Origin of the sequence: uncultured Pseudokineococcus sp. (genome assembly GCF_947499845.1) — a bacterium.
GTDB lineage: Bacteria > Actinomycetota > Actinomycetes > Actinomycetales > Quadrisphaeraceae > Pseudokineococcus.
Genome location: NZ_CANMPM010000008.1, coordinates 1 through 114,652, shown reverse-complemented (window position 1 = coordinate 114,652; position 114,652 = coordinate 1). Strand labels below are relative to the sequence as shown.

Annotated in this window: 96 protein-coding genes, 9 tRNA genes and 1 pseudogene (1 of these 106 cut by a window edge); 50 read left to right on the top strand and 56 right to left on the bottom strand. The window is 77.1% G+C overall.

Annotation, left to right across the window (positions count from 1 at the left end):
- From Q0789_RS09645 to Q0789_RS09630, 4 genes are all read right to left on the bottom strand, one after another.
- Nucleotides 1–76, bottom strand: partial view of an ATP-dependent Clp protease proteolytic subunit gene (locus Q0789_RS09645; protein ID WP_298804587.1) — the 5' portion only. It extends 599 nt beyond the left edge of the window; 76 of the gene's 675 nt are visible here — the first part of the coding sequence; its start codon is at nt 74–76; its stop codon lies off the left edge, out of view.
- 11 nt (nt 77–87) lie between these two features.
- Entirely contained in the window at nt 88–720 is a 633-nt protein-coding gene (locus Q0789_RS09640; RefSeq protein WP_298804585.1) for an ATP-dependent Clp protease proteolytic subunit, read from the bottom strand.
- 562 nt (nt 721–1,282) lie between these two features.
- Nucleotides 1,283–2,662 (bottom strand): trigger factor, encoded by a 1,380-nt coding sequence (tig, locus tag Q0789_RS09635; RefSeq protein WP_298804583.1) that lies wholly within the window; start codon nt 2,660–2,662, stop codon nt 1,283–1,285.
- Between the two features lie 170 nt (nt 2,663–2,832).
- Nucleotides 2,833–2,906: transfer RNA gene (locus Q0789_RS09630), tRNA-Pro, on the bottom strand.
- A gap of 254 nt (nt 2,907–3,160) precedes the next feature.
- Here Q0789_RS09630 and Q0789_RS09625 point away from each other — a divergent pair.
- Entirely contained in the window at nt 3,161–4,405 is a 1,245-nt protein-coding gene (locus Q0789_RS09625) for a benzoate/H(+) symporter BenE family transporter (protein ID WP_298804581.1), read from the top strand.
- Nucleotides 4,406–4,438: 33 nt separating this feature from the next.
- A tRNA-Gly gene (locus Q0789_RS09620) sits at nt 4,439–4,512 on the top strand.
- Nucleotides 4,513–4,565: 53 nt separating this feature from the next.
- Here the strand turns inward: Q0789_RS09620 and Q0789_RS09615 are convergent.
- The 4 genes from Q0789_RS09615 to Q0789_RS09600 form a co-directional block, all read right to left on the bottom strand.
- Nucleotides 4,566–4,979: an SRPBCC family protein gene (locus Q0789_RS09615; protein ID WP_298804578.1), complete on the bottom strand. Its 414-nt coding sequence runs from the start codon at nt 4,977–4,979 to the stop codon at nt 4,566–4,568.
- Nucleotides 4,976–6,217, bottom strand: coding sequence for a PP2C family protein-serine/threonine phosphatase (locus Q0789_RS09610; RefSeq protein WP_298804576.1), 1,242 nt, complete (start codon nt 6,215–6,217; stop codon nt 4,976–4,978). The genes Q0789_RS09615 and Q0789_RS09610 overlap by 4 nt, the downstream gene beginning before the upstream one ends.
- A gap of 72 nt (nt 6,218–6,289) precedes the next feature.
- Entirely contained in the window at nt 6,290–7,192 is a 903-nt protein-coding gene (locus Q0789_RS09605; RefSeq protein WP_298804574.1) for a DNA-formamidopyrimidine glycosylase family protein, read from the bottom strand.
- Between the two features lies 1 nt (nt 7,193).
- Nucleotides 7,194–7,667 (bottom strand): ribose-5-phosphate isomerase, encoded by a 474-nt coding sequence (locus tag Q0789_RS09600; RefSeq protein WP_298804572.1) that lies wholly within the window; start codon nt 7,665–7,667, stop codon nt 7,194–7,196.
- Between the two features lie 117 nt (nt 7,668–7,784).
- On the opposite strand from Q0789_RS09600, the gene Q0789_RS09595 reads away from it, so the two are divergent.
- Nucleotides 7,785–8,528 carry a DUF429 domain-containing protein gene (locus tag Q0789_RS09595; protein ID WP_298804570.1) on the top strand — a complete coding sequence of 248 codons (744 nt, stop codon included), beginning with the start codon at nt 7,785–7,787 and terminating at the stop codon, nt 8,526–8,528.
- 57 nt (nt 8,529–8,585) lie between these two features.
- Here the strand turns inward: Q0789_RS09595 and Q0789_RS09590 are convergent, their stop codons facing one another.
- The 4 genes from Q0789_RS09590 to Q0789_RS09575 form a co-directional block, all read right to left on the bottom strand.
- Entirely contained in the window at nt 8,586–8,999 is a 414-nt protein-coding gene (locus Q0789_RS09590; protein ID WP_298804568.1) for a GntR family transcriptional regulator, read from the bottom strand.
- A complete protein-coding gene (locus tag Q0789_RS09585) occupies nt 8,996–9,892 on the bottom strand; it encodes a hypothetical protein (RefSeq protein WP_298804565.1) in 897 nt (298 codons plus the stop codon). Before Q0789_RS09585 ends, Q0789_RS09590 begins: the two co-directional genes overlap by 4 nt.
- A gap of 103 nt (nt 9,893–9,995) precedes the next feature.
- A complete protein-coding gene (locus Q0789_RS09580; protein WP_298804563.1) occupies nt 9,996–13,544 on the bottom strand; it encodes an ABC transporter ATP-binding protein in 3,549 nt (1,182 codons plus the stop codon).
- Between the two features lie 193 nt (nt 13,545–13,737).
- Nucleotides 13,738–14,364, bottom strand: coding sequence for a DsbA family protein (locus Q0789_RS09575; RefSeq protein WP_298804561.1), 627 nt, complete (start codon nt 14,362–14,364; stop codon nt 13,738–13,740).
- 141 nt (nt 14,365–14,505) lie between these two features.
- Here Q0789_RS09575 and pepN point away from each other — a divergent pair, with 141 nt between their 5' ends.
- Nucleotides 14,506–17,061: an aminopeptidase N gene (gene pepN / locus Q0789_RS09570; protein WP_298804559.1), complete on the top strand. Its 2,556-nt coding sequence runs from the start codon at nt 14,506–14,508 to the stop codon at nt 17,059–17,061.
- A gap of 144 nt (nt 17,062–17,205) precedes the next feature.
- Here the strand turns inward: pepN and Q0789_RS09565 are convergent, their stop codons facing one another.
- Nucleotides 17,206–17,691 (bottom strand): GNAT family protein, encoded by a 486-nt coding sequence (locus Q0789_RS09565; protein WP_298804557.1) that lies wholly within the window; start codon nt 17,689–17,691, stop codon nt 17,206–17,208.
- Nucleotides 17,692–18,159: 468 nt separating this feature from the next.
- Here Q0789_RS09565 and Q0789_RS09560 point away from each other — a divergent pair, with 468 nt between their 5' ends.
- The 3 genes from Q0789_RS09560 to Q0789_RS09550 all read left to right on the top strand — a co-directional run bounded on the left by Q0789_RS09560 (nt 18,160) and on the right by Q0789_RS09550 (nt 23,052).
- Nucleotides 18,160–18,387, top strand: coding sequence for a hypothetical protein (locus Q0789_RS09560; protein ID WP_298804555.1), 228 nt, complete (start codon nt 18,160–18,162; stop codon nt 18,385–18,387).
- A gap of 226 nt (nt 18,388–18,613) precedes the next feature.
- Nucleotides 18,614–22,021: a DEAD/DEAH box helicase gene (locus Q0789_RS09555; RefSeq protein WP_298804553.1), complete on the top strand. Its 3,408-nt coding sequence runs from the start codon at nt 18,614–18,616 to the stop codon at nt 22,019–22,021.
- Between the two features lie 287 nt (nt 22,022–22,308).
- Nucleotides 22,309–23,052: a hypothetical protein gene (locus Q0789_RS09550; protein ID WP_298804551.1), complete on the top strand. Its 744-nt coding sequence runs from the start codon at nt 22,309–22,311 to the stop codon at nt 23,050–23,052.
- Here the strand turns inward: Q0789_RS09550 and malQ are convergent.
- On the bottom strand, nt 23,030–25,204 hold the full coding sequence (malQ, locus tag Q0789_RS09545; RefSeq protein ID WP_298804549.1) for a 4-alpha-glucanotransferase: 2,175 nt from the start codon (nt 25,202–25,204) through the stop codon (nt 23,030–23,032). The genes Q0789_RS09550 and malQ overlap by 23 nt on opposite strands.
- 223 nt (nt 25,205–25,427) lie before the next feature.
- Here malQ and Q0789_RS09540 point away from each other — a divergent pair, with 223 nt between their 5' ends.
- The 6 genes from Q0789_RS09540 to Q0789_RS09515 all read left to right on the top strand — a co-directional run bounded on the left by Q0789_RS09540 (nt 25,428) and on the right by Q0789_RS09515 (nt 34,361).
- On the top strand, nt 25,428–26,825 hold the full coding sequence (locus tag Q0789_RS09540; RefSeq protein ID WP_298804547.1) for a histidine kinase: 1,398 nt from the start codon (nt 25,428–25,430) through the stop codon (nt 26,823–26,825).
- A complete protein-coding gene (locus Q0789_RS09535; protein WP_298804545.1) occupies nt 26,822–27,589 on the top strand; it encodes a response regulator transcription factor in 768 nt (255 codons plus the stop codon). Before Q0789_RS09540 ends, Q0789_RS09535 begins: the two co-directional genes overlap by 4 nt.
- Nucleotides 27,590–27,841: 252 nt before the next feature.
- A complete protein-coding gene (locus tag Q0789_RS09530) occupies nt 27,842–28,618 on the top strand; it encodes an ABC transporter ATP-binding protein (RefSeq protein WP_298804543.1) in 777 nt (258 codons plus the stop codon).
- Between the two features lie 3 nt (nt 28,619–28,621).
- Entirely contained in the window at nt 28,622–31,189 is a 2,568-nt protein-coding gene (locus tag Q0789_RS09525; RefSeq protein WP_298804540.1) for an ABC transporter permease, read from the top strand.
- 135 nt (nt 31,190–31,324) lie between these two features.
- Nucleotides 31,325–31,981 (top strand): pyridoxamine 5'-phosphate oxidase family protein, encoded by a 657-nt coding sequence (locus Q0789_RS09520; protein WP_298804538.1) that lies wholly within the window; start codon nt 31,325–31,327, stop codon nt 31,979–31,981.
- Between the two features lie 166 nt (nt 31,982–32,147).
- Nucleotides 32,148–34,361: a prolyl oligopeptidase family serine peptidase gene (locus Q0789_RS09515; RefSeq protein WP_298804536.1), complete on the top strand. Its 2,214-nt coding sequence runs from the start codon at nt 32,148–32,150 to the stop codon at nt 34,359–34,361.
- Between the two features lie 93 nt (nt 34,362–34,454).
- Here the strand turns inward: Q0789_RS09515 and Q0789_RS09510 are convergent, their stop codons facing one another.
- From Q0789_RS09510 to Q0789_RS09500, 3 genes are read right to left on the bottom strand one after another with little or no spacing between them, the layout of a single operon-like run.
- Nucleotides 34,455–34,949, bottom strand: a complete 495-nt coding sequence (locus Q0789_RS09510; protein ID WP_298804535.1) for a PH domain-containing protein — start codon at nt 34,947–34,949, stop codon at nt 34,455–34,457.
- Nucleotides 34,946–35,431, bottom strand: a complete 486-nt coding sequence (locus Q0789_RS09505) for a PH domain-containing protein (RefSeq protein WP_298804534.1) — start codon at nt 35,429–35,431, stop codon at nt 34,946–34,948. The genes Q0789_RS09510 and Q0789_RS09505 overlap by 4 nt, the downstream gene beginning before the upstream one ends.
- The gene (locus Q0789_RS09500; RefSeq protein ID WP_298804532.1) at nt 35,428–35,907 is read right to left on the bottom strand and encodes a hypothetical protein; all 480 of its coding nucleotides are present in this window, start codon (nt 35,905–35,907) and stop codon (nt 35,428–35,430) included. Before Q0789_RS09500 ends, Q0789_RS09505 begins: the two co-directional genes overlap by 4 nt.
- A 116-nt stretch (nt 35,908–36,023) precedes the next feature.
- Here Q0789_RS09500 and Q0789_RS09495 point away from each other — a divergent pair, with 116 nt between their 5' ends.
- The 5 genes from Q0789_RS09495 (at nt 36,024) to Q0789_RS09475 (ending at nt 42,540) form a co-directional block, all read left to right on the top strand.
- Nucleotides 36,024–37,763 (top strand): SDR family oxidoreductase, encoded by a 1,740-nt coding sequence (locus Q0789_RS09495; protein ID WP_298804530.1) that lies wholly within the window; start codon nt 36,024–36,026, stop codon nt 37,761–37,763.
- Nucleotides 37,764–38,019: 256 nt separating this feature from the next.
- Nucleotides 38,020–38,421, top strand: coding sequence for a globin (locus tag Q0789_RS09490; protein WP_298804528.1), 402 nt, complete (start codon nt 38,020–38,022; stop codon nt 38,419–38,421).
- A gap of 57 nt (nt 38,422–38,478) precedes the next feature.
- Entirely contained in the window at nt 38,479–39,327 is an 849-nt protein-coding gene (locus tag Q0789_RS09485; protein ID WP_298804526.1) for an alpha/beta hydrolase, read from the top strand.
- A 196-nt stretch (nt 39,328–39,523) separates the two neighbouring features.
- A complete protein-coding gene (locus Q0789_RS09480; protein ID WP_366917703.1) occupies nt 39,524–41,245 on the top strand; it encodes a glycoside hydrolase family 13 protein in 1,722 nt (573 codons plus the stop codon).
- A 131-nt stretch (nt 41,246–41,376) separates the two neighbouring features.
- On the top strand, nt 41,377–42,540 hold the full coding sequence (locus Q0789_RS09475; protein ID WP_298804522.1) for a sugar-binding transcriptional regulator: 1,164 nt from the start codon (nt 41,377–41,379) through the stop codon (nt 42,538–42,540).
- A 36-nt stretch (nt 42,541–42,576) separates the two neighbouring features.
- Here Q0789_RS09475 and Q0789_RS09470 read toward each other — a convergent pair whose 3' ends face one another.
- Nucleotides 42,577–43,083 (bottom strand): thioesterase family protein, encoded by a 507-nt coding sequence (locus Q0789_RS09470; protein WP_298804520.1) that lies wholly within the window; start codon nt 43,081–43,083, stop codon nt 42,577–42,579.
- A 223-nt stretch (nt 43,084–43,306) separates the two neighbouring features.
- On the opposite strand from Q0789_RS09470, the gene Q0789_RS09465 reads away from it, so the two are divergent.
- Nucleotides 43,307–44,272 carry an acyl-CoA thioesterase II gene (locus tag Q0789_RS09465; RefSeq protein ID WP_363326084.1) on the top strand — a complete coding sequence of 322 codons (966 nt, stop codon included), beginning with the start codon at nt 43,307–43,309 and terminating at the stop codon, nt 44,270–44,272.
- Nucleotides 44,273–44,388: 116 nt separating this feature from the next.
- Here Q0789_RS09465 and ettA read toward each other — a convergent pair whose 3' ends face one another.
- From ettA to Q0789_RS09435, 6 genes are all read right to left on the bottom strand, one after another.
- A complete protein-coding gene (gene ettA, locus Q0789_RS09460) occupies nt 44,389–46,071 on the bottom strand; it encodes an energy-dependent translational throttle protein EttA (protein ID WP_298804517.1) in 1,683 nt (560 codons plus the stop codon).
- Nucleotides 46,072–46,080: 9 nt separating this feature from the next.
- A complete protein-coding gene (locus tag Q0789_RS09455) occupies nt 46,081–47,901 on the bottom strand; it encodes a GTPase (RefSeq protein ID WP_298804515.1) in 1,821 nt (606 codons plus the stop codon).
- The gene (locus Q0789_RS09450; protein WP_298804513.1) at nt 47,898–49,664 is read right to left on the bottom strand and encodes a GTPase domain-containing protein; all 1,767 of its coding nucleotides are present in this window, start codon (nt 49,662–49,664) and stop codon (nt 47,898–47,900) included. Before Q0789_RS09450 ends, Q0789_RS09455 begins: the two co-directional genes overlap by 4 nt.
- Before the next feature lie 224 nt (nt 49,665–49,888).
- Nucleotides 49,889–49,961: transfer RNA gene (locus Q0789_RS09445), tRNA-Arg, on the bottom strand.
- Between the two features lie 90 nt (nt 49,962–50,051).
- A complete protein-coding gene (nhaA, locus tag Q0789_RS09440) occupies nt 50,052–51,272 on the bottom strand; it encodes a Na+/H+ antiporter NhaA (RefSeq protein WP_298804511.1) in 1,221 nt (406 codons plus the stop codon).
- Complete coding sequence (locus Q0789_RS09435) at nt 51,269–52,504, bottom strand: PrsW family intramembrane metalloprotease (RefSeq protein ID WP_298804510.1); 1,236 nt, start codon at nt 52,502–52,504, stop codon at nt 51,269–51,271. Before Q0789_RS09435 ends, nhaA begins: the two co-directional genes overlap by 4 nt.
- A 150-nt stretch (nt 52,505–52,654) precedes the next feature.
- On the opposite strand from Q0789_RS09435, the gene orn reads away from it, so the two are divergent.
- From orn to Q0789_RS09405, 6 genes are all read left to right on the top strand, one after another.
- On the top strand, nt 52,655–53,266 hold the full coding sequence (gene orn / locus Q0789_RS09430; RefSeq protein ID WP_298804508.1) for an oligoribonuclease: 612 nt from the start codon (nt 52,655–52,657) through the stop codon (nt 53,264–53,266).
- A 71-nt stretch (nt 53,267–53,337) separates the two neighbouring features.
- Nucleotides 53,338–53,410 (top strand) — tRNA-His (locus tag Q0789_RS09425).
- 153 nt (nt 53,411–53,563) lie between these two features.
- Entirely contained in the window at nt 53,564–53,821 is a 258-nt protein-coding gene (locus Q0789_RS09420) for a hypothetical protein (protein WP_298804506.1), read from the top strand.
- 55 nt (nt 53,822–53,876) lie between these two features.
- A tRNA-Lys gene (locus Q0789_RS09415) sits at nt 53,877–53,952 on the top strand.
- Between the two features lie 412 nt (nt 53,953–54,364).
- A complete protein-coding gene (locus Q0789_RS09410; protein ID WP_298804504.1) occupies nt 54,365–54,553 on the top strand; it encodes a hypothetical protein in 189 nt (62 codons plus the stop codon).
- Nucleotides 54,554–54,729: 176 nt separating this feature from the next.
- The gene (locus Q0789_RS09405; RefSeq protein ID WP_298804502.1) at nt 54,730–55,119 is read left to right on the top strand and encodes a hypothetical protein; all 390 of its coding nucleotides are present in this window, start codon (nt 54,730–54,732) and stop codon (nt 55,117–55,119) included.
- A 39-nt stretch (nt 55,120–55,158) separates the two neighbouring features.
- On the opposite strand, the gene Q0789_RS09400 is transcribed toward Q0789_RS09405, so the two are convergent.
- Nucleotides 55,159–56,178 (bottom strand): LacI family DNA-binding transcriptional regulator, encoded by a 1,020-nt coding sequence (locus Q0789_RS09400; RefSeq protein ID WP_298804500.1) that lies wholly within the window; start codon nt 56,176–56,178, stop codon nt 55,159–55,161.
- A gap of 168 nt (nt 56,179–56,346) precedes the next feature.
- Between Q0789_RS09400 and Q0789_RS09395 the strand changes: the two genes are divergently transcribed.
- Together Q0789_RS09395 and Q0789_RS09390 are read left to right on the top strand one after the other, a co-directional pair.
- Complete coding sequence (locus Q0789_RS09395) at nt 56,347–57,924, top strand: alpha-L-arabinofuranosidase C-terminal domain-containing protein (RefSeq protein WP_298804498.1); 1,578 nt, start codon at nt 56,347–56,349, stop codon at nt 57,922–57,924.
- 104 nt (nt 57,925–58,028) lie between these two features.
- Nucleotides 58,029–58,754, top strand: a complete 726-nt coding sequence (locus Q0789_RS09390; RefSeq protein ID WP_298804496.1) for a hypothetical protein — start codon at nt 58,029–58,031, stop codon at nt 58,752–58,754.
- A 43-nt stretch (nt 58,755–58,797) separates the two neighbouring features.
- On the opposite strand, the gene Q0789_RS09385 is transcribed toward Q0789_RS09390, so the two are convergent.
- The 3 genes from Q0789_RS09385 to Q0789_RS09375 all read right to left on the bottom strand — a co-directional run bounded on the left by Q0789_RS09385 (nt 58,798) and on the right by Q0789_RS09375 (nt 61,084).
- Complete coding sequence (locus Q0789_RS09385; RefSeq protein ID WP_298804494.1) at nt 58,798–60,129, bottom strand: cytochrome P450; 1,332 nt, start codon at nt 60,127–60,129, stop codon at nt 58,798–58,800.
- 68 nt (nt 60,130–60,197) lie between these two features.
- The gene (locus Q0789_RS09380) at nt 60,198–60,548 is read right to left on the bottom strand and encodes a co-chaperone GroES (RefSeq protein WP_366917702.1); all 351 of its coding nucleotides are present in this window, start codon (nt 60,546–60,548) and stop codon (nt 60,198–60,200) included.
- A gap of 170 nt (nt 60,549–60,718) precedes the next feature.
- Nucleotides 60,719–61,084, bottom strand: a complete 366-nt coding sequence (locus Q0789_RS09375; RefSeq protein ID WP_171202955.1) for a DUF3618 domain-containing protein — start codon at nt 61,082–61,084, stop codon at nt 60,719–60,721.
- 176 nt (nt 61,085–61,260) lie between these two features.
- On the opposite strand from Q0789_RS09375, the gene bcp reads away from it, so the two are divergent.
- Complete coding sequence (gene bcp / locus Q0789_RS09370) at nt 61,261–61,833, top strand: thioredoxin-dependent thiol peroxidase (protein ID WP_298804490.1); 573 nt, start codon at nt 61,261–61,263, stop codon at nt 61,831–61,833.
- A gap of 66 nt (nt 61,834–61,899) precedes the next feature.
- Nucleotides 61,900–61,985 (top strand) — tRNA-Leu (locus Q0789_RS09365).
- A gap of 78 nt (nt 61,986–62,063) precedes the next feature.
- Here the strand turns inward: Q0789_RS09365 and Q0789_RS09360 are convergent.
- The 8 genes from Q0789_RS09360 to clpS form a co-directional block, all read right to left on the bottom strand.
- Complete coding sequence (locus Q0789_RS09360; RefSeq protein WP_298804488.1) at nt 62,064–62,789, bottom strand: fasciclin domain-containing protein; 726 nt, start codon at nt 62,787–62,789, stop codon at nt 62,064–62,066.
- A 191-nt stretch (nt 62,790–62,980) separates the two neighbouring features.
- Nucleotides 62,981–64,576: a molybdopterin-dependent oxidoreductase gene (locus Q0789_RS09355; RefSeq protein WP_298804487.1), complete on the bottom strand. Its 1,596-nt coding sequence runs from the start codon at nt 64,574–64,576 to the stop codon at nt 62,981–62,983.
- A gap of 49 nt (nt 64,577–64,625) precedes the next feature.
- Nucleotides 64,626–65,240, bottom strand: a complete 615-nt coding sequence (rdgB, locus tag Q0789_RS09350; protein WP_298804485.1) for an RdgB/HAM1 family non-canonical purine NTP pyrophosphatase — start codon at nt 65,238–65,240, stop codon at nt 64,626–64,628.
- A complete protein-coding gene (gene rph / locus Q0789_RS09345) occupies nt 65,237–66,037 on the bottom strand; it encodes a ribonuclease PH (protein WP_298804483.1) in 801 nt (266 codons plus the stop codon). The genes rdgB and rph overlap by 4 nt, the downstream gene beginning before the upstream one ends.
- 90 nt (nt 66,038–66,127) lie before the next feature.
- Entirely contained in the window at nt 66,128–66,937 is an 810-nt protein-coding gene (locus tag Q0789_RS09340; protein WP_298804481.1) for an MBL fold metallo-hydrolase, read from the bottom strand.
- A gap of 21 nt (nt 66,938–66,958) precedes the next feature.
- The gene (gene murI, locus Q0789_RS09335) at nt 66,959–67,777 is read right to left on the bottom strand and encodes a glutamate racemase (protein WP_298804479.1); all 819 of its coding nucleotides are present in this window, start codon (nt 67,775–67,777) and stop codon (nt 66,959–66,961) included.
- A gap of 99 nt (nt 67,778–67,876) precedes the next feature.
- The gene (locus tag Q0789_RS09330) at nt 67,877–68,491 is read right to left on the bottom strand and encodes a DUF2017 domain-containing protein (protein ID WP_298804477.1); all 615 of its coding nucleotides are present in this window, start codon (nt 68,489–68,491) and stop codon (nt 67,877–67,879) included.
- Between the two features lie 39 nt (nt 68,492–68,530).
- Entirely contained in the window at nt 68,531–68,815 is a 285-nt protein-coding gene (gene clpS, locus Q0789_RS09325; protein WP_363326085.1) for an ATP-dependent Clp protease adapter ClpS, read from the bottom strand.
- A gap of 137 nt (nt 68,816–68,952) precedes the next feature.
- Between clpS and Q0789_RS09320 the strand changes: the two genes are divergently transcribed.
- The 3 genes from Q0789_RS09320 to Q0789_RS09310 all read left to right on the top strand — a co-directional run bounded on the left by Q0789_RS09320 (nt 68,953) and on the right by Q0789_RS09310 (nt 72,285).
- Entirely contained in the window at nt 68,953–70,272 is a 1,320-nt protein-coding gene (locus Q0789_RS09320) for a nicotinate phosphoribosyltransferase (protein ID WP_298804473.1), read from the top strand.
- Nucleotides 70,273–70,414: 142 nt separating this feature from the next.
- On the top strand, nt 70,415–71,992 hold the full coding sequence (locus Q0789_RS09315) for a M6 family metalloprotease domain-containing protein (protein WP_298804471.1): 1,578 nt from the start codon (nt 70,415–70,417) through the stop codon (nt 71,990–71,992).
- Nucleotides 71,968–72,285 carry a hypothetical protein gene (locus tag Q0789_RS09310; protein WP_298804469.1) on the top strand — a complete coding sequence of 106 codons (318 nt, stop codon included), beginning with the start codon at nt 71,968–71,970 and terminating at the stop codon, nt 72,283–72,285. Before Q0789_RS09315 ends, Q0789_RS09310 begins: the two co-directional genes overlap by 25 nt.
- 60 nt (nt 72,286–72,345) lie before the next feature.
- Here Q0789_RS09310 and Q0789_RS09305 read toward each other — a convergent pair whose 3' ends face one another.
- Entirely contained in the window at nt 72,346–72,918 is a 573-nt protein-coding gene (locus tag Q0789_RS09305) for a cysteine hydrolase family protein (protein WP_298804467.1), read from the bottom strand.
- A 118-nt stretch (nt 72,919–73,036) separates the two neighbouring features.
- Between Q0789_RS09305 and Q0789_RS09300 the strand changes: the two genes are divergently transcribed.
- The 4 genes from Q0789_RS09300 to Q0789_RS09285 all read left to right on the top strand — a co-directional run bounded on the left by Q0789_RS09300 (nt 73,037) and on the right by Q0789_RS09285 (nt 75,549).
- Nucleotides 73,037–73,498 (top strand): hypothetical protein, encoded by a 462-nt coding sequence (locus Q0789_RS09300; RefSeq protein ID WP_298804465.1) that lies wholly within the window; start codon nt 73,037–73,039, stop codon nt 73,496–73,498.
- A gap of 52 nt (nt 73,499–73,550) precedes the next feature.
- The gene (locus tag Q0789_RS09295) at nt 73,551–74,543 is read left to right on the top strand and encodes a BadF/BadG/BcrA/BcrD ATPase family protein (RefSeq protein WP_298804463.1); all 993 of its coding nucleotides are present in this window, start codon (nt 73,551–73,553) and stop codon (nt 74,541–74,543) included.
- A gap of 46 nt (nt 74,544–74,589) precedes the next feature.
- Nucleotides 74,590–74,829, top strand: coding sequence for a hypothetical protein (locus Q0789_RS09290; RefSeq protein WP_298804461.1), 240 nt, complete (start codon nt 74,590–74,592; stop codon nt 74,827–74,829).
- Between the two features lie 96 nt (nt 74,830–74,925).
- The gene (locus tag Q0789_RS09285; protein ID WP_298804459.1) at nt 74,926–75,549 is read left to right on the top strand and encodes an isochorismatase family protein; all 624 of its coding nucleotides are present in this window, start codon (nt 74,926–74,928) and stop codon (nt 75,547–75,549) included.
- Between the two features lie 9 nt (nt 75,550–75,558).
- On the opposite strand, the gene Q0789_RS09280 is transcribed toward Q0789_RS09285, so the two are convergent.
- The 5 genes from Q0789_RS09280 to Q0789_RS09260 all read right to left on the bottom strand — a co-directional run bounded on the left by Q0789_RS09280 (nt 75,559) and on the right by Q0789_RS09260 (nt 82,909).
- Nucleotides 75,559–77,979 (bottom strand): AAA family ATPase, encoded by a 2,421-nt coding sequence (locus Q0789_RS09280; RefSeq protein WP_298804457.1) that lies wholly within the window; start codon nt 77,977–77,979, stop codon nt 75,559–75,561.
- A 66-nt stretch (nt 77,980–78,045) separates the two neighbouring features.
- Nucleotides 78,046–79,464, bottom strand: coding sequence for a diaminopimelate decarboxylase (lysA, locus tag Q0789_RS09275; protein ID WP_366917701.1), 1,419 nt, complete (start codon nt 79,462–79,464; stop codon nt 78,046–78,048).
- An 8-nt stretch (nt 79,465–79,472) separates the two neighbouring features.
- On the bottom strand, nt 79,473–81,155 hold the full coding sequence (gene argS / locus Q0789_RS09270; RefSeq protein WP_298804453.1) for an arginine--tRNA ligase: 1,683 nt from the start codon (nt 81,153–81,155) through the stop codon (nt 79,473–79,475).
- 130 nt (nt 81,156–81,285) lie between these two features.
- Nucleotides 81,286–81,360: transfer RNA gene (locus Q0789_RS09265), tRNA-Arg, on the bottom strand.
- A gap of 97 nt (nt 81,361–81,457) precedes the next feature.
- A complete protein-coding gene (locus tag Q0789_RS09260; protein WP_298804450.1) occupies nt 81,458–82,909 on the bottom strand; it encodes a GuaB1 family IMP dehydrogenase-related protein in 1,452 nt (483 codons plus the stop codon).
- A 251-nt stretch (nt 82,910–83,160) separates the two neighbouring features.
- On the opposite strand from Q0789_RS09260, the gene Q0789_RS09255 reads away from it, so the two are divergent.
- From Q0789_RS09255 to Q0789_RS09245, 3 genes are all read left to right on the top strand, one after another.
- Nucleotides 83,161–87,129, top strand: coding sequence for a multifunctional oxoglutarate decarboxylase/oxoglutarate dehydrogenase thiamine pyrophosphate-binding subunit/dihydrolipoyllysine-residue succinyltransferase subunit (locus tag Q0789_RS09255; RefSeq protein ID WP_366917700.1), 3,969 nt, complete (start codon nt 83,161–83,163; stop codon nt 87,127–87,129).
- A 118-nt stretch (nt 87,130–87,247) separates the two neighbouring features.
- The gene (locus tag Q0789_RS09250; RefSeq protein ID WP_171203626.1) at nt 87,248–87,439 is read left to right on the top strand and encodes a DUF6104 family protein; all 192 of its coding nucleotides are present in this window, start codon (nt 87,248–87,250) and stop codon (nt 87,437–87,439) included.
- On the top strand, nt 87,436–88,062 hold the full coding sequence (locus Q0789_RS09245; protein WP_298804446.1) for a GDSL-type esterase/lipase family protein: 627 nt from the start codon (nt 87,436–87,438) through the stop codon (nt 88,060–88,062). Before Q0789_RS09250 ends, Q0789_RS09245 begins: the two co-directional genes overlap by 4 nt.
- A 103-nt stretch (nt 88,063–88,165) precedes the next feature.
- On the opposite strand, the gene Q0789_RS09240 is transcribed toward Q0789_RS09245, so the two are convergent.
- Together Q0789_RS09240 and Q0789_RS09235 are read right to left on the bottom strand one after the other, a co-directional pair.
- Nucleotides 88,166–89,134 carry a zinc-binding dehydrogenase gene (locus Q0789_RS09240; RefSeq protein WP_298804444.1) on the bottom strand — a complete coding sequence of 323 codons (969 nt, stop codon included), beginning with the start codon at nt 89,132–89,134 and terminating at the stop codon, nt 88,166–88,168.
- Between the two features lie 51 nt (nt 89,135–89,185).
- Nucleotides 89,186–89,611 carry a hypothetical protein gene (locus tag Q0789_RS09235; RefSeq protein WP_298804442.1) on the bottom strand — a complete coding sequence of 142 codons (426 nt, stop codon included), beginning with the start codon at nt 89,609–89,611 and terminating at the stop codon, nt 89,186–89,188.
- Between the two features lie 293 nt (nt 89,612–89,904).
- Here Q0789_RS09235 and Q0789_RS09230 point away from each other — a divergent pair, with 293 nt between their 5' ends.
- A complete protein-coding gene (locus tag Q0789_RS09230) occupies nt 89,905–91,011 on the top strand; it encodes a glycerophosphodiester phosphodiesterase (RefSeq protein WP_298804440.1) in 1,107 nt (368 codons plus the stop codon).
- A 53-nt stretch (nt 91,012–91,064) separates the two neighbouring features.
- Here Q0789_RS09230 and Q0789_RS09225 read toward each other — a convergent pair whose 3' ends face one another.
- The 6 genes from Q0789_RS09225 to Q0789_RS09200 form a co-directional block, all read right to left on the bottom strand.
- The gene (locus Q0789_RS09225) at nt 91,065–91,967 is read right to left on the bottom strand and encodes a YhjD/YihY/BrkB family envelope integrity protein (protein ID WP_298804438.1); all 903 of its coding nucleotides are present in this window, start codon (nt 91,965–91,967) and stop codon (nt 91,065–91,067) included.
- A 49-nt stretch (nt 91,968–92,016) separates the two neighbouring features.
- Complete coding sequence (locus Q0789_RS09220) at nt 92,017–93,141, bottom strand: type IV pilus twitching motility protein PilT (protein ID WP_298804436.1); 1,125 nt, start codon at nt 93,139–93,141, stop codon at nt 92,017–92,019.
- Nucleotides 93,142–93,240: 99 nt separating this feature from the next.
- Nucleotides 93,241–95,151 carry an amylosucrase gene (locus Q0789_RS09215; protein WP_366917699.1) on the bottom strand — a complete coding sequence of 637 codons (1,911 nt, stop codon included), beginning with the start codon at nt 95,149–95,151 and terminating at the stop codon, nt 93,241–93,243.
- Between the two features lie 138 nt (nt 95,152–95,289).
- A complete protein-coding gene (locus Q0789_RS09210; protein WP_171201988.1) occupies nt 95,290–95,517 on the bottom strand; it encodes a biotin/lipoyl-binding carrier protein in 228 nt (75 codons plus the stop codon).
- 800 nt (nt 95,518–96,317) lie between these two features.
- Nucleotides 96,318–96,599: a mycothiol system anti-sigma-R factor gene (gene rsrA / locus Q0789_RS09205; RefSeq protein WP_298804430.1), complete on the bottom strand. Its 282-nt coding sequence runs from the start codon at nt 96,597–96,599 to the stop codon at nt 96,318–96,320.
- A complete protein-coding gene (locus Q0789_RS09200; protein WP_298804429.1) occupies nt 96,596–97,414 on the bottom strand; it encodes a sigma-70 family RNA polymerase sigma factor in 819 nt (272 codons plus the stop codon). Before Q0789_RS09200 ends, rsrA begins: the two co-directional genes overlap by 4 nt.
- A gap of 273 nt (nt 97,415–97,687) precedes the next feature.
- Between Q0789_RS09200 and Q0789_RS09195 the strand changes: the two genes are divergently transcribed.
- From Q0789_RS09195 to Q0789_RS09175, 5 genes are all read left to right on the top strand, one after another.
- On the top strand, nt 97,688–98,245 hold the full coding sequence (locus Q0789_RS09195; RefSeq protein ID WP_298804427.1) for a DoxX family protein: 558 nt from the start codon (nt 97,688–97,690) through the stop codon (nt 98,243–98,245).
- Nucleotides 98,246–98,432: 187 nt separating this feature from the next.
- Nucleotides 98,433–99,770 carry a 3-phosphoshikimate 1-carboxyvinyltransferase gene (gene aroA, locus Q0789_RS09190; protein WP_298804425.1) on the top strand — a complete coding sequence of 446 codons (1,338 nt, stop codon included), beginning with the start codon at nt 98,433–98,435 and terminating at the stop codon, nt 99,768–99,770.
- Entirely contained in the window at nt 99,767–100,951 is a 1,185-nt protein-coding gene (locus tag Q0789_RS09185; RefSeq protein ID WP_298804423.1) for a ribosome small subunit-dependent GTPase A, read from the top strand. Before aroA ends, Q0789_RS09185 begins: the two co-directional genes overlap by 4 nt.
- A complete protein-coding gene (gene hisN / locus Q0789_RS09180; protein ID WP_298804421.1) occupies nt 100,948–101,805 on the top strand; it encodes a histidinol-phosphatase in 858 nt (285 codons plus the stop codon). The genes Q0789_RS09185 and hisN overlap by 4 nt, the downstream gene beginning before the upstream one ends.
- Before the next feature lie 26 nt (nt 101,806–101,831).
- A complete protein-coding gene (locus tag Q0789_RS09175) occupies nt 101,832–102,062 on the top strand; it encodes a DUF6480 family protein (protein ID WP_298804419.1) in 231 nt (76 codons plus the stop codon).
- Nucleotides 102,063–102,161: 99 nt separating this feature from the next.
- Here Q0789_RS09175 and Q0789_RS09170 read toward each other — a convergent pair whose 3' ends face one another.
- From Q0789_RS09170 to Q0789_RS09155, 4 genes are all read right to left on the bottom strand, one after another.
- On the bottom strand, nt 102,162–103,625 hold the full coding sequence (locus Q0789_RS09170) for a glucose-6-phosphate dehydrogenase (protein WP_298804417.1): 1,464 nt from the start codon (nt 103,623–103,625) through the stop codon (nt 102,162–102,164).
- Between the two features lie 85 nt (nt 103,626–103,710).
- Nucleotides 103,711–103,787, bottom strand: a tRNA-Met gene (locus Q0789_RS09165).
- A 132-nt stretch (nt 103,788–103,919) separates the two neighbouring features.
- A tRNA-Met gene (locus tag Q0789_RS09160) sits at nt 103,920–103,996 on the bottom strand.
- A 107-nt stretch (nt 103,997–104,103) separates the two neighbouring features.
- Nucleotides 104,104–107,160 (bottom strand): UPF0182 family protein, encoded by a 3,057-nt coding sequence (locus Q0789_RS09155; protein WP_298804415.1) that lies wholly within the window; start codon nt 107,158–107,160, stop codon nt 104,104–104,106.
- Between the two features lie 154 nt (nt 107,161–107,314).
- On the opposite strand from Q0789_RS09155, the gene Q0789_RS09150 reads away from it, so the two are divergent.
- On the top strand, nt 107,315–107,899 hold the full coding sequence (locus Q0789_RS09150; RefSeq protein WP_298804414.1) for a PPA1309 family protein: 585 nt from the start codon (nt 107,315–107,317) through the stop codon (nt 107,897–107,899).
- A 31-nt stretch (nt 107,900–107,930) separates the two neighbouring features.
- Here the strand turns inward: Q0789_RS09150 and Q0789_RS09145 are convergent, their stop codons facing one another.
- Nucleotides 107,931–109,082, bottom strand: coding sequence for a S16 family serine protease (locus Q0789_RS09145; RefSeq protein ID WP_298804412.1), 1,152 nt, complete (start codon nt 109,080–109,082; stop codon nt 107,931–107,933).
- 246 nt (nt 109,083–109,328) lie between these two features.
- On the opposite strand from Q0789_RS09145, the gene Q0789_RS09140 reads away from it, so the two are divergent.
- Together Q0789_RS09140 and Q0789_RS09135 are read left to right on the top strand one after the other, a co-directional pair.
- Nucleotides 109,329–110,834: a zinc-dependent metalloprotease gene (locus Q0789_RS09140; RefSeq protein ID WP_298804410.1), complete on the top strand. Its 1,506-nt coding sequence runs from the start codon at nt 109,329–109,331 to the stop codon at nt 110,832–110,834.
- A pseudogene (locus Q0789_RS09135) lies at nt 110,831–111,346 on the top strand (NUDIX domain-containing protein); the annotation flags it as partial. The gene Q0789_RS09140 and the pseudogene Q0789_RS09135, both read left to right, overlap by 4 nt.
- Before the next feature lie 77 nt (nt 111,347–111,423).
- Here Q0789_RS09135 and Q0789_RS09130 read toward each other — a convergent pair.
- A complete protein-coding gene (locus Q0789_RS09130) occupies nt 111,424–112,083 on the bottom strand; it encodes a M48 family metallopeptidase (RefSeq protein ID WP_298804408.1) in 660 nt (219 codons plus the stop codon).
- 126 nt (nt 112,084–112,209) lie between these two features.
- Here Q0789_RS09130 and Q0789_RS09125 point away from each other — a divergent pair, with 126 nt between their 5' ends.
- Nucleotides 112,210–113,145: a hypothetical protein gene (locus tag Q0789_RS09125; RefSeq protein WP_298804406.1), complete on the top strand. Its 936-nt coding sequence runs from the start codon at nt 112,210–112,212 to the stop codon at nt 113,143–113,145.
- Nucleotides 113,146–113,213: 68 nt separating this feature from the next.
- Entirely contained in the window at nt 113,214–114,527 is a 1,314-nt protein-coding gene (locus Q0789_RS09120) for an AarF/ABC1/UbiB kinase family protein (RefSeq protein WP_298804404.1), read from the top strand.
- Nucleotides 114,528–114,652: the final 125 nt, after the last annotated feature.

The following is a 114,652-nucleotide window of genomic DNA, read 5'->3' as shown; positions in this document are numbered from 1 at the left end:
GGAGGATGTAACGGCTGCTGGGCGACTGCGGCGCCACCCCGCCCGCGGCGCGGGCGATCGCGCTGTGGTCTGCCATCGGTGCCCTCCTCAGCTCGTGCCGCCACCGCCGCGGACGTCCGCGGCGTGGGCCTCGACGTGGTCGATGAAGCCGTACTCGAGCGCCTCGGCGGCCGTGAACCACCGGTCGCGGTCGTTGTCGAGGTTGATCTGCTCGACCGACTTGCCGGTCTGCTGCGCCGTCAGCTCGCTGAGCGTGCGCTTCATGTTGTTGATGAGCTCCGCCTGGATCCGGATGTCGCTCACCGTGCCGCCGAAGCCGCCGGAGGGCTGGTGCATCATGATCCGCGCGTGCGGCGTCGCGTAGCGCTTCCCCTTGGCGCCCGAGGACAGCAGGAACTGCCCCATCGACGCCGCGAGGCCCATGCCGTACGTCGCCACGTCGGGCTTGACGAACTGCATCGTGTCGTAGATCGCCATGCCGGCCGTCACCGAGCCGCCGGGCGAGTTGATGTAGAGGTGGATGTCCTTGTCCGGGTCCTCCGCCGCCAGCAGCAGCATCTGCGCGCAGATGGCGTTGGCGTTCTCGTCGCGGACCTCGGAGCCCAGCCAGATGATCCGCTCGCGGAGCAGCCGCTGGTAGATGTGCTCGTCGAGCCCCACGCTCCCGCCGGGCCCGCGGGCGGTCACGCCGTCCGCGCCTGGTGCGTTCACCACGCTCATCGCTCCGTCCTCGACGGGGCTGCCCGCTGGCGCGGGCTCCGCCCCTGCTCGTCCGTCCTGCACTGCACCGGTCCCCGCTCGTCCGGCGCTCTCGCGCCGGGCCCGCCGGGGCTCCGGAGGTCATCCCTCAAGGTCTGGCAGCGACCCTAACCCCCTGCCCCCGGCCGCCGTTCCGGCGCACCGCGGGTGTTCGCCGTGGGCGCACCGCGCTCCCCCGGCCGGGCGCCAGCGCCGCTCTTCCGGAGGCTCCGGTGGATCGTCGGACCGATGCAGGGGGCGCGCTGGCTCGGGCTGGGTGCGGGGGGCCGGGTGCGACCCGGGCGCTGGCTACGCGCGTGGTCGGGGCTCACGCCCCGGCCACGCTGCTCGCCTGACGTGCCCGGGTCGCACCCGGCCCCCCGCCGTCCACGTCACCTCGGGCGTCGCACCCGGCCCCCCGCCGTCCGCTCGCCTCGGGCGTCGCCGCACGGCTCGTCCGACCTGGGGACGACCGTCCGTCCGGCCGCCCCGGGGACGGCGACGCCCCGGTCCGCGGGGCGGCCGGGGCGTCGTCGGGGCTGCGTCAGTCGCGCGTGGTGCCGTCGGCGTCGGACGCCTCGGTGGCCTCGGCCGGGGCCTCCTCGGCGGGCAGGTCGCCGGCCGCGTCGGTCGCCTCGTCGAGGTCGGTGGCCTCGGGGCCGTCCTCGTCCTCGGAGAGGTCGACGCGGTTGCCGGAGGCGTCGGTGATGGTCGCGCCCTCGAGGACGACGGCGAGGCCCTTGCGGCGGGCGACCTCGGAGACCATCGCCTGGACCTGGCCGGCCTCCTGGACGGCCTGGGCGAAGGCGCTGGGCTCCATGCCCATCTGCGGGGCCGTCTGCACGAGGTACTCGACGAGCTCCTCCTGCGAGACCTGGACCGCCTCGGCCTCCACGACGGCGTCGAGGAGCAGCTGGGTGCGCAGCGCCTGCTGCGTCTGCTCGGTGACCTCGGCGCGGTGCTCGTCGTCCTCGAGCCGGCCCTCGCTCTCGAGGTGGCGCTGGACCTCGGCCTCGACGAGGGCCTCGGGGACGGGCACCTCGACGGTCTCGCGCAGGACCTCGAGGACCTTGTCGCGCGCCTGGACGCCCTGCTCGAGGACGGCGGCCTTGCGGGCCTGCTCGCGCAGGTCGGCGAGGAGCTCCTCGGCGGTGTCGAACTCCGACGCCATCTGCGCGAAGTCGTCGTCGGCCTCGGGGAGCTGGCGCTCCTTCACCGACTGCACGGTGACGGTGACCTGGGCCTCCTGGCCGGCGCGGTCGCCGCCGGCGAGGGGCGCCGTGAAGGTGGCCTGCTCGCCCGCGGACAGGCCGGTGACGGCCTCGTCGGTGCCGTCGAGCATCGTGCCCGCGCCCACCTGGTAGGAGATGCCCTCGGCGGTGTCGATCTCCTCGCCGTCGATCTCGGCGCGGATGTCGATCGAGAGGAAGTCGCCGTCCTGCACGGGGCGCTCGACGCCGGTGAGCGTGCCGAAGCGCGCACGCAGGGCGTCGAGGCGCGTGGTCACGTCCTCCTCGGAGACCTCGACGTCGTCGACGGAGACCTCGATGGAGGCGTAGTCGGGCAGGGCGATGGTCGGGCGGACGTCCACCTCGGCCGTGAAGGCGAGCTGGCTGCCCTCGTCGACGGGGACCTCGGTCACCTCGACCGACGGCTGGCCGAGCACGCGGAGCTCCTGCTCCTGGGCGGCGCGGCTGTAGAACTCCGGCAGGGCGTCGTTGACGGCCTCCTGCAGGACGGCGGCACGACCGACGCGCTGGTCGATGATGCGCGGCGGCACCTTGCCGCGGCGGAAGCCGGGGACCGTGACCTGCTGGCCGATCTCCTTGTAGGCCTTGTCGAGGCTCGGCTTCAGCTCGGCCAGGGGGACCTCGACGGTCAGCTTGACCCGGGTCGGCGTGAGGGTCTCGACGGCGCTCTTCACTGCGCGGGCTCCCGTTGCGGATTCGACGTGCGCCCCTGACCCCTCGACGGGGCTCCTCACCTCGGACGGCGGGACGGGCGCGGACCAGCACCCCACCCTAGCCGCGGCGCCGGGCCCGCGACGAACCCGCGGCGGGCGCAGCGGCGCGCACGCCGGTGCGCGGCCCGGCGTCGGGGTACCCGGATTCGAACCGGGGGCCTTCCGCTCCCAAAGCGGACGCGCTACCAAGCTGCGCCACACCCCGCGGCCGTCGGCGCCCCGGGCCCGCGCGGGCGCCCGGCGACGTCGACCGCCGCTGGCAGCCTAGACGGCGGCCGTGGACGCGCCCGCGGCTCGCACCCCCGGGCTGCCAGGATCCCCCGCCCGGCGCGCGGGACCACCGCGGCCACCGGACCTCACCCGCCTCCCGTCCCGCCCCCGTGCCCCCTCCCCCCGTACCCAGTGCCCCGTGCCCAGCGCCCAGCGCCCAGCGCCCCGAGAGACGACGGAGCCGCCGCCGTGACACCACCTCGCCCGTCGGGCCGCAGCCGCGGCGAGCGGCCCCGCGGGGACCTCGCCCAAGCGGTGGGCGCCGGCGTCGTCGCGGCCGTCACGGGCTTCGCCAGCACCTCGGCCGTCGCCCTCGCCGGCCTCGCCGGGGCGGGGGCGACGCCCGCGCAGGCCGCGTCCGGGCTGCTGGCCGTCGCGGTGGTCTCCGGCCTCGTGGGCGCGGCCCTCAGCGCGCGCACGCGCATGCCGCTGTCGGTGGCCTGGTCGACGCCCGGGGCCGCCCTGCTGGCGACGTCGGGGCGCGACGACTTCCCGGCGGCCGTCGGGGCCTTCTGCCTCGCCGGCCTCCTCGTCGTCCTGTGCGGCCTCGTGCGGCCGCTCGGGCGCGCGCTGACGTCGATCCCCGCCCCGCTGGCGGCGGCCATGCTCGCCGGGATCCTCCTGCCGCTGTGCCTGGCGCCCGCGCGGGCCGCGGCGCAGACCCCGCTGCTCGCGCTACCCGTGCTCGCCGTCTGGCTGGCGCTCGTCGTGCTGGCCCCCCGCTGGGCCGTCCCCGCGGCCCTGCTCGCCGCCGTGGCCGTCGTGCTGGCCACGGGCGGCCTCGGCGCCCTGGGCGAGGTGCCGCTCGCCCCCGCGGTGGAGGTGGTGGCGCCGCGGCTCGACGTCGGGGCCCTCCTGGGCATCGGGCTGCCGCTCTTCGTCGTCACGATGGCGGGGCAGGACATCCCCGGGCTGGCGATCCTGCGTCACCACGGCTACGCGCCGCCGGCCCGCGCGGCCCTCGTCAGCACCGGGCTCGCGTCCGCGGCGGCGGCGCCGCTCGGCGCGCACGCCGTCAACCTCGGCGCCGTGACGGCAGCCCTCACGGCGGGCCCGGACGCGGGGCCGGACCCGGCGCGGCGCTGGCGCGCGTCGGTGGCGAACGGCGCCGCCCTCGTCCTCCTCGGCCTGTCCGCGCCCGCCGTCACCGCCGTCGTCACCGCCTCCCCCGGCCTGCTCGTCGAGGCCGTCGCCGGCCTCGCGCTCCTCGGCAGCCTCGGCGGCGCGCTGCGCACGGCGGTGGCGGGGCGGGAGGGTGACGGCCAGGCCCTGCTGGCCCCGCTCGTCGTCCTCGCGGTGAGCGCCTCGGGGGTCACGGTCGCGGGCGTGGGCTCGGCCTTCTGGGGCCTGCTCGTCGGGCTGGGCCTCCACCTGCTGCTGCGCCGCCGCAGCGGCGCGCCGGAGGGCGTCGGCGAGGAGCCGGACGGTCGCTAGGGTGGGGCCGCACCGGCGTCTTCGCCGGTCGCTGCGGGTGTAGCTCAATGGTAGAGCCCCAGTCTTCCAAACTGGCTACGCGGGTTCGATTCCCGTCACCCGCTCCACCGCCCGGCGCGCGTCGTGGTCAGGGGGGCGCGTCGTCGCCGGCGGGCGCGCGTCAGGGCCGCACGAGGCGCGCCAGAGCCAGCCGCGCCGGGGCCAGGTAGCCCAGCACCACGGGCGCCGGCCCGCGCAGCACGAGCCAGGTCCGGCTCCCGCCGGCCGCGGCGACGACGCCGTGCTCGAGCCGCAGGCGGACCCCCGGCAGCCGCGGGCGCCCGAGGACGACCGTCCACGACCACGTGCGGGCGGCCTCGTCCACGGCGTCGACGACGACGTCGGCGCGCAGCCCGGCCGGGCCGTGCACCGCCCCGCGGGCGCCCGACGCGATGCGCGGCGGGAGGTCGACGGCCCGCACCTGCGGCGACCAGCCGCTCCAGCGCGCCGTCCGGGCGTAGCGGTCCCAGACCTCCTCCGGCGGGGCGTCGCCCGACGCCTGCAGGCGAAGGCGCAGGTCCGCCCCGCGCCTCACGACGGGTCCCGCTCCCGTCCCGGGGAGTGCGACGGGTCCGGCTCCGGGTCGCGCCAGAGGACGACGACGGAGCGGTCGTCGTCCTCGGCGGCCACGGCGTCGACGAGCCGGCGCGCGCTGCCCCCGAGCCCGGGACCGGAGGTGAGGTCGCCGGCCGCCCGGGCCAGCAGGTCGATGCCCGCGGCGAGGTCGCGCCCCGGCGCCTCGACGACGCCGTCGGTGTAGAGGATGAGGGCGTCACCGGGCTCGAGGACCCCGCGGACGGAGGGGAAGTCGACGTCCGGCAGCAGGCCGAGCGCGGGCCCGCCCTCCACCTCGACGGGCACCCAGCGGTCGGGCGCGCCGGCCCGGTGTCGCAGCAGCGGCGGGTGGCCCGCGCTCGCCGCGGCGTACTCGCCCGTGGCGAGGTCGAGGCTCACGTGCACGGCCGTGGCGAAGCCCTCGGGCCAGCGCTGGCCGAGGAGGTAGTCGTTGGCCGACGGGAGCAGGCGCTCGGTGGGCAGCGCGCCGACGAGCCCGCCGTACGCGCCCGACAGCAGCAGGGCGCGCGTCCCCGCGGCCGTGCCCTTGCCGGAGACGTCGACGAGCAGGACGTCGAGGCGCCGCCCGCGGTGGTGGGCGAGGACGAAGTCGCCCGCGAAGCCGTCCCCGTAGGCCGACCGGACGGCGTGCTCGAGCCGCCACGGCGCCGGCAGCCCGCTCACCCGGCTCTGGGCGCGCAGCCGGTCGCGCAGCTCGACGAGCATCGACTCGCCCTGCGCGCCGTGGACGCCGAGCCGCTCGCGGCTGCGGGCGATGAGGACGACGACGCCCGCCACCGCGGCGAGCACCCCGAGCACCGTGGGGTTGATGGACGTCTGGACCGCGTCGACGACGTCGGCCCGGACACCGCGCGGCACCTGGCCGTTGCGCCGCGGCACGACGTAGACGAGCGCCGTCGTGACGAGGAACAGCAGCATCGCCAGCTGCCGCAGGCGCAGGAAGTACCCGCCGAGGACGATGACGACGGACAGCGCGGAGGCGGGCGCCCACCGCGGGGCGGTGAGCGCCACGACCACCCAGCACACGACGAGGCCCGTGCCCACCCACAGGCGGAAGGTCTGCGACGGCAGGAGCCTCAGCTGGAGCAGCCACACGAGGCGGCGGCGTCGCTCGCCGAGCCACTCCCCGGCCGCGGACGGCACCCAGGTGGGCGCGGCGGCGCGCCTCCCGGGGGCGGTGCGGCTCTCGGTCGGCACGGGGCCACGGTACCGAGCGGTCGCGGGCGGCGAGGCCCGCTCCCGTCGGCCCGCCGCCGCTCGCGGGCGCGCTCAGCCCGCGGCGGCGGACCGAGCGGCGGTCACCGGGGCCTCGGCGAGGGGACCGGCCTCGGCCAGGACCGGCGGGAGGTCCGGCAGGCCCGCCTGGCACACGGGGCACCAGTAGAGGTTGCGGCCGACGAGCTCGCGGGTGAGGACGGTCGTCCCGCACACGCGGCAGGGCAGGACGGCGCGCCGGTAGACGTAGTGGGCGTCCTCGCGGCGGACGCGACCGCGACGGCGCCCCTCGGGCCGGTCGGCGGGGAGGGTCGTGACGATGGACCCGCGCCGGACGCCGTCGCGCAGCAGGAGGACGAGGTCCTCCCACAGGGCCAGTGCGCGCTCGCGCCCGACCTCGACGCCGGGGGCGAAGGGGTCGGTGCGGGCGCGGAAGAGCGCCTCGGCGCGGTAGACGTTGCCGACGCCCGCCACCACCGCCTGGTCCATGAGCAGCGCCGCCACCGAGGTGCGGCTGCGCGCCACCCGCGCGGCGAAGACCTCGGGGTCGCCGTCGCGCCGCAGCGGGTCCGGCCCGAGGCGCGAGCGGGCCTCCTCCTTCTCGGCCGTGGTGAGGACCTCGCACGCCGTCGGGCCGCGCAGGTCGGCCCACACGCCCCCGCCGTCGGCCCCGGCCCCGCGCAGCCGCACGCGCAGGGCGCCGCGGGGCTCGGGCGGCTCTCCCGTGCCGAAGGCCCACTTGCCGTAGAGGCCGAGGTGGACGCGCATCCAGCGGCCGCCCTCGAAGCCGAGGAACATCTGCTTGCCGTGGGCCTCGGCGCGCAGCAGCGCCGTGCCGTCGAGCAGGGCCGCGCCGTCGGCGAACCGGCCCTGCGGGCTCGAGACCGCGAGCACCTGCCCGCGGAAGTCGCGGCGGAAGACGTCAGCGAGGCGGCGGACGCTGTGGCCCTCGGGCACCTCAGGCGCCGGCCGGCGGCACGGGGCGGTCGCCGCGCTCGTACGCGCCCACCTGCTCGATGCGCCGCGCGTGCCGCCCGTCGCCGGAGAAGGGCTCGGCGAGGAAGGCGTCGACGAGGCCCGTGGCCTCCTCGACCGAGTGCTGGCGGGCCCCGACCGCGACGACGTTCGCGTCGTTGTGCTGGCGGGCCAGGCGCGCCGTCTCGAGGTTCCAGGCCAGGGCGGCGCGGACGCCGACGACCTTGTTGGCGGCGATCTGCTCGCCGTTGCCCGACCCGCCGACGACGACGCCGAGGCTGCCCGGGTCGGCGACGACCGCCTCCCCCGCGGCGATGCAGAAGGCCGGGTAGTCGTCCTGCGGCTCGTAGCTCTCGGGCCCGTGGTCGACGACGTCGTGCCCGGCGTCGCGCAGGTGCGCCACGAGGCCCTGGACGAACTCGAAGCCGGCGTGGTCGGTGGCGACGTGGACGCGCATGCTCCAGATCACAGCACACGCGCCGCCGCCCGGCCCGGCCCCGTCGGTCCTCGGTCGTGCCGACCGGGACCGCCGACCGAGGGCGCCGGCCGACGCCCGCGGTGCGAGGCTCCGCCCGTGGCCGGGGCGATGGGCGTGGACGGGGCCGCGGGCCGCTGGGCCTGCGCGCTGTGGGCGGGCCCGGGCGCGGCGCCCGTGCTCCTGCTGGCGGAGGACCCGGCCGACGTGCGCCGTCGGGCGCTCGAGCACGGCGTCGACGCGGTGGGGCTCGACCTCCCGCTCGGGCTCGTCGAGGAGGGCTCCCGCGGGGCCGACCTGGCCGCCCGGCGGGCGCTGCTCGCGCTGGCCGACGGCCCGGACGCCCGCTCGGCGGGCTCCCGCGTCTTCCTCACCCCCGCCCGCCCCGTCGTGGAGCACGGCGGCAGCTACGCCGAGGCGCGCGCCCTGGCCCGGTCCCACGGCGCCCCGAGCCCCAGCGCGCAGGCCTTCGCCCTGCTGGCCCACGTGCGCGCCTGGGACGGGGAGGCGCGCCGCTGGCCGGACCTCGGCGCCCCTCCCCTGCTGGAGGTGCATCCCGAGGTCTCGCTCGCCCGGATGGCCGGCCGGGTCCTCGCCCCCAAGCGCAGCGCCCGCGGCGCGGCCCAGCGCCTCGAGGTCCTCGCCGGCGACCGGGGACTCGCCTGCGGCCGCGCGGCCCTGGACGGCGCGCTGGCCGCCGCCCCGCTGGGCGTGGCCCTCGACGACGCCCTGGACGCGGCCGCCGTCGCCTGGTCGGCCCGCCGCGCGGCCGGGGGCCGCGCCGAGCCGCTGGCCGAGGGCGAGCAGCGCGACGGCGACCGGCTCGTCGCGATCTGGGTCTGAGCCCGAGGGGGCCGACGACGACGGGCCGTCGCCCCGGACCGCCGTCGCCGTGCGGTCTCAGCCCGTCTCGCGGTGGGGGCGGAGCGCGTCGAGCGCCGCGCGGACGGCGGCGAGCACCTCGTCGTCGGCGGCGCCCAGCCCCCGCGCGCGGGCGACGAGCTGCAGCGCCATCCCCTCGAGACGCGGCCCGGCGACCTCCGTGGGGGTGCGGACGGCAGCGGCGCTCCCCGCGACGCGCGTCCCCCCTCCGCGCCGGGACGTGACGAGACCGGCGGCCTCCAGCTCGCGGTAGGCGCGCCCCACGGTGCCCACGGCCAGACCGAGGTCCGCGGCGAGCTGGCGCAGCGGCGGGAGGCGCTCGCCGGGGCCGAGGGCGCCGGTGGTGACGAGGTCGGCGAGCTGGGCGCGGACCTGCTCGTAGGGCGGCGTGGGGTCGTCCTCGGTGACGACGACCCGCAGCGCCCCGCTCACGCCCGGACCGGCACGGCCGCGGTCCGCAGCGCACCGCCGGGCACGGCCAGCACCGCGAGGCACCAGCCGAGCAGCGCCGTGGACGCCGGGACGAGCACGCCCGCGGCGACGAGCGCCGCGACGCCCGCCGCAGAGGGGCAGTCGTGGTGGGACCCCGTCATGACCGTGATCGCCAGCACCCCCGCGAGGGGGGCGCTGACGAGGACGCCGCACGCCGCCGTGACCGCCTCGCCCGCGCGGGCGCGCAGGGCGGCGTCGACCCGCTCGAGCTCCTCACCCTCCGCCACCGCCGGGCGCCCGACGACGCGACCCAGCACGAGCGCGGCGACGAGCAGGCCGCCCAGCACCGCCGCGGCGAGCGGCGCGGCGTAGTACGAGCCCGGCCACGGGCCGACCCCGAAGCTCGTGCTCGGCGAGCAGGAGCCGGTGAGGCTGCGTCCCGCCCGTCCGAGGTCGTCGGGCGAGCCGAGCGCCGTGGTGGTCGCCAGGAGGACGAGGAGCACCACGGCCGCGGCGACGACGAGGGCGACGGTCCGGCGGGGCACGACGTCGCGGACCCGCCGGACGGAGAGCGCTGCGCTGCGCCGCCCGCGCCTGCGCGGGCGGACCAGGAGCTCACCGGCGAGGACGCCCGCGAGGAGCACCAGCCCGAAGGCGGCGGGGGCGAGCATCGGGCCGCGGCCGAGCGTGCCCGCACCGGCGACGGACCACGCGGCCACCGCGCCCAGCACCGCTCCTCCCCAGCGCCAGGCGAGCGTGCGGCGCGCCGCCCGGCGCCCCTCGACGGTCTCGGCGCCCGCCACGACGGCACCCCGCCGGGCACGGGCGACGGCGCCGAGGAGACCGGCTACGAGGGCGACCAGGAGGGCGGATGCGGGGACGACGGCGACCACGGGGGCTCCTCGGCTCGGGGAGGAGAGCGTCCCGCTGCCGAGCTGTTGTGTCAACATATCGACACAAGCGGTGGAGGGCCGGTCCGGGCCGGCTGCGCCCCGGTCAGCCCGCGAGGTGGCCCCACCGGCCCTCGAGCTCGGTCCACGGCCCGCTGGCCGCGAGGCGGCCCTCCTCGAGCACGACGACCCGGTCGGCGCGCGCCAGGGCCGAGCGCTTCGACGTCGACCCGACGACGGTCGTGCCCCGGCGCCGCAGCGACTCCCACAGCTCGACCTCCGTGCGGGCGTCGAGGGCCGAGCTGACGTCGTCCGCCACGAGGAGCTCGGCCTCGGTGGCGAGCGCGCGGGCCAGGGCGAGGCGCTGCACCTGCCCGCCCGACAGCCGCACGCCGCGGTGGCCCACGAGCGCCCCGTGCCCGCCGGCGCGCTCGACGTCGGGACCCATGCGCGCGTCCGCGAGCGCGCCGTCGGCGGCCCGGGCGTGGTCGAGCACGACGTTGTCGGCGAAGGTGCCCGACAGGACGCGCGGCACCTGGCCGACCCACGCCACCTGCCCGGGGCGCAGGAAGAGCTGGGGGTCGTCGACCTCCCGGTCGTTCCACACGAGCCGGCCCTCGTGGTCGACGAGGCCCGCCAGCGCGCCGAGGAGGCTCGACTTGCCGGACCCCACGCGACCGACGAGGAGGACGAGCTCGCCGGCGGCCACCTCGAGGTCGACGCCCTCCACGCCGACGGTGCCGTCGTCGTGGACGGCGGTGAAGCCCTCGAGCGCCAGGCGGCGCAGCGGCGTCCGCGGGGCCGCGTCCGGGGACGGCGCGGTGCCCGCCACGAGGTCGACGCCCGCCGGGAGGGCGACGAGGTCGCCGGTGCCGGCCAGGGCCGACGCCGCCCGCAACCACCGGCGCGCCACGGGGATCTCCGTGATGGCGGCCCCCGCCACCGTGCCGAACCAGGCGGAGCCGGTGACCGCCGTCGTCACGAGCACCGCGGTGCGCAGGTCGAGGGCGCCGAGCAGGTAGAGCGCCCACCCGGCCGCCACGCCGGCCTGGACGAGGACCACGGGCACGCCCTCGAGGAGGGCCTTGGTCCGCATCTCGCGCACGGAGGCGCTCACCCGGACGTCGTCGACCGCCGCGAGGTGGCGGCGCACCGGGCCCACGGCGGCCGCGAGCTTGACGGTCCGGACGGCGTCGAGGGCCGAGACGAGGGAGCTGCCGAAGACGGCGCGCTGGTCGCCGGCGACGCGCGCCGCCCGCCCCATGGCCGGGGCGCCGAGCGCCGACACGAGGGCCGAGCCCACGAGCACGCCGGCGACGACGGCGCCCGCCAGCAGGCTCTGCTCGGCGGCGAGCGCCGTCACGGCGACGACGACGACGCCGATGGTCACGTCGACCCAGCGGTCGGCGTAGATCATCAGGCGGTCGCTGTCGAGGGCCCGGGCCGTGACCTCGCCCGGCGTCGTCCGGGCGAGCCGGCGCTGCTCGGTCTGCCCGCGCAGCACCGCGAGGCGCAGCCTCAGGGCCACCCCGACCCACCACAGCGGGTAGACGCGGAAGGCGAGGAGAAGGGCGACGGGCGAGAGCATCACCGCCGCGACGAGCGGCACGACGACCGGCCAGGGCTCGCGCCCGTCGTCGAGCACGGCGACGACGAGGCCCCACAACCACCCCGTGAGGGCGCCCGAGGCCCCCAGCAGCGAGAGCCCCAGGAAGCCGAGGGTGCCCGTGAGGCCCCACCGCTTGTGCGTGGTGAGGACCCGCAGCACGGTGCGGGGCAGCGAGGTGCGCGGCTCCGGGACCGCGGGCCTCGGCGCTCGGCGAGGCGCGCGGTGGGCGGGAGCGCCCACCGCCGGGCCGGGCGGCACGTCCCCGCCCGCGCGCAGCAGCTCCCGGAAGGGGCCCTCGGCGCGGGCGAGCTCCTCGCGGGGGCCGTGCTGGACGAGGCGCCCCGCCTCCAGGACGGCGACGGCGTCGCAGCGGCGCGTGGTGGACAGGCGGTGGGCGATGACGACGCCGGTGCGCCCGGCGAGCAGCCGCTCGGAGGCGCGCGTCACGCGCGCCTCCGTCTGCGGGTCCATGCGGGCGGTGGCCTCGTCGAGGACGACGAGCGAGACGTCGCGGACGAGCAGGCGGGCGAAGGCGACGAGCTGCTCCTCGCCGGCCGACAGGGTGGTGCCGCCGGTCCCGAGGCGGGTCGCGAGCCCCTCGGGGAGGGCGTCGACCCAGTCCTCGAGGCCGAGCGCCCGCACCGCGCCCTCGACCGCGCCCTCCGGCACGTCCGCGAAGAGGGTGATGTTGTCGGCGAGCGAGGCCGAGAGCAGCTCGGTGCGCTGCGTGACGACCCCGACGGCGCGGCGCAGGTCGTCGACGTCGGCGCGGACGACGTCGACGCCGCCCACGAGCACGGTGCCGGGTGCGGGCTCGACGGCGCGCGAGAGCGCCTTCGCGAGCGTCGACTTGCCGGACCCGCTGCGGCCCACGAGCGCGCACGTCGTGCCGGCCTCGACGACGAGGCTCACCGCGTCGAGGGCGAACCCGCCCTCGTAGCCCACGGACAGCCCGCGCAGCTCCACGTGCGCCGGGCCCGGGGGCAGGTGCGCCCCGCCCTCCGGCTCCTGCGGCGCGGACAGCAGCTGCCGGATCCGGCTCAGCGCCCCGAGGCCCTCCTGGATGTCGGGCAGGTTGTTGCTGACCTGGGCGAGCTGGCCCACGAAGGAGGAGACGAGCAGCCAGAGCGTGACGAGCTCGGCGAGGGCCAGGCCTCCCCCGCCCACGAGGGCGACCCCGGCGACGAGGAGGGCGGCGAGCATGGCGTGCAGCACGAGGCCCGCGCGGGCGGCGAGCCCGGCGGCCGTGCGGCTCGTGGCGCGCACGCGCTCGAGGAGGGCACGGGCGCGCAGCGCGTACTGGCGGACGACGTGCGGCTGGCCGAGCGAGGTGCGGACGTCGTCGCGGCCCGCGACCGACTCCTCCAGGTGGGAGGAGTGCTCGGACCAGGCGACCTCCTCGAGCACCTTGAGGCGCGCCACCTCGGGCGCCCGGCGGCGCACGGCGAGCCAGGCCAGCCCGGCGACCACGGGGAAGGCGACGATCGCCGGCCACCAGAGGATCCCCGCCGCGACCCACGAGGCGACGCTGCGCAGCGTGGCGCGGCCCGTGCCCCAGCCGACGGTGCGCAGCAGGGACGACAGCTGCCAGGCGTCGTCGTCGACGCGGTCGAACAGCTCCCCGACGCCCTGCTCCTCGAGCGCGGTGACGGGCTGGCCGAGCACGCGGTCGACGAGGTCGCCCCGCAGGCGGCCCTCCGCACGGCCGACGACGCCGGAGAAGAGGGTGCGGCCGAGGGTGTCGAGCAGGCCGGCTCCGACGAGGACGGCGCCGAGGGCGACGACGAGCGCCGTCGTCGGTCCCTCGGCGGCGCGGCCGGCGAGGACGGCCCCGACCGTCTCGGCGACGGCGGCCACCACCGCGGCGGCCAGGGCGACCCACGAGCCGCGGGCGGCGAGCCGGCGGCCGTCGAGGGGCGCGGGGTCCGCCGGGCGCCCGCCCCCGGCACCCCCTCCCGGCGCCGAGCCGTCGACCGGCGTCGCCCCGGGTGCCGCCGAGCCGGCGCCCCCCGTGGTCACGACGTCCTCCGCACTGGCGCTGCGCACGACGGCTCGTCGCCCCCTCGGTCACCGGAGCCGGCGGCGGCGCCCTGGCGGGCGCCCGTCCTGGCCGGCGACCGCCACGCTAGACCCGCCCCCCGACGGCGGCCGACGGCTTTTCCGGGGCGCCGCGGGGGTCCGGGCGCGACGGGAGCCCCGGACCGGCGGTCCGGGGCTCCGGTCGTGCGAGGGAGGGGCGTCAGTCGAAGACGGGCCCCTGGTCGCGCGTACGCTTGAGCTCGTAGAAGCCCGGCGTCGAGGCGACCGCGACGACGCCGTCCCACAGCCGCGCGGCGTCCTCGCCCTTGGGGGCGGGGGTGACGACGGGCCCGAAGAAGGCGGTCCCGGCGACGGCGATGACGGGCGTGCCCACGTCCTGGCCCACGCGGTCGATGCCCTCGGCGTGGCTCGCGCGCAGCGCGGCGTCGTGGGCGTCGGAGTCCTTGGCCGCGAGCAGCTCGGCCGGCAGCCCCACCTCGGCGAGCGACTCGGCGAGGACGGCGTCCATGTCCGTGCGCCCGCCCGGGTGCACGCGGGTGCCGATGGCGTCGTAGAGCGGCTTGACGTGCTCGGCGCCGTGCTCCTCCTTCGCGGCCGTGACGACGCGGACGGCCGCCCAGGCCCGGTCCATCGCCGCGCGGTACTCCTCGGGGAGGTCGCGCCCCTCGTTGAGGACGGCCAGGCTCATGACCTTCCACTCGACGTCGACGGGCCGCACCTGCTCCACCTCGCCCATCCAGCGGGAGGTCATCCACGCCCAGGGGCACGCGGGGTCGAACCAGAACTCGACGCGCTGGCGCTCGGTCGCGGGGGTCTGCTCGCTCATGGGGCGTGCAGCGCGCGAGGGCGTGGCAGCATTCCGCGCGGTCGTCCCCGGGGCAGCGCAGGGGCGGCGGCGAGGTCGCCGCCGCCGGGGGCGCCCCGGCCGACCGACCGCACCGCCCGACCGCCACGAGGGAGACCCCCAGTGCCCGGCAGCAACCTGACCCGCGACGAGGCCCGCGAGCGCGCAGCGCTCGTCACCGTCGACTCCTACGACGTCGCGCTCGACCTGACGCGCGGCGAGGAGGTGTTCACGTCGACGACGACCGTGCGCTTCTCGGCGCGCGAGGGCGCCTCGACCTGGCTCGACCTCCTGGCGCCCGCGGTGACCGAGCTCGAGGTCAACGGCGAGCGGCGCGACCCCGCCGAGGCCTTCGACGGCGAGCGCGTGCGGCTCGACGGGCTGGCGGAGGACAACGTCGTCCGCGTCGTCGCCGACGCCGCCTACATGACGACGGGCGAGGGCCTGCACCGCTTCGTCGACCCGGTCGACGGCGAGACCTACCTCTACAGCCAGTTCGAGGTGGCCGACTCGCGGCGCGTCCTCGCCGTCTTCGAGCAGCCCGACCTCAAGGCGACCTTCCGCTTCACCGTGACGGCGCCCGACCACTGGACGGTCGTCTCGGTCTCCCCCACGCCCGAGCCCTCCTCGGCCGGCCCGGGCCGCGCCACCTGGTCCTTCGCGCCGACGCCGCGCCTGGCGTCCTACGTGACGGCCGTCATCGCCGGCCCGTACCACCGGGTGGACGGCGAGCTCACGAGCCGGGACGGGAGGACCGTGCCCCTCGGCGTCCTGTGCCGCGCCTCGCTGGCCGAGCACCTCGACGCCGAGGAGGTCATGGACCTCACCCGCCGCGGCTTCGCGCACTACGAGGAGCTCTTCGACCTCGCCTACCCCTTCGCGAAGTACGACCAGCTCTTCGTCCCGGAGTTCAACGCCGGCGCCATGGAGAACGCGGGCGCCGTCACCTTCCTCGAGGACTACGTCTTCCGCAGCCGCGTGCCGGAGGCCATGGTCGAGCGGCGCGCCGTGACGATCCTCCACGAGCTGGCGCACATGTGGTTCGGCGACCTCGTGACGATGCGCTGGTGGGACGACCTCTGGCTCAACGAGTCCTTCGCCGAGTACGCCTCGACCCTCGCGACCGCCGAGGCCACCCGCTTCACCTCCGCCTGGACGACCTTCTCGAGCATGGAGAAGTCGTGGGCCTACCGGCAGGACCAGCTGCCCTCCACGCACCCCGTCGTCGCCGACATCCGCGACCTCGAGGACGTCGAGGTCAACTTCGACGGCATCACCTACGCCAAGGGCGCCAGCGTGCTCAAGCAGCTGGTGGCCTGGGTGGGCCGCGACCACTTCGACGAGGGCGTCCGCCGGTACTTCCGGGCCCACGCCCACGGCAGCACCGAGCTCTCCGACCTGCTCGTCGAGCTCGAGTCCACCTCGGGCCGCGACCTGCGCGAGTGGTCCGCGCTCTGGCTGGAGCAGGCCGGCGTCACGACGCTGCGCCCGGAGCTCGAGGTCGGCGCCGACGGCACCATGACGTCGGTCGCGGTCCTCCAGGAGGCCCCCGCCGAGCACCCCGTGCTGCGGCCGCACCGCCTGGCGATCGGCTGCTACGACCTCGTCGACGGCCGGCTGCGCCGCACGCACCGGGTGGAGCTCGACGTCGACGGCGCCCGCACCGAGGTGCCCGACCTCGTCGGCCGCCCCCGACCTGCGCTGCTCCTCCTCAACGACGACGACCTCGCGTACGCGAAGGTGCGCCTCGACGACGCGTCGCTGGCCGCGGCCACCGCGCACCTGACCGCCTTCGAGGAGGCCCTCCCCCGGACCCTCGTGTGGGGCGCGGCCTGGGACATGGCCCGCGACGCCGAGCTCCCCGTCGGCGACTTCGTCGAGCTGGTCCTGGGCGGGATCGCCGCCGAGACCGACTCGTCGGTGGTCCTCGTGCTCCTGCGCCAGCTCGCCACGGCGGTGCGCCTCCACACGGCGCCCGAGCGCCGCGCCGCCGTGCGCGCCGACGTCGCCGGCCGCCTGCTCGAGCTGGCCCGGCGCGCCGAGCCGGGCAGCGACCACCAGCTCCAGCTGCTGAAGGCCGGTGCCGCGCACGCCAGCACGCCCGACCAGCTGTCGGCCGTGCGCGGGGTCCTGGACGGCCGGGCGCCCCTGCCCGGCCTCGAGGTGGACGTCGACCTGGCGTGGGACCTGCTCACCGACCTCGTGGCCGCCGGGGACGCCGACGTCGCGGAGGTGGACGCCATGGCCGAGCGCGACGCCACCGCCCGCGGCCAGCGCCTCGCCGTCACCGCCCGGGCGGCGCGCCCCGACCCCGCCGTGAAGGAGGAGGTGTGGGCGTCCGTCGTCGACCGCGGTGACACGCCCGTCGCGCTGCAGGCCGCGGCCATCGCCGGCTTCACCCGGGCGCAGGACCCGGCGCTGCTCGCGCCCTTCGTCGACCGCTACTTCGACGCGATCGCCCGGGTGTGGGCCGAGCGCACGAACGAGACCGCCCAGCAGGTCGTCCTCGGCCTCTTCCCGGACGAGGCGGACGGCGCGGACGTGGCCGCCCGCACGAGCGCGTGGCTCGAGGCGCACCCCGACGCGCCCTCGGGCCTGCGCCGGCTGACGCTCGAGAACCGCGACGGCGTCGAGCGCGCCCGGCGCGCCCAGGAGCTGGACCGCCGCTCGCGCGCCTGAGCGCGAGGCCGGGTGCGCGGCGGCGGTCGCGCGCCCGACGTCCTCCTCGACCGCTCGCCACGACGGCGAAGTGGGGGCTGTGGTCACCGGCGGGGCCGACGGGTGACCACAGCCTCCATCTCGGCGACGCCGTCGACGGCGCCGTCAGCCCCGGTCGGTCCGCACGAGGGCGTGCAGCACGACGTCGCGGTGGGCCCCGCGCCGCCAGCGGGCCCCGCGGGCGACGCCCTCGCGGACGAGGCCCGCGGCCTCGAGCGCGCGCTGCCCGGCGACGTCGTCGGCGTCGGCGTGGCCCTCGACGCGGTGCGCCGTCGTGTGCAGGAGCAGCAGCTCGACGAGCGACTCCACCGCGGCCCCGCCCGTCCCGCGCCCCCGGGCGTCCGGGCGGAGCCACACGGCGACCACGGGGCACCCCGAGCCGCCGGTGGCGCCCCAGCGGTGCTCGTGCCAGCGCCAGGAGACCTCGCCCGCCACGGCGCCGGCGTCGTCGAGGACGGTGAGGACGCCCGCCGCCTCGAGGTCGCACGGGCCGGGCGCGGTGCGGGGCGCGGAGGGACCGACGTCGAAGGGGCGGTCGGCGCCCAGGAGCAGCGGCAGGTCGTCGGGGCGCTGGGGACGCAGCTGGACCATGGCGCGAGTGTGGCGGAGCCCGCGGTCGGCGGCAGCCGCCGGCGCCCGTGCGGCGCCCGGGCTGCTCGGCGGGCGGAGCCCCCCTCGTCCGCCCTATTGGGCTCTGCCGTCGGTTCCGGGCGCGCGATCTGCCATCGAGGCGCTAGTGAGATCGAGGCAGGACATCTCGCCGGCCCGATGTCTCGCCCGGGTCTGATGGAGGCTCTCATCGCACAGGAGAATGAGAATCATGGCAGCACCGAGGAAGTACCCGGAGGAGCTTCGGGAGCGGGCGATCCGAATGGCGGTGGACGCCCGCAAGGACCCGGCGATGAGACAGACCGAAGCGACCCGCGGGGCGTCGCCCACATACTTTGGCTCGTCGTCACCTGGACCAAGTCTCGCAACCAGGGCGTCACCGCGGCGAAGTACCTGGACCAGGCCGGCGGGGACTACCGCCACGTCCACGATCCGCGACTGACTCGGCTCGTGTGCGAGGCCATCGCCGAGACTTCCGGGCTGGACGCCGCCCCTGACGAGGTGTCGCGGGTCCTCACCGGCCGCAGCAGCGACCCCGCCCGGGACGAGCTCAACACGTGGCTGACCTGGCGGCAGCACGCCGCAGCCCGCGTGTCCCCTACCCACGTCATCACGCACCCGCGGCTCGCCCGGCCCCGCGGCCGCGTGAACGCCGACCCCTACTTCCCCGCCACGTAGGGTCGGCCAAGACACATCGCGCACCGCCGCTGCACTGACATCAGTCCGCTGGAGCCCCAACCAGGAGCACCATGACCCCTTCGACCAGCCGAACGATCCGCCACCGGACGCCCACGCCGTGACTAGCGAATTCGGTGCCCGGCTCCGGCAGGCTGCTGCGCCCGAGAGCGCCTGTGACGGGCAGTTGACCGTCTACAGGTGGACCCTCAGTGTCGAGTCAAGCGACATGCCTGCCCTCGCCCGCGACGTCGGTCGCGCCTACATCACCGAGGGGGCCCGACTCCTCTTCCCGAATGCCGAGGTCCGGGATGCTGTGCCCACCGAGGACACCGTCCGCAAGGGTGATCTCGGTGAGATGGTTGCGATGGGCATTTACAGCACCCGGATGGGCCGCACGGTGCCCTACACGAAGTTGCAGCTCGCCAAGAACGTCGCCAACGCCACCGCACAGGGGCCGGACACCGTCTGCCTCACCATCACCCAGGGCGAGAACTTGGAACCGGTCTCCGTCGAAGCCAAGTGCCGCCCCATCGGCCGCCCGTCGAACGTGCTCGCTCCCATCGAAGACAGCTCCAAGGTGGTCACGCCCGACTACCTGGCGCAGGCCTGGGCCAGCGGCGTGCAACTCATGCTGGGCCACCCCGACCACGCGCGGCACTTCGCATTCTCAGCGGCCCAGCACCTGGGGCGCCTCATCAACCCCCAGGCACCCCTGCCCCCGCACCTGCGTCACGGAGTCGCCGTGGTCGGCGAGGACCGCCTGTCGACTCAGCAGATCGAGCAAAGATGGCAGGGCGCCCCGCACGTCACCGAACTTCACGTCGTCACCGTCCCCGACCTCGTCCTCACGATGAACCGCATCTTCGACGCCGCTGCAGGCCTCACCTACCAGGACCTGACCGGGGGTGCAGCACCCCTGATCGCCCCCGGAGCCAAACCAGGCACCTCGGGCCTGGTCAGCCGCGACATGCCCGCTCAGCTCGCCGACCCGTCCACACCCGACCCGCTTCGCGACATCCTCGAGGCCAGCCTCTGGTACCTGGCCGACGAGGACGGACTCGCCAGGGCTCGCGCCAGCGCGCTCACCGACCACGACGACCTCGACGTGCTCGGGCTCGCCCAGGTGCTCACGGGCGCCCACGCCCGCGCCGGCCGAACCCTGCACGGGCGCCCCTTAGGTGACTTCGCGATCGCGGTGCGCGACGTCGTCGACCTCCGAGTCCAACCCGACCGACTGCGTGAAGTCCTTGACGCGTCCTCCCTCGAAGCGGGCCACCTGCATGCTGCGCAGCACGTCGCGGCCGCAGTCATCTACCGCCTCGACCGCCACCCCCAAACCATGACCGCGGCGAAGGGAGCCACCGGCGTCGCCGTGCAGCACGTCGTCACGCGGATGCGCCAATTCGGCCGGCACGCGTTCTGGCCCTCTCAGGCAGAAGCCGTCCGAGGCGGCCTCCTGGACCCCGCGCAACATTCGCTCGCGATCAAGATGCCCACCAGCGCGGGCAAGACGACCCTTATGCAGTTAGTCGCCGCGCACAACATCGACCTGCACCCCGACGGCGTCGTGGCCGTCCTGGCGCCGACCCGAGCTCTCGTCAGCCAGTTGTACCGCGACCTTCGAGACGGCCTCCCGGCCGACGTCGCCGTGCGGTCGTCCCAGGGTGGCCTCGACTACGACACCGACCTCCCCTCCACAGGGCGTGTCCTAGACGGCCCCGGGGTAGCCGTGGTGACCCCCGAACGCTTCGACCTCGACTGGCGCCGGGCCCTGACCGATGACGGCGGCATCGACCTGGACAACATCAAGCTCCTGATTGTGGACGAGGCGCAGCACGTGGACAACGGGCCGCGCGGCGCCACCCTCGAACTCATCATCGCCAAGGCGCTTCGGCGTGGCATCCGTGTCGTCCTCCTCGCTAGCCAGTTCTCCAACGTCACGGCCATCGCGAATTGGGTGAACGGAGACGCGCTCGAGTCCGACTGGCGACCAGCCTGGCTCGAGCGGCACGTCTTCATCCGCGGCCTACCGGGCACCTCGCCGACGAGGGCGAAGGTCGGGTACCTGTGGCCCGAGGGCGGCGACCCCGAGAAGGTCTTCGCGCTGAAACCGAGCGAGAAGACCAAGCGCGAGGGCTGGATCCGGGACCGCAAGCACGAGGCGGCGGGCCTGATGTCCCAGTGGACGTCCGAGGGCCTCGTCGTCGTGTTCACCGCCAACAAGTCGCACGCGAAGGGCCTGTACGACACCATCTATGAGAGCACCGTTCAGCTCGGACCGCCTCGTCGAGGGCTGGCGGAGATCGCGGACGCGATCGAACCGCTGCACCCGAATGAGGCCGCCGCCCTCCGCAACGGATTCGGGATGCACACCGCCGACGTGCCTAGGACGGTCCGTCAGGCGATCGAGTCGGCCGCCCGGGTCGAGGGCGGTCTCCTGCGGTGCATCGTGTGCACCCCCACCCTGCTGGAAGGCGTGGACTTCCCCACGCGCACGGTGATCGCCGCGCACCCGCCGCGCACCGGACCCCCGAGCCACGCACCCGACATCGCCAAGCTGCGCAACCTCGAGGGCCGCGCCGGCCGCGCCGGCAAGTTCATCAGCGGACGGCTCGTCGTCATGACCTCCGACCACGATCAAGCTCGGAAGTGGCGCCGGGCGATGCGCCAGGCCCTGCCCCCGACCGAGACGGCCCTCACCGCGGCGCTCAAGGTGATGCAGACGTGCGCACCCGAGTACATGGCTCCCGAGACCAAGGACATCATCGACGCCGTCACCATCGAGGTGCTGGCCGAGTCCGCCGCCGCAGATGGAGATCTCCGCAAGGCGCTCGAAGAGGCGTTGCAGCGGACCTTCTGGTCGGCGACGTCCGCCCCGCAGGTGCAGGCCCCGGCCCTGGCCACCGGGGCCGGATATGCGGCGCGGGTCGCTCAGCGAGTACCCGACAACGCCCTGCGCGCCGCCGTGTACCGGTCGGGCTTGAAGCTGGAGGGCTGCCTGGCGCTGCGGGACGCCATCGCCACTCACCTCGACCCGGTGGTGAAGGTGCTCCGCTCGGACCCGCCGGACGCCGACGCTCACGATCGCCTGCTGCACTGGCTCATCAAGACCTGCGTGGCAACCCTCGAGGAGCTCGAGGCCCTCCGGGACGTGGACCCAGACGCGCTCAAGAGCGCCCTAACAGCGTGGACGGACGGCAAGAGCGAGGCCGACATCGAGCGCGACCACGCCGAGGCCTGGTCAGCGGTGAAGCCGGTCCACCTCGAGACGCTCCTCGTATGGGCCCTCACTGGAGCGTTCGAGCTCATCGCAGCGCTTGCCGATGACCTGCAGCTGCGCGAAGCCGCCCACCACCGGCTGGGGCCGAGCCGACTCCGCTACGGCGTCTTCGACGCCGAGCTGTGCTCCATGGTCCGTGACGGCGCCGATCGCGTCCAAGTGGCCCGTGTCGCCGCCGAGTACCTCAAGGAGCCAAAGTCACCCTCCGCCATCCAATGGCCGCTCAGCGTCATCGTGGGGCTACGACTCGCGCAGGAGGAGGAAGCAGCCAAGGCTGCCGCGCTTTCGCCCGACCCCAGCGCCCCAGATGACCCGGCGGGGAGCGACGGGGACCAGGGTGGTGCCACCAGCTGACGCCGCCTTGCGCGAGCCGGGGCAACGCCGCGCGCGTGCACTGGGCTGCGTAGCCTCGACACACCGCTGCCGGCATCCCACGCGAAGCCCGCTGTCGGTGTCACGGACAGTTACGTCCACCTCTGTGGCCGGCTCCGGGCACAACAAGTCGCGCGCCCCCTATCCGACGTCAGGGGCCGAGGAGGCTCGTCCGCCCCTTGTCGCCGTCGCGGGCGGCTGCGCACACTGGGGGACGCCCGTCGTCGGCCCAGCCCGGGCCGGACGCCGCGCAGCCCCCGGAGGCCACCGTGCTCGACGACGCCCGCACCGCCGCCCCGACCTCGATGCCCGTCCTCGCGCGCGGGCGGCACCGGACGCCCCGCACGGGCGCCTGCTTCATGGAGATGGCCTCCTACCTCGCCGGCGAGCGCTGGAGCGACCACCCCGCCTGCACCCACCCCCTGCTCGCCCGGCTGGCCCGCGACGTCAACGACCGCACGAGCGACACCGGCCGCGCGCGCCTGGGCCGGCTCGTGCCCTCGGTCGTGGGCCTGCACGACGACGACCCGGCCACGGACGTGCGCCTGGCCCTGCTGTGCACCGCGGCGGCGCTGCCCGTGTCCGCGATGGAGCGCCAGCACGCCCTGGCGGTGGCGCTGCTGGCCGGCGAGGAGGTCCTCGCGCACCTCGAGGGGCGGTCCGGCGGCGAGCCCTCCGAGGCGGCGCGCGCGGCGCTCGCCCGGGTGCCGGGCGCCGCGGCGTGGGCCCGGCGCTTCACCGAGACCACCGGGCCTCGGGCGCGGGCCGGTCACCGGGGCGGCGGCGCGGCGGACCGGTGGGTGCGCGGGTACCTGCGCCACGGGGCGCCGTCCGCCGTCAGCCTGTCGGTCGCCGGCGTCGCCGGGGCCTGCGGCGTCGACGCCGACGCGCTCCTGCACGACCTGCTCGTGGACGCCGTCGCGCTCGTGCGCGGCGACAGGGACCCCGCGGCGGCCCCCGCCCCGGACCGCTGGGCGGAGGCCTGCCGCCTCAGCGCGGCGGGTCGTCGCTGAGCAGGGCCCGCAGCAGCGAGCGCACGCGCGGCAGGCCGGGCAGGTCCTCCAGCAGCACCGGGTCGCCGGAGGAGTCGCCCAGCGGCACCCGCCAGTTGGGGTACTGGTCGTAGGTCCCCGGCTGGTTCTGGGTGCGCCTCTCGCCCACCGCGTCCGGCAGCGAGACGCCGAGCAGGCGGCTGGGCGCCGCCCGCAGCAGCCGGTGGAGGCCGTCGACGAGCTGGCGCTCCGTCGGGTCCTCCGGCACGAGCCCGCGCTCGGACAGCTGGGCGAGCACCGACGCGCGGTCGCGCTCGTCGACGCGGCGCTCCTCCTCGACGTCGCGGGTGAGCAGGCCCAGCCGGTCGCGCAGGTCGATGTGCTCGCCCGCCAGGTAGCCCGCCGTGGGCGGGAGGTCGTGCGTCGTCACGGTGGCCATGCACAGCTCGCGCCACCGCTCGGGCGGCAGGGGCGCGCCGTCGCCGTCCCGCTCGAACCACAGCACGGACGTGCCCAGCACGCCGCGCTCGCGCAGGTGGTCGCGCACCCACGGCTCGACGACGCCGAGGTCCTCCCCGACGACGACGGCACCGGCGCGCTGTGCCTCCAGCGCGAGGATGCCGACCATCGCCTCGTGGTCGTATCGCACGTAGGTGCCGGCCTCCGGGCCGAGGCCCGCGGGCACCCACCACAGCCGGAAGAGGCCCATGACGTGGTCGACGCGGACGCCGCCCGCGTGGCGCAGGACGGTCCGGATCATGTCCCGGTAGGGCGCGTAGCCGAGCCGGGCCAGGCCGTCGGGCCGCCACGGCGGCTGGCTCCAGTCCTGCCCCTGCTGGTTGAAGGCGTCCGGCGGGGCGCCGACCGTGATGCCGCGGGCGAGCGCGGGCCCGAGGGTCCACGTGTCGGCCCCCGTCGGGTGCACGCCCACGGCCAGGTCGTGGACGACCCCGAGCGCCATGCCGGCGCGCGTGGCGGTGCGCTGCGCGGCGTCCAGCTGCTCGTCGACGACCCACTGCAGCCACTCGTGGAACCGGACGTCGTCGGCCACCTCGGTGACGAGCCGCTCCTGCTCGCGGCTGCCGTGGTCGTGCGCCCCCTCCGGCCACTGCGAGGACGGCAGCCCGTGGCGGTCGGCCAGGGCGCACCACGTCGCGAAGTCGGTGAGGCCCTTCCCCTCCCGCTCGCGGAAGGCGGCGAAGTCGGCCGCGCGGGCCGCGGTGCGGCCGGCGTCGAAGACGGTGCGCAGCGCCGAGCGCTTGGCGGCCCAGACGGCGTCCCGGTCCACGAGCGCGCCGGCGGCCGAGGCGGCCCGCTGCTCCTCGGCCGCCCACTCCAGCAGCGCGCGGTCCGCGGACGGCAGGTACGCCGTCTCGCGGACGTCCTCGACCCGGATGTAGACCGGGTTGACGAAGCGGCGCGTCGTCGGCAGGTACGGCGAGGGCTCCATCGGCGCCACGGGCTCCGCGGCGTGCAGGGGGTTGACGAGCACGAAGTCCGCGCCGTGCTCGCCGCCGCTCCAGCTCGCCAGCTCCGCGAGGTCGGCGGCGTCCCCCAGCCCCCAGGAGAGCCGGGAACGCACCGAGTACAGCTGCACCATGAGGCCCCAGTGCTGCCCGTCGCGCACCCCCGCGGGCAGCTCGAGCACCGACGGCGTCACGACGAGCGGCGCCGTCGCGGTGGGCTCCGCGCCGCCCGGGACGGCGCCGACCCGCACCCGCAGCTCGTGCCAGCCGAGCGGGGTGTCGGCGGGGACGGCGAAGGTCGCGCGGCCGACGAGGGCGCCGTCGACCTCGCGCGGGTCGGTCCAGCGGTCCAGCTGGGCCAGCGGCACCGAGCGGCCGTCCTCCAGCACCGCCTCGCAGGCGACCGGCTGCCCGTGGGGCACGTGGACGGCCACCTCGCCGACGCGCCCGTCGCGGAGCACGACGACGGGCGGCAGCACGGCGCGCCAGGGGGCGAGGTCGACCTCGGCGAGGGCGGCCTCCACGGCGTCCTCGCCGTCCGCGTCGACGTCGAGGGCCGCGAGGACGGCGACGACCGTGCTCGCGGGCACGTCGAGGTGGTTCCCCTGCCAGTCGTCGTACTCGACGGCGACGCCGTAGCGGCCGGCGAGCTCCTTGAGGGCCGGCGAGGGCAGCGCCCCGTCGGCGGTGGCGGTGGCGTCGGGCATGGTGCTCCGTCCGGGGTGCGCGGGGGGCGGGTCGGACCGGCCGCGGGGTGGTCGCCGCGGGGGCGCGAGGGCGGCTCGGATCCTGCCAGAGCGGCCCCGGGTCGGCCCGGTGGCGACGGCCTCCGCGACGGCGCCCGCCGGCCCCGCGGGCGGCCGCGGAGGGCGCGCGACCTCCGACCAGAGGCTGACGACCCCGTCCGCCGCCCGCGGCTACGGTCGCCGGGTGAGCCCCCAGGACGCCCCCGAGCGGTACGCGGGCGCCGAGGCCGGACGCCGGCGGGGCGCCGGTCCGGAGGCCGGCCCCGGCGCTCGCCGCCCCGCGGAGCAGGCCCTCGACCGTGACGTCGCCCCGGACGTCGACCGAGACCCCCGGACCGGCCCGCGGACCGTCGAGCCGCCCTCCGCGATCGAGCGGGCGGCCGCCTGGTCGCGGCGCCACCGGCGCGCCGTGGACGTCGGCACGACCGCCCTGCTCGCGCTCTTCCTCGTGGTCCCCGCGAACGCCTCGCCCGGCGCCGGCCCGCAGACGTGGCTGCTGTCGCTGCTCCTCGTGGCGCCCCTGGTGTGGCGCCGCACGGCGCCGCGGCTGACCTTCGGCCTCGTCGTGGCGGCGGGTCTGCTCGTCCTCCTCGTCGGGGACTCCGCCAACCCCGGCCTCGTGGCCGTCCTCGTCACGGTCCACTCCGTCACCGCCTACGGCACGCGGCGCGACGGGCGGGCCGTCCTCGTGGTCGGGGTCCTGGCCGCGGGAGCGGCCACGGCGCGCTTCGTGGCCCTCCCCTCCGGGGACCTCGTCGCCGCGGCCGCCGCCGGGAGCGCCCTCTCGCTCCTCGTCGTCGCCGCGTGGTCCATCGGCCAGCTCTCGCGGGTGCGCGTGTCGCACGAGGCGGCCCTCACCGAGCGCGCGCGCCTCCTCGAGGCGGAGCGCGACCAGCAGGCGGTCATCGCGGCGGCCGCCGAGCGGGCGCGCATCGCCCGCGAGATGCACGACGTCGTCGCCCACTCCCTCGCCGTCGTCGTGGCGCAGGCCGACGGCGGGCGCTACGCCGCTCGCGCCGACCCGGCCGCCGCGGTCCGTGCGCTCGAGACCATCGCGGGCACGGGTCGGCAGGCGCTGGCGGACATGCGCGGGCTCCTCGGCGTCCTGCGCGAGGACGGGGCCGCCCGCCGGACGCCGCAGCCGGGGGCGGGCGACCTCGCGGACCTCGTGGAGGACCTGCGCGCGGGCGGCCTCGACGTCCGCCTGGAGGAGCACGGCGAGCGACGCCCCCTGCCGCCGAGCCCGGGGCTCGCCGTCCACCGCATCGCGCAGGAGTCGCTGACCAACGTCCTCAAGCACGCCGGCCCGCGGGCGAGCGCCGTCGTGCGCGTGCGCTGGCTCGAGGGCGCCGTGGCGCTGGAGGTCCTCGACGACGGGCGCGGGGCGGGCGCCGCGCCCGCCCCGCCCGGCGGGCAGGGCCTCGTCGGCATGCGCGAGAGGGCCGCGCTCACCGGCGGGTCGGTGGAGGCGGGCCCGGCCCCGGGCGGCGGCTGGCGCGTGCGCGCGCTCGTGCCGGACGAGCCGCCGGCGGCCGACCGGGCCGGTGCCGCGGCGACCGCCCGCGCAGAGGCCCGTCGGTGAGCGCGGCCGACGCCGTCCGCGTCGTCCTCGTCGACGACCAGCCGCTCGTGCGCACGGGCTTCGCCATGGTCATCGACAGCCAGCCCGACCTCGCGGTCGTCGGCCAGGCCGGCGACGGCGCCGCCGCGCTCGCCCTGCTGGCGGAGGTCGAGGCCGACGTCGTCCTCATGGACGTCCGGATGCCCCGCATGGACGGCATCGAGGCCACGCGCCGGCTCACCTCCGGTGACGGCGCCCCCCGGGTCGTCGTCCTGACGACCTTCGACCTCGACGAGTACGTCGTCAGCGCCATCGGCGCCGGCGCGAGCGGCTTCCTCCTCAAGGACGCCGAGCCGGAGGAGCTCCTGGCCGCCGTCCGCACGGTGCACGCCGGCGACGCCGTCATCGCCGCGCGCGCCACCCGGGCCCTGCTGCAGCACGTCGGGCCCCTGCTCGCCGACGAGCACGACGGCGCCGCCGCGCCGGCCGCCCCGGGGGGAGCGGGCGCCGCCCCCGCGGGGGCACCGGCCCCCGCCCGGGCCGCGGACGCCGCCGCGCTCGAGGCGCTGACGCCCCGCGAGCGCGAGGTGCTCGAGCTCATGGCGCGCGGCGCCAGCAACACCGACCTCATGGCGCGCCTCTTCGTCTCCGAGGCCACGGTGAAGACCCACGTCGGCCGCGTGCTGGCCAAGACGGGCTCGCGCGACCGCGTGCAGGCGGTCGTCCTGGCCTACCGCTGCGGGCTCGTGCGGCCCGAGGACCTCCTGCGCGACGCCGAGGGCTGACGACCCGCCCGTCCGGCCGCACCGCGCACCTCGGCGTCCCACCAGGGTCTGACCCGCGGCGCCCCGGACGGGACGCACCGGCGGAGGACGTCCCCGCTGGGGCCGACGTGCGGCCGCGCGAGGAGCAGACCTGCGGCCGACGCGGGGCGCACGGCCGCGTCCCTAGCGTCCGGACGTCCGCTGCGGCAGCCGTTCCCGGCCGCCGCCCGCTCGCCGCCAGGAGGCCCCGTGCACCCCGCCCCGTCCGCCCCGATGACCGGACCGACCGCCGCCGCGCGCCCCGCGGGCTCGCGGCCCGACGCCACGACCGCCGCCGTGCGGGCCGAGGGGCTCACCAAGGTCCACGGCCGCGGCGACGCGGCCGTCACCGCGCTCGACGGCGTCGACGTCTGCGTGGGCCGCGGCACCTTCACCGCCGTCATGGGGCCCTCCGGCTCGGGCAAGTCCACGCTGCTGCACTGCCTCGCCGGCCTCGACACGGCGACGAGCGGCCGCGCGTGGGTGGGCTCGACCGAGATCACCGGCCTGAGGGAGAAGCAGCTCACCCGCCTGCGGCGCGACCGCATCGGCTTCGTCTTCCAGTCCTTCAACCTCGTGCCGGTGCTGACGGCGCACGAGAACGCCGTGCTCCCCCTCGCCCTCGCCGGGAGGCAGCCGGACCCGGCCTGGTTCGACGAGGTGGTCGGCCGCCTCGGGCTGGGGCAGCGCCTGCACCACCGGCCGTCCGAGATGTCCGGCGGGCAGCAGCAGCGCGTCGCCGTCGCCCGCGCCCTCCTGCCGCGCCCCGACGTCGTCTTCGCCGACGAGCCGACCGGCAACCTCGACTCCCGCGCGGGCGCCGAGGTGCTCTCGCTGCTCCGCAGCGCCGTCCGCGAGACGGGCCAGACCGTCGTCATGGTCACCCACGACCCGGTCGCCGCGTCCTACGCCGAGCGCGTCGTGCTCCTCGCCGACGGCCGCCTCGCGGGCGAGGTGCACGCCCCCACGGCCGAGTCCGTCCTCTCCGCCCTCGCGGCGCTCGGGGGCTGAGCCGTGCTGCGCCTCACCCTCGCCCAGGTCCGCCACCACGCGGGCCGTCTGCTCGCGAGCGCCACCGCCGTCGTCATCGCGGTCGCCTTCGTCGTCGTCACCCTCGTCGGCGGCTCGACCGCCGCCGCCACCGTGCGCGCCGCGCTCGCGGCGCCGTACCTGCCCGCGGCGGCCGTCGTCGAGGCCCCGACCGACGTGCCGCCCGCCGACGCCGACGACCCCTTCGCCGTCCCGCCGTCCCTCGCGGGGGCCGTGGACGCCGTGCGCGCCGTCGACGGCGTCACGGACGTGGCCCTCGACACCACCACCTACGCCTCCGTGTCGACCGGCGGCTCCGAGGGCGAGGACGGCGCCGCCACGACCGCGCAGTTCGTGCCCGTCCAGCCCGTCGGCTCGCCCCTGCGCTGGCAGCAGGTGGGCGACGGCCGCCTCCCCGAGCGCCCCGGCGAGGTCGCCGTCACCGAGCGGGTGGGCGCCGTCCCGGGCGACGTCGTCACCGTCCAGCCCGAGCCGCCCCTCGCGACGGCCGAGGACGAGGAGCCGGCCGCGCCGGCGCCGCAGCGGCTGGAGGTCGTCGGCGTCCTCGACACCGGAGGTGACCCCACGGCCTCCGTCACCCCGCGGCTCGCCGTGACGGCCGACCAGGTGGCGGCATGGGGCTCGTCCACCTCGTCCGAGGAGCTGCGGGTGGCGGCCGCGCCGGGCACCGACGCCCAGGCGCTGGCGTCCGCCGTCGCGGCCGCGGCCACCGACGCCCTCGGGGTCCCCGTGGCCGCGCAGACGGCGGACGACGCCACCGACGCGGTCGTCTCCGAGACGACGGGCGGCGCCCTGCAGCTGGTCTCGGTGCTGCTGGCCTTCGCCGTCGTCTCGGTCCTCGTCGCGGGCCTGGTGATCGCCAACACGTTCGCCGTGCTCCTCGCGCAGCGGACCCGCGAGCTCGCGCTCCTGCGCTGCGTCGGCGCCTCGCGCGCCCAGCTGCGCCGTGGCGTCCTCCTCGAGGCCCTGGCCACGGGGCTCGCCGCCTCGGCGCTCGGGACGGCGCTGGGCATCGCGATCACGGCGGCCGGCTCGGCGGTGGTCGCCCGCACCGACGCGCCGATCCCCCTGCAGGGGCTGTCGGTGCCGTGGTGGGCCGTGGTCGTCGGGCTCGTGCTCGGCACCCTCGTCACCGTCGTCGCCGCGACGAGCCCGGCGCGCGCCGCCACGCGCGTCGCCCCCCTCGCGGCCCTGCGCCCGCTGGACGTGGCGCCGCTGCGCTCGCGCGGCGGGGTGGCGCGGCTCGTCGCCGGCCTGCTCCTCGCCGTGCCGGGGGCCGTCGCGCTGACCTGGACCTCGCTGCGCGGCGAGCTGCTGCTGGCCCTGGCGGCCGGCGTCCCGACCTTCCTGGGCGTCGTCCTCCTGTGCCAGCGCGGCGTGCCCGCCGCCGTCGGCCTCGTCGGGCGGCTCCTGGCGCGCGTCGGCGGCGTGCCCGGCCGCCTGGCCGCCCGCAACTCCGTCCGCGTGCCGCGGCGCACGGCGGCCACCGCCACGGCCCTGCTCGTGGGCGTCACCCTCGTGAGCACCTTCGTCGTCGGCGCCGCCTCGGTGCGGGCGACGACGACGACGGAGCTGGAGGCCCAGTACCCGGCCGACGTGCAGGTGGTCGACGCGGGGTACTTCGACGGGCCGGGCCTCCCGGAGGACCTGCTCCCCGCGGTGGCGGGCACGCCCGGGGTCACCGGGGCGGCCGCGGTGCGCGGGGCGCTCGTCGACCTGGGCGACGTGACGGAGCAGCCCCTGCTCGGCCTGCCCGCGGACGTCGACGGCGTGGTGCGCTCGTCGACGGCCGGCGCCCCGGCGGCGGGGGAGGTGCGCGTGGGGCCCGGCTACGCCTTCGTCAACGGCCTCGCGGACGGCGACGTCCTCACCGCCACGGGCCCGACGGGGACGGCCGACCTCGTCGTCCGCGTCGGCGGCCGCAACGACCTCCCGGTGGTCGCGGAGGCCGACCTGGAGCGGCTCGCCGCCGCGGCGCCCGTGGCGGAGGTCTGGGCCGCCGTCGCGGACCCCGAGGGTCGCGGCGCCGGCGAGACGGTCGACGCCCTGACCACGACGGTGTCGTCCGCCGCGCCGGACTCCTACGTCGCCGGGGCCGTGCTCGTGCGGCAGGGCCTCGACCAGGTCCTCGACGTCCTGCTCCTCGTCGTCACCGCGCTGCTCGGCGTCGCCGTCGTCATCGCGCTCGTCGGCGTGGGCAACACGCTCGCGCTGTCCGTCGTCGAGCGGCGCCAGGAGCTGGGCCTCCTGCGCGCGCTCGGGCAGCCGGCCCGCGACGTCCGCAGGACCCTGCTGTGGGAGGCCGGGCTCGTCGCCGGGGTCGCCTCCCTGCTCGGCGTCGGGCTGGGCGTCGCCTTCGGCCTGGCCGGCACGTCGGCCGTCCTCGCCTCCGCCGCGCCGGTCGTCCTCGACGTCCCCTGGCTGCAGGTCGCCGCCGTCGTCGCCGTGGCGACGCTCGCCGGGATGGTCGCCTCGCTGCTGCCGGCCCGACGAGCCGCCGCCGTGCCGCCCGTGGCGGCCATGGCCGGCTGAGGCTCCGACCCTCAGAGCCCCGCCCCACGGGGCGCGGCTCCGGGGGGCGGGGCTCTCGGGACAGGGGGCGGTGGTGCGGCGCAGGGGGCCGCACCACCGCCCCGTCGGCCCTCCTGCGGGTGGAGGATCGCCCCCGTGGACGCGCAGCAGGACCAGCGGGGGCACGAGCGAGGTGTCGTCGACGTGGCCGACGAGGCCGAGCTGAGGGCGCTCGTCGGTGAGCCGTCGGCGGGCGCCGTCCGCAAGGAGCGGAACCGCCTGCACGACCTCGACCGGGCCTGGCTCGCGGCGTCGCCGTTCTGGCTGCTCGCGACCGCCGGTGCCGACGGCACGTGCGACGTCTCCCCGAAGGGCGACCCGGCAGGCTCCGTCCTCGTCCTCGACGACCGGACGGTCGCCCTGGCCGAGCGCCCGGGCAACCGGCGGGTGGACGGCTTCCGCAACGTCCTCGCCAACCCGCACGTCGGCCTCCTCTTCCTCGTGCCGGGCCGCGGCGACACCCTGCGGGTCAACGGGCGCGCCCGGCTCGTGCGCGACGCCCCCTGGTTCGACGACCTCGTGGTCGAGGGCCACCGGCCCGTGCTCGCGCTGCTCGTCGAGGTGGAGCAGGTCTTCCACCACTGCTCCAAGGCCTTCCTGCGCTCGCACCTGTGGGACCCGGAGACGTGGGACCCGGACGCCGTCCCCGCCCGCCCCCGCATCGCCCGCGCGCTGGAGCGCCCCGAGGCCTCGCTCGAGGAGCTCGAGCGCTACTACGGGCCCTCCTACGCCCAGGGCCTGTACCGCTCCTGACCCCAGGCAGACGGCGACTCCCGCACGGGCGACCTGCACGACGGACCACGGACGCGCACCGCACGCGCCTGACCTGCGGTGACGCCGCGCGACCGGCCCGTGTGCAGGTCGCTGCGCGGACGACGCCGATGACGACGGCTCGCCGGGCGCCCGTACGGTGCCGCTCGTGACCTCTCCCGGCGCCGACCTGCCCCTGCACGGCCCCGAGGCCTCGGCCTCGCCCCGGCCGTACCCGCCGGCCCGGCGCGACGACGTCGTCGAGGCGCTCCCGGCGGCGGACCCGGTCGCGCGGGTGGCGGACCCCTACCGCTGGCTCGAGGACGCCGCGGGCGAGGACGCCCGGGCGTGGTCCGCGGCGCAGGACGCCCTCCTCGCCGAGCACCGCGCCCGCTGGGCCGGCCGCGACGAGGCCGAGGAGCGGCTGCGCGGGCTGCTCGGCGCGGGCTCCGTCGGTGTCCCGGTGTGGCGCGGCGAGCGCCGCTTCTCCACCCGCCGCGAGCCCGGCGGCGAGCACGCGGTCCTCCTCGTGCGCGAGCCGGGGACCGACGGCGCCGAGGTCGAGCGGGTCCTGCTCGACCCGGCGGCGCTCGACCCGAGCGGGCTGACGACGCTCGACGCCTGGCAGCCGAGCCTCGAGGGCGACCTCCTGGCCTACCAGCTCTCCGAGGGCGGCTCGGAGGAGAGCGTCCTGCGCGTGCTCGACGTGGCGACCGGCGAGGTCGTCGACGGGCCGGTCGACCGCGCCCGGTACTCCCCCGTCGCCTGGCTCCCCGGCGGGAGCGCCTACTACTGCGTGCGGCGGCTCGCCCCCGAGCTCGTGCCGGAGGGCGAGGAGCAGTTCCACCGCCGCGTCGTCCTGCACACCGTCGGCGCCCCGGAGTCCGAGGAGGTCGAGGTCTTCGGCGCGGGGCGCGACCTGCGCACCTACTACGGCGCCTCGGTCTCCCGCGACGGGCGGTGGCTGTCGGTCACCGCGGCGATCGGCACGGACCCCCGCAGCGACGTGTGGCTCGCCGACCTCGGCGAGGGGTCCGCCGCCGCGGCCGCTCCCCCGCTGCGCGAGGTGGTCGTGGGCGAGGACGCGAGCACCTCCGCGCGGGTCGGCCGCGACGGGCGCCTGTACGTGGGCACCGACCTGGGCGCGCCGCGCGGCCGCCTCGCCGTCGCCGACCCGCACGAGCCCGGCCCGGACGGGTGGCGGGACCTGCTCGCCGAGCGCGACGACGCCGTCCTCGAGGGCTGGACGGTGCTCGACGGCCCCGAGCTCGGCGACGCGCCCGTGCTGCTGGCGGCCTGGACGACGCACGCCGTCAGCCGCGTGACCGTCCACGACCTGGCCGACGGCGCCCTGCGCGCGGAGGTCGTGCTGCCCGGCACGGGGAGCGTCGGCGGGCTCGTCTCCCGCCCGGAGGGCGGCCACGAGGCGTGGTTCACCTTCACCGACCCGACGACGCTGCCGCACGTGCACCGCTTCGACGCGCGCACGGGCGAGGTCGAGGTCGTCGAGGGCCCGCCCGGGGCCCTCGACGCCGCCGAGCCCGACGTGCCGACGACGACGCAGCAGCTCGAGGTCACGAGCGCGGACGGCACGACCGTGCGGGTCCTCGTCACCGCCCGCGCGGACGCGCTGGACGACGCCGGCGCGCCCCTCGCGAGCGCCCCGCTCGTCCTCTACGGCTACGGCGGCTTCGGCGTCTCGCTGCGCCCGACGTGGTCCGCGACGACGCTCGCGTGGGTGCGCTCGGGCGGCGTGTGGGCCGAGGCGGGCCTGCGCGGCGGCGGCGAGGAGGGCGAGGAGTGGCACCGCGCCGGCATGGGCCCCGAGAAGCCGCGCGTCTACGAGGACCTCGAGGCGGCCGCCGACGCCCTCGTCGACCGCGGGTGGACGACGCGCGAGCGCCTGGGGATCTACGGCGGCTCGAACGGCGGCCTGCTCGTCGGGGCGGCGCTCACCCGCCGTCCGGACGGCTACCGCGCCGTCGTGTGCTCGGCGCCGCTGCTCGACATGGTCCGCTACCAGCTCCACGGCCTCGGCCGGACGTGGGCCGGGGAGTACGGCGACGCGGAGGACCCCGAGCAGCTGGGCTGGCTGCTGGCGCACTCGCCGTACCACCACGTGCGCGCCGACCAGCCGTACCCGGCGACGCTCTTCACCGTCTTCGACGGCGACTCCCGCGTCGACCCCCTCCACGCCCGCAAGACGTGCGCGGCGCTGCAGGTGGCGACGTCGCGCCCGGTCGACGAGGCGCCCGTCCTCCTGCGCCGCGAGGCCGACGTCGGCCACGGAGCTCGCTCGCTGAGCCGCTCGACGGGGCTCACCGCGGACGTGCTCGCCTTCCTCGGCCACCACCTCGGGCTGGACGTCGCGCGGGTGCCGTGAGCCCGCGCTGACAGCTCGCCGACGTCGACCGGGGACGCGGAGCCGTGCGGACCGGCCCGGTCCGCACGGCTCCGCGTCCCCGGTCGCGGGTCCTCACGCCTGCGGCCGCTCCGCCTCCTCGGGGGCCGTGCGCGCCGCCTCGAGGCGGCGCTGCAGCTCGCGGGCGTCGTCGGCGGAGACGCCGGGCAGGTCGATGGTCTCCGCGAAACGGCCGCCGGGGAGGCGGAGGTACGACGACGGGTGGAAGGCGCCCGGCGGGCGCACCTCGGCCACGGCCGACCACGGCCTGAGACGCGTGCGTCCTAGGAGGCCGACGTGGCGGACTCCCTCCGGCTCGAGCACGAGGTGCGCGCGGGACAGGACCACGAGCCCGAGCACACCTAGGAGGACCCAACCCACGCCGAGCACCACGAAGGCCACGTGCAGCTCCCCGAAGAGGAGTTGGAGGCCCAGGTAGACGACCCCGAGCACGAGGTAGGCCCACGAGCTGCGCCGCTGCGCCTTCGTCGTCGGCAGGTCGATGCGCTGCGGCAGCCCGTCGACGTCCACGCGCAGGGAGGCCGCCTCGCCGTCGACCGGGTCGGTCACGCCTCCTCCTGCGCGCGCGCCCGGGCGTCGTCCAGCCGTCGCCCGAGCTCGCGGGCGTCGTCCGCGGCGAGCCCCGGCAGGTCCGTCGTCTCGGCGAAGCGGCCGCCCGGTCCCCGCAGGTGGGACGACGGGTGGAAGGTGTCCGGCGGCCGCACCTCGGCCACGGCCGACCACGGGACGACGCTGCCGCGGCCGACCAGGCCGACGCGGCGCACGCCCTCGGGCTCGAGGCGGACGTGCACGCGCGCCGCGACCAGGAGGCCCAGACCGCCCTGGAGGAGCCACATGGCTCCGAGCACCTTCGGGAAGCTCGCCGAGAGGTCGAGCACGAAGGACACCAGCAGGGCGGCGCCGCCGATGACGACGAGAGCCTGCAGCCATCGCCTCCCGACCTGCTGCTGCGGGTCCTGGAAGCGCTGCGGCAGACCGCCGACGTCGACGAGCAGCGGCGGGGCGGCCTCCTCGTCGGCGGGCTCCGTCACGTCGTCTGCGCCGCTCTGGCCCGGGCCTCGACGAGCCGGCGCTGCAGGTCGTCGGCCTGCTCGGCCGTCATCCCGCCGACCGGGACGGCGGTGTCGGCCGCGGTGGTGCCGCGGATCTCCGCACGCCGGGTGTACCGGCTGGGACCGCGGACCTCGGCGACGGTCGACCACGGCCGCAGCTCCCCGCGCCCCGGCGCCCCGCCGACGCGGTAGCCGGTCGGCTCCAGCCGAACCGCGAAGGTCGACCAGTAGACGGCGAGCATCGAGTTGACGGCCACCTGCAGGACGGACAGGACGACCTGTCGAGCGCCCTCGTCATCGGCGATCGCCATCACCAGACCGACCGCCCAGAGCACGGCGAGGGTCGCCCACAGCCACGGCCACCACCGCGACTGCCAGGACCGCCACATCCGCGGCAGCCCCTCGAGGTCGACGACGACGGACGGCTCGTCGTCGCCCCGCCTCCCTCGTGCCACGACCGCGATCATGGCGCGGGCTCGCGAAGGCGCCGCGTCGAGGACCGGACGCCACCCGACCGGGTGACACCCCGACCGCCGCGCGCTCCTCCCTTCCCGGGGCGACCATGGCGGGCATGACGAGCAGCGCGGAGCAGGCGGCGGGCACGTCCGGGGCCGGGCGGGGCGTCCAGGGGCCGGGGGACGGCGACCTCGGGGGCAGCGAGAACCGCGGGGCGGACGTCTCCCCCGACGCGACGGCGGTCGACCCCGTCGTCGCGGCCGAGGGCGGCGACGGCGGGGCCCCGCTCGTCCTCGTCACCGGCGTCACCGGGTACATCGGCGGGCGGCTGGTGCCCCAGCTGCTCACGGCCGGCTACCGCGTGCGCGCGATGGCGCGGCGCCCCGAGCGCCTGCAGGACCGCCCCTGGTACGACGACGTCGAGCTCGTCGACGCGGACGCCAACGACATCGACCAGGTCAAGGACGCCCTCCGCGGGGTCGACGTCGCCTACTACCTCATCCACTCGCTCGGCTCGGGCAAGGACTTCGAGCAGCTCGACCGGTACACCGCGCGCACCTTCGTCACGGCCGCGCGCGACGTCGGCGTCGGGCGCGTCGTCTACCTCGGCGGTCTGTACCCGGAGGGCGAGCACCTCTCGGAGCACCTCGGGTCGCGCAAGGAGGTCGGCGACATCTTCCTGGCCTCCGGCGTCGACTCGGTCGTGCTCAAGGCGGCCGTCATCATCGGCTCGGGGTCGGCGTCGTTCGAGATGATGCGCAACCTCACCGACCTGCTGCCGGCGATGGTGACGCCGAAGTGGGTCACCTCCAAGATCCAGCCCATCGCGGTGCGCGACGTCCTGCGCTACCTCGTGGGCGCGGCGCGCCTGCCGGAGGGCACGAACCGCGGCTTCGACATCGGTGGCCCCGACGTCCTCACCTACCGGCAGATGATGCAGCGCTACGCCGCGGTGGCGGGCCTCAAGCCGCGCGTCATCGTGCCGCTGCCCGTGCTCACCCCGGGCCTGGCGTCGCACTGGACGGGCATGGTCACGCCGGTCCCCAAGAAGATCGCCCGCCCGCTCATCGGCAGCCTCGTGCACGACGTCGTCTGCAAGGAGGACGACATCAAGCAGTGGGTGCCCGACCCCGAGGGCGGCCTCATCGGCTTCGACGAGTCCGTGCGGCTGGCGCTGACGAGGATCCGCGACTACGAGGTCGAGACGTCGTGGCGCTCGGCGAGCCTGCGCGGTGCGCCCAGCGAGCCCCTGCCCACCGACCCCGACTGGGCGGGCGGCCGCCTCTACGTCGACGACCGGAGCACGACCGTCGACGCGCCGGCCGAGCACCTGTGGGCGGTGCTCCAGGGCATCGGCGGCGACAACGGCTGGTACTCCTTCCAGCTCGGGTGGTGGACGCGCGGGGTGCTCGACCAGGTCTTCGGCGGCCCCGGCCTGCGCCGCGGCCGGCGCGACCCGCTGCACCTGTCGGTCGGCGACGCCCTCGACTGGTGGCGGGTCGAGGCCATCGAGCCCGGGCGGCTCGTGCGGCTGCGCGCCGAGATGCGCCTGCCCGGGCTGGCGTGGCTCGACCTGTCCGTGGAGACGGGCGCCGAGGCGAAGGAGGCCGGGCGCATCGGCCGGGAGGTGGCGGACGACGCCGTCGTCTTCCACCAGCGCGCGCTGTTCCACCCCCGCGGGCTGCCCGGGCGCCTCTACTGGACGGGCATCGTGCCCTTCCACGCGGTCGTCTTCGGCGGCATGCAGCGCAACGTCGCCCGCGCCGCCGAGGACGCCTACCGGCGCAACCCCGACGCCGGCGCGCTCCTGCGCGACCAGGCCGCCGCAGAGGGGCGGACGGCGAGCGCCGCCTGAGCCCGACGCCCCCTCCGGGGGCGATGTGTGGCCATGTCGCCCCCCGTCGCCCCCGCAGAAGGCGATGTGTGGCCATGTCGCCCCCTCACCTGCCCCGCGGGGGCGATGTGTGGCCATGTCGCCCCGGCGCCGCAGCGGGGGGCGACATGGCCACGCATCGCCGCCGGGGCACGCACTCGCAGGGCGACATGGCCACACATCGCCCCGCGGGGCGGGGCGGCGGGGGCGGCCGAGGTGGTGCGGGAGACTGGGGCACGTGCGCATCCAGGGACCGGGCGGCCAGGGCACCTTCTACGACGCCGTCGGCGGGCACGACACCTTCGTGACGCTCGTCGACCGGTTCTACGACGGCGTCGCGGGCGACGACGTCCTGCGGCCCATGTACCCCGAGGAGGACCTCGAGGCGGCGCGGGTGCGGCTGCGGATGTTCCTCGAGCAGTACTGGGGCGGCCCGACGACGTACTCCGAGGAGCGCGGCCACCCCCGCCTGCGCATGCGGCACGCGCCCTTCGCCGTGGGCCCGGTGGCCCGCGACCGGTGGCTGCTCCACATGCGGGCGGCGGTGGACTCCCTCGACCTGCCGCCGCTGCTGCACGCCGAGCTGTGGGACTACCTCGAGCGCGCGGCGCACAGCATGCTCAACACCTTCGACGGCTGACCGCTGCGGCCGCGGCGGAGGGGCCCGCGACGCCGTCGCCCGCCCTAGCCTCCGCGCATGAGCAGCGGGCGCGACGTCGACGTCGCGGACGGCCGGGTGCTGCGCGTCCACGACAGCGGCCCGCCCGGCGCACCGCGGCGCGCCGACGGCGTGACGCTCGTCTGGCACCACGGCTCCCCGCAGACGGGCGCGCTGCTGGAGCCCGTGCTGGCGGCCGCGGCGCCGCGGGGACTGCGCGTCGTCTCCTACGGGCGGCCCGGCTACGGCGGGTCCACCTCGAGGCCGGGGCGCGACGTCGCGTCCGCGGCGGAGGACGTCGCGGGGGTCGCGGACGCCCTCGGCCTCGGCCGCCTCGTCGTCGTGGGCGCGTCCGGCGGCGGGCCCCACGCCCTCGCCTGCGCGGCGCTGCTGGCCGACCGCGTCGTCGGCGCCGTCGTCCTCGCCGGCCTCGCGCCCTTCCGGGACGAGCGCTGGTGGTTCGACGGCATGGCGGACGAGGCCGCGCTGCGGGCGGCGGCGCGGGGACGGGACGCCCGGCTGGCCCACGCCGAGCACGACGCGTTCGACCCGACGTCCTTCGTCGACGTCGACTGGGAGGCCCTCGCGGGCCCCTGGGCCGACCTCGGGGAGGACGCCCAGCGCGCCGGTGCGGCGGGGCCGGGCGGCCTCGTCGACGACGACGTCGCCTTCGCCCACGACTGGGGCGTCGACCTCACCGGCGTCCGCGTCCCGGTGCTCTGCGTCCACGGCGACCGGGACCGCGTCGTGCCGCCGGCGCACAGCCGCCGGCTCGTCGAGCAGCTCCCGCGGGGAGAGCTGTGGACCCGACCCCGCGACGGCCACGTCTCCGTGCTCACGGCCCTGCCCGCGGCGCTCGACCGGCTCCTCGAGGTGGCCGGGCGCTGAGCCGCGGGAGGCCCCGGCTCAGGGTCGGGCGGGCCGACGCTCCGGGCCCGTCCGGAGCCCGGGCGCGTGCCGGGCTCCCCCTCCGGCGCCGGTAGCCTCACCCCGCGTGACGACGACCGACGCCGCCCCCGCGCCCGCCGCCGACCCGACGCCCGACGAGGCCCCCAGCAGCGCCCCCGGCGGCGCCCCGGAGGGCGTGAGCATCGCCGGTGGCCGCGGCGAGTGGTGGCGCTCGGCGGTGGTCTACCAGGTCTACCCGCGGTCCTTCGCCGACTCCGACGGCGACGGCATGGGCGACCTGCCGGGCATCACCGCCCGCCTCCCCCACCTCGCCGAGCTCGGCGTCGACGCCCTGTGGCTGTCGCCCTTCTACACCTCGCCCCAGCACGACGCGGGCTACGACGTCGCCGACTACCGCGACGTCGACCCGCGCTTCGGCACGCTCGCCGACGCCGACGCCCTCGTCGCCCGCGCCCACGAGCTGGGCCTGCGCGTCGTCGTCGACCTCGTGCCCAACCACACGTCGTGGGACCACGCGTGGTTCCGCGCGGCGCTCGCCGCCGGTCCGGGCAGCCCGGAGCGGGCGCGCTACCTCTTCCGCGACGGTCGCGGCGTCGACGGCGAGATCGCGCCGACGAGCTGGCGGTCGGTCTTCGGCGGCCCGGCGTGGGAGCGCGTGACCGAGGCCGACGGGCGCCCCGGCCAGTGGTACCTGCACCTCTTCGACGTCTCCCAGCCCGACCTGGACTGGACCAACCCCGAGGTCGTGGAGGAGTTCCAGGACGTCCTGCGCTTCTGGCTCGACCGGGGCGTCGACGGCTTCCGCGTCGACGTCGCCCACGGCCTCGTCAAGGCCGACGGCCTGCCCGAGTGGGACGCCGCGACGGAGATGATCACGGGGACGCTCGCGGGGATGAACGGGGAGTCGCGCACGCCCCCGCCGATGTGGGACCAGGAGGGCGTCCACGAGGTCTACCGCCGGTGGCGCGCCGTCCTCGAGGAGTACGAGGGCGACCGCATGCTCGTCGCCGAGGCGTGGGTCGACCCGGTCGAGCGGCTCGCCCGCTACGTCCGCGACGACGAGATGCAGCAGGCCTTCAACTTCGCCTACCTCGTGGCGCCGCTGGACGCCGCGGCGCTGCGCGCCCAGGTGGAGGAGACGGCGGCCGCCATGTCTGCCGTCGGCGCCCCGCCCACCTGGGTGCTGAGCAACCACGACGTCGTCCGCCACACCACGCGCTTCGGGCTCGACCTGGCCGGGGGCAACCCCGACGGCCTCGGCGCCGACGACGAGCAGCCGGACCCGGCCGTGGGCCTGCAGCGCGCCCGCGCGGCGACGCTGCTCATGCTCGCGCTGCCGGGCAGCGCCTACGTCTACCAGGGCGAGGAGCTGGGCCTGCCCGACGCGGTCGTGCCGGACGAGGCCCGCCAGGACCCGTCGTGGGAGCGCACGGGCCGCGAGACGAACGGCCGTGACGGCTGCCGCGTCCCGATCCCGTGGGAGGGCGACGCGCCGTCCTTCGGCTTCGGCCCCACGGCGGCCTCGTGGCTGCCGCAGCCCGCCGTCTACGGCGAGCTCGCGCTCGACCGGCAGCGCGACGTCCCCGGCTCGACGTACGAGATGTACCGGGCGGCGCTGCGCCTGCGCCGCGAGCTGGCGCTCGGCTCCTCCACCGGGCTGTCGTGGCGCGCGCTCGAGGGCCCGGACGGGCAGGTCCGGGGCGAGGAGCACGGCGTCCTCGCCTTCCGCAGCGCGGGCGCCCTCGTGGTCGCCAACCTCGGCGAGCAGCCCGTGGCGCTCCCGGCCGGCGCCGAGGTCCTCCTCGTCAGCGGTGACCTGCAGCGCGACGCCGAGGCGCGTCTGCTGCCGCCGATGACGACGGCGTGGCTGCGCGAGGAGTCCCCCGCGAGCGCCTGAGTCGAGCGCCCGGGGCGAGAGCCCGGACGACGAGCGGGGCGCGGCCGGCGGTGAGCGTCGGCCGCGCCCCGCTCGCTACAGTGCGCGTGCTCACCTGAGCGCCAACACCTCGTAGATGAGGAGTCGTCACCGTGGACGAGAGGACCTCGCGCACCCCGGCCCGCGACGGGTCGACCGGACGGCCGCCCCGGGCCGGGACGAGCACGAGCAGCGCGCCGCGGCCCGGCGGCCACCCGCCGGGGCCGACCGGGCTCGTGCTCCTCGGCGAGGTCGCCCGCCGCTTCCACGTCGTCGGCGACAGCAAGGTCGCCATCGCGGCCGACCTCGGCATCAGCCGCTTCAAGGTGGCGCGGCTGCTCGAGGAGGCGGCCGAGCGCGGGGTCGTGCGGGTCAGCGTCGTCGTCCCCGGCGGCACGGACCCCGAGCGCTCGGTGGCGCTGGCCGCGGCGCTGGGGCTCGAGCGGGCCGTCGTCGTCGAGGTGCCGACCGGGGACGACGTCGTCGTCCGCGAGCACCTCGGCCAGGCCGTCGCCGCGCTGCTCGAGGAGCTGCTCGTCGACGGCGAGGTCCTCGGACTCACGTGGAGCCGCACGCTGGCCCACGCCGCGCAGGCGCTCGAGCGGCTGCCGCCGTGCACCGTGGTGCAGCTCGCGGGCGCGCTGCACGACGCGGGCTCCGGCACGGTCGAGCTCGTGCGCCGCGTCGCCGCCGTCTCCCGCGGTCGCGCGCTGCCCGTGTACGCCCCGCTCGTCACGGCCGACGCGGAGACGGCGACGGCGCTGCGCCGCGACCCGGGCATCCGGGCCGCCCTGCGGCGCGTCGACGACCTGACGACGGCGGTCGTCGCCGTCGGCGGGTGGGGCGAGGGCCTGTCGACCATCTGGCCGGCCGTCGCGCCGCACGAGCGCGAGGCCGGGCGGCGCGCCGGCGCGGTCGCCGAGATCAGCGGCCGCCTCCTCGACGCCGACGGCCGCCGCGTGCCGAGCGCCTTCGACGACCGGGTGATGGCCCTCGAGCTGTCCCAGCTCGAGGACGTCGGCGAGGTCGTCGCCGTCGCCTACGGGGCGGAGCGGACGGCGGCGGTCCTGGCGGCCGTCCGCACCGGCTGGATGACGACGCTCGTGGCCGACGCCGAGCTGGCCGACGCGCTGCTCCAGCTGCCGCCCGAGGAGCTGCCCGGGGGCGACCACGGCGCGGGCGCGGAGGAGCTCCCCGACGGCGAGGACTCCGGCGACGGCGAGGACTCCGGGGACGGCGGGGGCTCCGGCGACGGCGGGGGACGAGGCGCGCGCTGACGAGTCTCGCGGCGGCGCCGCGTCCCCGCCGGGCGGCTAGGAGGCCGCCGCGGCGGCCGCGCGCTCGCGGGCGCGCCGCCGGAGCTCGACCGGGGGGCCGGTCATCTCGGCGAACATCGCGCTCTCGCCCGGCGTGATGCGGCGGGGGCGGCCGGCGTCCATGTCGAAGAGAACGACGGTCGACTCGGCGCGGGCGTAGACGACCCAGCCCTCGGCGTCGCCCGTCAGCTCGTCGGGCGCGTCCTCGGCGCGGCCGCGGACCTCGTAGCCCAGGTCGAAGCTGGCGCCCGAGGTGCGGCTGACCCACAGGCGCACGGTGACGGGCTCGTACTGGTACTTCAGCGGCACGAGGTACTCGACCTCGTTGCGGGCGATGATGGTGCCGGTGCGCACGGGCGACTCCGACGTCGCCTCCCCGTGGGGGGTGCGGAAGGCGAGGATGCGGGCGTCCTCCAGCAGGCGCACGTACTGCACGTTGTTCACGTGGCCGTAGGCGTCCATGTCGGACCAGCGCAGCGGGACGAGGACCTCACGAGCGGGCATGGCGGCATCGTCGCAGGCCCGCGCCCTCCCCTCGCACGGCGCAGCGGCCCGCGGCGTCGCCGGTACGGTCGCGCCCGTGGTCGACTCACCTGACGACGCCCAGCCCCAGGACGCCCGACCCGAGGACGTCGGAGCGGACGGACGCGGCACCGGGAGCCTGCCCGCCTGGCCCGACGCCCCGCCCGCCCGGGACGGCGGCACCGGCAGCGCCGGTGACCGCCTGCTGCAGCGGCTCCTCGACGTCCTGGCGCTGGAGGAGCGCGGCGTCGACGAGCGGGGCCAGGACCTCTTCGCGGGCGAGAGCCTCCCGCAGCCGCACGGCCGCGTCTTCGGCGGGCAGGTCGTGGCGCAGGCCGTGGTCGCCGCCACCCGCACCGTGGGCGACGGCCGCGCCGGCGAGGTTGCCCCCGGTGACCCGCCGCCGCCGGGCGAGGGCGCCACCCGGCCCGTCCACTCGATGCACGGCTACTTCCTGCGCGCCGGGGACTCCTCGCTGCCCATCACCTTCGCCGTCGAGCGGCTGCGCGACGGGCGCTCCTTCAGCGCCCGCAGGGTGCACGCCCTGCAGCACGACCGGCCGATCCTGTCGATGATCGCCTCGTTCCAGGCGCCGGCGGACGGCGTCGACCACCAGGTCGCGGCGCCCGACGTGCCGGGGCCCGAGGAGCTGCGGCCCACCGTCGAGCTGCTCGGCACGCCGGACGCGCCCCCGCCCTGGCGCGTGCCCGGCTCGCTCGACGACGCCGCCCGCGCCTGGGCCCAGCGCTGGGCCAGCTCGCGGCCGCTCGACCTGCGCCACGTGCCCGAGGGCGTGCTGCCGCCGGGCAGCGGGCAGGCGGTGTGGCTGCGGACCACGGCGCCGCTCCCCGACGACGACGCCCTCCACCGGGCGGTGCTGGCCTTCGCGAGCGACGACTCGCTCCTCGAGCCCGTGCTCACCACCCACGGCCTGACGTGGGCCTCGCGCGGGCTGCGGGTCGCCAGCCTGGACCACGCCCTCTGGTGGCACCGCCCGGCGCGCCTCGACGAGTGGCTGCTCTACCGCCAGGCCTCCCCCACCGCCGTCGGCGCCCGCGGGCTCGCCACCGGCCAGGTGTTCTCCCGCGACGGCGTCCTCGTCGCCTCCGTCGCCCAGGAGGGGCTCGTGCGCCCGCCCCGACCGGGCGCGGGCGCCGGGCTCGTCGGGTAGCGGGCTGGTCGGCCAGCGGACTCGTCGGGCAGAGGGGTCCGTCCTCCTGCGCACGGACGACGACGGCCCCTCCCGCGTGCGGGAGGGGCCGTCGTCGTCGCTGCGCCGTGAGCGCGTCAGTCGCGCGTGAGGCGCCGGTAGGTCACGCGGTGCGGGCGCGTGGCGTCGGGCCCGAGGCGCTCGACCTTGTTCTGCTCGTAGGACTCGAAGTTGCCCTCGAACCAGTACCACGTCGACGGGTTCTCCGGGGTGCCCTCGTAGGCGAGGATGTGGGTGCACACCCGGTCCAGGAACCACCGGTCGTGGGAGATGACCACGGCGCAGCCCGGGAAGTCGAGCAGCGCGTTCTCGAGGCTGCCGAGCGTCTCGACGTCGAGGTCGTTCGTCGGCTCGTCGAGGAGCAGCAGGTTGCCGCCCTCCTTGAGCGTCATCGCCAGGTTGAGGCGGTTGCGCTCACCGCCGGAGAGCACGTCGGCCGGCTTCTGCTGGTCGGGGCCCTTGAAGCCGAACGCCGAGACGTAGGCGCGCGAGGGCATCTCGACGTTGCCCACGTGGATGTAGTCGAGGCCGTCGGAGACGGTCTCCCACAGCGTCTTCCCGTGGTCGAGGCCCTGGCGGCCCTGGTCGACGTAGGAGATCTTCACCGTGTCGCCGACCTTGACGGTGCCGGCGTCCGGCTCCTCGAGGCCGACGATCGTCTTGAAGAGCGTCGTCTTGCCGACGCCGTTCGGGCCGATGACGCCGACGATGCCGTTGCGGGGCAGCGTGAACGACAGGTCGTCGATGAGGACCCGGTCGCCGAAGCCCTTGCGCAGCCCGGAGACCTCGATCACCTGCGAGCCCAGGCGCGGGCCCGGCGGGATCTGGATCTCCTCGAAGTCGAGCTTCCGCGTGCGCTCGGCCTCGGCCGCCATCTCCTCGTACCGGGCGAGGCGGGCCTTCGACTTGGTCTGGCGGCCCTTGGCGTTGCTGCGCACCCACTCGAGCTCGTCGGCGAGGCGCTTCGCCATCTTGGCGTCCTTCTTGCCCTGCACCTGCAGGCGGGCCTGCTTCTTCTCCAGGTAGGTGGAGTAGTTGCCCTCGTAGGGGTAGAGGCGCCCGCGGTCGACCTCGGCGATCCAGCCGGCCACGTTGTCGAGGAAGTACCTGTCGTGCGTGACGGCGAGGACGGCGCCCGGGTAGGCGGCGAGGTGCTGCTCCAGCCACGTCACGCTCTCGGCGTCGAGGTGGTTGGTCGGCTCGTCGAGCAGCAGGAGGTCGGGCTTGCTCAGCAGCAGCTTGCACAGCGCCACGCGGCGCTTCTCCCCGCCGGAGAGCACCGTGACGTCGGCCTCCCCCGGCGGGCAGCGCAGCGCGTCCATCGCCTGCTCCAGCTGGGAGTCGAGGTCCCAGGCGTCGGCGGCGTCGATCTCCTCCTGCAGGGCGCCCATCTCGCTCATGAGGGCGTCGAAGTCCGCGTCGGGCTCGGCCATCTCGACGCCGATGGCGTCGAAGCGCTCCTTCTTGCGGACGATGTCGCCGAGGCCGTCCTTGACGTTGCCGAGGACGTCCTTGTCGGGGTCGAGCTGGGGCTCCTGCTCGAGGATGCCGACGCTGTAGCCGGGCGAGAGCCGCGCCTCGCCGTTGGACGGCTGGTCGAGCCCCGCCATGATCTTGAGGATGGTCGACTTCCCGGCGCCGTTGGGGCCGACCACCCCGATCTTGGCGCCGGGGTAGAAGGACATGCTGACGTCGTCGAGGATGACCTTGTCGCCGTGCGCCTTGCGCGCCTTGGTCATGGTGTAGATGAACTCGGCCATGCCTTCAGGCTAGTGGCCTCGGCGCCGCCTCCCAGACGGTGCAGCGGACCGTGCGGGGGACGCTCCGGACGGCCGTGACCGGGCGGGGCGGGCGCCGCCCGCGGGGCCCCCCGGCGACAGCGCGTCGCGCACGGCCGCGTGGTCGGCCAGCACGCCCGCGACGGGGGCGAGGACGGCGTCGGCCGCCACCCCGCGCACGGCCCCGTCGAGCCGCTCCTGCGCCGCGCGCCGCGCCCGACGGGCTCCCCGGGCGGCGAGACGCGCGGACGCCGCCGCGAGCAGCAGCCCGAGGAGCAGCCCGCCGACGAGGAGCACCGTGGGCACCGGCAGGAGGCGGGTCCCGTCCGTGCGCTCGGGCCCCACGGCCGGCACCGACAGCGGCGGCAGCTGCAGCCACGTGGCGACGCCGAGGGCCACCAGCCACACGAGGCCGACGAGCGCGGCGACGGCGAGCACCGCCTGCGCAGCCCCGACGGCCGCCCACCAGCGCGGCGTCGTCCGCGGCAGCTCGACGCCGACGACGGCGCGGTCGAGGGCGTCGACGACGTCCGGGCCCGGGGGCGCGGCCGCCGCGCGGACCGAGGCCGCCCACCGCGGCGGCAGCCCCGCGGACGCCTCAGCGCCGACCCGGCGGCCGGCGAGGTCGACGGCGGCGCGCTGGGACGGCGTGGGGGCGGGCACGGAGGAGACGACGAGGTCCTCGCCCCGTCCGTCCTCGCCCAGCCCCTCCTCGTCGCGCCCCCGACGGGGCTCCAGGCCCAGGCGGCGCAGGGGCTCCCGGCGCAGGCGGGTGGTCCAGCGCAGCGGCACCCACCCGGTGGAGCGCTCGGCGCGGCGGCGGTGGTCGGCCTCGACGGCGTCGACGACGGCCGGCACGCCCGCGGCCGCCCCCAGCGCGCGGACGAGCTCGTCGGCGCCGGCGACGTCCTCGGGCGCCGGCGCCGGCACGGGGTCGGCCGCCGTCCCCCGGGCGAGGTCGGCGCGCACGGCCTCGAGGTCGGCCTCGGTGCGCCGCAGCGCGACGGCGCGGGCGGCGACGGCGTCGGCCAGCCGCGCCCGCAGGTCGGGCAGCCCGGCACCCGTCCGCGCGGAGACGGGCAGCACGTCGGCGCGGGAGAGCCCGTCCTCGGCGAGCAGCCGCCGCAGGTCGGCCTCGGTGGCGCGGGCGTCGTCGGCGCCGAGGCGGTCGACCTGGTTGAGCGCGAGCAGGACGACGTCCTCGTGGCCCGCCAGGCGCCGCAGGTACCGGGCGTGGAGGGCGTCGTCGGCGTACTTCTGCGGGTCGACGACCCAGACGAGGAGGTCGACGAGCCCGACGAGGCGGTCGACCTCGAGCCGGTGCGCGAGCGTCGTCGAGTCGTGGTCGGGCAGGTCGAGGAGCACGAGCCCGTGGAGGTCCTCCTCGTCGCGGGCGTCGAGCGCGCTCTCCCGGGTCGTCCGGTGGCGCTGCGGCACCTCGAGCCAGTCGAGGAGCTCCTCGGCGGGCTCGGGGCCCCACACGCTCGCGGTCGGGCGGGACGTCGTCGGCCGCCGGGCGCCGACCTGGGCCAGCGGCAGGCCGGCGACGGCGTTGAAGAGGCTCGACTTGCCGCTGCCCGTCGCCCCCGCGAGCGCGACGACGGTGCGCCCGCTGCCGAGGCGCAGCCGCTCCTGCGCGCGCTGCAGCACCGGCCGGGCCCGGTCGACGGCGTCCGGCTCGAGGCGGTCCCCGCCCGCGGCGACGGCGTCGCGCAGGTGCTGCACGCGCGCCACGAGGGCGGCGCCGTCGACCGGCGCCCCGTCGGCCGCCCCGTCGCGGCGGCGTCCGACCAGGGGCGTGCGGGGGCTCACGCGGCCTCCCCGCGGGCGGCGGCGACGTCGGCGAGGACGCGCTCCAGGCGACCCGCCGCACCGGCGTCGACCCCGGTGGAGTCGAGCACCTCGAGCAGGCGGAGGCGGGGGCCGTCGACGAGCTCGTCGACGCGGCGCAGGAGGTCGGCCCGGGCCCGGGCGGCGAGCGCGCGGACGGCGGCGTCGCCGAAGACGGCCTCGAGCACCCGCTGGCCCACGGCCGCCGCGCCGACGCCGACGCCGACCTCCGCGCCGGTGGGGATGAAGGCGGTGCTGGCGAAGACGACGACCATGAGCGCGACCCCGAGCGCGTTGACGCCGAAGGACAGCACCCGGGCGCGGGTGCGCCGGCCCTCCCCCTCGGCGCGGACGAGGTCGAGGACGCCGCGCTGCCAGTCGCGCACGAGGCGGGCCACGCGCTCGTCGAAGTCCGGCGGGAGGTCGAGGACGGGCCCGGCGACGGCGACCGCCTGCGCCCCGGCCGGCCGGGCGAGCCAGCGGTCGCGCGTGCGGTCGAGCGCCCCGGCGACGCGCGCGCGCACGAGGGCGGCGACGCCCGAGCGCACGGCCTGGCCGACGGGCTCGGCGCTCGGCGCGGGGCGCCCGCGGACGAGCGCGCCGAGGCGGTCGCGCAGGCGGCCGACGGCGGCGTCGAAGGAGCGGAAGAACTCGCCGGTGCCGACGAACTCCTGCCAGCGCGCGAGCACCTCGCCGCGCAGGAGCGTGCCGTCGGTGAGCTCGGTCTCGAGCTCCTCGCGGCCCTGCGCGAAAGAGGTGACGACGTCGTCGCGCAGCGCCGCCACGGCCGCGGCCTGCGCGGCCGCCGCCCCGGCGACGGGCGCGAGGCCGCTCGGCAGCGCCTCGAGCGCGCCGGTGAGGGTGCGGCGGACGACGAGGGCCCGCTGCCGGGCGTCGCCCGCCAGGCCCGCGAGCCAGCGCCGCAGCGGCTCGACGGCCTCCGCGGGCAGCAGCCCGTCGACGTCGGCGCCGGGCGCCGTCTCGAGCACGGAGAACAGCGGCGCCGCGCCGAGCCCGCCGTCGCGGAGCATGCCGGCGAGGTCGGCGCGCACCTCGCGCAGCACGGCGTCGTCGCCGGGGCCGGCGGGGACGCGGTCGAGGACGACGGCGACGGACGCCCCCCGGCGGGCGGCGCCGGACAGGAGGTCCCACGGCACGGCGTCGGCGTAGCGGGCCGCGGTGGTGACGAAGACCCAGAGGTCGGCGGCGCCGAGCAGCTGGGCCGCGAGCGCGCGGTTGGCGTCGACCACGGAGTCGACGTCGGGGGCGTCGAGCAGCGCGAGCCCTGCCGGCACGCCGGGGGACGCGACGAGCTGCAGCGACGTCGCGGCGGGCGCGTCGGCGCGCGCGGGCCCGGTCGGCTCCTCGGCGCCCGTCGTGCGCGCGAGCGCCGGCAGCACCCGGTCGCCGATGAACCACGCGGCGTCGTCGGGGTGGTGGGCGAGGACGGGCGCGCGGGTCGTCGGGCGCAGCGCGCCCGCCCGGGTCACCCGCTCGCGCAGGAGCGAGTTGACGAGCGTGGACTTGCCCGCGCCCGTGGACCCGCCGACGACGGCGAGCAGCGGCGCGTCGACCTGGCGCAGCCGCGGCAGGAGGTAGTCGTCGAGCTGGTCGCGGGCCGCCGCGGCGCCGGCGCGGCCGCGCTGGGCGTCGGGCAGGTCGAGCGGCAGCCGCAGGCCGGCGAGCTCCTCGCGCAGGCGCTCGAGGGCCTCCAGGAGGCTGCCGCCGTCACCCGCGCCGCTCACGGGCCCCAGCCTGCCAGGCGCTCGGAGCGCCGACGCTGCTCGTCCGCGCACAGCGACCTGCGCAAGGCCCGATCACCCAGCGTCTCCGCAGGTCGAGAGGCCGGGCTCGTGACGAGGGCCCGCTTGTGCAGGTCGCCCGGCAGCCAGAGCTCCAGCAGGCCCGGCAGGGATCGAAACCTGCGACCGTCAGATGAGACGTCCACCACCCGAGGGCCCAGCGAAGGCGCCCCCGGCAGGGATCGAACCTGCGACCGTCAGATTAGAAGTCTGCCGCTCTGTCCGCTGAGCTACGGGGGCGAGCGCCCCCGCGGGCGCGTGCGGCGAGGCTACCGGCGGCCCCTGCCCCGCGCCCCGCTGCCGCGGCGGTCCTGAGCGGAGGGCCGCCGGTCAGCCGATGGCGGCGGGCTCCGCGGGGTCCATGCCGATGCGGCGCTTCTGCACCTGGAGCGCCACGGCGCCCAGCGTCGCCGACACGACGGACGCCCCCAGCACCGCCACCTTCGCCGCCTCGCGCAGCTCGCCCGGCGGGAAGGCGAGCTCGCAGACGAGGAGGGACACGGTGAAGCCGATGCCCGCGAGGACGGCGACGCCGAACAGGTCGCGTGGCGCCTGGTCCTCGGCGAGCCGCAGGGGCGTGAAGCGCTCGAGCACCGTCACGGTGAGGAGCACGCCGATCGGCTTGCCGCCGACGAGACCGAGGATGACGCCGATGGCCACCGGGTGGGAGAACACCTGCCCGAGCCCGCCCGTGCCCACGACGGTGACGCCGGCGGCGAAGAAGGCGAAGACGGGCAGCGCGAGGCCGGACGACAGCGGGTTGACCACGCGGTTGACCCGCTGGCCGACCGCCTCGTCCTCCCCCCGCCGCGAGAGGGCGGGCACGGCGGCGCCGAGGAGGACGCCGGCGACGGTGGCGTGGACGCCGGAGGCGTGCACGAGGGTCCACGTGACGACGGCCAGCACGATCGCCCCGGCGATCAGCGCCCGGTGCGCCCCGACGGACGACGGCCGGCGTCGCACGAGCCACGCGAAGGCGGCCAGGGGCACGAGGGCGGCGCCGAACCACGGCAGGGCGAGGTCGTCGGTGTAGAAGATCGCGATCACCGTGATGGCGAGGAGGTCGTCGACGACGGCGAGCGTCAGCAGGAAGGTGCGGACGCTGCCCGGCAGGCCCCGGCCGAAGACGACGAGGACCGCCACCGCGAAGGCGATGTCCGTCGCCGTCGGCACCGCCCATCCGCGCAGGCCGTCGCTGCCGCTTTCGAGGACGACGACGGTGTAGAAGGCCGCGGGCATGAGCATGCCGCCGAGGGCGGCGAGCGCGGGCATCGCGGCGCGGCGCGGGTCGCGCAGGCTGCCGCCGCGGACCTCGTGGGTGATCTCCAGGCCGACGACGAAGAAGAAGACGGCGAGGACGCCGTCGGCCGCCCACGTCGCCAGGGAGAGGTCGAGGTGCAGCGCGGCCGGGCCGACGACCGTCTCGGAGAGCTCGGTGTACGCCTCGCGCCACGGCGAGTTGGCCCAGACGACCGCCAGCAGGGCGCCGAGGATGAGCAGGAGCCCGCCGGCGCGCTCGTCCTCGAGGACGGCGCGCAGCCGGCCGTTCACGCCGCCGCTCCGGTGGCCACGACGCGGACCGCGGGGGGCGTCGGCAGGGCGGACGCCGCGAGCACGCGCTCGCGGAGCACCCACAGGCTGCGGACGAGGTCGCGCTCGTCCTGCGCAGCCCCGCGGTGGGCCGTGCCGCGGACGCGGCGCTCGCGCAGGAGCGCCAGCTCGCCCGCGAGGTGCTGGAAGTCGGCCATCGCCTCGGCGCCCTCCCGGCCGCCGGTCGAGCGCGCCCAGCGCCGCGCGCGTCGCCGCTCGGGCAGGGAGGCCGCCATGCGCGCCTCGGCCGGCGTCAGCCACCCGGCGTCGGCGTAGGCGGCGAGGTGCTGGCGCAGCACCCGCCCCTCGCGGCGGCGGGCCAGGACGACGAGGACGACGACGCCCGCGAAGACGGGCACCTGCAGCGCGAGGTAGACGACGGGGAAGCCCAGCGGCGCGAAGGTCGAGAGGTTCCAGGCACCGTGGAGGAGCACCGCCACCGCGAGCCCCCCGACCGGCAGCAGCCAGCGCGCGCGCCCGCGGCGGGCGACAGCCGCGCCGATCGCGGCGCCGACGACCACGGTGAAGAGGGGGTGCGCGAAGGGGGAGACGACCGCGCGCAGGACGAAGGTCACGGCCAGCTGCTGCGTGCCGCCGGCGACGAGGGCGCCGCTGAAGTAGAGGACGTTCTCGACGAAGGCGAAACCGATGCCGACCATCCCGGCGTAGACGACGCCGTCGACGACGCCGTCGAACTCGCGACGCCGCAGGAGGAGGACGGCGACGACGCCCAGCGCCTTCGCGATCTCCTCGGTGAGCGGCGCCACGACGCCGAGCGACACCGGGCCGGGCTCGCCCGAGGCGTCGAGCAGCACGGACGCCTGCGTGTTGACGGCGAGCGCGATCGCCGTCGCGACGCCCCCGCCCCACCCGAGGGCGACGAGCAGGAGGCCCGGCGGCTCGGCCTCGTAGCGGTCCAGCCACAGGAAGGCCGCCCCGACGAGCAGGACGGGCAGCAGCGCGAGGGCCAGGCCGACGGCGACCGCCGACGGGCCGTTCTCGACGAGGACGATGCCGAGCACGCGCAGGAGCCCGGCGACCATGACGAGGGCGAGCAGCGCGGCGACGAGGACGTCGCGGGCCCGCGTGCGGCGGGCCGGGCGCCGCACCGGCAGCGCGGCGGGCCACCCCCCGGGGGGCAGAGCCGCGGGCGGGACCCCTCCGACGGCCGGCGACGGCCCTGCTCGCGTCATGGCGCGCACGCTAGCCCTGGGCACGCGTCCGCGCCGACGCCGTCCGCGGGCGCCGGCCCCGCCCACCGCCTGACGGCCACGGCGCCCCCGGGAGGGGTGACCGTCCCGAGCCGGGTCCCGCCCCGTGGCCGCTCGACCTAGAGTCCGCGTGTGGCTTCCTCGACCTCCTCCCAGCGCATCGTCTGGATCGACTGCGAGATGACGGGCCTCGACCTCGAGCGGGACGCCCTCGTCGAGGTGGCCGTCCTCGTCACCGACTCCGAGCTGGAGGTCGTCGGCGAGGGCCTCGACGTCGTCATCGCCCCGCCGCCGGAGGCGCTGGAGCAGATGCGCGACGTCGTCCGCGACATGCACACCTCCTCGGGCCTGCTGGAGGAGCTCGCGGCCGGGACGACGCTCGAGGACGCCCAGCGGCAGGTCCTCGAGCACGTGCGCGCGCTCGTCCCCGAGGCGCGCAAGGCGCCCCTCGCGGGCAACTCGGTGGGCACGGACCGCGGCTTCCTCGCCCGGGACATGCCCGACCTCGTCGAGCACCTGCACTACCGGATCATCGACGTCTCCTCCGTCAAGGAGCTCGCCCGCCGCTGGTACCCGCGGGCGTACTTCGCCTCCCCGGAGAAGGCCGGCGGCCACCGCGCCCTCGCCGACATCCGGGAGAGCATCGAGGAGCTCCGGTACTACCGGGAGGCGGTCTTCGTGCCGCAGCCGGGCCCCGACTCGGCCACCGCTCGCGCCGTCGCCGCTCGGGTCACGGGCACCTGACCCCAGCCGGTACAGTGGTCACCGCCCAGAGGGGCTCCGCGCGGTGACGGCGGGGCCCGGCACGGGCCCTGGTGGGTGTAGCTCAGCTGGTAGAGCACCGCGTTGTGGTCGCGGTGGCCGCGGGTTCGAGCCCCGTCACTCACCCCGATCCCGTCCCCCCGGCTCGCCCGGGGGGACGGGTCCGATCGAGTCATCCCCCTCCCCCGGCCGCGGCGCTGTGGCTCCTCGAGGCGGACGTTCTGCCACACTCGCCCCACACCGACCTCGAGGACTGGGGCGGTCGCAGGAGGAGGCACCATGACGACGTCCCCGACCCCGACGTCCCCCGAGCCCGCCGAGGGCTCGACCCCGTCGGACGAGTCGAGCACCAGCGGCAGCGAGCACGTGATGGACATGCTCGGCGAGCACGTCCCGCTCTCCCTGCTCATGGACCTCACGTCCCCCACCGGGCCGGACAGCGTCACGATCCACGACGACGAGGGCCTGCCCGAGGACAGCTGGTGGGACCTCGGCGAGGGCGACGGCTCGGCGTCCGACGCCGGCTCTGAGCGCTGACCGTCCCGCACGATTTCACGACGTCGGCGGGGCGCTGCTAACCTCGTCGACGCACGCGCTGCTAGCTCAATTGGCAGAGCAACTGACTCTTAATCAGTGGGTTCTGGGTTCGAGTCCCAGGCGGCGCACCACCTCACGGCCCTCGTCCGACTCCGTCGGGCGGGGGCCGTCGTCGTCGGACGGGGCCGGCACTCTGAACGGCGCACGGGGCGCGCGCCTACGCTCCGGCCCGTGGCCGCTCCCCTCCGCCGACGTCGGGCGCGCGGCCGGCACGCAGCCCCGCCTCCACGCCGCACTCGGGTGCTCGACCTGCTCGGACGGGCGCTGGAGCGGCTTCTCTGGCTCCTTCCCTCCTGACCCTCGCAGCAGCGACGTGCGCTTCCGCCCCATGGCCACGGTGGTCGTCCCCGCGCTCGCCGGGAGACGAGCCTTCGACTCCGACGCCCCGCTCCTCGCCGGGCGCCCTCGCCCGTGACGCGCGACGCCGAGGAGTCGGCTGTCCCCAGCCACACCGGCGCGAGGCCACGGCGGCGACCGAGGTGGTTGCTGACGACGTCGTTCGTGGTGTGGATCTTCAACGCGGCGGTCCAGGCACTGGTCTCCTTCACCGAGGACGACTCGCACACCGGCCTGCAGGTGGTCCGCGCCGTCTCCGTCGTCGGCTTCCTCGCGCTCGCCGTCGTCACGGCGCGACAGCTGCGCATCCGGGCGCGCGAGTCGAGTGACCGCTGAGACGCGCGTCAGGTCGCGTCCCTGTCGAGCCGCCGCTGCAAGACCGTCGTCGTCCCCCTGCCCGTTCAACGTCACCCGATCGGGTCTCCCGAAAGCCGCACGTGGCGCGAAGTGCGCACTTAGCGTCGGGCGCGCTCCACCCATGGAAGACGTCTCACACGGGGGAACGACCACACATGCGCACTCACCGCACCGTCCTGTCCGTCGCCCTGGCCGCCGGCGTCGTCGGCCTCGCCGGCTCCCCGGCCCTCGCGGCAGACCCCTACGACTGCAAGGACTTCGGCAGCCAGGCCGAGGCCCAGGCGGAGTTCGACCGCGTCCCCGGCGACCCGTCCGGCCTCGACCGCGACGACGACCAGCAGGCGTGCGAGGACTACGACTACGGCAGCAGCGCGAGCGGTAGCACCGACGGCGGCGAGGGGGGTATGGCCATGCCCTCCGGCGGCGTCGACGCGGGCGCCGGGGGCACCGCGGGCGACGTCGGCGCCCTCCTCGCGTCGGGAGGGCTGCTCGCCGCTGCCGGCGTCGGCGGCCTCGTCCTCGTGCGGCGTCGCAGCGCCGCCTGAGGACGACGAGGCGCCCGGCCGCCACGGCGGTCGGGCGCCTCAGCCGCGGCCGACCGCGCCCCGGCCCGTCGACTCCCGCTCGACGACCGCGAAGGGCGCGACGACGTCCTCCTCGGCCGCCGCCGGGTCGGCCATGCGGCGCAGCAGGAGGCGGACCACCTCCTCGACCATCGCGTCGTGCCCGGGCGCCACGCTCGACAGCGACGGCACGCTCGTGGCGGCCTCGCGGACGTCGTCGAAGCCGACGACGAGCACGTCGTCGGGCACCCGCAGCCCGCCGTCGGCGAGGCCCCGCAGCACCCCGAGGGCGAGGGTGTCGGTGAGGGCGACCACCCCGTCCACCGGCTCCCCCGCGGCCAGCGCGCGACCGCAGCGGACGCCGTCCTCCAGCGCCGTGCCGAACGTCACCGCGCGGGCCCGCGCCCCGGGCACCGCGCGGACGGCGTCGCGGACGCCCCGCGCCCGCAGCCGGAAGGCGTCGCCGTCGTGCCCCCCGGGCTCGTCGAGCTGCTCCCACGGGGGGCTGCCGACGACGGCGAGCCGCCGGCACCCCCGCTCGAGCAGCAGCGCGGCCGCCGCACGGGCGCCCTCGCTGTTCGCCATGCCGACGTGGTCCACCCGCCGGAGGTCCTGGCGCTCGCCCAGCGCGACGACCGGCAGGTCGCCCGCGAGGGCGCGGACGTCACCGCCCAGCCCCACGGCGGACAGCACGAGGCCGTCGTAGGCGCCGCCGCGCGAGTCCCGCACCGCCGCCGCCTCCCCCTCGGGGCTGGCGCCGGTCTGCTCGACGACCAGGCGCAGCCCCTCGCGCGCGAGCCGCGCGGCCAGGCGCCCCGCGAGCTGGCCGAAGTACGGCGCGTCCAGGGACGGGACGGCCAGGCCCACGACCCCGGTGCGCCCGCGCCGCAGGCTGCGGGCGGCCACGTTGAGGCGGTAGCCGAGCCTCTCGCTGGCCTCCAGCACGGCTCGGCGCACCTCGGGGCTCGTCGCCCGGCGCCCCGTGAGGACGTTGGAGACCGTCATCGGGGAGACGCCGGCGGCGGTCGCGACGTCACGCATGGTGACCACGTCGGACCTCCAGCGCTCGTGCCGCGGGCGGCGGACGGACGGCGACGCTAGCAGCGCCACCACGCCCGGCGGGGCGTGGACAGCCGCCGAGTTTATCGATACAACAGGCGGCGAGCCGGGCGACGAGGACCGGCGCCCGCCCCACCCGAGGAGACCGCGATGACCACCGACCGCTCCCCCGAGACGACGGACGCGAGCCCGACGGCCGCCGCGCGCGCCTCCGGCGTCGTCGACCTCGACCTGCCGGGCCCCACCATCAGCCGCCACCTCTACGGCCACTTCGCCGAGCACCTCGGCCGCTGCATCTACGACGGCTTCTTCGTCGGGGAGGACTCCGACGTCCCCAACGAGGGCGGCATCCGCCTCGACGTCGTCGAGGCCCTGCGCGCCGCCGGCATCCCCAACCTGCGCTGGCCGGGCGGCTGCTTCGCCGACGAGTACCACTGGCGCGACGGCGTCGGCCCGCGCGAGGAGCGCCCCCGCATGGTCAACAGCCACTGGGGCGACGTGGTGGAGGACAACAGCTTCGGCACCCACGAGTTCATGGCGCTGTGCGAGCTCCTCGGGGCCGAGCCGTACGTCTCGGCCAACGTCGGCTCCGGCACGGTGCACGAGAACGCGGACTGGGTCGAGTACCTCACCCGCGCCGACGACAGCCCCATGGCCGCGCTGCGCCGGGCCAACGGGCGCGACGAGCCCTGGCCCGTGCGCTTCTGGGGCCTCGGCAACGAGCCGTGGGGCTGCGGCGGCGGCATGCGCGCCGAGGCCTACGCCGACCTGGCGCGGACCTTCGGCACCTACAGCCGCGACCACGGGGGCAACGAGCTCTACCGGATCGCGGCGGGGGCGGCCGAGGCCGACTACCGCTGGACCGAGGTCCTCATGAAGGCCCTCGGCCACGAGATCGGCGGGACGCGACGGACCGGCCACGGCACGGGCACCTACCAGGCCGTCTCGTTCCACTACTACACGGTGCCGGGGCCCTGGGAGCACAAGGGCAGCGCCACCGACTTCGACGAGGACGAGTACTTCCGCACGATGGTCGAGGCGCAGAAGCTCGAGGGGATCCTGTCCGGCCACGCCGCCGTCATGGACGCCTACGACCCCGAGCGCCGGGTCGGGCTCGTCCTCGACGAGTGGGGCGCCTGGTACGACGTCGAGCCGGGCACGAACCCGGGCTTCCTGTTCCAGCAGAACAGCCTCCGCGACGCGCTCCTGGCCGGCCTGCACTTCGACGCCTTCCACCGCCACGCGGAGCGGCTCGTCATGGCCAACATCGCCCAGACGGTCAACGTGCTGCAGTCCATGGTGCTCACCGACGGCGAGGCCATGGTCCTCACGCCGACGTACCACGCCTTCACGATGAACCGCGGGCACCACGACGCCGCCCGCCTGCCGCTCGCGTGGCGCACCGCGGAGCCGGTGCGCTCCGTCGGCGGGACGGACCTCACGACGCTGACGGCGACCGCCAGCACGAAGGACGGCGCCGTCCTGGTCTCGCTGACCAACCTCGAGACGGGCGGCGGGGTGGACGTCGATCTCGACCTGCGCGGGGGCGCCGTCGGCGCGCCGGAGGCCACCGTGCTCACGGCCGCCTCGACCTCGGCCCACAACACCGTGGAGCAGCCGGACGCCGTCACACCCGCTGCGCACGAGGCGTCGGTGGACGGCTCGGTGCTCCGCGTGCACGTGCCCGCGCACAGCTTCGTCACCGTCCGGCTCCCCCTGGCGGGCTGACGGCGGCGACCGTCCACGGCCCGGCGTCCCCGGGCCGTGGACGGGCGGGGCCGGGGCGCCCGCCGTAGCGTCGCGCCCACCCGCCCCCGCCGACAGGAGACGCCGTGCGCCGCCGCCCCGCCCCCGTCCTCGCGCTCGTGCTCTCGAGCGCCGTGCTCGCCGGCTGCTCCGGCGCCCGCGACCTGCCGCGCGACGCCATCGACATGAGCCCGTGGAACGAGACCGGGGACGCCGCCGACCGCGTCGCCGCCCTCGAGCCGGACGCCGCGGACCGGCTCGACGACCGGGCCGACGCCCGGGAGGACGCCCGCCAGGACGCGCAGGAGGCCGCGGACGAGCGCGCCGAGGAGGCGCGCGAGGAGCTGGAGGACTGCGGCGACCCCGACGACGCCCGCGAGCTCGAGCTCTCGGCCGGCGGCGCTGAGATGGTCGTCGTCGTGCCCGCCGAGGACGACGACGACGCGGTCGAGGAGCTCGAGGACTACCGGGAGGACGCCGACGCCGGCCCGGTCTGCTGGGTGGTCGTCCGCGTCGACAACACCGAGGGCGACCAGGTGGTCGACCTGCCGCGCGTCGAGGTCGTCACCGCGGACGGGCGGCAGGTGCGCCTGGAGCGCGCCTCCGACGCGCTGTCCGGCTGGGCGGACCGCCGGGCGGACGACGACGACGCGGCCGTGCGCGCCGTCGAGCTGACGGCGGGCCTCACGGGCGTCGTGGGCCCGGGCGACGAGGGCGACGTCGTCTTCGTCGCCGCCACCGACCTCGACGACCCCCGCGGCGTGCGCCTGCAGCCCGCCGACGGCGCCCCGCTCGTCGACGCCTCCTCCTGACCGCGCTCCCCGAGCGCCGCCGACGACGACGGCGCCCTCGCGGTCAGCGCGGCCGCACCTCCACCCGCAGGCCGTCGCGGGGGCGCATCGTCACGAGGGCGTCGACGCGCACCCGCGCCCCCGGCGCCGGGTGCACCGACGCCCCGCGCAGCAGCTCGGCGAGCACGAGGGTCGTCTCGACGAGCGCGAAGTCCCGCCCGATGCACAGCCGGGGTCCGGCGCCGAAGGGCGTGTAGGCGGTCCGGGCCCCGCGGGAGAGGCCCTCCTCGAAGCGCTCCGGGCGGTAGGCCTCCGGCTCGGGGAAGAGCTCGGGGCGCCGGTGCAGCAGCCACGGGCTGATGATCGCCGTCGTCCCCGTCGGCACGGTGACGCCGTCGAGCACGTCCTCGGCGACGGCGCGCCGGCTCACCACCCACGCGGGCGGGAAGAGCCGCAGCGACTCCTCGACGGCGGCGCGCGTGCGCACGAGGGCGCGCAGGTCCTCCCACGCGGGCGCCCGCCCGCCCCGCTCGTCCCCGCCGCCGAGGACCGCGTCGAGCTCCTCGGCGACGCGGCGCTGGGCGCCCTGCTCCTGGGCGAGGAGGTGCAGCGTCCACGTCAGCGCCGACGCGACCGTCTCGTGCCCGGCGATGACCATCGTCACCAGCTCGTCCCGCAGGCCCTCGGGCGCCAGGTCGCCGCTGTCCACGGCCCGCAGCAGCAGGCCCAGCAGGTCCTCGCCGGCCGCCCCCTGCGCACGGCGGCGCGCGACGACGGCGGCGCTCGCCGCGTCGAGCTCGGCCACGGCGCGACGGAGCCTGCGGCGCGCCGGCGTGGGCAGCCAGCCGGGCAGCGGCGTCCGCACCCGCCCGACGACGACCTCGAGCGCCTCGAGGACCGCGCGGACGAGGCGCTCGCCGTCCTCGGCGACGTCGGCGCCGAAGAGGGTGCGCCCCACGACCTCCAGCGTCGCCTGCAGGGCGCCGGCGTCGACGTCGACGACGCCCCCTCCGGCCGGCCACGTGGCTCGCATCCGCGCGGCGGCGGCCACCGACTGCTCGGCCACGGCGGTGAGCCCGCCGGGGTGGAAGGCGGCCTGGGCGGTGCGGCGCCGCTCGCGCCACACCTCGCCGTCGCTCGTGAGCAGGCCCGAGCCGGTGACGGCGGACAGCGCGCCGTACTGGGCCGTCCTTTTCGACCAGCCGCGGTGGTTGTCCACGAGCACGCGTCGGGCCGCCGCAGGAGAGCTGACGAGGACGACGGGGAGTCGCGGCATCGGGAAGGCGACGAGGTCGCCCCAGCGCGCCTGCACCGACGCGAGGAAGGCCAGGGGGTCGGCGCGGATCCGCGGGACCGCGGCGACCATGTGCCACGGCAGCGGGCCGTCGGCCTCCACGGGCGTGTAGCGGGCGTTCCTCCGCGGCGCCGCGGGCGGCGCCACCGGTGGCGGGGCGGGCGCGGCGCTCAGAGGTACAGCCCCGTCCGGCCCTGCTCGGACCCGGCCTCCGCGACGGCGTGGAGGTCGCGCTCGCGCAGCAGGAGGTACTCGCGCCCGCCGAGCTCGACCTCGCCGCGGGCCTCGGGGTCGAACAGGACGCGGTCGCCCAGGCGCACCTGGCGCACGTGCTGGCCCACCGCCATGACGACGGCCCACGTGAGCCGCTTGCCGACGGCCGCCGTGGCGGGGATGACGATGCCGGCGCTCGACCGGCGCTCCCCGCCGGCCTCGGCCGTCGAGACGAGCACGCGGTCGTGCAGCATCCGCAGGCCGAGCTCGCCCGGACCGGGGCGGCCCGGGGCGGGCGCCGCGGGCATGCGCTCGGTGGTGCTGTGCGCTGGGGTGTCCGCTGGGCTCACCCCCCGACGCTACCGGCGACCGTCGACGGCACCCGCCCTCCCCCGAGCCGCCCGGGCTCCGGACGCACGTGAGCCCCGCCGCCCGGACGGGCCGCAGGGCTCACGTGCTGGTGCGTCGGCGAAGGCGCTCAGGAGCGCTTGCGGCCCCGCTCGGCGGCCTTCTCGACCTCGCGGCGGCCGCGGCGCTTGCGGCGGCGCGCGCCGCGCAGGGCGAGCAGCGCGACGAGGCCGGCGACACCGGCGCCGATGGCGGCGATGCGCTCGGTGCGGGGCTGGCCCTCGGGCGTGAGGACGGCGCCCCGGGCCTTCTCCTTGACGTCCGCCACCGTGCGCTGCGCGACGTTCTTGGGCGCCACGCGGTCCTTGAGCGCGGCGACGCTCGAGGCGAGCTGGTTCTGCTGGGCCCGGCTGAGCTTCTCCAGCTCCGCCGGGTCGGAGGGCAGCGGCGCGGTGCGCTGCCCCTGCTGCTGGGCCTGCCCGGTGGGCGTGCTCATGGGTCCTCCTGGAGGGGTGCTGGCGTCGGTGCGTGCGGTGGCGCGCGGCACCGCAGGCGCCGTGCAGATCTCGGCGGCGACGCTATCGCGGGGACCCGCGGGCGGCAGGTCAGGACGAGAGGTGCGCGACGGGCGCGCGGACCGCGGCGTCACCGGCGCTGGCTAGCCTCCGCCCCATGAGCGAGCCCACCACGGGCGCGGAGCCCGCCGACGCGGCCCCCGGCCCCACTCCCCCGCCGGTCTCGGCGACGACCCCCGCCCCCACGACGACCTCGACGGGGCGGCGCCTGCAGGAGGGCGACGTCGCCCCCGCGTTCACGCTGCCGACGGCCGGTGGCGGCGAGGTGTCCCTGGCCTCCTACGCCGGCCGCTCCGTCGTCGTGTACTTCTACCCCTCCGCCATGACGCCGGGCTGCACGACGCAGGCCGTCGACTTCCGCGACAGCCTCGAGGAGTTGCGGGGGGCGGGCTTCGACGTCGTCGGCGTCTCCCCCGACGCGCCGGAGCGGCTGGTCCGCTTCGCCGAGAAGGAGGGCCTGACCTTCCCGCTGGCCTCCGACGTCGACCACGCCGTCCTCGAGGCCTACGGCGCCTGGGGCGAGAAGTCGACCTACGGGCGCCTGTCCCTCGGCGTCCTCCGCTCGACCGTCGTCGTCGGGCCCGACGGCAGGGTCGTCCACGCCTCGTACGGCGTGAAGGCCAAGGACCACGTGGCGCGCCTGCGACGGGCCCTCGGCGTGGACGCCTGACGCCGTAGGCTCGCGGCCGCTCTCCCGCCCGCGCCCTGCCGCGCTGCAGGGGGCGAGGAGGGGCGCGCGGACGTGGTGGAACTGGCAGACACGCGAGGTTTAGGTCCTCGTGCCCCGGGAGGGGTGTGCGGGTTCGACCCCCGCCGTCCGCACCGAGCGCGCCAGGAGGCGCCGCCCCGAGGGGCGGCGCCTCCTGGCGTCGGGCGGTGCTGGCCGTGCTGGTGCTCAGGTCACATCGCCGGCGGCATGAGGACCGCGTCGATGAGGTAGACGGTCGCGTTGGCCGTCTGGACCCCGCCGCAGATGACCGACGCCGGGTTGTCGCTGTCGGCGTTGACCATGATGTCGTCGCCGCTGCCGCTGACGGACAGCTGCTCGCCGAGGAGGGTGTCGTAGTCGCCGTCGGGCGACTGCGGGTCCACGGGCGTCGTGACGACGTGGTAGGTGAGCACGTCGGTGAGGGTCTGCGCGCCCTCGGGCGAGCTCAGCATGTCGAGCGTGGCCTGGTCGAGGGCCGCGAAGGCCTCGTCGACCGGCGCGAAGACGGTGATGTCCTCGGCGCCGTTGAGGTCGTCCACGAGGTTCACGTCGGGGTTGAGCTGGCCGGAGACGGCCGCCGTGAGCTGGGTCAGCAGCGGGTTGTTGCTCGCCGCCGTGGCCACCGGGTCCTGGGCCATGCCGTCGACGGAGCCGGCGCCGTCGGGGTTGGCCTCGGCGTAGCCGGCGCAGCCCGGGCCGACGAGCATCGACGCCATGTCCGTGCCCCCGGTCATGCTGTCGGTGGGGGTCGACATGTCCCCGCCCATGTCCTCGGTGGGGCTGGCCATCGGCGACTCCATGGACGAGTCGGGCGTGGTGTCGGCCGTGCCGCCCGCGGGCTCCTCGCCGCCGCAGGCGGAGAGCGTGAGGACGAAGGCGGCGGCGCCGGCGGCGACGAGGCTGGTCGAGCGCTTCATGGGAGGTCTCTCTTTCACTGGTCGTCCGTGGTGCTGTCGTGAGGTCTTCGGTCACCGGGCCGCCGGCGGATTGGCCTGCGCCGCATCGTGACCCGCTCGTGACGCGCCCGGCGGAGGCGGGGTACCGTGCGGCACAACGGGTCTGCGCGCATCTCGAGACGGCCCGCGCCGCCTGCGCCCACCCGACCGGGTCAGGCGTCGGACGTGCCGGTCACGGTGATCGAGTGCCAGCCGGACGCGCCGTCCGGGATGGGCGGCACCCGCTCCTGCACCTGGGTCGCGCCCGTCTCGTCCGTCGCCCGGACGGTCAGGGTGTGCGACCCCTCGGGCAGGTCGTAGGGGAAGCGCCACTGCACCCACGTCTGGTCGTTGTAGGCGGCGGCGAGCTCGGCCTCCTGCCACTCCCCGTCGTCCAGCTGCAGCTCGACGCGCGCGACGCCACGGCCCTGCGCCCACGCCGTCCCGGCGGCCACGGCCTGCCCGACCGGCTGGCGCGAGAGCGGCTCCGGCACCTCGATGCGGCTCTGCGTCTTGATCGGCCCTCGCTCGGCCCAGCCGCGGTCGGTCCAGTACGCCGTCGCCCGGTCGTAGCGGGTGACCTCGAGGTCCACGACCCACTTGGTCGCCGAGACGAAGCCGTAGAGGCCGGGGACGACCATGCGGACGGGGAAGCCGTGCTCCGTGGGCAGCGGCTCGCCGTTCATGGCGACCGCGAGGATCGCGTCCACGTCGTCGTCGACGAGCGCCTCGAGCGGCGTGGACGCCGTCCAGCCGTCGACGCTCGTCGACAGCACCATGTCCGCGTCCGCGGTCGGACGGGCGCGCGCCAGCAGCTCGCGGACCGGCAGGCCCAGCCAGCGGGCGTTGCTGATGAGGTCGCCGCCGACCTCGTTCGAGACGCACGTGAGCGTGACCCAGGTCTCGAGCAGCTCCGAGTCGAGCAGCTCCGCGAAGTCGATCTCGACCTCCTCCTCGACCATGCCGTGCACGCGCAGCGTCCACGTCGAGGGGTCCACGCGCGGCACCGTCAGCGCGGTGTCGATGCGGTAGAAGTCCGGGTTGGGGGTCTGCCACGGGACGACGCCGTCCCCCCCGACGTCCACGCCCTCCGGCACCGGCGGAGCGGTCACGGCCGGCGCCGGCAGGCGCAGGGCCGAGCGCACGGAGGCGACGCCGCGGCTCGCCGCCCCGAGGGCGCGGCCGCCGACGAAGGACAGGACGGCGAGCCCCCCCGTCGCGCCGGCGGCGACGAGGAACCCCCGTCGCGAGGTTCCGTCGTCCTGGGCCGCACCCCGGCGCGGCAGGCGGTCGAGGAGCCAGTGCAGCGCGAGGAGGCCGCCGACCGCGCCGACGAGGCTGGGCAGCGGCGAGAGGGTCACCGCGTCCGGGCGGCTGGCCGCCGCCACGGCGCCGACGACGCCGAGGGCGATGACCAGGACGTCGCCGAGGACGCGCCGGCGGCGCCCGAGCACGCCGGCGAGCGAGGCGAGGACGACGAGCACGAGGCCGATGCCCACGAGCAGGGCCAGCTTGTCGTTCGTGCCGAACGTGGAGATGGCGAAGTCCTTGAGCCACCCGGGCGTGAGGTCGACGAAGGCGTCCCCCACCGCGAGGACGGGGGCCGCCGAGGGGGCGACCACCGCCGCGACGACCTCGGCCACGCCGAGCGTCAGCGCCGCCGCGAGCAGGCCCGCCAGCGCCGCGAGGGCCGTGGTCCCGCGGCGTCGGGGCCGGCGGCCGGCGTCACCGGGCCGGGGGACGGGCTGGGGAGGGGCGCTGGTGGTCATGCCCCATGTTCGGCCCCGCCGCCCGGTCGGATGCCACCCGGACGCCTCGTCAGCCCAGCAGCGCGGGCATCTCCTGCGCCAGGGCGCCGAAGGCCCGGGCGCGGTGGGAGACGGCGTTCTTCTCCTCCGCGCTCATCTCCCCCAGCGTGCGCGTCTCCCCCTCGGGCACCACGGCCGGGTCGTAGCCGAAGCCGCCCGCCCCCCGCGGCGCCCGCGCGAGGACGCCCCCGAGCCGCCCGTGGTGGACGACCTCGCCCCCGCCCGGGAGCACGAGCGCGGCCGCGCAGACGAACGCCGCGCCGCGCTCGGCGTCGGGGACGTCGGCCAGCTGGGCGAGGAGGAGGGCGAGGTTGGCCGCGTCGTCGCCGTGGCGGCCGGCCCAGCGGGCGCTGAAGACGCCCGGCGCGCCCCCGAGGACGTCGACGCAGAGGCCGGAGTCGTCGGCCAGCGCGGGCAGCCCGGTGGCCGCGCACGCGGCGCGGGCCTTGAGCAGCGCGTTGGCGGCGAAGGTGGTGCCGCTCTCGACGACGTCGGGGACGGCCGGCAGCCCGGGCCCGTCGAGGGGCAGCAGCTCGAGCGCGGGCAGCGGGCCCGCGAGGAGCACCGCGATCTCCTCGACCTTGTGGGCGTTGCGCGTGGCCAGCACCGCCCGCACCGGGGTCACGCCGCGCCGCCCGTGGCCCCGCCGTCGAGGTCGGCGGCCGTGACCGTGGTGCCCGGCGCCGCCGCGAGCGCCGCCTGCTGCAGGCGCGCGAGCGTGGCGCACCCGCCGAGGGCCAGCTCGAGCAGGGCGTCGAGCTCGGCCCGGTCGAACGGCGCTCCCTCGGCGGTGCCCTGGACCTCGACGAAGCGCCCGTCGCCCGTGGCGACGACGTTCATGTCCGTGTCGGCGGCGGAGTCCTCGACGTAGTCCAGGTCGAGCACGGGGCGGCCGTCGCTGACGCCGACGCTGACGGCGGAGACGCTGCCGCGCAGCGGGTCCCGCTTCACGAGGCCCTCGCCGCGGGCCCACTGGACGGCCTCGGCCAGCGCCGTCCAGGCGCCCGTGACGGCCGCGGTGCGGGTGCCGCCGTCGGCCTGGAGGACGTCGCAGTCGAGGACGAGGGTGTTCTCCCCCAGCGCCCTCGTGTCGACGACCGCGCGCAGCGCCCGGCCGACGAGCCGGGAGATCTCGTGCGTGCGCCCACCGACCTTGCCGCGCACCGACTCCCGGTCGCTGCGGCTGCTCGTGGCCCGCGGGAGCATGGCGTACTCCGCGGTCACCCAGCCCTGCCCGGAGCCCTTGCGCCAGCGGGGCACCCCCTCGGTGAGGGAGGCCGTGCACAGCACCCGGGTCTGGCCGAACTCGACGAGGACGCTGCCCTCACCGGCCTGCTGCCAGCGCCGGGTGAGGCGGACGGGGCGCAGCGCGTCGGACGCGCGGCCGTCGTGGCGGGCGGGCTGGCCGGTGGGGCTCGTCATGGGTCCAGACAGTACGCAGGGCCCTGCGCGCGACCCTGCTCGCGGGGGCCGACCTCCCCGTGGCCTCTCCCCGCGCACCCGGCCCGCCGCTCACCGCCGGGGCGGGGGCCCCACGTCGACGACGAGGCCCGGCTCCGCGAGCGCCACCGCCCCCGCGTAGCCGGCCCCGCCGGCCTCCCCGAGGGTGCGCGCGGGGTCGTTCCACGGCGGCAGGTGCGTGAGCAGCAGGGACCGCGCCCCGGCGTCGCGCGCCACCTCGGCGGCGCGTCGTCCCGTGAGGTGGACGCCGCGCTGGGCGTCGCGGCCCTCGTGGAAGGCGGCCTCGGCGAGGAGCAGGTCGGCGTCCCGGGCGAGGTCGACCACGGCGGGGCAGGCGTCGGTGTCCCCCGTGTACGTGAGGACGGCGCCGGTGGCGCGCTCGCGCAGACGGATCCCGTAGGCCTCGACGGGGTGGTCGACCCGGTCGACGAGCACGTCCCACGGGCCGAGGGCGAGGGGCGTCCACGCCCGCCACGTGCGGACGGCGAAGCTGGCGGCCAGCTCGGGGGCGGCCCCGGGCCCGTAGGCGGCCGCGAGGTGCTCGGCCGTGCCCGCGGGTCCGAGGACCGTCAGCGGCTCCGCTCGTCCGGCGGGGCGCTCGCGCAGCGCCGGGTCGTACGTGCGCGCCACGTGCAGCCCGCAGAGGTCGAGGCAGTGGTCGGCGTGGAGGTGGGAGAGCAGGACGGCGTCGAGCGCGTGGAGGTCCACGAGGCGCTGCAGCGGGCCGAGGGCCCCGCTCCCCAGGTCGAGCAGCACCCGCCACCGGCGCCCCGGCCCCTCGTCCGCCTCGAGGAGGTAGCAGGAGGCGGCGCCGCCGGGCCCGGGCAGCGAGCCGGAGCAGCCGACGACCGTCAGGCGCACGGCCGGCCGCCGCTCACGCCCTCACCGGCCCGCGCCGGTGGTGAGGAGCCCGGCGCTCTCCGCGAGCGCCACCTCGGGGCCGAGGAAGCGCCGGGCCAGGGCCGTGAAGGCGTCCGGGTCCCCGGTGGTGAGGAAGCGGTGCTCCGGTGACGGGCTCCCCGGGGGCCGCTCGAGGCCGTTCTCGACGAGCGCGCGGTAGACCTCCTGGGCCGTCTCCTCGGCGCTGCTGACGAGGCTGACGGCGGGGCCCATGACGAGCGACAGGACGCCGGTGAGCAGCGGGTAGTGGGTGCACCCGAGGACGAGGACGTCGACGCCGGCCTCCTGCAGGGGCGCGAGCGCGCGCCGGGCCTCGGCCATGAGCTCGGGCCCCGTGGTGACGCCGGCCTCGACGAACTCGACGAAGCGCGGGACGGCGCGCGTCGTCACCTGCAGGAGGGGCGCCGCGGCGAAGGCGTCCTCGTAGGCGCGCGACGTCGCCGTCGCCTGCGTGCAGATGACGCCGACGCGGCCCGACCGCGTGACCGCGGACGCCCGGCGCACGGCCGGGCGGATGACCTCGACGACGGGGACGTCGTAGCGCTCCCGCGCGTCGTGGAGCACGGCGGCGCTGGCCGAGTTGCAGGCGATGACGAGGAGCTTGACCCCGCGGTCGACCATCTCGTCGAGGCACTCCAGGGCGTACCGCCGCACCTCGGCGATCCGCCGCGGGCCGTAGGGCTGGCGCGCGGTGTCGCCGACGTAGAGCACGGGCTCGTCGGGCAGCTGGTCGAGCACGGCCCGGGCGACCGTGAGGCCGCCGAACCCGGAGTCGAAGATGCCGATCGGGTCGTCCGCCACGGGGGCAGGGTAGGCCGGGCGGCCGACGTCGCGCCCGGGCCGCGCCGGGCCGCGCCGGTGCGGACGACGGCCGTGCCCGCCGGTGGCGCCGGGCGGCCGTCAGCGCCGGGGCGGCCCTCCGGCGGCCGGCAGGTCGCGCAGCAGCACCTCGGCCAGGCCCTCCTGCAGCCAGGTGAGGAAGTCGTAGATGCTCGCCGTCCACGACGTCGGGTCGTCCTCGTCGGCCTCGGCGGCCCGCAGCGCGACGAGAGCGGCGTCGTCGTCGGTCTCCAGGCCGAGGCGCTGGGCCAGCACGAGCCGCAGGTCGGTGAGGGCGGTCACCCACGCCCGCGCCTCGTCGTCGGTGAGCAGGAGCGGCGGCGGGCGTCGCAGCGTGGCGGACGCCGTCAGCAGCGCGGCGCGCTTGCGGTCGGCCAGCCCCTCCTGCGTGAAGCGGCGGAACTCCGCGGCGGCCTCGTCGTCGTCCCGGCTGGCGGCCGGCAGGAGGCGGGCGAGCGCCGGGTCCTCGGGGGCGTCGGCGGGCGCCGCGTCGAGCTGGCGGGCCAGTGCCTCCAGGGGGTCCTCCCCCTCGCGCCCGGCGTCCGCCCCGGCCTCGCCGGCGGCGCCGTCGAGCAGCCGCGCCACGTCGTCGAGCAGGCCGGCGACGAGCTCGGCCTCCTGGGGCTCGAAGCCCGCGGTGATGCCCTTGCGGGTGCGGCGGAAGCGGCGGGCCACGGGTCCTCCTTCGTCCTCCTCGGGGCGGCCCGAGGAGGGTCAGCTGTCGTGCGAGAAGGTCGCCCAGAGGCCGAAGCCGTGCATCGCCTCGACGTCGCGCTCCATCTCCTCCAGCGAGCCCGACGACACGACCGCGCGGCCCTCGTCGTGGACGTCGCGCATGAGGCGCTCGGCCTTGGCGCGCGAGTAGCCGAAGTAGCTCTGGAACACGTAGGTCACGTAGGACATGAGGTTGACCGGGTCGTTCCACACGATGGTCACCCAGGGCCGCTCCGTGCTCGGCGCCTCGGCGGCGACGGCCTCCTCGGCCTCGGCCGGCGCCACGGACGCCACCACGGGCGCCGCCCCGACGACCACCGGGGACGCCGACGGACGGGCGGCCGGCGCCGCCGCTGCCGGCCAGGTGGTCGCGCTCACAGGGCCACCCTAGGACGGAGGGTCGGGGGGCTACGGTCGCCCGCGTGGGCACCTCGGCGCTGCTGACCGACCGCTACGAGCTGACGATGCTGCAGGCCGCGCTGGCCGACGGCACCGCCGGGCGGCGGTGCGTCTTCGAGGTCTTCGCCCGCCGGCTGCCCCACGGGCGCCGCTACGGCGTCGTGGCGGGCACCGGGCGGCTGCTCGAGGTGCTGCCCGACCTGCGGTTCTCCGACGACGACCTCGCCTGGCTCGAGCGCGAGGGGGTCGTCGACGCCCGGACGGTCGAGCACCTGGCGTCCTGGAGCTTCCGCGGTGACGTCGAGGGCTACCCCGAGGGGGAGGTCTACCTGCCCGGCTCCCCCCTGCTGACGGTGCGGGGCACCTTCGCCGAGGCCGTCGTCCTCGAGACCCTCGTCCTGTCGGTGCTCAACCACGACAGCGCCGTCGCGTCGGCGGCCTCGCGCATGACGGCCGCCGCCGACGGCCGCCCCTGCCTGGAGATGGGCTCCCGACGCACGCACGAGGAGGCCGCCGTGGCGGCCGCCCGGGCCGCGGCGGTGGCGGGCTTCTCCGGGACGTCGAACCTCGCGGCGGGCCGCCGCTACGGCCTGCCGACCATCGGCACGTCGGCGCACGCCTTCACGCTGCTGCACGACGACGAGGACGCCGCCTTCGCCGCCCAGGTGGCCGCCCTCGGCCCGTCGACGACGCTGCTCGTCGACACCTACGACGTGGCCGCCGCCGTCGAGCGCGCCGTGGCCCTCGCCGGCCCCGAGCTCGGCGCCGTCCGGCTCGACTCGGGCGACCTCGCGGAGCTGGCCCACGACGTCCGCCGCCGCCTCGACGGGCTCGGCGCGACCCGGACGAAGATCACCGTGACGAGCGACCTCGACGAGCACGCCATCGCCGCCCTCGCCGCCGCGCCGGTCGACAGCTACGGCGTCGGCACGAGCCTCGTCACCGGCAGCGGCCAGCCGACGGCGGGCCTCGTCTACAAGATGGTCGCCCGGGAGGGCCGGGACGGGCGCCTGCAGGGCGTGGCCAAGGCGAGCCAGCACAAGCAGGGCGTCGCCGGGGCGAAGCGCGCGTGGCGCGAGCTCTCCTCCGGCGTGGCGAGCGCCGAGGTGCTCGTCGTCGAGCACGCCGACGGGGCCACCGCCCCGGTGCCCGGGGCCCGCCCGCTGCAGGTGCCGCTGGTCGAGGGCGGGCGCGTCGTCGCGGAGGGGGCCACCGGCGCCGAGGGCGTCCGCGCGGCGGCCCACCGGCACGACGACGCCCGCGCCGAGCTGCCCGCCTCGGCGCGGCGGCTGGCGCGCGGCGAGGCCTGCCTGCCGACGCGCCTGGTGGGCGCGGGCGGCTGACGGCGGCGTCCCCCGCCCGCCGGCCCCCCGACCCCGGACGCCCGGACCCTTGACGCGTCCGGTCCGCCGGAGTACTCCTTCGTGCGCTCCCGCCCCCGCGCCCAGCACCGGGCCCGGCGCCCCGCGGGCCCGGAGGTGGTCCGTGGACGGGTACCAGGCTGTGGACGAGCACCGGGCCCGGGAGGGGTCCTCCTCCGGCTTCTGCGCCGTGGCTCCCAGCCCCGACCTGCGGCGCCGCCTGCTGGAGCGCGCCGACGAGGCGCGGGGCGCGGACGCCCTGGCGTCCGCCCTCGCCGGACAGCGGCGGTACTTCGGGCTCGACGACGGCGTCATCGTCCCGCCCGACCGCTTCCCGCCCGGCGCCACCGCGGCGCAGGTCCGCCGGGCCGCGGCGGCACGGGCGCCGCTGCGCGGGCGGGTGCGCGTCGTCGTCGTCCTCGTGGAGTTCCCCGACCGCTCCCTCGGCAGGTCGCCGGCGGAGTACGAGGAGCTGTTCTTCTCCCGCGGCTCGTCGAGCACCGGCAGCGTCAACGACTACTTCACCGAGGTCTCCGGCGGGCTCCTCGACGTCGTCGGGGAGGTCGTCGGGCCGCTCACGCTGCCGCGGACGCTGGAGTGGTACGCCAACGGCGGCTTCGGCATCGGTCGCCCCAGCGGGGAGCCCCGCGCGAACGTCATGGCCGACGACGCCGCGGCCGCCGCCGACGCGGAGGTCGACCTCACGCCCTACGACAACGACGGCGACGGCTACGTGGACGCCTTCGTCGTCGTGCACGCCGGTCGGGGCGGGGAGGAGACCGGCGACCCGGGCGACCTCTGGTCGCACAAGTGGGTGCTGCCCGCCGAGCGAGCGGTCGACGGCACCCGCGTGTACGCCTACCTGACCATCCCCGAGGACGCGAGGCTCGGGGTGAGCGCGCACGAGCTGGGCCACCTGCTGCTGGGCTGGCCGGACCTGTACGACGTCGACGGCACCTCGGAGGGCGTGGGGAACTGGTGCCTCATGGGCGGCGGCTCGTGGAACGGCGGCGGCGACATGCCAGCCCACCCGTCGGCCTGGTGCAAGGCCGACCAGGGGTGGGTCGCGGTGCAGGACGTCACCGCCACCGGAGACGTCGAGGTCGTCGACGTCGCCGCCAGCCGGACCGTCCACCGCGTGCCCGTGGTCGGCGCGGCGGGACCGGAGCACTTCCTGCTGGAGAACCGGCGCCTGCGCGGGTTCGACCGCGAGCTGCCCGGCGACGGGCTGCTGGTCTGGCACGTCGACGAGGAGCAGCCCGACAACAGCGACGAGAGCCGCTACCTCGTGGGTCTCCTGCAGGCCGACGGCTCGCAGGACCTCGAGCGCGCCGCCAACCGCGGCGACGGCGGCGACCCCTACCCCGGGTGGACGGGCAACCGCACCCTGGACGCCACCTCGAACCCCGCGACGACCACCCACGCCGGCCAGGACAGCCGGGTCGCCGTCACCCGCGTCCCCGACTCCTCCGACGCCATGCGGGTGCACGTCGACCTCGACGGCGGCGGAGGCGACGGCGGCGGAGGCGACGGCGGCGGAGGTGACGTGGCCGCGCGCCTCGCCCGGGTCGAGGAGGAGCTGGGCCGTCTGCAGCAGGTGGTCGCGCGGGCGGCCGCAGCCCTGGGTGGGGAGGACCCGTCGGCGGCGGGAGGGGGCGCGACGGACGGGGTGCGGGCGTGGTCGCGCCGGCCCCGAACCTGACCCGGGTCACCGGCACCGTCGCCCGGCGCCGCCCCCATCCCGCGCTGGACGCCTGGGACCTGGTCGCGCTCGCGGTGGAGAGCACCGCTCCCGTGCCCGGGCGGGCGGACCTGGTCTCGCGCCGGCTGCCCCCCGGAGCGCCGCTGGAGGTGGCCGTGCGTCGCGAGCTCCTCGGCGACGCCGGGCCCGGCTGGCGCGTCGACGTCCGCGTCCGCGCCACGCCGGCCGACGTCCTCGCCGAGACCTCACCGGCGCCGGGGGACCTGGTCCTCCGACCGCCCCCGCCCGGGTGAGACCGCACCCCAGCCGACCGGTCACGCGGGCGGCGCGGTCGACGGGCCGGCGCACGGGCGTCAGCGCCCGAGCAGCTGCGCGGTGCTGACGACGGTCGCGAACTCGCCGTGGAGGTTCGTGGCGGTCGCGCGCATGAGCTCCTCGGCGGTGAGCACGGTCCCGTCGGGAGCGGTGCGGGCGAAGGTCGACGTCGCGTCGAGGGCGAAGAGGACGCGGTGCCCGAGGTTCCCGCCCACGCGGGCGGTGGTCTCGCAGCAGTGGTTGGTCGTGGTGCCGCAGACGACGAGGCCGTCGACCGCCTCGGCGCGCAGCCACGCGTCGAGGTCCGGCTCGCCGTGGAAGGCGCTGTTCACCGACTTCACGACGAGCAGGTCGTGCGGCCCGTCGACGCCGTCGACGAGGTCGTTGCCGGGCTGGCCCGGGGCCAGCGGCGAGCCCGGCGTCGTCGAGTCGTGGCGCACGAGCACCACGGGGCGCCCGGCCGCCCGCCAGGCGTCGAGCAGCGCGAGCACGTGGCCGAGGTGCTCCGGCCCGGGCACGCCCCAGGAGGGGTCCTCGAAGCCGCGCTGGACGTCGACGACGACCAGAGCCGTGCGGTCCAGGTCGCCCAGGGGCTGCTCGGCGCTCGTCACCGGCGCATCGTCGCGCACGCCCGTGGCGCGAGGGCCGCGGCTGCTCCAGCGGGGCGCAGCCGGCGCAGGTGCACCGGAACCGCCGTCGCGCCCGGCCGCGGCGCACCAGGATCACGCCGTGCGCGCTGCGCGGCTCCTGCCGGTCCTCCCCCTGCTCCCCCTACTCCCCCTGCTCGCCGTCGCCGGCTGCGGCGGCCCGCGGGTGCCGACCCTCGCCGCGGGCAGCCCGCCCGAGGTCGTCGTCGCGACCTACCTCGCCGCGGTCCAGGCGGGCGACGAGGACGCCGCACGGTCGCTGTCCACCCCGGAGCACGAGGAGTCCGGCTCCGGCCTCGCGGCGGGGCCCGCCGTGAGCGTCCGCGAGCTCCTCGTCGAGCCGGCCGAGGAGCGGCCCACCGACGAGGACGCCTCCACCGGCGAGAGCCCCGCCGGTGGTCACGACGAGACGGTCGACGTGCGCACCACCTTCGTGCTGGGCGGCGGGGACGCGTCCCTGCCCGACGGCCCGACGGTCTGGTCCTTCCTGCTCGTCCGCGACGACGGGGGCCCCTGGCTCGTGGCCGGCGAGGGCGGCGGCTGACGAGGGCCGCGGGTCCCCGACGAGCGGGACCGCCGTGCCCTAGCGTCGCGGCGTGCCGACGACGCGCCCGGGCCGCCCCTACGTCGTCGCGGTGGACGCGGGCGGGACGCGCACGCGCGTCGCGTGCGTCGACCTGGAGGGGCGGCGGCTGAGCGGCGCCACGGGACCCGCGGGCGCCTGGCACCACGACGACGACGCCGTCGCGCACCTGCAGGAGACCGTCCTCGAGGCGCTGCGGTCCGGCGACCTCGCGCGCGAGGACGCGCGCGCCCTCGTGGCCGGGGTGGCGGGCGTGAGCCGGCGCGGCGGCGACCACGGGGACCGCAGCCTGGAGTGGGCGCGCTCCGCCTACGCCCTCCCGGAGCTGGCGTGCCCGCAGGTCGTCGTGAACGACGCGGTGACCGCCCACCGGGGCGCGCTGGCCGGCGAGCCCGGCGTCGTCGTGGTCGCCGGGACCGGCTCGATGGTCCTCGCCATCACCGACGACGGCTCCGAGGTCGAGAACGGGCAGCTGGCCCACTACGCCGGCGGCGCCCGGCACCTCGCCTTCGAGGCCGTGCAGCAGGTGCTCGTCGGCGCCGCCGGACCGGACGACGCCGACCTCGTCGCGGCGCTGCTCGCGGCCTGGGGCGCCGCCGACGCCGCGGGGCTGCGCACCGCCGCGCTGGAGGTCGACCGGGCAGGACGGCACGCGGTCACCCGTCGCTACGGCGGTCTCGCCCCCCTCGTCACGGCGGCCGCGAGCACCAGCCCGCTGGCGGACCGGGCCGTGCGCGCCCTGGCCGAGCGCACGGCCCGCGGCGTCCTGCTCCTCGCGCCCCTCGTCGGACGAGGACCGGTGCGCGTCAGCACCACCGGCGGGGTGGCGAGCGACCCGGCCTTCCGCGAGCGCCTGCGCGAGGCCCTCGTCGTGCCCGGCGCGGACCCGACGCTCCTCGTCCCGCCCGCGGGCGACGCCATCCTCGGCGCCGCCCTCATGGCCCTGGAGGTCGCCGGGGAGGTGCGCCCGGTCGCCGTCGACCGCCTCCGCGAGGACCAGCCCTGACGTCACCGCCTGACGCCAGGTGGTGGCTCGCTCCAGCGCGGGGTGCATGTCCGTGCCTGAGGTCCCCTTCCTGCTCCTCGGGGTGATCCTCTACCTCGCCGTCATCGCGCTGGGGCTCTTCGCGGCCTCCTGGGTCATCCGGCTCGCCGTCCGGCACGGGTCCCTGGACGCGCGACGACGCTGGGTCGAGCAGGAGCAGCAGGTCCAGCGCCGCCTCGACGACGAGGGCTACCCGCAGGAGCAGGGGCCTGGCGCGGAGCCGTGGCCCGCGACGGCTGCCGGCTGACGTCGCGTCGCCGGGCCGGGCGCCCGCGGTGGCCCGGCACGGCGAGCGGGGAGAGCCTGGGGCCAGTCCGGACGCCCACCGACCAGCGGAGCCGACGTGAGCACCAGCCCCCAGCCCGAGCCGACCGCGGGGACGAGCGCCCACGCGCGGGCGCTCGTCGTCGTCGACGTGCAGGTCGACTTCTGCGAGGGCGGGTCCCTCGCCGTCGAGGGCGGCGCCGCGGTCGCCACCGCCGTCACCCGGCACGCCCGCGAGCGCGCCGACGACTACGCCGCCGTCGTCGCGACCCAGGACTGGCACGTCGACCCGGGGGGCCACTTCAGCGACCACCCGGACTTCGTCACCAGCTGGCCCGTCCACTGCGTCGCGGGCACCCCCGGGGCCGCGCCCCAGCCGGGCTTCGACGTCGACCTCGCGCAGGCCGTCTTCCGCAAGGGGCAGTACTCCGACGGCTACTCCGGCTTCGAGGGCGAGGCCGAGGACGGCGACCGGCTCGAGGAGTGGCTGCGCCGCAAGGCCGTCACGGACCTCGACGTCGTCGGCATCGCCACCGACCACTGCGTGCGCGCCACGGCGCTGGACGCCGCCCGCGCCGGCTTCCGCGTGCGGGTGCTGCTGCCGCTCGTCGCCGGCACGGCGCCCGAGAGATCCCGCGCCGCGCTCGAGGAGATGCGCGCGGCGGGGGTCAAGGTCGCCGACGAGCTGCCGGCCGAGGGCTGACGGCGGCGGTCAGCGCCCGACGAGCGCCCTCGCGAGCGCGGGGTCGAGCCCCGGGGACGCCAGGACGTGCAGCCGCTGCGTCGGCCGCGTCATGGCGACGTAGAGGTCGTGCGCCCCGGCGCGGGGGTCCTCGTCGTCCGGCCCGCCGAGGACCTCCGCGGGCTCGACGAGCACCACCGCGTCGAACTCCAGCCCCTTGGAGTCGGCGACGGTCATGACGGAGACGGGGCTGTCCAGTGCCCCGGGGCCCGTGGCGACGGGCAGGTCCGCCCCCCCGGGCCCGCGCAGCCGCCCGACGAGGGCGGCGGAGGTCCCCGCGAGGCGCTCCGGCGGGCAGAGCACCGCGAGGCGACCGCCCGCCACCCGTCGGGCCTCGTCGGCGACGACGCCGCGCAGCGCCTCCTCGCGGGCGTCGCCGTCGGCCGGCACCTCGGTGAGCGACGGAGGGCCCTCCCCCTCGCGGACCGAGGTCGGCGTCCGCCCCGGTGCCCCCGTGAGCCCGAGGACGGCCGCGGCCGCGTCCATGACCTGGCGCGGGGTGCGGTAGTTGACCGTCAGCTCCTCCAACCGCCAGCGGCCCTCCGCGAAGGGGTCGAGCACCTCGGCCCACACGGACGCCCCTGCGGCGGAGCGCGTCTGGGCCAGGTCGCCGACCACGGTCATGGACCGGCTCGGGCAGCGCCGCACGAGCAGCCGCCACATCATCGGCGAGAGCTCCTGCGCCTCGTCGACGACGACGTGCCCGAAGACCCACGTGCGGTCCCCCGCCGCCCGCTCGGCGACGGTCAGCGTCGGGCCGCCGAGGTCGGACTGGCGGGCCGCCAGGTCCTCGGCCGAGGCGGTGAAGCCCTCGACCGCCGTCTCCCCCGCACCGGAGTCGAGCACCTCGCGCGCGAGCGAGAGCGCCTCCTCGCGCCGGCGCGCCTCCTCCCGGGCGCCCTGGCCGGCCGCCCCTGTCTCGTCCTCCCCGAGCAGCTCGGCCGCCTCGTCGAGCAGGGGGACGTCGTCGACCGTCCAGGGGTCCTCCGCGCGGCGCAGGAGCAGCGCCTGCTCCTCGGGGGAGAAGAGCCCGTCCGCCGCCTCGGCGAGCCGGTGCGGGCGGGTGAGCAGGTCGCCGACGAGCTTCTGCGGCGTCATGGGCATCCACGCGAGGTTGAGCGCCACGCGCACGTCCCGCGAGCCGCGCAGGTCGGCGACGACGCCCGGCCGGTCCTCCGGCTCCAGGCGCGAGCCCTGCGCACGGGCGACGAGGTCGGCGAGGTGCAGCAGGAGGTCGCGCACGAAGCCGCTGCGCGCCTCCAGGTGCGGCTGCCCCGTGGCCCGGGCGCGCTCGCGGGCCCGCGCGACGGCCCGTGGCTGCAGGACGACGGTCGTGCCCTCGACGTCCAGGCGCTGCGGGCCCGCCGGCACGCGCTGGCGGGCGGCTACGGACCGGGACAGCACCTCGAGCCAGCGCTCGTCGCCCTTGAGCCGCGCCACCGCCGGCCGGTCGGCGGCGCGGGCGTCGACCCCGGGAAAGAGCTGGCCCGCCGTGGACGTGAGCACGCCGCTCTCGCCCAGCGAGGGCAGCACCTGCTCGATGTAGCGCAGGAAGACCGGGCTCGGCCCGACGACGAGGACGCCGCTGCGCGCCAGCCGCTCGCGGTGGGCGTACAGCAGGTAGGCGGCGCGATGCAGCGCCACCGCGGTCTTGCCCGTGCCCGGCCCGCCCTGGACGACGAGGACGCCCTTGGCGTCGGAGCGGATGATCGCGTCCTGCTCGGCCTGGATGGTCGCGACGATGTCGCCCATGCGGCCCGTGCGCTGCGCACCCAGCGCGGCCATGAGCGCGCCCTCGCCGCCCAGGGCCTCGAGGCCGCGCGCCGCGAGGCCGTCGGCGTCGAGGACGTCGTCCTCCAGGCCCTGCACCGAGCGGCCCCGCAGCGCGAGGTGCCGGCGCCGCGCCACGCCCGCGGGCCGTGCCGCCGTCGCCTGGTAGAAGGGCTCGGAGGCCGGCGCGCGCCAGTCGACGAGCAGCCGCTGCTGCGCCTCGTCGGCGAGGCCGAGCCGCCCGACGTAGCGCGTCTCGCCGTCGGAGAGGTCGAGGCGGCCGAAGACGAGGCGGTCCTCGACGGCGTCCAGCTGCGCGAGGCGCCCCTCGTGCAGCGCCGCGAAGGAGTCGCGCTCGGAGCGGTTCTGGTGCGTGCCGGTGGTCTCCGAGCGGCGCACGGCCGCGAGCTCGGCGGCGGTGCGCCGGCGCAGGTCGTCCAGGCGCGCGTAGCGGGTGTCGACGGCGCCCTGCTCGGCGGCGACCTGCTCGGCGCGGGCCGCGCCCTCGTCGGCAGCGCGGGCCGCGTCCTCGTCGGCAGCGCGGGCGGCGCCCTCGTCGGCAGGGCGCGCGGTGCTGTCGTCGGTCCCGGCGTCGGTGGTCGTTCGCGGGTCGGCGGTCATGGGCTGGTGGCGCTCCAGGGTCGTCCGGTCGGCGCGGCGCACGCGGTGGGCGGCGACGCCGCAGGGTCAGCCGAGGTCGAGGGCGAGCAGGTCCTCCTCGGTCTCGCGGCGCACGAGCACCCGCGAGACCCCGCCCGAGACCGCCACGACGGGCGGGCGCGGGACGTGGTTGTACTGGCTGGCGAGGGCGCGGCAGTAGGCGCCCGTGCCGGGCACGGCCACGAGGTCGCCGGGGCCGAGGTCGCCGGCCATGAACTCGTCCATGACGACGATGTCCCCGCTCTCGCAGTGCTTCCCGACGACGCGGGTGAGCACCGGCGGGGCGTCCGAGCGCCGCGAGGCCAGCGTCGCCGAGTAGTCGGCCGAGTACAGGGCCGTGCGCACGTTGTCGCTCATGCCGCCGTCGACGGCGACGTAGCGGCGGGTCTGCCCGCCGTCGAGGACGACGTCCTTCGTCGTGCCGGCGGTGTAGAGCGTGAAGGTGCTCGGCCCGACGACGGCCCGCCCCGGCTCCACCGACACGCGGGGCACGTCGACGCCCTCGGCGGCGCACGCGGCGGCGACCACGCGGGCCATCCCCTGGGCCAGCTCGCGCGGAGGGAGCGGCTGGTGCTGGGTCGTGTAGGCCATGCCGAAGCCGCCGCCGAGGTCCATCTCGGGCAGGACGACGTCGTGCTCGCGCTGGACCTGGGCGTGCAGACGGACGAGCCGCCGGGCGGCGACCTCGAAGCCCTCGACGTCGAAGATCTGCGACCCGATGTGGGAGTGCAGCCCCCGCAGGTCGAGCTCCGGGCGCGCCAGCACCGCGGCCGCGGCCCGCGCCGCCTCCCCCGTCGAGAGGGGGAGCCCGAACTTCTGGTCCTCGTGGGCCGTCGCGATGTAGGAGTGCGTGTGCGCCTCGACGCCGACGGTGACGCGGACGAGCACCGGCGCGCGCACGCCCAGGCGGGCGGCCACGTCGGCCACCCGGTCGACCTCCGGCAGCGAGTCGACGACGAGGCGCCCCAGCCCCGCCCGCAGCGCCCGCTCGACCTCGGCGTCGGACTTGTTGTTGCCGTGCAGGGCCATCCGCGCCGGGTCGACGCCGGCGCGCAGCCCGACCGCCATCTCACCGCCCGTGCAGGTCTCGAGGAGCATGCCCTCCTCGGCGACCCAGCGGGCGACCGCCGTGCAGAGGAAGGCCTTGCCGGCGTAGTAGACGTCGGCGCCGCCGCACAGGTCGGCGAAGGCCTCGTCGAAGGCCTCGACGAAGCCGCGCGCCCGGGCGCGCAGGTCGTCCTCGTCGAGGACGTACGCCGGGGTCCCGTGCTCGGCGGCCAGCCGGGTGACGGGCACGCCGCCCACCTCGAGCGCGCCGTCGCCGCCGCGCCGCACCGTCCGCGCCCACAGCGGCGTCACGAGGGCGTTGACGTCGTCCGGCACCGCGAGCCAGCCCGGCCCGCCGTAGCCCTCGGCGTGCAGCGAGCCGGCCTCGTGGGCGTGCAGGCGCGGGCTCACATGCGCTCCGGGGCCGAGACGCCGAGCAGGCCGAGCCCGGAGGCGAGGACCGTGCGGACGGCCTCGGCGAGCCACAGGCGCGTGCGGTGCACGTCCTCGACCGGGGCCTCGCCGATCGGCGTCACGCGGCACTCGTCGTACCACTTGTGGAAGGCGCCGGCGAGCACCTCGAGGTGGCGGGCCACGCGGTGCGGCTCGCGCAGCTCGGCGGCCTGCTCGACCACGCGCGGGTGCTCGCCGAGCGCGGCCAGCACGGCCGACTCGGTGGGGTGGGTGAGCAGCGAGGGGTCGAAGCCGTCCTCCCGGCGCACCCCGGCGGCCTCCGCGTTGCGGGCCACGCCGCACGTGCGGGCGTGCGCGTACTGGACGTAGAAGACGGGGTTCTCGTTGGTCCGGCGGGTCAGCACGTCGAGGTCGATGTCGATGGTCGAGTCGACCGAGCTCCGGCTGAGGGAGTAGCGCGCGGCGTCGACGCCGACGGCCTCGACGAGGTCCTCGAGCGAGACCACCGTGCCGTTGCGCTTGCTCATCCGGACCGGCTGGCCGTCGCGCACGAGGTTGACCATCTGCCCGATGAGCACCTCGACGACGGCCGGGTCGTCCCCGAAGGCCGCGGCCGCCGCCTTGAGCCGGCTGATGTAGCCGTGGTGGTCGGCGCCGAGCATGTAGATGCACAGGTCGGCCCCGCGGGCCCGCTTGTCGCGCAGGTACGCGAGGTCGCCGGCGATGTAGGCCGGCTGCCCGTCGGACTTGATGACGACGCGGTCCTTGTCGTCGCCGTGGTCGGTCGAGCGCAGCCACCAGGCGCCGTCGGCCTCGTAGAGGCTGCCCGAGGCCTTGAGGTGCTCCACGGCGGCGTCCACCGCCCCGGAGGCGTGCAGCGAGTCCTCGTGGAACCACACGTCGAAGTCGACGCCGAAGTCGTGGAGGTCGCGCTTGACCTCGTCGAACATCAGCGCGACGCCGTCACGGCGGAAGACCTCCTGGGCGGCGTCCTCGGGCATCGCCAGGAGGTCCTCGCCGCGGGCGGAGGCGTCGGCGACGACGCGAGCGGCGATGTCGCCGACGTAGGCGCCGCCGTAGCCGTCCTCGGGCGCCGGGCGCCCGTGGGCCCGCGCCAGCAGCGACCGGGCGAAGCGGTCGATCTGGGCGCCGTGGTCGTTGAAGTAGTACTCGCGCACCACCTCGGCGCCCGTGGCGGCCAGCACGCGGGCCAGGGCGTCGCCCACGGCGCCCCAGCGCGCACCGCCGAGGTGGACGGGGCCGGTGGGGTTGGCCGAGATGAACTCGAGGTTGATGCAGGTGCCCGCGCGCCTGTCGCTCGTGCCGTACGCGGCGCCCGCCTCGACGACGGTGCGCGCCAGCTCGCCGGCCGCCGAGGCCTGCAGGACGACGTTGAGGAAGCCCGGGCCGGCGACGTCGACCCGCTCGACGCCGTCGACGGCCCCCAGCCGGGCCGCGAGCGCGGTCGCGAGGTCGCGCGGGGCTACACCGGCCCGCTTGCCGAGCTGCAGGGCGACGTTGGTCGCCCAGTCGCCGTGCTCGCGGCTGCGGGGGCGCTCGACGCGCACCTCCGCGGGCAGGTCGTCGACGGCGAGGGAGCCCGCGGCCGGCTCCCGGGCCTCGACCGCCTCGACGAGGCAGCGGCGGATCGCGGCGGAGAGCTCGGCGGGAGTCACGGCCCAGCAGTCTAGGAGGGCGCGGGGAGGGTTCCGGGCGGGCGTCCACGGACGGCCCGGCGCCCCGTCGGCCCCGGCACGCGACGAGCGCCGCCCGCGGTGGCGGTGACGGCGCTCGAGAGGTGCTGCGTGGTGCCCCCGGCAGGATTCGAACCTGCGCCCCCGCCTCCGGAGGGCGGTGCTCTATCCCCTGAGCTACGGGGGCCGGTGGGCCCTTGGGACGGCGCAGACACTACCCCACGAGCCCCGCCCCTCTGACGCGATGGCCCCTCTGACGCGACGGCCCTCCTGACGCGCCGGCCTCACCAGCCCGACGGCAGCGGGCGGCCCTCCTCGTACCCCGACGGCGACTGGACGCCGACGACGGCGCGCTCGTGGAGCTCGGGCAGCGTCCGGGCGCCCGCGTAGGTGCAGGCGCTGCGGATGCCCGAGGTGATGGAGTCGAGGAGGTCCTCGACGCCCGGGCGCGCCGGGTCGAGCATCATCCGCGAGCTGGAGATGCCCTCCTCGAAGAGCGCCTTGCGCGCGCGCTCCAGCGGCGACTCCTCGCGGGTGCGGTGGGCGACGGCCCGCTTGGAGGCCATGCCGAAGCTCTCCTTGTAGCTGCGGCCGCGCTCGTCGACGAGCAGGTCGCCCGGGCTCTCGTGCGTCCCCGCGAACCAGGAGCCGACCATGACCGAGCTGGCGCCCGCGGCGAGCGCCAGCGCGAGGTCGCGCGGGTGGCGCACGCCGCCGTCGGCCCACACCGAGGCGCCGAGCTCGCGGGCGGCGGCGGCGCACTCGAGGACGGCGGAGAACTGCGGCCGCCCGACCCCCGTCATCATCCTCGTGGTGCACATGGCGCCCGGGCCGACGCCGACCTTGACCACGTCGGCGCCCGCGCCCACGAGGTCACGCACCCCCTCGGCGGTGACGACGTTGCCGGCGACGACGGGCACCTGCGGGTCCAGGGCCCGGACGGCGCGCAGCGCGTCGACCATGCGCTCCTGGTGGCCGTGGGCGGTGTCGACGACGAGGACGTCGACACCGGCGTCGAGCAGCGCGGCCGCGCTGCCGGCCACGTCCCCGGTGACGCCGACGGCCGCGCCCACGCGCAGGCGGCCCGCGGCGTCCACCGCCGGCGCGTACAGGGCCGAGCGGACGCAGCCGAGGCGGGTCATCGCCCCGGCGAGGACGCCGTCGCGCACGACGGGCGCGAAGGAGCGCCGCGCGCCGTCGAGCACGGAGAACGCCCGGTCCAGGCCCCCCTGCGCCTCGACGTCCGCGGCGTCCAGGACGAGCGGCGAGGTGCTCATGACGGAGGCCAGGGAGGTGAAGCGGTCCACGCCCTCGCAGTCCGAGGCGGTGACGACCCCCAGGGGGCGGCGCTCGGCATCGACGACGACGAGGGCGCCGTGCGCGCGCTTGGGCAGCAGGTGCAGGGCGTCGACGACCCGGTCCTCCGGCGCCGCGACGATGGGGGTCTCGAGGACGGTGCTGCGCGCCTTCACCCAGGCGACGACCTCGGCCACGACGTCGAGCGGCACGTCCTGCGGGATGACGGCGAGCCCGCCGCGGCGGGCGACGGTCTCGGCCATGCGCCGGCCGGCGACCGCCGTCATGTTGGCGACGACGACGGGCACGGTGGCCCCCGTGCCGTCGTCGGTCCGCAGGTCCACCTCGGTCCGCGAGGCCACGCCGGAGCGGCCCGGCACGAGGAAGACGTCGCTGTAGGTGAGGTCGTGACCGGGGGCCGAGCCGTCGAGGAAGCGCACGGGGCGCCAGGGTAGGCCGTCCCGCCCCCGTCCGGCCCCGCCACCGCGCGCCGACGGGCGGCGCGACGGCGCCCAGGCACTAGTCTGGCCGGGCCGACGCACACGCAGGTCCGCGCGGTACCGGGGGTCCCGGCGCCGGGCGCATCTCGCGCACCGACCCGTGGAAGAGGGCGATCGCCACCGTGTCCCAGCAGGAGACCACCAGCGCAGGACGGGGCTCCTCCGGCCCCGCGGACGAGGGGCCCGACGCGATCCCGGGCACGGCGTCCGGCTTCGGCCCCAACGCGTGGCTCGTCGACGAGCTGCACGAGCGCTACCTCGAGGACCGCGAGTCCGTGGACCCGGCCTGGTGGGAGTTCTTCGAGGACTACACCCCGGGCGACGGCGCCCCCCAGGAGGACGCGCCCGAGGGCTCCGGCACCTCCGGCGCCGACGCGGGCACCGCGACGACCGGGAGCGCGGCGGCGACGACGCAGGGGTCCGCCCCCGCGCCCGCGGACGGCGTCGACGCGGCCGGCTCCTCGCCCTCGGCGGCGCCCGCGCCCGCCCCGAGCCGCGCCCCCTCCGCCGCGCAGGAGGCGGCCGGCGCCGACGCGCCGGCCCCCGCCCCCGCCACGCCGGGCGCGTCGGCCGCCGCCGGCGCGGCCCCCGCGCCCCGCACCCCCGCCGCGCCCGAGCGGGCGGCCGAGCAGGCCCCCGCGAGCGGCTCGGCGCCGCGCGCGGCGCGGCCGGCCTCCGAGCCGGGCACGACGCCGTCCTCGGCGGGCACCCGCGACGGCCGCGGCGCACCGGCGTCGGCGCTGGCGCCCCGGCCCTCCGGGGGCGGCCAGGACGCCGAGCGCGAGGACGAGGTGGTGCGCCTGCGCGGCCCCGCCGCCCGCGTCGTCACCAACATGGAGGCGAGCCTCGAGGTCCCCACCGCCACGAGCGTGCGCGCGGTGCCGGCCAAGGCCCTCATCGACAACCGCATCGTCATCAACTCCAACCTGGCCCGCGCGCGCGGCGGCAAGGTCTCCTTCACCCACCTCATCGGCTACGCGCTCGTCGAGGCCCTCGCCGAGATGCCCTCGATGAACGCCGCGTACACCACCGACGGCGGCAAGCCCGCGGTCGTCAGCCCCGCGCACGTAGGCCTCGGCATCGCCATCGACCTGCCGAAGGACGACGGCACCCGCCAGCTCATGGTCCCGGCGGTCAAGCCCGCGGAGACCATGGACTTCGCGCAGTTCTGGGCGGCCTACGAGGACGTCGTGCGGCGCGCGCGCCAGGGCAAGCTGGGCGTGCAGGACTTCGCCGGCGTGACGATGACCCTCACCAACCCGGGCACCATCGGCACGGTCCACTCGGTGCCGCGGCTGGTCAAGGGCCAGGGCGCGATCATCGGTGTCGGCGCCATGGACTACCCGGCCGAGTACCAGGGCGCGGCCGAGGACACCATCGCCAAGCTCGGCGTCAGCAAGGTCATGACGCTGACGTCGACCTACGACCACCGCATCATCCAGGGCGCCCAGTCGGGCGAGTTCCTGCGCGTGGTCCACCAGAAGCTGCTCGGGCTCGACGGGTTCTACGACCGCGTCTTCTCCGCCCTGCACATCCCCTACGAGCCGGTCCGCTGGGTGCAGGACACGAGCATCCGCGGGCAGGTGGACGTGGGGCGCGTGAGCCGGGTGGTGGAGCTCATCCACGCCTACCGCGTGCGCGGCCACCTGATGGCCGACACCGACCCGCTGGAGTACCGCCAGCGCCGCCACCCCGACCTCGACGTCCAGACGCACGGGCTCACGCTGTGGGACCTCGACCGCGAGTTCCCCACGGGCGGCTTCGGCGACGGCGGGCCGATGAAGCTGCGCCACATCCTCGGCGTCCTGCGCGACTCCTACTGCCGCACCACGGGCATCGAGTACATGCACATCCAGGACCCGGAGCAGCGCGCCTGGATCCAGGACCACGTCGAGAAGCCGTACACCAAGCCCGACCGGGACGAGCAGCTGCGGATCCTCAACCGGCTCAACGCGGCCGAGGCGTTCGAGACCTTCCTGCAGACGAAGTTCGTCGGGCAGAAGCGCTTCAGCCTGGAGGGCGGCGAGTCCGTCATCCCGCTGCTCGACGCGCTGCTGTCGGAGGCCGCCGAGGCGGGCCACGACGAGGTCGCCATCGGCATGGCGCACCGCGGCCGCCTCAACGTCCTGACGAACATCGCCGGCAAGAGCTACGGCCAGGTCTTCCGCGAGTTCGAGGGCAGCGCCGTCCCGGGCAGCGTCCAGGGCTCGGGCGACGTGAAGTACCACCTCGGCACCGAGGGCCGCTTCACCGCCGCGACGGGCGCCTCGACGAAGGTCTACCTCGCGGCCAACCCCTCCCACCTCGAGGCCGTCGACCCGGTGCTGGAGGGCATCGTCCGCGCCAAGCAGGACCGGATCGACCTGGGCGGCAAGGCCTTCCCCGTCCTCCCCGTCCTGCTGCACGGCGACGCGGCCTTCGCGGGCCAGGGCGTCGTCGCCGAGACGCTCAACCTGTCGCAGCTGCGCGGGTACCGCACCGGCGGCACCGTCCACGTCGTCATCAACAACCAGGTCGGCTTCACGACGGCGCCGGCCAGCTCGCGCTCCTCGTACTACTCGACCGACGTCGGCCGCATGATCCAGGCGCCGATCCTCCACGTGAACGGCGACGACCCCGAGGCCGTCGTCCGCGCCGCCCGGCTCGCCTTCGCCTTCCGCGAGGAGTTCGAGAAGGACGTCGTCATCGACATGGTCTGCTACCGGCGGCGGGGCCACAACGAGGGCGACGACCCCTCGATGACCCAGCCGCTCATGTACAGCCTCATCGAGGCCAAGCGCAGCGTCCGCAAGCTCTACACCGAGGCGCTCATCGGCCGCGGCGACATCACCGTCGAGGAGGCCGAGCAGGCCCTGCGCGACTACCAGGGCGAGCTGGAGCGGGCCTTCGCCGAGACGCGGGAGACGCCGTCCGAGGGCGGCAGCCGCGCCGACGACGGGCACGACGGCCCCGGCGGGCTCGAGCGGCCCGCCGCCCAGCAGGACGACCGCGTCGTGCGCACCGGTGCGACCGGCGTCGACCCGGCCGTGCTGCAGCGCATCGGCGAGGCCCACACGAGCCCGCCCGAGGATTTCGCCGTCCATCCCAAGCTGCGCGCCCTGCTCGAGAAGCGCGAGCAGATGTCCCGCGAGGGCGGCGTCGACTGGGGCTACGGCGAGCTGCTCGCCTTCGGCTCCCTGCTCATGGAGGGCGTGCCCGTCCGCCTGGCCGGTCAGGACTCGCGCCGCGGTACCTTCACCCAGCGCCACGCCGTCCTCCACGACCGGCAGACCGGGCGCGAGTGGACGCCGCTGCAGAACCTCACCGAGGACCAGGCGCGCTTCTGGGTCTACGACTCCCTGCTGTCGGAGTTCGCCGCCATGGGCTTCGAGTACGGCTACTCGGTGGAGCGGCCCGACGCGCTCGTCCTGTGGGAGGCCCAGTTCGGCGACTTCGCCAACGGCGCCCAGTCGATCGTCGACGAGTTCATCTCCTGCTCGGAGCAGAAGTGGGGGCAGCGCTCCTCCGTCGTGCTCCTGCTGCCGCACGGCTACGAGGGCCAGGGGCCGGACCACTCCTCCGGCCGCATCGAGCGGTTCCTGCAGATGTGCGCCGAGGACAACATGACGGTGGCGATGCCCTCGACCCCGGCGTCCTACTTCCACCTGCTGCGCCGCCAGGCGTACGCGCGGCCCCGCCGCCCGCTCGTCGTCTTCACCCCGAAGTCGATGCTGCGCCTCAAGGCGGCCGCCAGCGGCGTGGAGGCCTTCACCAGCGGCGCCTTCGAGCCGGTCGTGCCCGACCGGGCGCTGCGCGGCGAGCCCGGCCGGGTCGACCGGGTGCTCCTCTGCTCGGGCAAGGTCTCCTGGGACCTCGAGGCCGCGCGCGCCAAGCGCGAGGACGACCGGACGGCGATCGTCCGCGTCGAGCAGTGGCACCCGGTGGACGAGGACGGCTTCCGCGCGGCGCTCGAGCCCTATGGCGACGCCGAGCTCGTGTGGGTCCAGGAGGAGCCGGCCAACCAGGGGGCGTGGCCCTTCGTGGCGCTCGAGGTGGCCCCCCGCCTGGGCCGCAGCATCCGCCCGGTGACCCGCCCGGCGTCGGCGGCCCCCGCCACCGGGTCCAGCCGCAAGCACGCCGCCGAGCAGGCCGACCTCGTCGAGCGGGCCTTCGCCCGCTGACCGCGGTCCCGCCCGCACCCGCTGCTCGCGGGGCGGGCGGGGCCGCGGTACCACCCCCGCGGCCACCTCCGCGGCGGGGGTGGTGCGGTCGGGTGCGCCCATGGGCTTCGATGGGCCCATGTACTTCACCGACCGCGGCATCGAGGAGCTGGAGGCGCGGCGCGGCGAGGAGGAGGTCACCCTCGCCTGGCTCGCCGAGCAGCTGAGGACGTTCGTGGACGTCCACCCCGAGCACGAGACCCCGGTCGAGCGGCTGGCCACCTGGCTGGCCCGCCTCGACGACGACAGCGACGACAGCGAGGACGCGTGAGCACCACAGCCCCCGACCCCCAGGCCGCCCCGGGCCGCCGCGTCTGCGTCCTCGGCGACGCCCTGGCCGCCGGCGTCGGCGACCCCCGGGCCATGGGGTGGACCGGGCGCGTCGCGGCCCGGACCCCCGACGACGACGGCCCCACGACCGTCTTCCCCCTGGGGGTGCCCGGCGAGGGCACGGCCGGGCTGCTCGAGCGCTGGGTCGACGAGACCTCGCGCCGCTTCGCCCCCGGCGCCGACAACCGGCTCGTGGTGGGGCTGGGCAGCGCCGACCTCGAGGCCGGGCTGACGATGGCGCGCAGCCGCCTCAACCTCGCCAACGTCCTCGACGAGGCCGCCTCCCGCGGCCTGCCGGTCCTCGTCGTCGGGCCCGCGCCGGGCCTGGACGCCGACCGCAACGACGACGTCGCCGAGCTGGCCGACGCCTTCGCCGACGTCTGCGCACGTCGCGCGGTGCGCTACGTGGACTGCTTCGACCCGCTCGTCCACCACGAGCAGTGGCACGCCGACCTCGCCGCCGGCGACGGCGTGCACCCCGGCCAGGCCGGCTACGGCCTGCTCGCCTGGCTGGTCCTCCACGGGGGCTGGCGCCCCTGGCTCGGCCTGCCCGACGAGGGCTGACCGGCCTCCTCGCCCCGCCCCTCGTCCGCCCGGGCGCCGCGGCCCCCGCCACCTCGCCGGTGACGGGGGCCGCGGTGCCTCCGGCGCCGGTCCGCGGCAGCGGTCAGCGGGTGCGCAGGACGACCTTGCCGAAGAGCTCCCCCGCCGCCATGGCGGCGAACCCCTCCGCGGCGCGCGCGAGCGGCAGCTCGCGGTCGACGACGGGCCGGGCCCCGGTCGCGACGAGGAGGTCGAGCAGGCGCACGAGCTCCTCGCGGGTGCCCATGGTCGACCCGACGACGCGCAGGCCGAGGAAGAAGACGCGCTGCAGCTCGGCGCTCGGGGCCGGGCCGGAGGTCGCGCCGGCGACGACGACCGTGCCGCCCGGGCGCAGCGACCGCAGCGAGTGCGCCCACGTCGCCTCGCCGACGGTCTCCATGACGGCGTCCACCCGGCCGGGGAGCCGCTCCCCCGTCGCGAAGGCGGCGTGCGCGCCGAGGGCGAGCGCCCGCTCCCGCTTCTCCTCGCTGCGCGAGGTGACCCACACGCGGTACCCGGCGGCGCGCCCCAGGACGACGAGGGCGGTCGCGACGCCTCCGCCCGCCCCCTGCACGAGCACGGTCGAGCCGGGGGCGGCGCCCGACTGCGTGAAGAGCATCCGGTAGGCCGTCAGCCACGCCGTCGGCAGGCAGGCGGCCTCGGCCGCGGACAGCTCCGGCGGCCGCGGGACGACGTTGCGCGCCGGGACGACGACCTCCTCGGCGAGCGTGCCCTGGTGGCGCTCCGACAGCAGCGAGCGCCCCGGGTCGAGCGTGTCGTCCCCCGTCCAGCCCGGGCTCGTCACGACGGCGTGGACGAGCACGTCCCGGCCGTCCTCGTCGGTGCCGGCGCCGTCGCAGCCGAGCACCATCGGCAGCCGCTCGTCGGGCAGCCCGACGCCCCGCAGGCTCCACAGGTCGTGGTGGTTGAGGCTCGCCGCCTCGAGGCGGACCCGCACCCAGCCGTCGGGGGCCTCGGGGGCGGGGCGCTCCCCCACCTCCAGCGCGGACAGCGGGTCGGTGGGGGACGTCTGCGTCACGGAGGCGGCCAGCACCCCCGCGACGCTAGGCCCCCCGCCCGCCGCGCGCCCGCCCGCAGCCCGGCGTCAGACGTCCTCCCCGCGCGCGGACGCGAGGTCGACGACCGCCGCGTCGAGCGCGGACTCGGCCTCGCGCACGGCGCGCGCGGCGTCGTCCCAGGCGTCGGAGCGTGCCGCCTCGCGCTGGGCGGCCGAGACGGCGCCGGCCAGCGGCGCCGTGTCGGCGGCGGGCGGACGGCGGGCCCGCGAGCGCAGCGCCCGCGCCAGGTCGCGCGCCTCGGCCGCCACCGCGGCCAGGGACGGGTCCGTGCCCGTGCCCCCGTTGCTGCCCGTGCCCGTGCCCGTGCCCGGCCGACCGCCCGCCCCGCGGGGCCGGGCCTCCTCGTCGCTGGCGCGGGCGAGGTCCTCGACGGCGTCGCGAAGACCGTCGCGGGCGGCGGCGACGGCGGCCTCCTGCGCGGAGAGGTCCTCGCGGTCGGTGCGGGTGCTCATGGGGGCCTCCTCGGCGCCGGTACGGCCCTCCGGGGTCCGGGCGGGCCGCCCCTCGTGGTCCTGGTCGTGGACGGGTCGGGCGGTCGCCATCGTGCCGCGCCGTGCCGACCGCCGCAGGCGGCGTCCCCACCCGCCCGGCGACCGCCGGGGAGCCGCCCGGTGGCGGGACGGTGAAATCTCCGCGGAGACCCGCGCCGACGGGGGCGTCGGTCGTGCGCGGCGGCACCGGGCCGACGTAGCGTCGTCCTCGTCAGCACCCGGGCCCGCCCGGGTGACCCCGCCCGGGAGCCCCCATGACGACGACGCGTCGCGTCCCCGCACCAGCGCCCACCCCCTCGACGCCCCCGCCCGCAGCGCCCGGCGCGGCTGCGGGACCGCCGACCGAGGACCCGGGCGCACCGCCCGCGGACCCCCCGGACGCCGGCGCCGCGGTGCGCCGCGGCCCCCGGCCGCTGCTGCGGCGCGCGCCCGGGGCGCCGCCCGCCGTCGTGGCCCACCGCGGGAGCTCCTCGACGGCCCCCGAGAACACCCTGGCCGCCTTCGAGGCCGCGCGCCGCGCCGGTGCGCCGTGGGTCGAGACGGACCTGCGCCGCACGCGGGACGGCGTCGCCGTCGTCCTCCACGACCCGCGGATGGAGCGCACCACCGACGGCGCCGGGGACCTCGCCGGCCTCACCGCCGCCGAGGTGGCCGCCCTCGACGCCGGCTCCTGGTTCGCCCCCGGCTTCGGCGGCGCCCGCGTCCCGCTGCTCGACGAGCTCCTGGACTGGGCGGCCGCCCACGACGAGCCGCACCTCCTGCTCGAGCTCAAGGGCTCGTGGACGCCGGCCGAGGTGGCGCCCGTGGTCGCGGCCGTCCGCGCCCGGGGGCTCGCCGAGCGGGTCGTGCTCCAGTCCTTCGACGCGGGCACCGTGGCCGCGTGCGCCCACGCGGCGCCGGACCTCGCGCTCGGCCTGCTGCTGCGCGAGGGTGGCGGGGTCCCCCTCCTCGAGGCCGGCGGGGGGACGCCGGACGGGCCGGGGCACGACGCGACGGGCGGTCCTCCGCGCGTGTCCGAGGAGGTGCGCCGCCTCGTCGCGGAGCACCGCCTCTCGGCCGTGAACCCCGGTGCGCGCCTCGTGGTGGGCGCACCCGAGGTCGTCGGCGCCCTCCACGACCTCGGCGTGGCCGTGTGGGTGTGGACGGTCGACGACGCCGCCCGGTGGGCGCAGCTGGAGGAGGCCGGAGCGGACGGCGTCATCACCAACCGCCCCGACCGCATGCTCGGGTGGGTGGAGGGGCGCCGCTCCCCCGTGCCCGCGCCGCGGCGCGGCGGCACGACGACCGCCGCGTCCGCCGGCCCCGTCCCGGCGGACGCCGGTCCGGCGCCGGACGACGGGACGACGCTCGCCGCCCCCTGAGCCGCAGCCATCACCTCGACCGTCCGAGCCCCGCGGGCCCCCGCTCGCGGGGCTCAGCCCTCGCGGCGCAGGCGCACGGCCGAGAGGGTGGCGGCGAAGCCCACGAGCACGACGACGTGGAGCAGCCAGAGCCACAGCAGGGCCGCGATCACGCCGCCCACGGGTGCGGAACCGCCGAAGGGCGCCCCGATGTCGACCGGCAGGGCCACGAAGAGCACGATCCCCTGCACGAAGCCGGCGACGAAGGCGCCCGTGGCGAAGCCCCCGGCCAGGGCCGCGCGCCAGGACAGGTGCTGCGGCGCGACGGTGCGGAAGGTCCACGCGAGCGGCAGGGAGATGACGACCCAGTCGACGTTGAGGGCGACGTAGACGCCGAGGGCCGTCCCCCGCGCGCCCTGGGAGAACAGGTCGGCCACGAGCGGGGTCACGCCGAGGACGACGAGCAGCAGCAGCGGCGCCGCCGCCAGGACGGGCAGCACCGACGCGCGGGCCCGCCAGCCGGAGCCGAGGACGCGAGCCCACCGCTGGGCCCCGCCGTCGCCGGGGTGGGTCGCCTCGGAGGACGCCCCTCCCCCCAGGGCCGTGTAGGCGCGGCGCAGCCCCTCCCCGTACAGGCTCGCGGGGAAGAGGCTGAAGATGACGACGGGCCAGGCGACGCCGAGCCCGTAGACGACGACGGACCGGGCGACGACGTCGGCGGACATCGCCGAGGGCAGCGCGGCCTGCAGGGACGCGCCGAGGGCGAGCACCCGGTCCTCGCCGACGAGCCAGCCCGCGACGCGGACGGCGATGAGGACCGAGGGCACCGCCGCGAGAGCCCCGTAGAAGGTGAGGCCCGCGGCGGTCAGCGGGAGCTCGCGGCGCCGCAGGAGCTGCCGCGTGGGCCCGGGCAGCCGCCGCAGGACCTCGCGCCGGGTCAGCCTGCGCTCGGGCGGGCGGGACGGCGCGAGGGGCACGCCCCAGCCTCGCACGCCGCGGCCCTCCGACCGCCGACCGACGGTGCGCTCAGGCCACGAGCCCGAGCCGGCGCATCTCCACGGCGAGGTCGTGCGGGCGCGTGGCGGCGGCCATGGCGTCGTCGAGGCCGACCACGCCGTCGCGGTAGAGCTGCACGAGGTGCTGGTCGAAGGTCTGCATGCCGTAGAAGGCGCCGTCGGCGACGAGGTCGGCGATGGTGGCCGTCTTCTCGGGGTCGGCGACGGCGTCCGCCACCCGCCCCGTGCCCACGCACACCTCCACGGTGACGGCGCGGCCCTGGCCGTCGGCGCGGGGCACGAGGCGCTGGCAGACGATGCCCCGCAGCGAGCCGGCGAGGGACAGGCGCACCTGCTGCTGCTCGTGGTGGGGGAAGAAGTCGATGATCCGCGCCACCGTCTCCGTCGCGTCCGTCGTGTGGAGCGTGCTCATGACGAAGTGGCCGGTCTCGGCCGCCGCGAGCGCGGCCCGCACGGTGTCGGCGTCGCGCATCTCGCCGACGAGGACGACGTCGGGGTCCTGGCGCATCGCCGCCCGCAGGGCGCTGCCGAAGCTGGCGGTGTCGAGCCCCAGCTCGCGCTGGTTGATCATGGCGAGCTTGTCCTGGTGGAGGACCTCGATGGGGTCCTCGACCGTGAGCAGGTGGACCTCCCGGTTGCTGTTGATGTGGTCGACCATCCCGGCGAGCGTCGTCGTCTTGCCCGAGCCGGTGGGCCCGGTGACGAGGACGAGGCCCCGCGGCTCGAGAGCCAGGGTCCCGACGACCGCGGGCAGGCCGAGGTCGGAGAGCGGGACCGCGCCCACGGCCACCCGGCGGATGACGAGGCCCACCGACCCGCGCGCTCGGAAGGCGTTGACGCGGAAGCGCCCCATGCCGGGGACGGAGTAGGCGAAGTCGGCCTCGAGGGTCTGCGCGAAGCGCTCCCGCGCGTCCTCGCGCATGACCTGCCGCAGCAGGCCCTCGGTGTCCGCGAAGGTGAGGTCGCGGAACTGCAGGCGCCGCAGGCGACCGTCGATGCGCACCCGCGGCGGCGAGCCGACCTTGCAGTGCAGGTCCGAGCCCTGCAGGTCGCACAGCGCCCGCAGGAAGGGCCAGACGGACAGCTCCTCGGCGGGCGTCTCCGGCGGCGTGGACGTCGCGGGCGCAGTGGTCACGCCGTCCCATCGGCACGTCCCGCCCGCACCCTGAGCCCGGACCGTGAGCCCGGACCGTGAGCCCGGGCCATGCACCCGGACCACGAGCCCGGGCCTCGCTCAGCGCGAGCCGACGAGCCAGACGACGTCGTAGGGCGAGAGCCACAGCGCCCCGTCGCCGCCGCGCTCGGGCACCCGCCCGGTGAGGGCGTCGGGGGCGCCGCCGAGGCCCGCGGCGTCGAGGCGCTCGCCCGGGAACGGCCGCCAGGAGCCCGTGACGTTGGCGAGCAGCAGCAGATCCCCCTCCGGGTGGCGGCGCAGGACGACGAGGACCCCCGGGTCGCTCGGGTCGAGCACCTGCGCCGGCGTCGCGGCGTGAAGGTGCGGCAGCGACGCGCGCGTGCGGGCGAGGTGGCGGACGCCCGCGAAGACGGTGCCCGCGACGGTCGAGGGGTCGTGGCGCTCGGCGAGGAGGACCTCCGAGGCGCGGGGGCGGTGGACCCAGCGGTTGTCGGCCTCGTGGCCGGGCTCGCCCGCCCAGCCGGGGTCGCCGGGCTGGCCGACCTCGTCGCCGGACCACAGCACGGGGACGCCGCCCCACGCGAGGACGACCGCGTGGGCCAGGAGGAGGCGCCGCACGGCGAGGTCGACGTCCGCGTCCCCCGGCCGCCCGCCCCGCGCGAGCGCCGCCTCCAGCCCGGTGAGCGCCGCCGTGGCGCCGCTCGTGCGCCGGTCGCCCGTCGCCGGGTCCTCCTGGAAGACCAGCCCCGTGGCCGGGGAGCCGGGGAAGGCGCCGGAGTACCAGTCCGCGAGGAACGACCGGTGCCCGTGGCCGGAGAGGCCGACGGCGGCGGCGTCCTCGTCGGAGACCGCCCAGCCGATGTCGTCGTGGCAGCGCACGTACGTGATCCACGCGGTGGACGAGGGGGCGGGCGGGATGCGCTGCAGGGCGCGCGTCGCCAGCACGACGTCGCCCGTCGCGAGCATCGACCACACCTGGACCATGAGGCTGTTGTGGTAGGCGAGGTCGCTGACGCGCCCGGCGTGCGCACCGGTGCCGAGGTAGGGCACCAGGTCGTCGGGCGCGACGATCGCCTCGGCCTTGAGCAGCAGGCCCGGGCAGGCCACCCGGGTGACGCCGCGGAGCACCTGGACGAGGTCGTGGACCTCGGGCTGGTTCTGGCAGCTCGTGCCCAGGCGCTTCCAGAGGAAGGCCACGGCGTCCAGGCGCAGCACCTCGACGCCGAGGTCGGCGAGGTGGAGGACGACGTCGACCATCTCGGCGAGGACCTCGGGCGAGGACCAGTCGAGGTCCCACTGGAAGCTGTTGAAGGTCGTCCAGACCCAGGCGCCCAGCTCGTCGTCCCACGTGAAGCTGCCGGGCGAGGTGTCCGGGAAGACCTCCGGCAGCGTCCGCTCGAAGGCGTCGGGCCCCTCGCGGTCGCCGAAGACGTGGAAGTAGCCCCGGTAGCGCGCCCTCTCCTCGGGAGTGCCGCGCCGCGCCAGCTCGGCCCACGGGTGCTCGCGCGCCACGTGGTTGAGCACGAGGTCGAGCACCAGGCTCACGCCGCGGCCGCGCAGGGTGGTCGCCAGCTCCCGCAGGTCCTCGGTGGTGCCGAGGTCCGGGCGCACGCGGCGGTAGTCGGCCACGGCGTACCCGCCGTCGCTGTCACCCTCCCGCGGCAGCAGGAGGGGCATGAGGTGCAGGTACGTGACGCCGAGCTCCTCCAGCAGGGGCAGCCGGTCGCGGACCCCCGCGAGGGTGCCGGCGAAGCGGTCGGCGTAGGCCGCGTAGCCGAGCATCCCCGGGCGCTGGAACCAGTCGGGCGCCAGCGTCCGGGCCTGGTCGAGGCGGTGGAGCTCCTCGTCGCGACGGGCGTAGGAGGTGGCGGCGGCCCGCAGGAGCCGCACCTCCAGGCGCGCGGCCGCCTCGCTCCCGTGGACGGCCGCGAGCCCCTCACGCACGTCGGGCCACCAGCGCTCGACGCGCAGGTGGAACAGCTCGCGGCGCTCCGGCGCCAGGCCCGCCAGGAGGTCGTCCGCGGCCGCGGCGACCGGCTGCGGCACCCGCCCCGTCACCGGTCGCGGCTCCCGCGCCACCTGCTCGTCCACGCCCGCTCCGCCCGTCCGCCGACCCCGCCGCGGGGGCACGCTAGCGGCGCGAGCGCCTCAGGGGGCCGGTGCCGCCTCGAGGACCACGAGCAGGTCGCCCTCCTGGACGACGTCGCCCGGGCTCACCGTCACCCGCGCGACGCGCCCGCGCCCCTCGGGGACCACGGGGATCTCCATCTTCATCGACTCCAGCAGCAGCAGCGTCTGGCCGGCCTCGACCACCTCGCCGACGTCCACCGCGATGCTGAGGACCCCCGCCACCATCTCCGCCCGGACGCTCTCCACGGCGCCGATCGAACCACGCCCGGGGCCGGACCCGGCGAGGCGGGGCCGGGTGGAGGCGGGGGGCGGGCGTGATCGCGTGGCGGGTCGTGGTCGCGGAGCGGGCGGGGCGGGCGGGTGGTGGCGCGCGCGCTCCGGCACTGGCTCGGCGCGCCGTGGTCACCGCCCGCGGGGGTCCGGGCGCCGGCCCGACGTGCTCTCCGCGCCCGCACCACCACCCGAGGTGGGCGCGGCCCCCACCTGCGATCGCGCTCCGGCACTGGCTCGGCGCGCCGTGGTCACCGCCCGCGGGGGTCCGGGCGCCGGCCCGACGTGCTCTCCGCGCCCGCACCACCACCCGAGGTGGGCGCGGCCCCCACCTGCGATCGCGCTCCGGCACTGGCTCGGCGCGCCGTGGTCACCGCCCGCGGGGGTCCGGGCGCCGGCCTGACGTGCTCTCCGCGCCCGCACCACCACCTGCGGTCGGCACCTCACCACCCGCGGTAGGTGCACGACCACCCGCCTCCGCGCCGGTGCCCGTGGTCGACGCGGCGCCTCACTGCGCTGTGGGACGATCGTGCCCGCCCGCGACCGCGGGTCTTCCGACGGACGAGGAGGCGGCATGAGCAAGCGCGCCCGCAAGCGCCGCTCGCGCAAGAAGAGCAGCGCGAACCACGGCAACCGCCCCAACAGCTGAGCACGGCCCACCCCGGTGGGCCGCGCCCGCCCGGGACGGCCGCAGCACGACGACGGGCCCGCACCACCTCGCGGTGGTGCGGGCCCGTCGTCGTCGTGGTGGGCCGCCGTCGTGCGGCTCGGCGCCCCTAGCTGGAGCGCACCTGCGTGATCTGGGTGAGGATCTTGACGCGCAGCGTCTCGGGCGCGCAGTCGCTCGCGCAGGCGCGCTTGACGACCTGGCGCACGACGACCTCCACGTCGCGCTCTCGCAGGCACGGCGCGCACTCGTCGAGGTGGCGCTGGATGCGGCCCACGTCGACCTCGTCCTCGGTGGACAGCTCGTGGTCGAGGAAGGCGTAGAGCCGGTCGATGACCTCGTCGCAGTCGGTCTCCCGCGGCTGCGAGGACGGCCCGTCCACGGCGCTCATGCGTCGGCCCCCTGGCGGGCCGCCGACACGCCGCGGTCGCGGGCGTAGTCGGAGAGCAGGTCGCGCAGCTGGCGGCGCCCCCGGTGGAGGCGCGACATCACGGTGCCGATGGGCGTGCCCATGATCTCCGCGATCTCCTTGTAGGCGAAGCCCTCGACGTCGGCGAGGTACACCGCGATGCGGAAGTCCTCGGGGATCTGCTGCAGGGCCTCCTTGACGTCGGAGTCCGGCAGGTGGTCCAGGGCATCCGTCTCCGCCGAGCGCAGGCCGCTGGACGTGTGCGACTCGGCGCGCGCGAGCTGCCAGTCCTCCACGTCCTCCGAGTGCGACTGCTGCGGCTGCCGCTGCTTCTTGCGGTAGGTGTTGATGTAGGTGTTGGTGAGGATCCGGTACAGCCAGGCCTTGAGGTTCGTGCCCGGCCGGTACTGGTGGAAGGACGCGAAGGCCTTGGTGAAGGCCTCCTGCACGAGGTCCTCAGCGTCGGCGGGGTTGCGCGTCATGCGCATCGCCGCCGAGTACAGCTGGTCCAGGTGCTGCAGCGCCTCCGCTTCGAAGCGGGCCACGCGCTGCGCCTGCGTCTCCTCGTCGGACACGCGCGAGGAGCGCTCGCCGACGCCCTCCCCCACCTCGACCTGGGGCTGGACGTCCTCGCCCCCGCCGTCCGCGGCGCGGTCCGCCGCGGTCGGCTCCGTGACCTGTGCCGTGCGCTCGTCTGCCATCTCGCGCGAGCGTAGTCCCGCGCGCGGGACGCCGCCCGCGGCGGCGGGCCGCAGCGGCGCCTCCCGCCGGCTCTGCGTGTCCAGGACGACCAGCATGCCCCTCCTCCTCGGCCGCGTGCGTGCTCGACGCGCCCCGCCCGCTCCCGCGGGCCGGCCCGTCGCTGCTGGGAGGCACAACACGCGTCGGGCCCGCCGGTGTTCCCCCGGGCCGCTCCCCCGGGCCGCTCCCCCGGGCCGCTCCCCCGGGCCGCTCCCCCGACGCCCGCCCCGGCCGTTCCCCGCCGGCGGCCCCCGCACCGCCCTGCCGCCTCGCCGGGGGCGCTCGCTCCCGCGTGGCCCGGGGAGCCGTCATGCGGTAGACCACCGCCCATGACGATCATGCGACGACTCGCCCGACCGCTGCTCGCCGCCGCCTTCGTCGACCAGGGTGTCCAGCTCGCCCGCAAGGCGCCCGAGCGCGCCGCGGCCTGGTCGCCCGTCGTCGATCGCGTCCGCGAGCCCCTCTCGCTCGGCGACCGCGACGTCGCCACCGTCGTCCGCGTCGACGGCGCCGCCATGGCCGTGTCCGGCCTCCTGTTCGGCCTCGGGCGACTGCCGCGCGCCTCCGCCCTCGTGATGGCCGTGAGCATGGCGCCCTCGACCGTCGCCGAGCACGCCTTCTGGAAGGTGCAGGGCGAGGAGCGCAAGGCCCAGCGCACCCTCTTCCTCAAGGACCTCGGCCTCGTCGGCGCCGCGCTCGTCTCGGTCGTCGACACCGAGGGCCGCCCCGGCCTCGGGTGGCGCGGCAGGCGGGCCGCCAAGGACGCCTCGCGCGCCTCCCGCGGCGCGGCGAAGCTCGCCCGCCGCGAGGCCCGGCACGCCGCGCACACCGTGGACCGCGAGGCGCGCCTCGCCGGTCACCGCGTCGGCTCCAAGGTCGGCGTCTGACCCACCGCTCCCGCCCGCCGACGGCCCGGTCCCCCTCGGGGGCCGGGCCGTCGGCGTCCCGGGAGGGCCGCGACGACGCCGCCGGCGTGACCGTCCGCCGCCCGGCGACCACCGCGGCGCCGTCCGCCCCTGCTCACGGCCGTCACCGGAGGCGGTCCCCGCCCCGTCCTTCCCTACGCTGGCGGGCATGGAGCTCTCCCGGTGGCCCGCCCCGACCGCGCCCGGCCCCGTCGACGCCGTCGTGTCACTCCCCGGGTCGAAGTCGCTGACGAACCGCTACCTCGTCGTCGCGGCGCTCGCCGACCGCCCCTCGCGGCTGCGCTCCCCCCTCGTCTCGCGCGACACCCGCCTCATGGCGGGTGCGCTGGAAGCCCTCGGCGCCCGCGTGCGCGAGGTGGAGGGGGCGGCCGGCGCCGGGAGCGTCGACTGGGTCGTCGAGCCGGCCGAGCGGCTGCGCGGCGGCGCCGTCGACGTGGGCCTCGCGGGCACCGTCATGCGCTTCGTGCCGCCGCTCGCCGCCCTCGCCGACGGCGACGTCCGCCTCGACGGCGACCCCCGCGCCCGGGAGCGCCCCATGGCGCCCGTCGTCGACGCGCTGCGCGCCCTGGGCGTCGACGTCGAGGACGCGCCGGGCGGCGCCCTGCCGATGGTCGTCCACGGCCGCGGCGCCGTCCGCGGCGGCGCGGTCACCATCGACGCCGGCGCCTCCAGCCAGTTCGTCTCCGGCCTCCTGCTCGCCGCCCCGCGCTACGCCGAGGGGCTCGTCGTCCGGCACGCCGGCCCGCCGCTGCCCAGCCAGCCGCACGTGGCCATGACGGTCGAGACGCTCCGCGACGTCGGCGTCGACGTCGACGACTCCGAGCCCGACACGTGGGCGGTGCGGCCGGGCCCGGTGGCCGCCCTCGACGTCCAGGTCGAGCCCGACCTGTCCAGCGCGGCGCCCTTCCTCGCCGCCGCCGCGGTCACCGGCGGGCGCGTGCGCGTCCTCGGCTGGCCGCAGCACACGACGCAGGCCGGCGACGCCCTGCGCGACCTCCTCGACGAGATGGGCGCCGAGGTGTCCCTCGACCGCGAGGGCCTCGTCGTCCGCGGCGGTGAGCTCTTCGGCGTCGACGTGGACCTGCACGAGGCCGGCGAGCTCGTGCCCGTCGTCGTCGCGCTGGCCGCCCTGGCCTCGACGCCCACGCGCATCCGCGGGGTCGCCCACCTGCGCGGGCACGAGACGGACCGCCTGGCCGCGCTCGTGCGCGAGGTCGAGCGGCTCGGAGGGCGCGCCGAGGAGACCGAGGACGGCCTCGTCGTCCGTCCGCGGCCGCTGCACGGCGACCTCGTGCGCACCTACGCCGACCACCGCATCGCCCAGGCCGCCGCCGTCCTCGGCCTGCGCGTCCCGGACCTCGTCGTCGAGGACGTGGAGACGACGGCGAAGACGCTCCCCGGCTTCGTCGACCTGTGGACCGGCATGCTCGACGGCACCGGACCGGGCGGAGCGGGCGGGACCGCGAGCGGGGCGGCCGCCCGGTGAGCCGCCGGGTGCCGGACGAGGACGACGTCCGGACGCGGCCGAACCCCCGCGGCTCGCGGCCGCGCACGAAGGAGCGGCCCCGCCACGCGGACGCCGTCCCCGGCCGGGTGCTCACCGTCGACCGCGGCCGCTCCACCGTCCTCGTCGGCGAGGACACCGCCCAGGAGGTCGAGGTCACCGCCGTCAAGGCGCGCGAGCTCGGACGGGCCGGCGTGGTCGTCGGGGACCGGGTGCACCTCGTCGGCGACACGAGCGGCGCGCCGGACACCCTGGCCCGGGTCGTGCGGGTCGACGAGCGCCGCACGGTCCTGCGCCGCTCGGCCGACGACGACGACCCCGTGGAGCGGGTCCTCGTCGCGGGCGCCGACCAGCTGGCGGTCGTCGTCGCCGCGGCCGACCCGGCGCCGCGGACGGGCCTGGTCGACCGCTGCCTCGTGGCCGCCCTCGACGCCGGCATGGACGCCCTCCTCGTCGTCACCAAGGGCGACCTCGCCGACCCCGCGACGCTCCTGGAGGCCTACGCCGCCCTGGACACGCCGGCCGTCGTGCTGCGCCGCGCCGCGACCGGCGGCACGGGGGTCACGGACGGCAGGAGGGGCACGGAGGGCGACGCGCCCCCGCGCCACGACGCCGCCGGCCTGGCCGAGCTCCGCGAGCGGCTGCGAGGCCGCACCACCGTCCTCGTGGGGCACTCGGGCGTCGGGAAGTCGACCCTCGTCAACGCTCTCGTGCCCGACGCGGGCCGCGCGACGGGGCGCGTCAACGACGTCACGGGGCGGGGCCGGCACACGTCCTCCTCCGCGCTGGCGCTGCGGCTGCCCGGTCCCGCGGGCGGACCGCCCGAGGGCTGGGTCGTCGACACGCCGGGCGTCCGCTCCTTCGGCCTCGCGCACGTGCGCCCCGGCTCGCTGCTGGCGGCCTTCCCGGACCTCGAGCCCGGCAGCGACGACTGCCCCCGGGGCTGCACCCACGACGAGCCCGAGTGCGCGCTCGACGCCTGGGCCGCCTCCGGCGCCGCCGGGGAGGCCGGCCCCGCCCGCCTGGCGTCGCTGCGCCGCCTCCTGCGCAGCCGCAGCGGCGAGGAGGCGGCCGCCGGGGCGGCGCGCGACGCCGCGGCCCGCGAGCGGCGGCGCGAGCCGCCGGAGCACCCCGGCGCGCCCCCGGTAGCGTCCGGCCCGTGAGCCCCACCTCGGCCGAGAGCCTGCGCCGCGCCCGCGGGGTCGACGACGACCTCCGCCTCGCGCACGTCGTCGTCGACGCCGTCGACGCCCTGACGACGTCCCGCTTCGGGGCCCTCGACCTCGCCGTCGAGGCCAAGCCCGACCTGACCCCCGTCACCGACGCCGACCGCAGCGCCGAGGAGCTGGTGCGCGCGCAGCTGGCCCGCACCCGCCCCCGCGACGCCGTGCTCGGCGAGGAGGGCGGCGCCACCGGCAGCGGCTCGCGGCAGTGGGTCGTCGACCCCATCGACGGCACGAAGAACTTCGTCCGCGGCGTGCCCGTGTGGGCGACCCTGCTGGCGCTGCTCGTCGACGGCGAGCCCGTCGTGGGCGTCGTGTCGGCGCCGGCGCTGGGCCGCCGCTGGTGGGCCGGCACCGGCACGGGCGCGTGGACGGGCCGGTCGCTCTCGTCGGCCCGGGCGCTGCACGTCTCGGCCGTCGACGACCTCGCCGACGCCTCGCTCTCCTACTCGAGCCTCGGCGGGTGGGAGGAGCGCGACCTCCTCGAGCCCGTCCTCGACCTCACCCGCACCGTCTGGCGCACCCGCGCCTACGGCGACTTCTGGTCGCACGTGCTCGTCGCCGAGGGGGCCGTCGACGTCTCCTGCGAGCCCGAGCTGGCGCTGCACGACATGGCGGCCCTCGTGCCGGTCGTCACCGAGGCTGGGGGCCGCTTCACCTCGCTCACGGGCGAGGACGGGCCGCACGGCGGCAGCGCCGTCGCCACCAACGGGCTGCTGCACGACCGGGTCCTCGCGGCCCTGGCGCCCCGGCCCGCGGGGGCGACGACGACGCCGGACCCCGCCGCGCGCTGAGCCGCCCGGCTGCGCAGACTGGGCGGGTGACCACACCCAGCGCAGACCCGGACCCGTCGGACACCCCCGGCCTCGAGGAGGGGAACGGCGTCCGCCCGGGCGACACGCCGCCCTCGGAGGCCGGGACGTCGGGGCTCTCGGCGCACGAGGCGAAGGAGCCCTCCGGCGCCGTCAACAAGGCCATCCCGATCGCCATCGTGGCGCTGGTCTTCCTCTTCGTCCTCTTCCTGCTCGTGCGCGCCGCCTGGCCCAGCTGAGCGGTCTCGCCGCGCTGACCGGCACGCACCACGACGCACGACGGCCCGGCCCCCGCGAGGGGCCGGGCCGTCGTGCGTCTGGTCTCCGACGTCTGGGCGTCAGGAGCCGGCGTCGTCCTCGCCGTGCTCGCCCCGCCGCTCGTCGGCGCCGACGAGCCAGCCGCGCGGACCCGCGAGCTCGTCGGCCGCCGCCGGGCCCCACGAGCCGGGCGCGTAGGGCTGCACCTCGGGGCGGTCCTCCAGGAGCGGCCGGACGCGCGACCAGGCGCTCGCGAGCCCCTCGGAGCTGGTGAACAGCGAGCGGTCGCCCCGCAGCACGTCGAGCAGCAGCGCCGCGTAGGGGGGCAGCAGGTGCCCGCCCTCGACGTCGGTGAGCGAGAGGTGCGCCGACGTCGCGGTGAGGGCCATCTCCGGCCCCGGCTTCTTGAGCACGAGACCGACGTCGAGGGCCCCCGGCCCGGCCAGGTCGAAGGTCAGCACGTCCCCGCCCTCGGGCAGGTGGGTGAGCGGCGTCGGGTCCGGGCGGCGCAGCACGAGGCTGACGCGCTGGGCGTCGCCGCCCATGCGCTTGCCGGTGCGCAGGAGGAACGGGACGCCGTGCCAGCGGTCGGTGTCCACCCACACCCGCGCCGCCACGAAGGTGTCCGTGGTGGAGTCGTCGTCGACGCCCTCGATGTCGCGGTAGCCCTCGAACTGCCCGAGGACGACGTCGTCCTTCGACAGCGGGCGCACCGCCGCCAGGACCTCCTCGCGGGCCGCCTGCAGGTCCTCCGCGGAGCTCGACGCGGGCGGCTCCATGGCCACCTCCGCCGTCACCTGGAACAGGTGGGTCACGAGCATGTCGAGCACGGCGCCCGTGGCGTCGTAGAACTCGGCGCGGTCGGCGACGTCGAGCGACTCGGGCACGTCGACCTGCACCTGCTCGACGACGTCCCGGCTCCACGCCGAGCCGAACAGCGCGTTGCCGAAGCGCAGGACGTGCAGGTCCTGCGTGCCCTCCTTGCCGAGGAAGTGGTCGATGCGGAAGACCTGCTGCTCGTCGAGCACCTCGTGCACGAGGTGGTCGAGCTCGGCGAAGTCGTCCGGGGAGGTGCCGAAGGGCTTCTCGTAGACGACGGTGGCGCCGTCGGCGAGGTCGTGCTCGCCGATGGCGCGGGTGGTCTCGGGGAAGGCCTTCGGCGGGATCGCCAGGTAGTGCACGAGGTTGGCCCGCTCCCCCGTGTCCCCGCGCATGTCCGACCGGGCGTGCGCGATGACGTCGAGGAGGCTCCCCGGGTCGTCGGTCTTGAAGCCGCCGCCGGCGAACAGCAGGCGCGAGGAGAACTCGTCCCACGGGCCCTCGTCCGGGTGCGGGCCGAACTCCTCGAGGACCTCGCGGACGTGGCCGCGGAAGTCCTCGTGCGCCACGTCGCCGCGGCCGTTGCCGACGAGGCGCCAGTCCTCCGGCATGAGCCCGCGGCACGCCAGGTCGTAGAAGGCCGGCAGCACCATGCGCCGGGCGAGGTCGCCCGTGGCGCCGTAGAGGACGAAGACGGTGGGCGGGGGCGTCGTGGCGTCGGACATGCCCTCGACGCTAGAGCCGGTCGCGAGCCGCCGCGCCCCGGGACGACGGAGGCCCCGGACCTGTCGGTCCGGGGCCTCCGCCTCGTGGTAGCGGGGGCAGGATTTGAACCTGCGACCTCTGGGTTATGAGCCCAGCGAGCTACCGAGCTGCTCCACCCCGCGTCGTGGCAGCGACGGTACGTCATGACCGGCCGCAGGCCAAACCACCGGCGGCCGTGGTCGTGCCGACCCGTGCGACCTGCACCGCGGACGACGAAGGGCCCCGGACCTGTCGGTCCGGGGCCCTTCGCCTCGTGGTAGCGGGGGCAGGATTTGAACCTGCGACCTCTGGGTTATGAGCCCAGCGAGCTACCGAACTGCTCCACCCCGCGTCGCACGAGGAACACTACGCGGGGTCCCCCGCGTCGCCAAATCCGCGCGCCGGTGACCCGGCGACGCGGTCGGCGGTCACCGCTCGGGCGACCGCCGACCGCTCCCGTCACCCGCCCGCGGTGCCCTCGGCCGGCGCGGTGGCCGTCGCCGTCGCCGTCGGCGCCGGGGTGGAGCCGTCCTGCGCCGTCGCGTCGGCACCGGTGGCGGCGTCGACCTGCCCCTGCGCCTGCAGGGCTCGAGTGACGGCCTCGGACAGGGCGTCCTGCTGCTCGCCGTAGGTGGCGAAGTCGCCGTCGGCGAGCGCCTGCTGGCCGGCCTGCAGCGCCGCCTGCGCGTCCTGCAGGGCCTGGGCCAGCTGCTCCTGGGCGCCGGACGGAGCGGGCGTGCCGCCCCCGCCCTCCGCCGGCGGGGTGACCGGGGCGTCCCCGCCGGCGCCGGCGTCACCCGCGGTCGCGCCCGAGTCGCCGCCGAAGACCTGGTTGAGCGCCTCGTCGAGGGTCTGGGCGAAGCCGATCTCGCTGCCGAAGGACACGAGCGCGTACTGCAGGCGCGGGATCTGCGTGCCGCCGGAGCTCTGCACGTAGACCGGCTGCACGTAGAGGAGCCCGCCGCCCACCGGGAGGGTGAGGAGGTTGCCGAACGCCACGTCGGTGTTGTTCTGGCTCAGCAGGTTGAGCTCGGTGGAGATGGTCGGGTCGGCGTCGAAGTCGTTCTGCACCTGCCCCGGCCCGTTGATGACGAGGTTGCGCGGCAGCTGCAGCAGCCGCAGCTGCCCGTACCCCTCGGCCACCTGCCCGGCCCCGCCGCCCCCGGCGTCGCCGTCCACCGCGAGGAAGCCCGTGAGGATGTTGCTGGCGTCCGCGTCCGAGCTCGGGATGTAGGACGACGTCAGCGAGAACGCCGGGTCCTCCTGCCCGGGCATCTGCAGCGTCAGGTAGTAGGCGGGCTGCAGGGGCGGCCGCACGCCCTCGGGCACGTCGGCCGTCGGGTCGTCCGGGATCTGCCAGCGGTCGCTGTTCTGGAAGAACACCGCCGGGTTGGTCACGTGGTAGGCCCCGAGGACGCTGCGCTGCACCTTGAACAGGTCGTCGGGGTAGCGCACGTGGTCGAGGAGGTCCTCGCTCATCTCCGACACCGGCGTGAGGGCGTCGGGGAAGACCGACTCCCACGCCCGCAGCACCGGGTCCTGCTCGTCCCAGGCGTACAGCACGACCTCGCCCGAGTAGGCGTCCACGGTCGCCTTGACCGAGTTGCGGATGTAGTTGACCTCCTCGGGCGGGAGCGCCGTGAGGGTCTGCGCCCCCTGCCCCGCCGCCGCGGCCGAGCCGGTGAGGCCGGCGGTCTGGCTGTCCACCGTGACGTCCTGCAGCGTCTGCCGCTGGGAGTAGGGGTACTCGTTGCTCGTCGTGTAGCCGTCGACGATCCAGACGACGCGCTCGTCGACGACGGCCGGGTACGGGTCGCCGTCGAGGGTGAGGAAGGGGGCGACCTTGCCGACGCGCTCGCGCGGGTCGCGGTCGTAGAGGATCTGGCTCTCGCTGTTGAGGGCGTCCGACAGGAGGATGTTCTGCTCCTGGAACTTCACGGCGTAGAGGAGCCGCTGCCACCACGAGCCGACCGACGGGCCGCCGTCGCCGGAGTAGGTGTTGTTGGCGACGCCGTCGCCGCCCTCGTCGTCGGTCGGGTAGTCCACCTCGCGGGGCTCGGTGCCCTCGGGCGCGCCGACGATCGAGTACTCCGGCGAGTTCTGCCCGAAGTAGATGCGCGGCTCGAAGTCGCCGAGCGCGCCCGGCGTGTTGATGCCGGACTGGAAGTAGGCGGGCAGGCCGCCCTCGCCGCGCTGGTTGCCGTAGGCCGCCACCACGCCGTACCCGTGCGTGAAGATCGTGGCGGTGCTCACCCAGTTCTGCTGGCCGCCCGACAGGCCGGAGAGGTCGAGCTCGCGCACGCCGATGACGGCGTCCTCGACCTGCCCGTCGATCTCGTAGCGGTCGACGTCCAGCGGGTCGGAGAACGTGTAGTACTGCCGCTGCCGCTGGTCCTGCTGGAACGCCGGCTGGACGATCGCCGGGTCGAGCACGCGGATGTTCGCGGTGGTCTCGGCGTCGTCGCGCAGCGCGCCCGCCTCGGCCTGCGTGCTCGCCTGGTAGTTGGTCACCTCGGTGGTGTCCACGTCGAAGGCGGCGCGGGTCGCGTCGATGTTGTGCTGCAGGTACGGCGCCTCGCGGGTCTGGGCGCTCGGGTCCACCTGGAAGCGCTGGACGACGTAGGGGTACACGCCGCCCACGACGACCGCGGAGGCGAGCATGACGACGACGCCGAGCGCGGGCAGCCGCCAGCTGCCGCGGAAGGCCGTGACGACGAAGAGCACGGCCACGAGCAGCGCGATGACCGCGAGGATCGTGCGACCCGGGATCTCGGCGTTGACGCCCGTGTAGGTGGCGCCGAGGAAGCGGCCGCTGCCGTCGGTCAGCGTGCTGTACCGGTCGAGCCAGTAGGAGCCGGCCTGCAGGAGCACGAGGAGCCCGGCGCTCACCGACAGCTGCACGCGGGCCGTCGGCGTCGTCCGGGGGCCCTGGCCCTGCAGCCGCAGGCCGCCGTAGAGGTAGTGCACGAGGGCCGCGCCGATGCCGGCCAGGAGCACGACCGCCGTGAGGAAGGAGATGAGGAACCCGAGGAACGGCAGCGTGAAGACCCAGAAGCCGACGTCGGTGCCGAAGATCGGGTCCTCGGCGCCGAAGGGCTCCGCGTTGAGGAAGAGCAGCACCTGCTCCCACTGGGCCGACGCCGCCGACCCCGCGAAGAGGCCGAGGACGACCGGCACGGCCACCGAGAGGAGGCGGCGCAGCGGCTCGAGGCTCTCGCGGTAGCGGTCGAGGTTCGCCGACTCGGCGTCGACCGGCGCGTACACCGGGCGCGAGCGGTAGGCCACGCGGAGGCTGACGAGGACGGCGACGGCCATGAGGAGGCCGCCGACGGCGAAGAGCGCGCCCTGGGTGAGCAGCCTCGTGGTGTAGACCTCGGCGAAGCCGAGCTGGGAGAACCACCCGTACTCGGTGACGACCTGGCTCGCGGCCACGACCAGGCCGACGAGGACCACGACGACGACGACGGCGGGCAGGAGCGCGCCGCGGCGTCGCGGCGGTGATGTGCTGGAGCTCACGTCTGGGGAACCTCTCGTGGTCGTCTCGCGACGGCCGGCTGCGGGCTGCGGACGGTGCGGTCCCAGGGTCCCACGGTCACCGCCGGCCCCCCGGGCGACCCCCGGCCCCCTGCCGGGCGGCCGCGGGGCGCCCGGGTGCGGCACGATCGGCGCCGTGGACACCTCCCCCGGTCCCTCCCCGGACGACGAGCGGGACGCCCCGCCGGTTCCCCCGCTCGCGGCGCTCGAGCGCGCGGCCCTCGAGGTCGAGCGCCACGTGGCGGTCGCCGGCTGGGACGCGCCGCCGCGCGTCTTCGCCCTCCTGCGCACGGCCGACGCGGTCGCGACCGACCCGTCGCTGGCGGACGTCCTGCCCGCCGAGGTCGTCGCCGAGGCCCTCGGCGACCCCGACCACCTGACGTCGGTCGAGCAGGAGGAGCTGCCCGAGGCCGAGGGCCTCGAGGAGCTCCTCGGGCGCATCGGCTGGCCGCCGGCCGTGGCGGGGGCGGCGGTCGTCGTCGAGCGCGTCGTCGTGCCGCCCTCCGTGGAGCTGCCCGAGGACCCCGCGGCCGCCCTCGAGGCGGTGCGCTCCCACCCCGAGCGCCAGGACGTCCGCATCGCCGTCGCCGTGCTGCGGGACGGGTCCACGGGCAGCGCGGTGCGCCGGCGCCTCGAGGACGACGACCTGCGCGTCGTCGTCGGCGAGGACCTCGTGCCCGGCCTGTCGGCGGCCCTGCGCGCCACGCTCACCGGCGGCTGACGCCGGCCTCCGCCTCCGCCGGACCGCTCGCTCAGCCGGCCGCGGCCAGCGCCTCCCGGCAGCCGGGCAGCTCCTGCCCTCCCCCGTCGGCGAGCTCCTCGAGGGCCGAGCGCGCCTCGGCGAGGGAGGAGACGGCGACGACGCGCATCCCGTCCGGCACGTGCCCGACGACCTCGTCGCAGTTGACCGCCGGGGCGAGGAAGACCTCGGCCCCGGCGCGCGAGGCGCCCACGAGCTTCTGCCGGATGCCGCCGATGGGTCCGACCGCGCCCTCGGCGCTGACCGTGCCCGTCCCGGCGACGTGCAGGCCGCCGGTGAGCGAGCCGGGCGTCAGGAGGTCGACGAGCCCCAGGGCGAAGACCATGCCGGCGCTCGGGCCGCCGACGTCGTCGATGCTGATGTCGACCTCGAAGGGCACCTGCACCTCGGGGTCGAGGAGGACACCGAGGACGGTGCGGCCGTCGTCGCCCCGCGACGTGGTGACGGCCACCTCGAGGTCCGCGCCGTCGCGCTCGAGCCCGAGGCGCACCTCCGCGCCGGGCTCGACCTCCTGGAGGCTCGCGCGGAGGTCGTCCACGGTCGGGGCGGGGCGGCCGTCGACCGCGGTGATGACGTCGCCGGGCTCCAGGCCGTCCGGCAGCTCCTCGCCGGCGGCCCCGGAGACGCGCAGGCGCACGTCGACGGGGATGTCGAGCTCGCGCAGGGCCGCCGCGGTCGCCGCCTGCTGGGAGGACGACATCTGCGCCTGGCGCGCCTCGTCGACGTCCTCGCGGGTCTGGTCGGGCGCGAAGACCCGCCCGACGGGCAGGGCCTCCTCCACGGGGTCGAGCCACGCGGAGACCACCTGCGCGAGGACGACGTCACGGCCGGGGCCGCCGGAGGTGCTCACCGTCAGCAGGTCGAGGCTCCCCTCGGTGGGGTAGGTCTCCCGCCCCACCACGCTGATGAGGGGCTCGCCGTCGCGCCCGTCGCCGAGGACGTCGAGGACGGGGCCGGGGGCCTCCACCGCGTACGGCGTACCGGCCGCGCCGAGGAGCGACAGCAGCAGGAGCGACGCCGCGAAGCAGACGCCTAGGGCCCCGGCGGCCGAGCGCCACGGCCCGCGGCGGCGCGCGGCACCGCCCTCGCCCCCGGCGGCGCCGTCGTGGTCGGACCGGTCGACCGCGCTGACGTCCTCGCCCATGCACCCTCCTCGACGGCTCCTGCGCCCCGCGCCCCGGCGGGCGGGGCGCTACGCCCTGCGCGGACGGCGCCCGCGCGAGGGCGATCCTCCCCCGCCGCTCGCTACCGTGGAGAGCCGGGGCGCCGCACGGGCGCCGACGCGAGGGCCGGACCCCGGGCCGTCGCCCGCCGACCGCCCCGTCCGCACCGGCGCCCACCGGCGAGCACGAGCCGGCGACCCGCACGCGTCCCGCCCGCAGGAGGAGCCATGAGCCAGACCCCGCCCCCCGGCCGCCCCGACGACGGCGAGGGCCGCAACCCCCTCGAGGACCTCCTGCGCCAGCTCATGGGCGGCATGCCGCCCGGCGGCGGACCCGCCGGCGCGAACCCCTTCGCGGGCCTCGACCCGGCCGCCCTCCAGGCCGCGGGGCTGCCCGGCGACCCGGCGGCGCTCGGCCGGATGATGGCCCAGGTCCAGCAGATGATGGCGGGCGGCGGGGACGGGCCCGTCAACTGGGACCTCGCCCACCAGGTGGCCCGCCAGCGCGCCGTCGCCGACGGCGACCCGAGCGTCCCGGACGCCGCGCGCCGCTCGGCCGCGGAGGCGCTGCGGCTGGCCGACCTGTGGCTCGACGAGCGCACGGCCCTCGGGAGCGCGGGCGCGACGAGCGCCGCGTGGTCGCGCTCGGAGTGGGTGGAGGCCACCCTCCCGGTCTGGAAGCAGCTCGCCGAGCCCGTGGCGCGCTCCGTGGGCGAGGCGATGGCCACGGCGATGGCCGAGCAGGCGCCGCCGGAGATGCGGGCCATGGTCTCCGCGGCCAGCGGCGTCGTCCGCTCCGTCGGCGGCGCCGTCTTCGGGATGCAGGTGGGCCAGGCGATCGGCGAGCTGGCCGGCGAGGTCGTGTCGGGCACCGACATCGGCCTGCCTCTCGCCCCGGAGGGGACGACCGCCCTCCTGCCCGCGAACGTCGACGCCTTCGCCGAGGGCCTCGAGGTGCCCCTGGAGGAGGTGCGCCTCTACCTGGCGCTGCGGGAGTGCGCGCACGCCCGGCTCTTCACGCAGCGCCCGTGGCTGCGCGCGCACGTCCTCGGCATCGTGGAGGCCTTCGCCGCGGGCATCCGCATCGACACCGAGCGCATCGAGGAGGCGGTCCGGTCCGTCGACCCGACCGACCCCGAGGCCCTCAAGCAGGCCCTCGGCTCGGGGATGCTCGAGCCGGAGCGCACGCCCGAGCAGGAGGCGGCGCTCGGCCGGCTGGAGACCGTCCTGGCGCTCGTCGAGGGCTGGGTGGACCACGTCGTCGACTCCGCGGCCGCGCCGCTGCCGAGCGCGGCCGCCCTCCGCGAGGTCGTCCGGCGCCGCCGGGCGTCGGGCGGGCCGGCCGAGCACACGCTCTCCAGCCTCGTCGGGCTCGAGCTGCGGCCCCGGCGGCTGCGCGACGCGGCCGCGCTGTGGGCCGCCGTCGAGGCCGCCGAGGGCGTCGAGGGGCGCGACGCCGCGTGGTCGCACCCCGACCTCGTCCCGGGCGCCGAGGACCTCGACGACCCGGCCGGCTACGCCGGACGCCGCTCGCGGGCGGACGAGCAGGCCTCGGACGTCGACGCCGCCCTCGCGCAGCTGCTGGACGGCGGCCTCGGCGAGGCCCGCCACGAGCGCTCCGCCGGCGAGCGGACGGCCCGCCGCGACGAGGGCGGGCAGGACGAGGAGCCCACCGACGACGGCCGGGGCGACGACGAGCCCGGCGACGGCGACGGCGGCGGCGCCCCGCGGTGAGGGGTGCGGGCGCCGAGGCGCGGCGCCGGGCGGCGGGCCGCGCCGAGCTCGAGGCCTGGGCGGCGGCCTCTCCCGCGCCGAGCGCCGAGCAGGCCGCGCTGCGCCGGCGCTACCTGGCGCACCTGGGCGTCCCGGGGGCGCTCGACCGCGACGGCACCCCCGACCACCTGACCGCGAGCGCGCTCGTCCTCGACCCCGCCGGCGAGCGGACCCTGCTGGTGCTGCACCGCCGGGGCGGCTTCTGGGTGCAGCCGGGCGGGCACGTCGAGCCGGGGGACGCCGGGCTGGTGGCCGCGGGCCTGCGCGAGCTGGTCGAGGAGACGGGCGTGCCCGCCTCCGCCGTGCGCGCCGGCCCCCACCCCGTCGACCTCCACCACCACGAGCTCTCCGCCGCCTTCGGGCGGTGCCGGTCGCACCTCGACGTCGCCGTCCTCGCCGTCGTGGACCCCGCGGAGGCGACGACCGCGAGCGTCGAGAGCGACGCCGTGGCGTGGTGGCCGCTCGAGCGCCTGCCGGACGGCGCCGACGGCGGCCCGGCCGTGGTCGCCGACCTGCCGGCGCGCCTGCGGCGCGCCGCGGAGGAGCTCCGTCAGGGCGCCCGCGAGGGTCGGCGCGGCCCCGCGACGACGTCGGTGCCCCCGTCCGCGCTCTCGTCGGCGCCCCCGTCCGCGTCCGCACCGGGGCCCCCGTCGCCGCCCTTGCGCCGGGCGTCCGCGGCGGACCACCCCTCGAGGTAGCCCCGGGCGCGCTCCGTCCGCGGGTAGGCGGTCAGCAGGCGCCAGAAGTCGTCGCCGTGGCCCGGCACGAGCAGGTGCGCGAGCTCGTGGAGGAGGACGTAGTCCACGACCCACGGCGGGAGGCCCTGCAGGGACGACGACAGCCGGATCGTGCCGTCCGCGGGCGTCGTCGAGCCCCACCGCGACCGCTGGTTGCCGACCCAGCGGACGGAGGTCGGCACGGCCCGCCCGTCGAGGTAGCGCTCGGAGAGCGACCGGGCTCGCGCCGACAGCTCGCCGTCGTCGAGGTGGCGGCGGGCGTCTCGCGCCGACAGTCGCGCCACCATGCGCTCGACCCACTGGGCCTCCTCGGCGCGGGAGAAGCGCGCCGGGATGCAGACGACGACCGTGCCGTCCTCGCGGAAGGCGGTGACGGTGCGACGGCGCCGCGCGCTGCGCCGGACCTGGACGGGCGGGCGCTCGGCGGCGTCGTCGCGCGACGACCGCCGGGCCGCGCCGCCCCCTGCGTCCATGGCCGGACGGTAGCGGCTGGGCCCCGGCGCGGCCCCGAGGCGCGCGGCCTGTGGACGCCCGCCGTGGGCCGCGGCGGGCGCTGGCACCCTCGAGCGCGACGCCCGCCGGGCGAGGACGGGAGCGCGGTGCTGAGGATCTCCCCGGGGCTGCGCCGGTGCTGGCGGGGCCTCGACCGGCTCCAGCTGGGGCTGGACCCCGCGCACGCCGTCGTCCTGGAGGGGCTCTCCGCGGGCGAGGGGGCGCTGCTGGAGGACCTCGCCGACGGGGTGCCGGAGAGCGGCCTCCCGGCGAGGGCCGCCGCGCGGGGCGTCTCCGGCGCTGACGCGGCGCGGCTGGTGGGTCTCCTCGCGACGGCCGGGGTCCTCGAGCACCCCGCCGCGCCCGGCAGCCGCGCCGCGGCGCGCGCGACGGCGGCCGAGGCCGGCGCCCTCGCCCTCGTCCACGGCCGGAGCGGCTGGGACGTGCTCGCCGGCCGGGCGCGTCGGGTCGTCGCCGTCGAGGGCGGGGGCCGTGTCGCGGACGCCGTCGCCGCGGGACTGCGGGAGGCCGGCGCCGGCGACGTCGCGGTGCTGGGCCCGGGGGCGGCGCCCCGGGGAGCGGGGACCGGCCCTCCCCCACCGGGACACGTCGCAGGGGTCGACCTCGTGGTCCTCGTGGCCGACGCCGTCGTCGCTCCTGCCCGAGCGGCGCGGCTCGTCCGCGCCGACGTCGACCACCTGCCCGTGGTGGTGCGCGAGCGGTCCGCCGTCGTCGGCCCGCTCGTCGTGCCCGGCGCCGGCGCCTGCCTGCGGTGCGTCGAGCTCCACCGCGCCGACCGCGACCCCGAGTGGCCCCTCGTCGCCGCCCAGCTCGCCTCGCCGGCCACCACCGCCGCCCCCGACGTCGTCCTCCTCCGGCTCACCTCCGCGCTGGCCGTGGCGCAGGCGCTCGCCCACCTGGACGACGCCACCGGGGCGGATCCCGGAGGGGCGTCGTGGGAGGTCCGCCTGCCGGACGGCGTGCCCCTCGGGCGGATCTGGGCGCCGCACCCGTCCTGCGGCTGCACGTGGCCGCCCCCGTGACGCGACCGCGGGGCGCCCGGGGCGGGGGCCGGGCCGCGCCGGTCGGGCCCCGGGGTGATGATGGGCGGGTGGACGAGCTGCCTCGCCGAGCCCTGCAGAGGGGCGTGCGCCTCGCGAGCCTGCCCGCCGGCTTCGCCGGGAGGACGGCCGTCGGCCTGGGCAAGCGGCTGGGCGGCCGGCCGGCGGAGGCCGTGGCGGCCGAGATGCAGGCGCGCACCGCCGAGCAGCTCTTCACCGTGCTCGGCCAGCTCAAGGGCGGCGCGATGAAGGTGGGCCAGGCCATGAGCATCTTCGAGGCGGCGCTCCCCGAGGAGGTGGCGGCGCCCTACCGCGCCACCCTGACCCGGCTCCAGGACTCGGCGCCCCCGATGCCCGCCGCCACCGTGCACGGCGTCCTCGCCCGCGAGCTGGGGCCCGGCTGGCGCGAGCGCTTCGCCGCCTTCGACGACGAGCCGGTCGCGGCGGCCTCCATCGGGCAGGTGCACCGGGGCACGTGGCAGGACGGCCGCCCCGTCGCCGTGAAGATCCAGTACCCGGGGGCGGCGCAGGCGCTCGTGGCCGACATCACGCAGGTGTCGCGCGTCGCCCGGCTGACCGGCTCGTGGCTGCCGGGCCTCGACCTCGGCCCCGTCCTGGCGGAGCTCAAGGAGCGCCTCGTCGAGGAGCTCGACTACACCGTGGAGGCCGCCTCACAACGGACTTTCGCCGACGCCTTCCGCGACGATCCCGACTTCGCGGTCCCCGAGGTGCTGGAGAGCACCGAGAAGGTCATCGTCTCCGAGTGGCTCGACGGGGAGCCCCTCTCGACGGTCATCCGCGAGGGCAGCCAGGACGAGCGGGACCTCGCGTCGCGGCGCTACCTGGAGTTCCTCCTGCTCGGTCCGGCCGAGACGGGTCTCCTCCACGCCGACCCCCACCCGGGCAACTTCCGCCTGACCCGGGACGGGCGCTTCGGCATCCTCGACTTCGGCGCCGTCAAGCGCCTCCCGGACGGGATGCCCCCCGCGGTCGGCCGCCTGCTGGGCGTCGCCCTCTCGGACGACCCCGACGGCGTCGTCGCGGGCCTGCGCGAGGAGGGGTTCATCAAGCCGAGCATCGAGCTCGACGGCCGCGCGCTCCTCGACTACGTGTCGACGTTCCTGCGCCCCCTGGACACCGAGCTGTTCACCTTCGACCGGGCTTGGCTGCGGGAGCTCTTCGCGGAGGTGCGCGACCCGCGGACGACGGCGTGGGCGGTCGGCCTCAAGCTCAACCTCCCCCGCGAGTACGTCCTCATCCACCGGGTGTGGCTCGGCGGTCTGGGCGTGCTCTGCCAGCTCGGCGGCACGGTGCCCTGCATCGAGGTGCTCGAGGACCACCTCCCGGGCTTCGCCGACTCCTGATCGCCGGCGCCTGCTGGCCGTCGACCGACGCCGCTCGCGCGGACTCATCTAGAGCGTGTCTCTCTACGGCTTGAGCCAGGTGAGGATGGCGGCCAGGACGACGCCGCCGCGGTAGACCAGGGCGA

Bases quoted from the DNA above. Each gene is read 5' to 3' on its own strand.
- Q0789_RS09640 (WP_298804585.1), bottom strand. From the start codon at position 720: ATGAGCGTGGTGAACGCACCAGGCGCGGACGGCGTGACCGCCCGCGGG.
- Q0789_RS09600 (WP_298804572.1), bottom strand. From the start codon at position 7,667: ATGCGCGTCCACGTCGCCACCGACCACGCCGGCTTCGAGTTCGTCCAG.
- Q0789_RS09575 (WP_298804561.1), bottom strand. From the start codon at position 14,364: ATGAGCGAGCAGACCCCCGCGACCGAGCGCCAGCGCGTCGAGTTCTGG.
- Q0789_RS09565 (WP_298804557.1), bottom strand. From the start codon at position 17,691: ATGGTCCAGCTGCGTCCCCAGCGCCCCGACGACCTGCCGCTGCTCCTG.
- Q0789_RS09555 (WP_298804553.1), top strand. From the start codon at position 18,614: ATGCCTGCCCTCGCCCGCGACGTCGGTCGCGCCTACATCACCGAGGGG.
- malQ (WP_298804549.1), bottom strand. From the start codon at position 25,204: ATGCCCGACGCCACCGCCACCGCCGACGGGGCGCTGCCCTCGCCGGCC.
- Q0789_RS09530 (WP_298804543.1), top strand. From the start codon at position 27,842: ATGACCGGACCGACCGCCGCCGCGCGCCCCGCGGGCTCGCGGCCCGAC.
- Q0789_RS09495 (WP_298804530.1), top strand. From the start codon at position 36,024: ATGACGAGCAGCGCGGAGCAGGCGGCGGGCACGTCCGGGGCCGGGCGG.
- Q0789_RS09485 (WP_298804526.1), top strand. From the start codon at position 38,479: ATGAGCAGCGGGCGCGACGTCGACGTCGCGGACGGCCGGGTGCTGCGC.
- Q0789_RS09470 (WP_298804520.1), bottom strand. From the start codon at position 43,083: ATGCCCGCTCGTGAGGTCCTCGTCCCGCTGCGCTGGTCCGACATGGAC.
- ettA (WP_298804517.1), bottom strand. From the start codon at position 46,071: ATGGCCGAGTTCATCTACACCATGACCAAGGCGCGCAAGGCGCACGGC.
- Q0789_RS09435 (WP_298804510.1), bottom strand. From the start codon at position 52,504: ATGACGCGAGCAGGGCCGTCGCCGGCCGTCGGAGGGGTCCCGCCCGCG.
- Q0789_RS09420 (WP_298804506.1), top strand. From the start codon at position 53,564: ATGACGACGTCCCCGACCCCGACGTCCCCCGAGCCCGCCGAGGGCTCG.
- Q0789_RS09405 (WP_298804502.1), top strand. From the start codon at position 54,730: ATGCGCACTCACCGCACCGTCCTGTCCGTCGCCCTGGCCGCCGGCGTC.
- Q0789_RS09400 (WP_298804500.1), bottom strand. From the start codon at position 56,178: ATGCGTGACGTCGCGACCGCCGCCGGCGTCTCCCCGATGACGGTCTCC.
- Q0789_RS09395 (WP_298804498.1), top strand. From the start codon at position 56,347: ATGACCACCGACCGCTCCCCCGAGACGACGGACGCGAGCCCGACGGCC.
- Q0789_RS09380 (WP_366917702.1), bottom strand. From the start codon at position 60,548: ATGCCCGCGGCGCCCGCCCCGGGCCGCCCCGGTCCGGGCGAGCTCGGC.
- Q0789_RS09375 (WP_171202955.1), bottom strand. From the start codon at position 61,084: ATGAGCACGCCCACCGGGCAGGCCCAGCAGCAGGGGCAGCGCACCGCG.
- bcp (WP_298804490.1), top strand. From the start codon at position 61,261: ATGAGCGAGCCCACCACGGGCGCGGAGCCCGCCGACGCGGCCCCCGGC.
- Q0789_RS09360 (WP_298804488.1), bottom strand. From the start codon at position 62,789: ATGAAGCGCTCGACCAGCCTCGTCGCCGCCGGCGCCGCCGCCTTCGTC.
- Q0789_RS09355 (WP_298804487.1), bottom strand. From the start codon at position 64,576: ATGACCACCAGCGCCCCTCCCCAGCCCGTCCCCCGGCCCGGTGACGCC.
- rph (WP_298804483.1), bottom strand. From the start codon at position 66,037: ATGACGAGCCCCACCGGCCAGCCCGCCCGCCACGACGGCCGCGCGTCC.
- Q0789_RS09290 (WP_298804461.1), top strand. From the start codon at position 74,590: ATGTCCGTGCCTGAGGTCCCCTTCCTGCTCCTCGGGGTGATCCTCTAC.
- Q0789_RS09280 (WP_298804457.1), bottom strand. From the start codon at position 77,979: ATGACCGCCGACCCGCGAACGACCACCGACGCCGGGACCGACGACAGC.
- Q0789_RS09250 (WP_171203626.1), top strand. From the start codon at position 87,248: ATGTACTTCACCGACCGCGGCATCGAGGAGCTGGAGGCGCGGCGCGGC.
- Q0789_RS09235 (WP_298804442.1), bottom strand. From the start codon at position 89,611: ATGAGCACCCGCACCGACCGCGAGGACCTCTCCGCGCAGGAGGCCGCC.
- Q0789_RS09230 (WP_298804440.1), top strand. From the start codon at position 89,905: ATGACGACGACGCGTCGCGTCCCCGCACCAGCGCCCACCCCCTCGACG.
- rsrA (WP_298804430.1), bottom strand. From the start codon at position 96,599: ATGAGCGCCGTGGACGGGCCGTCCTCGCAGCCGCGGGAGACCGACTGC.
- Q0789_RS09200 (WP_298804429.1), bottom strand. From the start codon at position 97,414: ATGCTGGTCGTCCTGGACACGCAGAGCCGGCGGGAGGCGCCGCTGCGG.
- Q0789_RS09195 (WP_298804427.1), top strand. From the start codon at position 97,688: ATGACGATCATGCGACGACTCGCCCGACCGCTGCTCGCCGCCGCCTTC.
- aroA (WP_298804425.1), top strand. From the start codon at position 98,433: ATGGAGCTCTCCCGGTGGCCCGCCCCGACCGCGCCCGGCCCCGTCGAC.
- Q0789_RS09170 (WP_298804417.1), bottom strand. From the start codon at position 103,625: ATGTCCGACGCCACGACGCCCCCGCCCACCGTCTTCGTCCTCTACGGC.
- Q0789_RS09145 (WP_298804412.1), bottom strand. From the start codon at position 109,082: ATGGGCGAGGACGTCAGCGCGGTCGACCGGTCCGACCACGACGGCGCC.
- Q0789_RS09140 (WP_298804410.1), top strand. From the start codon at position 109,329: ATGAGCCAGACCCCGCCCCCCGGCCGCCCCGACGACGGCGAGGGCCGC.
- Q0789_RS09130 (WP_298804408.1), bottom strand. From the start codon at position 112,083: ATGGACGCAGGGGGCGGCGCGGCCCGGCGGTCGTCGCGCGACGACGCC.